We start from the raw sequence: 115,343 nt of genomic DNA on the forward strand, positions 1-115,343 counted from the left end.
CCGGGTGGGGCGCTGACGCGCCCCACAACGTCGTCAGCGGGCGTGGCGCCGCCGGATCACGAGCGCCCCTGCGATGGCGGCCAGAGCGGCAATCGCGCCGAACACGGGGATCGCGGTCCCCGCGCCCGCCGACGGGAGGCCGGGCGACGGCCGTGAGCTGGGCGTGCCCTCCGCTCGCCCGGCATCCGCGCCGTCAGAGGGCTCCTGAGTGGGCACCCCTGCGGACGACGACCCCGTGGACGTGGCGGTCGCCTTAGCGGTGCTCTGAGTGGGCACCCCTGCGGACGACGACCCCGTGGACGTGGCGGTCGCCTTAGCGGTGCTCTGAGTGGGCACCCCTGCGGACGACGACCCCGTGGACGTGGCGGTCGCCTCTGCGGTGCTCTTGGTGGGCGTCGCCGTAGCGGTGCTCTTGGTGGGCGTCGCCGTAGCGGTGCTCTTGGGGGCGCAGCCGGAGAAGCGCCCCTTGAAGAGGTTGGTATGGATCTCCTTGCCGTGCTGGAGAGCGGTCAGGTTCTTCGCGATGAGCTGTCCCTCGAACTCCTTGCCGTCAGCCGGGAAGGTGATGCTCGCTTGGGGTGCGTAGATCGCCCCGCGGACCGGCGCGTCCGCGGTGGTGATCTCCACGTCCCCGGTGATGTCGCTCAGGTCGAAGAGGATGTGGCTGATCCCTTCCTTATGCTCAGGATCCTTGCCCGCGTGCGAGTAGGACGGCAGCACGAGGCGGCCGTCCACGACGTCCGACGGGGCAACGGTGATCACGAGGAACGAGTCCTGCGAGTAACCCTCGAGCTTGAACTTCGAGATGCCCGCGAACGCCGACAGCGGTAGGCGGCTCGGGTCCTCGGTGTTCAGCGTGATCGTCTGGTCGTTCCCGGCGGGAGCGGCCACCGCGTGCCACCCTTCCGTGGTACCGAGGAGGGTGCGGCCCTGGTCGGCCGGGAACTGGTCAAGGACGGCGCCGTCGACGCTCCAGCCGGCGCCGGGATCGGCGGCGTTCCATGCCTGGACCTGGGACTCGAGCTGCGGGCTCATGTTGCCTCCGCCGGAGGGGAAGAACGTGGTCCCGGACCCGCCGAACATCGGCCCGAAGGTGTACCCGTCGGGGACCCTCTGATCCGCGATGCGGACCCCTGCCTCGGCGTTCGCCCCGGTGGCACCCTGGCTCTTGACCTGGACGACCTTGCCGTCGGAAGCGAACCGCTGGATCAGGACCCGGTTGGGCGTCCCCTCGATCGTGGGAACGTCGTAGTCGGCGTTGCCGGCGCCGGTGTTGTGCATGATGGGGTACTGCAAGGGCGGGTATCCGCGCTCGTCGCCAAACGTAGCTGTCCCGCCGACCGCCAGGGTCCCTTCCAACTCGCTGTTGGCGAGGATTGCGTCGCCCGTGACGAAGAGGGTGTAGCCGTTCTCCGAGTCGGTCGGCGTCGCCGCCCCCATCGGGTTGCAGGAGCCCGTCTCACCTTCGTCGGCGGCGGTGGCGGGGGTCAGCAGGACCGCCGACGACACCCCAATGACGGCCACCGCCAGGGTGGCCGCCGCGAGCCGGCGCCCGATCCCTCGGTTCGATTGCTGCTGCTGTCCTGGTACTCGTTGATTCACGCTCATCACTTCGCTCGTGGACTACATCACACGACGGGCAGTCCCCCGCCGCCGACTGGACAGGGTAGTGAGCAGCTGAGATGAGTGGAAAACCGCTGCGCTTGCGTTGCGCAGGGTGACGCATCGGGTGAGCGCGGGGGTGACCCGAGCCCCTACCCTCCGACCCCTCCCCGTCGCGCGATGAGCACGACACACTTGTCGTCGATGAAAAACCTCGATGCGAGCGCTCGCAGGCCCAACGAGCAGGAGGATGTGCTCATCGCCGCAGCGGTCGACGAGGTGCCCAGTCCAGCCCCACCCGGAGCGGTCCGCGGGCATCAGAAAGGGCCCCGTCGCCGAAGCGTCGGGGCCCTCTCGTCAGCTGTGATCTAGATCACTTGGCGACGACCTCGAAGGGAACCTTCGCGGTCACGGCGCCGTGCAGCTTGACCGACGCGAAGTGCGCGCCGGCGGTCTTGACAGGCTTCGCGAAAGACACGGAGCGCTTGTCGATGGTGGGGCCTCCGGCCTTCTTCACCGCGACGGCGAAGTCGTTGGAGGTGATGGCGCCAAACAGGGAACCGGTGTCAGATACGCGGGCGCCGACCTGGACGGTCAGACCCTCGAGCTGCTGGCGGATCTCCTGGGCGTGCTCGACGCCCCGGACCTCGCGAGCGTCACGAGCGCGCTTGATGCCCTCGATCTGCTTCTCGTTGCCGCGGGTCCAGGCGATGGCCTTGCCCTGGGGCAGGAGGTAGTTGCGGCCGTAGCCGTCCTTGACCTCGACGATGTCGCCGGCGATGCCGAGCTTGTCAACGGTGCTGGTCAGAATGAGCTTCATAGTTCGTCCCTCTCCGATCAGCGAGCGGTCGACGCGTACGGCAGCAGGGCAACCTCGCGCGCGTTCTTGACGGCGATGGCGACCTTGCGCTGGTCCTGGACCGAAAGGCCAGTGACGCGGCGGGCGCGGATCTTGCCACGCTCAGAAATGAACTTCTTGAGCGTGTTGATGTCCTTGTAGTCGATGTTGGCGACGCGGGTCGTCTTCACCGGCATGATCTTCTTCTTGTTCACAGACTTGCGCTGTGGACCGGCCATTGTGGTGCTCTCCTTCATGGATGGGCCGTTGGGCCCTGAAAGCCCGTCTTGCGACGGAATGTGCCAGCTAGCCCCGGAGGGCTAGATAAGCGATGGATCAGAACGGGGGCTCTTCGGGCTGCGACGACTGGGCCCACGGATCGTTTCCGCCGCGGTTGCCGCCGGCATTGCTGCCGGAGCTGGCCCAGGGGTCGTTGCTGGTGTTCTGCTGCTGAGGAGCCTGACCGCCCTGGTTGCCCTGCCAGTTGCCGCCACCGCCGCCGCCACCGCTCGAGGAGCGGGTGACCTTGGCCGTCGCGTACCGCAGAGCGGGACCGACCTCGTCGACATCCACCTCAAAAACCGTGCGCTTCTCGCCCTCGCGGGTCTCGTAGCTGCGCGACTTCAGACGCCCGGAGACGATGACGCGCATTCCCTTGGTGAGGGACTCGGCCACGTTCTCGGCGTACTGACGCCACACCGAACAGTTGAGGAACATGGAGTCGCCGTCCCGCCACTCGTTCGCCTGACGGTCGAACTGGCGCGGGGTGGACGCGACGGTGAAGCTCGCGACAGCAGCGCCACTGGGCGTGAAGCGGAGTTCAGGGTCGGACGTCAGGTTGCCGACCAGAGTGATCTGGGTATCGCCTGCCATGTTGGATGCCTTCCGATGGATTCGGACGTTGGGTTCGTGTGCCCATCATGGCCTGTCCGGGGGACAGAACGGGACGGGAGTCAGAACCTGTTGATTACTTCTTGACGTCCACTCGCTGCACCTTGGTGCGCACGATCTTCTCGTCGATCGTCATGAGACGATCCAGCTCCGAGACGACCGCGGGCTCCGCGGTGAGGGTGACGACGGCGTAGACGGCCTCGGACTTCTTGTTGATGTCGTAGGCGAGTCGACGGCGACCCCAGTGGTCGACCTCGTCGACCGTGCCACCACCGTTGGTGATGACCTCAAGGTGCTTGTCGATCAGTGCGGGCACCTGGCGATCGTCAACGTCGGAATCGACGAGGACCATGACTTCGTACTTACGCATGCTGCAGCCCCACCTCCTTCGGACTAACGGCCGCGGGTCGATCCCGCGGCAGGAGGGCATGGCGGACCCGGAGGTCAGCCAGTGGTCAACTCTACCCGTCGGCTCCGACCCGCGCGAAATCGGTCGGCGCGGCGATGAGCACGACACACTTGTCGTCGCACGAGAACAGCGATGTGAGCGTTCGCCACGTCGACGAGCAGGAGGATGTGCTCATCGCCGACTGCGTGACTGCCCCCGACGACGACCGCCCGAGTCACTCGGCAGGGGGCGTCAGTTCCGCGACCCTCCCGCTGGCGACGAGCTCCGCCCAGAACAGATCCGCCCAGGCCAGGTAGCCCTTGTCGTTAGGGTGGAACCAGTCGCCGGCCGTGTGGCGGTGGAACCGCAGGTAGCCCGTCTGCTTGGTCGCCTCGAAGAGCGGCACGAGATGGTGCCCGTGCAGTTTCACCAGCTTCGCCGCGACGTCGCTCATCTTCTTCGCCCGCACCCCGAGGTTCGGCAGGGTGAACCACGGCACGTCGCCGACGAAGCTGCCCGCGGGCAGCTCCCCCAGGATGGTGTCCAGGCTCGCGGCGAACGACTCGACGGTGTTGCTGCCGCTGAACACGACGTCATTGCCGCCGATGTCCAGCGTCACAAGGTCGGGCGTGAAGCGCAGGTCACGCAGGACCGGGAGCTGGTCGCGGACGACGTCTCCGCTGACCGTGCCCGACACCGACAGGTTGGTCACCACCACCGGTCGCCTGGTTGCCTCACGCAGCCGCTCCGCGATGATCGACACGTAGCTGGCCTCGACGCTGCTCGCGCCCACGCCCTGAGCCGCGGAGTCGCCGAGGGCGACGTAATGGATGACGCCGTCGGTGTGGTGGTGCCCCCTGCCCCAGTGCTGCGCATAGTCGTCGACGTGGCGGGCGATGGTCCGGGCACCCCTGAGGTAGCGCACCGCGATGGTGCCGAGCGCCGCAACACCGGCCCCGATCGCCAGCTTGTGCGAGGTCTTCATCGACGCCCCCGGTACTTGCCCGGCAGCACCGGGTTGCCGTCCTTGGCCCAGGCCCTCAGCCCGCCGGCGACCGACTCGGCCAGCACACCCTGCTCACGCAGCTGCCTGGCGACGATCGTGCTGCGCAGCCCGTTGTCGCACATCACGACGATCGCCGCGTCACGTTCGGCCAGCGGGTCGTCGCCGTGGATCGCGTCGAGAGGGTCGGTCGCCAGCGCCTTCGGGTCGACGGGGCGGGCGCCGGGCGCGTGCCCGGCCTCGTACTCGTTCGGCGTCCGCACGTCGATCAGCACCGCGCCCTTGCTGAGCGCCATCAGGGTCTCGTCGATGCTGAGCCCCGACGACGACCCCTTCCCCAGAAAATCCAGCAGTCCCATGCCCTCAATCTTCTCTCTGCGGACCAGCCCCTCGGCCCGATTCCCTACAGGATGCCCTGAAACAGCAGCCCGACGATGCCGATGACCAGCGACAGACCGATCCCGAGCAGCGCATACCCGGCCCACCGCCTGCGCGACCAGAACACCGTCAGCCCGAACACGACGACGGTGGCGACGGCCAGCGCCACCGCCAGCACGCTCAGCCACGGCGACGGGCTCGCCACCTCGAAGTCCAGGCCCGAGCTGTCGTACGCGGGCACCAGCAGCCACGTCAGCGCCGCCAGCGCCCCGGGCGCCGACAGGACGAGCCCCAGCAGACCCATGCACGCCGCCCCGAGGCGCGTGCTCCAGAACGGCCTCCTCTTCTGGCGCTTCTGCGTCACGCGCGACCCGCCGGCTCAGCGCTTGCGCTGCTCATAGCGCGCGTACATCTCGTCGACGATCTCCTTGAACCGCTTCTCCACCTCGCGGCGCCGGACCTTCAGCGTGGGGGTCAGCAGGCCGTTGTCCATCGTGAACTCGTCGTGCAGAACCTTGGTGTCCTTCGGCTGATCCTGCGTCGGCAGCTTCGCGGTGAGTTCAGCGACGCGCCTCTTCATCTCCTCGAGCAGCTCATTGGACGACATCCAGTCCACCGATGTGCCGGGCCAGTGCAGCTTCGCGGCAAGGGCCTCCACGTGTGGGAGCGACGGCTTGACCAGCAGCGTGACGTACGGGCGGTTGTCGCCGAGGATGACGGCGTGCTCGAACAGCGGGTCGGCGAGGATCAGGCCCTCGATGGGCTGCGGCGCGACGTTCTTGCCGCCGAGCGTGACGATGATGTCCTTGAGGCGGTCGGTGATGGTGAGGAAGCCCTCGGTGTCGACGTAGCCGACGTCGCCGGTACGCAGCCAGCCCTCCTCGTCGATGGTGTCCTTCGTGGCCTCCGGGTTGTTCCAATAGCCCTGCATCACGTTGGGGCCGCGGTAGAGGATCTCGCCGAGGTCGCCGATGCGCAGTTCGCCGCCGGGCAGCACCTTTCCGACGGTGCCCTCCTTGAAGTCGGCGGGCGCGTTGAACGTGACGAGCGGAGACGCCTCGGTCAGGCCGTAGCCCTGCAGGATCGGCAGGCCGATGGAGGCGAAGAACTCCTCGATCTCGATCCGCAGCGGCGCACCGCCGCAGGCGAGCACGGTCTTGGGGCCGCCGAGCGCGTCGCGGACCGACCCCAGGACCAGCTTGTCGGCGAGCTTCAGCTGAGCCCGCAGCCACGCGTTCGGCCGACGGCCGGCGCGGTATGCGTATTGGTTGTGGCGACCGATCCGCAGGGCCCACGCGAAGATCTCACGCTTGACCGGCGACCCGGAGGCCTTGCCGTGCGCCGTCGTGTAGACCGTCTCGTAGAGCTTCGGGACGCTGACGAGCATCGTCGGCTTGGCGAGCACCATCTGCTCGGCGACGGTGCGCGCGTTCTCGACGTAGGTGTTCATGCAGCCGTGCATCAGAACAACCGTCGTCCAGGCGCGCTCCAGCGCGTGCGACAGGGGGAGGAAGCACAGCGAGTGGTCCTCGGGCCGGATGTCGAAGAACTTGTCGAGGACCTCGGACTGAGCGACCAGCGCCTTGTGCTGCAGCATCACGCCCTTGGGGTCGCCCGTGGTGCCGGAGGTGTAGATGATCGATGCGAGGTCGTCGCCGGTCGCGTCGGCGAGGCGGGCGTCGACCGCGTCGGTGGCCGGATTGGCGATGAAGTCCTCGTACGCCTCGAGCCGCTCGGGCATGCCGGGGTACGGCTTGACGATGACGATGCGCTCCAGCGCGGGTAGCTCGTCGGCGACGGCGAGGACGCGCTCGGCCTCGCTCTGCACGCCGACGAACATGACGCTGAGCCCGGAGTCCTGCGCGATGTAGCGGATCTGCTCGGGGGTGCTGGTGGCGTAGATGGGCACGGGAACCGCCCGGACGGTGCCGGCCCCGAAGTCGATCTCGGACCACTCCGGTCGGTTCCCGAGGAAGATGCCGACGCGGCCACCTGTCTCGACGCCGGCATCGAGCAGGCCCTGTGCGACCCGCCGGAGCCGTTCGCCGAACTCGGCATAGGTCCGTGTGACCCACCCCTCGCCTTCGCGGATGCGGGTCGCTGTGCGGTTCCGGTTCGCGGCGATGGCCTCACGCATGCGCACTGCAACGTGATCGGACATGTGGCTACCTCCCAGGTAGATGACCTGTTCAGGGTACTTGTCGGTCCTGTGCGCCGTCTGTGATCCGCAGCTTTCTGTGCGGCGGGGGCAGGGGTAACATGGGCCGGACCCGAACGAGGAGCAGGAATGACTGATTGAGCCTGGCACGCCGCAGGTGGCGTGCCGTCGATTCCGACCGCTGCATACCCCCGCGATCCCACAGGACTCAGTCATGGCGCATTCCCCCGTTCCCGCCGTCGTCGTCGACGGCCTCACCTATTCCCTCTCCGACGGTTCCGTCATCCTCGATGACATCTCCGCGCGCTTCCCTCCCGGACACACGGGCCTGATCGGCCCCAACGGCTCAGGCAAGTCGACGCTCCTTGCGCTGATCGCCGGGCGGCTCACGCCCACCGCGGGCACGATCCGCGCGTCGGGGCGCGTACATCTGGTGCCCCAGCGGCTGCCGTCCGACGGCCGGGTCGCCGATCTGCTCGGCATCTCCGAGGTCCTGGCCGCGCTGCGCGCCGTCGAGGCAGGGTCGGTCGACCAGGCGCATTTCGACGCCGTCGGCGACGACTGGGATGTCGAGGCCCGCGCACTGGCAGAGCTCGACGCGCTCGGCTTCGCGGGCGCCTCCCCGCTGCTCGAGCGGGCCGTCGCGACGCTGTCCGGGGGCGAGGCGACGCGCGTCGCGCTGGCCGGCGCACGACTGGCGAGGGCCGAGGTCACACTGCTCGACGAGCCGACCAACAACCTCGACACCGCCACCCGGCACTGGCTCTACGACGCGCTCGACGGCTGGCAGGGAGCGCTGATCGTCGTCAGCCACGACCGTGACCTGCTCGACCGGGTCGACGCGCTGGTGGACCTCGACCGGCGCGGCGTGGTGGCGTTCGGCGGCAACTTCCACGACTACGCCGAGTTCCGCGCCGCGCGCCAGGAGACGGCCGAGCGGCGGCTGAAGGAGGCCGACGCGGGCCTGGCGCGGGCGAAGCGGCAGGCGCAGGTCGAGTTGCAGCGCGAGGCGCAGCGCAACCGCGCGGGTCGCCGGGAGCGGGCCGCTGACAACGTGAACAAGATGGAGGCCCACTACTTCCAGAACCGCTCGGAGCGCGGGTCGGCGGCGAAGGCCGTCGCGCACCAGAAGGCCGTCGCACAGGCAGCCGAGGCGCGCTCGGAGGCCGACGACGCGGCCCGCACGCACGACGTGATCCGCGTCGAGCTGCCCGACACCACCGTCGCGTCGGGCAAGGAGGTGCTCAAGCTCGCCGTCGGGGACGCCACGCTGGACGTCGTCGGGCCGGAGCGCATCCGGCTCGAGGGCGCCAACGGCTCGGGCAAGTCCACGCTGCTTGGCACGATGCTGTCGGGCAAGGCGCCGGCGTGGGCCGCCGTCCCTCCGGCCGGTGAACCCGCGGCATCGACCGCGGGACTCATGGCTGGGGTGACGGTTTCGCGGACGCCGACCGTCCCCGTCGGGGTGCTGGCGCAGCGGCTGGATGAGCTCGACGCGTTCAGCAGTGCCATCGACGCGGTCCGTGACGCCGCCCCGTCGCGGACGCCGCACGACGCCCGAGCCCTGCTGGCTCGGTTCCTGATCCGCGGCGACCGCGCCGACCAGCCCCCGGCGACCATGTCCGGCGGCGAACGGTTCCGCGTCGGTCTGGCCCGCGTGCTGTTCCGCGACCCCGCCCCACAGCTGCTGGTGCTCGACGAGCCGACGAACAACCTCGACCTGGACAGCGTCGAGCAGCTCGTCGCCGCGTTGGAGGACTACCGGGGCGCGCTCATCGTCGTGACGCACGACGAGCACCTGGTCCGTGAGCTGCGGGTCTCCCGGACGTGGTCCGCGTCGCGCGACGGAAGGGGCGTGATGCGGGTCGCTGACCGGTTCCCTGAGCCTGTCGAAGGGCCCTGAGCCTGTCGAAGGGCCTGGCCCCTGCGGTTCCCTGAGCCTGTCGAAGGGCCTGGCCCCTGCGGTTCCCTGAGCCTGTCGAAGGGCCTCGCCCCTGCGGTTCCCTGAGCCTGTCGAAGGGCCTGGCCCCTGCGGTTCCCTGAGCCTGTCGAAGGGCCTCGCCCCTGCGGTTCCCTGAGCCTGTCGAAGGCCCTCGCCCCTGCGGTTCCCTGAGCCTGTCGAAGGCCCTGGCCCCTGCGGTTCCCTGAGCCTGTCGAAGGGCCCTGAGCCTGCGAAGGGTATCCCTCTCGCTCCGCTCGAGGCGTTTCGACAAGGCCTGTGCTGAGCCTGTCGAAGTGCTCAACGACCCGGACACCCAGAAGGGTGGCGTCAGTTGCCGCGTGCCTTGTCGGCGGCGATGACCTGGCGCATGCCCTCGATGGCGACGGGGATGAGGTTCTCGACCTTCGAGGCCTCCTTTTCCGCGTCGGTCATCGGTTGGAAGTCGTGGTGGCCCATGACCATCATCACGCCGCCGGCGCGGACGCGGCGGGTGGAGGCGACCAGGAACAGCGCGGCGCACTCCATCTCGGAGACGAGGCAGCCGCCCTTGACCCAGGCGTCCCACCGCTCGTGGAGGTGCTTCGCGACGGGCATCGAATCGGGCTCATGCTGGCCGTAGAAGGAGTCCTTCGACTGCGACACCCCCACGTGGTAGTTCCTCCCGAGCTTCTGCGACGCGGCGACGAGCCCGTTGATCAGGTCGAGGTCGGCGACGGCCGGGAACTCCATGGGGAGGTAGTGCAGGCCGGTGCCCTCGTCGCGAATGGACGAGTTGATGACGGCGATGTCGCCGGGCTGGGTCTCGGGCTGCATCGCGCCGGAGGTGCCGACGCGCATGAAGGTGTCGGCGCCGACGTGGATGAGCTCCTCCACCGCGATCGCCGTCGAAGGGCCACCCATGCCCGTCGAGGTGACGGCGACGGGGACGCCGTCGAGCTCACCGGCCCACGTCGTGTGCTCCCGGTGGGAGTTCACGAACCGGGGGTTGTCGAAATGCTGCGCGATGGTCTCGCAACGGCCAGGGTCGCCGGGCAGGAAGACGTAGCGGCCGACGTCTCCCTTCGAAAGGTGGATGTGGTACTCGTAACCCTCCGAGTAGGCCATGTGGCACTCCTTTGTCGCTTCGGTCTGCATGAACTGGTTGCCTAACGCTACGCCACGGCCGAGCCCGCGTCCCGTCGCTCGAGCAACCGGCCAGCCAGGCGGACCAGAACCAGAATTGGCAAGGCAGAGCGCGGACCCGAGGACGAGGGGCAGTGCCGAGCGCGTACTACGGGATGTAGGATTTCGATGACGGGGAGATCTAATTCGACTAGCATCAAACTGCTGGCATCCACTGGAGGATCAATGCCTGACATCGACGAACAGGTGACCCTGCTCAAGACGATCGCCGATTCGACGCGCCTGCGCATCCTCGGTCTACTCGCGGAGCGGCCGCGGACCGGCACCGAACTCGTCGAGGAACTCGGCCTCACGGCCCCCACCATCAGCCACCACCTGCACCGCCTGCGCGACGTCGGGATCGTCTCGGCCGAGGCCGACGCCCAGCGACGGGTCTGGTCCATCAACACCGACCTGCTCGGTGCCGTCGGGGCACCGTCGGCCAACTGCGCGCACATCGACGACGAGCAGGCCAGGCTCGCAGCGCGGTTCATCAAGGATGGGCGGCTGGAGACCATCCCCAGCAAGCGCAAGGCTTTCACAGCCGTGCTCATGGAACTGCTGCGCAACTTCGAACCCGGGCGCAGCTACCAGGAACGCCAGGTCAACGAGATCCTCGGTCGCTACCACTGCGATGTGGCAACACTGCGCCGCGGCATGATCGACTACGGTTACCTGCACCGCACCGGGTTCGTCTACCAGGTCACCGACGAGGTGCCCGACCGCACGCCGACCGAGGCCCAGGAAGTCCCGAAGGGCGAGGCGGACTGGCTCCGCTCTCTGATCGACAGCGCCCTCCCCAAGGTCTGACCCGCCAACACTCGGGTTGGCACCCCGATCAGCACCAGGGAAGGTGTGGGAACACGCTGCAGATGCTGCGCGAAGGAGCGGCGGCGGCCTGCGCCGCCGGGGTAGCGCCCATCAGGACAAGGGCGGCGAGGACGGTGGCAACAAGTCGTCTGTTCATGTGCGAATAATGCTGCCGCCCGGGGACCATCGCCAGAGGCATGGCACGAAAGTACCGCCGCCTGGCGACACCCGCTGGCCGCGCTGTTCCCGTCCCCCTAGTCTGCTGACGTGATCTGGATCAGGGCCCTCGCGAACGGCGCGCTCGAGTTGATCCTCGCTGCGTTCTTCCTGACGGCCACCTTCATCGCCAACGACGGGGCGCGGATCGACGAGCCGCATCTCGTCGTGATCGACGTGCTGGCCGCGGCAGCCGTCGCGCTGACGGGGTGGCGCCCACAGTGGGGCGCGGCGATGGGCATCGCCGTTGCCCTAGCCGGCCTGGCCTTCGACGCGGACCAGTTCGGGCTCTGGCCAATGACGCTCATGTGCGTCGTGGTGAGCCTGATGAGGTTGGGCCGGTGGCCGCTGGCCGCCGTCTCCTTCAGCGTCATCTTCGCGTCGTCCGTCGCGGCGACGTACCGCGCCAGCATGACGGAGGAGGACGTCCTGTGGCAGGCGCTGTTCACGTGGGGCACGCTCGATGCCTTCATGCTGATCGTCGGCCTCGGGCTGTACGCGGCATCCCGGCACGCTGCGGACCTCGCCGAGCAGGAGTCGAAGGCAGTGCGCCTGCAGGCCGCGATCGACCTGCACGACCTCGTGGCGAAGGACCTGACCATCATCGCGATGGAGGCCGAGCGGGCGAAGCTCGACGGTGCCACCGCCGAGTCGCTCTCCGCCATCGCGGACCGGGCCCGGGCCGCCGGTGTCGCGCTCCGCAGCACCGTCGGATACCTCTCGTCCGGGAGACCCGACGCTCCGGCCGTCACGTTCGCCGGCGCCCTGCGGTCGGGAATGGCCCGGCTCGAGAGGGCCAACTTCCACGGCCGGGTCGAGGGCGACCTGTCACCGACGCTGCCCGCCAGCATCGACGCCGCTGCCGGCCGCATCCTCACCGAGGCCCTCTTCAACGTGTCCCAGCACGGCAGGCGCAAGGGCCGCTGGCATCTGTCCGCCGAGAAGACCGACGAGTCCTTCGACTTCATCATCACCAACGAGCGCACCGACGGACCCATCGTCGCGGGCCTGGGGACGGTCAGCATCTCGCAGTCCGCCAGGGCGGTCGGCGGCCACGTCGACCAGAGTCACACCATCTGCGACTGGACCTGCTCGGTCTCATTGCCCCTGACGGGAGACGCCTCATGATCCGGGTGGGAATCTGCGACGACGAGCTGATCGTCCTCGACTACCTGCGGCAGGCCCTCGAGCAGGCCGACGGCTTCGCCGTCGCGGCGACGGTGGCGGACGGTGAGTCGGCCCTTGATGTCGACGCCCCCGTGGACGTCTGGCTGATCGACATCCGCATGCCCGGCATGGACGGGCTGGAGACGGCCCGCCGGATCAAGGCCCGGCCGGCGCCGCCGGCGGTGCTGCTGCTCACAAGCCTGAGCACCGTCACCCTCAGCGAGGCCGTCGCGGCCGGGGTCAACGGCTTCCTGCACAAGGACCTGCCCGTCGGCGCGCTCGTCGCGTCCATCCGGGCCGCCATGGCCGGGGTGTTCGTCAACTCCCCCGAGAGCGTCGCCACCCTGCGCGAGACGACGCGTACCCCCGCGCCGGCCTCCGTCGTCACGGACGGCATGGATCGGGAGATCCTGCGCCTCGTGATGGAGGGATTCGGCTACCACGAGATCGCCGAGGCCCTGGAGATCTCCGAGTCGACCGTCAAGAAGCGCGTCGGGGCCATGGCGCGACGCGTCGGCGTCCATTCCCGCCCGCGGCTGATGGGCATCGCCGTCGACTGGATCATCTGACTCTCGAAAGCCGCCGGCAAGAGCCCCTTCGAATTCATCATGGTTAGGCGAAACACTCGCAATCTGCAGGCCCCGAAACGCTCGCACTCATCCGATCATTCTGGTCCATGGCACTTTCGTACCACGCGGCATTTGACAGCTATGAGCTCGCGCAGGATGATCCTGCCATGTCGGGCTTGATTCATTGTCACGGTCCTGGATGCTTGGGTGTCAGCGAGGACGACGCCAGCCATCCAGACCTGCGTCTCCCCTAGTCCGAGCCATTACACCCAGGTCTCCAGCAGCTTCGCACCACCAATCCGCCACAACCGAACTCCGAAAGGGAAGGGTTTCAATAATGATTGCCACTCGAAAGATGATCATGGGAGGCTTGGCTGCCGCACTGGCTCTCGGCGCTGTGCTGCCCGCGGCCGCGAGCACTGGGGAGGATCCCAACCCGCCGACCAAGTCCGATACCCAAGGAGAAGAGTTCGGAAAGGTACTGAGGGCACGGTTCTACGAGAACGGGGACCTTTCGGGGAAGACCCTCAGGTCGTACGGGAGCGGCCCCTGCACAGGAAGCACCGATAGACCTGACGTGAGCTGGAGCAGCCTTCCCAGCGCGTGGAACGACTCCGCCTCCTCGGCGAGGGACTACGCCTCATGCGACATCAAGCTCTACTGGGACACGGACTTCGGCGGCGCCACCTACGGCTACCACAATTTCGGGGAATCGGGCGCGTACTTCGGGGCGACCTGGAACGACGAGATGTCGTCCTACAGGCTCTCCTGAGCAGCCGCAGCGTTCTACATGAAACGAGTCAACTCGCGGAAGAGCCGCACTGCCTCCGCCGCGCGACGATACAGAGCGGCTCTGCTGCCACTCGCAGCAGTCATGTGCGTCGCGCTGGCCGGCTGCGCCGCCGGCCAGAACGCCATCACCCCGGGGCCGGCGCCGACCATCCGATCCTCGACCCAGATCGATCCACCTCTCCTCGCCTACCTGCCCACCGTCGATGAGTTGGTCCTGATCGACCGTGGCGACGCCGAACTGCAAGTCCAGTGCGCCGCCCGCTACGGCGTCACCATCGACCCCCGCCTACTGGATATGAACGCACTCCTCGACATGTACTCCCAAGACCGGCGGTATGGGATCGTCAACCGGGACGAGGTGGAGCAGTACGGATACGGATCACCACCCAGCCAGTACCACTCCCTCGAGAGGGGGGAGGACCCCGAACAGCCGTTCGAGGTCGAGGTGCTGAGCGGCACCACCGAAGACGGATCCCCGAGCCAACTCCAGGACAAGGACGGCAACACCCTCCCCGAAGGCGGGTGCGGACTGATCGGATCCAAGGAGTCCAGCGGCGGCCACAAGCGATCCGAGTGGGAGATCGCCTATGTCCTGCTGGGCGAGGCCTGGGACCGGTTGCTCGCCGATCCAGGGTTCCAGGCAGCCGAGGCAGACTGGGCCACCTGCATGTCCAAGTCCGGCTACGACTTCCAACACCGGTGGGACGCCGCCAACTCGCTCACCGGTGACGATCCAGAACGATCAAAGGATATGGCACTACTCGACCTGGACTGCGCCGAGGAAACCAACTACATCGGCCGCGCAATGGCCATCGACGTCGCAATCCAGAACCAACTGATCTCCGACAACGAAGCCAGCCTGCGTGCCGCACTGGACATCCAGAAGGAGATGCTCTCCATAGCCAAGAAGGCGCTCAAGTGACGGACAGGCTCCGGCGACACCCGATCATTCTGGCCCATGGCACTTTCGTACCACGCGGCATTTGACAGCTATGAACTCGCGCAGGATGATCACGCCATGTCGGGCTTCATTCGCTGTCACAGTCCTGGATGCTCGGACGTCAGCGAGGGCGACGCCAGCCACCCAGACCTGCGTCTCCCCTAGTCCGAGCCGCCACAACCAGGCCCCCAGCACCTTCGCACCACGAATCCCGCCACAACCGAACTCCAAAAGAAACGGGTTTCAATAATGATTGCCACTCGAAAGATGATCATGGGCGGCTTGGCTGCCGCACTGGCTCTCGGCGCTGTGCTGCCCGCGGCCGCGAGCACTGGGGACGATCCCAACCCACCGACCCAGTCCGACACACAAGGGCTGAGGTTCGGCGACGTCGAGAGGGCCCGCTTCTACGAGAACGGCGACCTCTCAGGGAAGACCCTCAGGTCGTACGGGAGCGGCAAGTGCACCGGAAGCACCGATAGACCCGATGTGAGCTGGAGCAGCCTTCCCAGCGCGTGGAACGACTCCGCCTCCTCGGCGAGGGATTTCGCCTCATGCGACATCAAGCTCTACTGGGACACGGACTTCGGCGGCGCCACCTACGGCTACCACAATTTCGGGGAATCGGGCGCGTACTTCGGGGCGACCTGGAACGACGAGATGTCGTCCTACAGGCTCTCCTGAGCAGCCGCAGCGTTCTACATGAGACGAGTCAATATGCGGAAAAGCCGCCCTTCAACAACCGGGCGACGGTATAGAGCGGCTCTGCTGCCACTCGCTGCAGTCATGTGCGTTGCGCTGGCCGGCTGCGCCGCCGGTCAGAACGCCATCACCCCGGGGCCAGCGTCGACCATCCGATCCGCGACTCAGATCGATCTACCCCTTCTCGCCTACCTGCCCACCGTCGATGAGTTGAAGTTGATGGGAGAGGGGACGGCCGAGCTACAGGTCAAGTGCGCAGCCCGCTATGGAGTGACGATTGATCCACAAGAGCCGGACATGGCCAGCATCAGCACGCGATACACGGCAGACCGGCGGTACGGGATCGTCAACCGGGATGAGGTAGAGCAGTACGGCTACGAATCGGCGCCCGGCCAATACCACTCCCCTGAAAAGTGGGAGGACCCCGAACAACCGTTCGAGGTCGAGGTGCTGAGCGGCACCACCGAAGACGGATCCCCGAGCCAACTCCAGGACAAGGACGGCAACACCCTCCCCGAAGGCGGGTGCGGACTGATCGGGTCCAAGGAGTCCAGCGGCGGCCACCCACGATCCGAGTGGGACGTGGCCGATGTCCTTCTGGGCGAGGCCTGGGACCGGTTGCTCGCCGATCCAGGGTTCCAGGCAGCCGAGGCAGACTGGGCCACCTGCATGTCCAAGTCCGGCTACGACTTCCAACACCGGTGGGACGCCGCCAACTCGCTCACCGGTGACGATCCAGAACGATCACAGGATATGGCACTACTCGACCTGGACTGCGCCGAGGAAACCAACTACATCGGCCGCGCAATGGCCATCGACGTCGCAATCCAGAACCAACTGATCTCCGACAACGAAGCCAGCCTGCGTGCCGCACTGGACATCCAGAAGGAGAGGCTCTCCATAGCCAAGAAGGCGCTCCAGTGATGGATGGGCTCCGGCGACACCCGTTGCTCGCCATGGTGATCCCGGCCGCGGTCATGCTGGCTGTGGGCCTGGTGGCGGGGCACTTCGTCACGTCCCCGGCGCAGGTGGCAGCCGATGCGGCTGCACCGGCGCTCACCACGCTCACGGCGCCGGTCGAGTTCGGACGCGTGCAGAGCACCGAGACGGCCGACGCGAAGCTCCAGGCCACCGGCCTGACGACGGTGACGCCGGCGCCACCATCGGAGGCCGACAGGGCGGTCGTCTCCGCGGTGCGGGTCAAGGTGGGCGACACCGTCAAGGCCGGCGACTCCCTCGTGGACGTGGCGGGGAGACCCACCTTCGTGATGAAGGGCAAGATCGAGGCCTACCGCACGATGGGACCCGGTATGACGGGCAGGGACGTGCGGCAGCTCCAGGCGGGGCTCCGGGCGGCGGGCTACCCTGTGGCGAAATCCGAGAAGAGCTTCGGTGCGTCCACGAAACAGGCGATGACAAGCTTCTATGCCGACAGCGGCTACCCACTCATCGCCGTCGGGGAAGACGAAGTGGACGCCGCGGCCGACGCGCTGGTGGCCGCGGAGCGAGCCGTCGCGAGCGCCGAGACCACCCTCAGGAGGGCCCAGCGCGACCACGACGCCGCAGTGAGGGCCGCCAACGAGAGCAAGGAGGCCAGACCCAACCGGGACTCGGTCGACGACGCCGAACTGGCCGTCGAGCAGGCACGTGAGGACCGTACGAAGGCCGGCGACGCGCTCGAGGATGCGCGGGCGGCTTCCGGCCCGCAGGTCCCACTGGGCGAGGTCACCTTCCTACGCCACCTGCCGGCCACCGTCGATCAGATCAAACTCAGCGCCGGCAAGGAGGTGGGCGACGGCACCATCCTGCTGGCCACCGGCGAGGTCTCGGCGGTCGCCACCTTCGCCACAATCCAGACCGAGAGCATGTCCAAGGGCAACACGGCCACGATCATCACTCCCGACGGCACCGCATCGCCCGGCACGGTCACCTCGATCACCGCGCTCCAGAGCGAAGACGGCAACGACCAGACCCAGGTGACGGTCCTTCCTGACAAGCCACTCGACAAGGACCTCGAGGGCACCACGCTGCGCGTCGACGTCTCCGTCGCCCGCGCGAAGGATGAGACGCTCATGGTCCCGGAGGCCGCCGTCGTCACCGGCGCCGACGGGTCGAGCAGAGTCCGCGTCGAGGAGGGCACCCAGCAGCACCGCGACGTTCCGGTAGTGGTGGGCGACGTCGGCGACGGCATGGTCGCGGTGACGCCGGAGTCCGGGGCCGAACTGGCCGAAGGCGACCTCGTCGTGGTCGGGGTCCTCGGGTGAACGTCCTCGAGTTCCGCGACGTCACCCGCACCTTCCCCGGCCCGGTACCCGTCGAGGCCCTCCGACGGTGCAGCTTCAGCATCGCGGCGGGCGATCTCGTCACGATCATCGGCCCCTCCGGGTCCGGCAAGTCCACCCTGCTGAACCTCGCGGGTCTGCTGGACAGGCCCAGCTCAGGCGGCGTCGTCATCAACGACGTGGAGACGGCCGATCTCTCCGAGGCCGACCGCACCGCCATCCGCGGGCGCTGGATCGGTTTCGTCTTCCAGGCGTTCCACCTCATGGCCCGCCGCACCGTCGTGGAGAACGTCACACTGGCCGGGATGTACCAGAACCAGCCGACCCGCGCACGCCACGAGGCCGCGCTCGCCGCCATCGAACTCGTCGGGCTTGCGCACCGGGCAGAGACCCGGACCGGGTTACTGTCCGGCGGCGAGAGGCAACGCGTCGCGATTGCCCGCGCCATGGCCAGCGATCCCTCGATCCTGCTGTGCGACGAGCCGACAGGAAACCTCGATACGGCCAACTCTGCGGCCATCGTGGACCTCCTCCGCGAGCTCAACGACCGGGGCACCACCGTCGCTGTCATCACGCACAACCCGGAGATCGCCGCCATCGGCCACCGGCAGCTGCGGCTCAGAGACGGGATCGTCAGCCATGGAGCTGCCTGAGCGCAGCCGCGTCTCGCCACGAATCCTGTTCGACGAGGCGGTCGCCGGCATCACGCAGCGCCCCGGACGCTCCGTCCTCACCGCGCTCGGCACGGTCATCGGAGTCGCGGTCCTGCTCGTGGTCCTCGGGCTGACCAGCTCCGCCTCGGTGCAGGTCAGCAGCCAGTTCAGCCTCGTCGAAGCCACTCAGGTCAGCGTGACGCAGCAGGTCCCCGTGGGCACCAGCGTCCGCACGCTGCAGTTTCCCCTCGACGCCGAGGCCCGCGCCGAGCGGATCGCTGGCGTCAACAGCGCAGCCCTGACCTGGAACCTGCTCGACCTCAGCGCCACCAACCCGCCAGGCACGCGGTCCATCCAGCCGATTGCCGCCTCGCCGGGGGTCTTCGACACCGCCGGAGCCCACTTCTCGCAGGGCCGGGCGTTCGACGGCGGGCACGACGGGCGCGCGGCGCGCGTCGCGGTAATCGGCTCCGGCGCCGCCCGCGACCTCGGCATTACCGACCTCTCCCGACGGCCGGCCCTCCTCATCGCCGGGCTACGGTTCACCGTCATCGGCATCATCGACGACACACTCCGGATGCCCGGACTCCTCGCCGGCATCATCATCCCCACCGGCACCGCCCACCTGCTCTGGAACGACCCCACGCCGGAGTCCGAGGCCCAGGTGATCCTCGACGTTGACCCCGGGGCTGCGCCCGTCGTGGGGCAGCAGCTCCCCCTCGCGATGTCGGCTACCACTCCCGACCGGTTCTCGGTCGCGCTTCCCCCGGACCCCCAGGGCCTGCGCGCCTCCGTCGACGCCCAGCTCAGCGGGCTGTTCCTCGGCCTCGGCGCGGTCTGCCTCGTGGTCGGGATGATCGGGATTGCCAACACCACGATCGTCGCCGTCATCGAGCGCACCGGCGAGATCGGGCTGCGCCGGGCCATGGGCGCCCGCCCGCGGCACATCGCCGCCCAGTTCCTCGCGGAGGCCGCCATCCTCGGGGTCCTCGGGGGGTTGATCGGCACCAGCCTCGGCGTCGTGACCGTCGTCGTCGTGTGCGCCAGCCTCACGTGGACGGCCGTGATCCCTCCGCTCCTGATCGTTCTGGGGCCGCTGATCGGACTGGCAGCTGGCACCCTGGCGGGCATCTACCCCGCCCTGCGCGCCTCGCGTCTCGAACCCGTCGACGCCCTGCGATCGTGAGACCCGACCTCGCGGCGTCGGACGTTCGCCTCGCCCAGGGTGGGCCGACGCTCTAGGCTCGGCGGCATGACGATCCGACTCGGCGCCCACGTTGACTCCACCGACCCGCTGACGGAGGCGGCCGCCATTGGCGGCGACGCCGTGCAGATCTTCCTCGGCGACCCGCAGAGCTGGAAGAAGCCCGCGACGCTGTACCCGGGTGGCGCGGAGGCGCTGAAGTCGGCCGCGGAGGCCGCGGGCGTCGGCATCGTCGTGCACTCGCCGTATGTGATCAACGTGGCGTCGACGAACAACCGGATCCGCATCCCGTCGCGCAAGCTGCTGCAGCAGACCGTGACGGAGGCGGCCGCAGTCGGGGCACTGGGCGTCGTCGTGCACGGTGGCCACGTCACGGCCGACGAGGACCAGGCCGTCGGCTACGCCAACTGGCGCAAGTGCGTCGACGGACTCGACCTGCCCGTGCCGATCTTCATCGAGAACACCGCCGGCGGCACCAAGGCCATGACGCGACACCTGGACTCCATCGGCCGGCTCTGGGACGCGCTCGACGGATCGGAGAACCTCGGGCAGGTCGGCTTCTGCCTCGACACGTGCCACGCGCACGCCGGTGGTCTGGAGCTGGACGGCCTCGTCGGCCGGGTTCGCGACATCACGGGCCGTGTCGATGTCGTGCACTGCAACGACTCGCGCGACGAGTTCGACAGCGGCCGCGACCGGCACGCGAACCTGGGCAACGGGTTCGTCGACCACGACGCGCTGGCGGGCATCGTCTCGGACGCCGCGACGACGACGATCCTGGAGACGCCCGGCGGGGTGCCGGAGCACGTCGCCGACTTCGCCTGGCTGGCGTCGCGGCTCGGCTGACACCGTTGGCTGGGGATCGGCGACCCGTCGGGCGGGCGTCGCGATGAGCACATCCTCCTGCTCGTCGCCGTTATCGTCGGATCTGAACGATCACATCGCGATGACAAGTGTGTCGTGCTCATCGCGCCCCCAGCCGGGGCCGGACGAACCGCTCAGCGTCGCGTTTCGGTCAGCCGGTAGAGTGATGCTCGCCACCACAACCCCGTCCGACGAAGGGATTCTGGCGTGCTGTATGCCTTGATCGCCGTCCACGCGGTCCTTGGCGCGCTCACCCCCCTTCTGGTCAAGAGGATCAGCTCCCGCGTCTACTACCTGCTGCTCGTCGCGCCGCTGGCCGCCGCCATCTGGCTGACGTCACTGACCCCCGCGATCATGGGCGGCGAGGTGTACACGGAGCACTACCAGTGGATCCCGACCCTCGGCGTCGAGCTGAGCGTCCGGATCGGCCTGCTGCAGTGGGTCCTCGGGATGATCGTGACCTGGATCGGCGCCCTCGTGCTGCTCTACAGCCGCTGGTACTTCGACGGCATCAGGTCCGGCCGCTCCGCCGCGATCCTGACGATGTTCGCCGGCGCGATGCTCGGCCTGGTCACGGCCGACAACCTCGTGGTGCTGTTCATCTTCTGGGAGATGACGACGATCTTCTCCTACCTGCTGATCGGCCACGACCCCAGCCGCCGCGCCAACCGCGGCGCCGCGCAGACCGCGCTGATCGTCACCACGACGGGCGGCCTCACGATGCTGGTCGGGATCGTCGCCATCTGGCAGGCCTCCGGCTCGCTGTCGCTCGAGCTGATCCTGGCCGACCCGCCCGCCGGCACCCTGGCCGCCGTAGGCTCGCTGCTGATGCTCGTCGGCGCGCTCAGCAAGTCCGCGCTCGCCCCGTTCCACTTCTGGCTGCCGGGAGCGATGGCCGCCCCGACGCCCATCTCGGCCTACCTGCACGCCGCCGCCATGGTGAAGGCCGGCGTCTACCTCGTCGCGCTGCTGGCCCCCGCCTTCGCGGACCTGGGGCTCTGGCGGCCCGTCGTGATGCTGCTGGGCACGGCGACGATGATCATCGGCGGCTGGCGGGCGCTGCGCCAGACCGACCTCAAGCTCCTGCTCGCCTACGGCACCGTCTCGCAGCTCGGTTTCATGGTGATGCTGCTGGGCATCGGCACCGAGGCTGCCGCGCTGGCCGGTCTGGGCACCGTCATCGCGCACGCGCTGTTCAAGTCGACGCTGTTCATGATCGTCGGTGTGATCGACCATTCCGCCGGCACGCGCGACCTCCGCGAGCTGAACGGCGTCGGCTACCGCGTGCCGTGGCTGGCGATCCTCGGCGGGCTGGCCGCGCTGTCGATGGCGGGCATGCCCCCGCTGGTCGGCTTCCTCACGAAGGAGGCCGCGTTCGAGTCGGTCGTGTACCTCGTCACGGGCGACGTGTATGAGGTCACGCCGCTGGCGGGCGCGGCGCTGGGCGTCGCCGTGATGTTCGGCTCCGCGTTGACGGTGGCCTACTCGCTGCGCTGGTGGTGGGGCGCCTTCGCCGCGAAGGACGGGGCCCCGGTGCTGACCTGGCACCGGCCGGCCCTCGGAATGGGCGCCGTCCCGATGCTGCTCGGCGCCGCTGGCCTCGTGCTCGGCTTCCTCGGGCACCAGCTGACGGATCTGCTGCAGCCCTACGCCGCGACCGTCGCCACTGGCAAGGAGAGCCACGGCTTCGCGCTGTGGCACGGGTTCTCCGTGCCGCTGCTGATGTCGGCGATCGTGCTCGTGGCCGGCATCACACTGTTCGTGTTCCGCACGCAGATCACCGGCATCCAGTCGACGTTCCCGAAGACCCCGACGGCCGAGAGCTTCTACCACCGCTCCATGAAGGCCATCGACCGCATCGCCGTCGAGGTGACCGCGCGGTTCCAGCGCGGCTCGCTGTCGATCTACCTCGGCACCATCCTCGTGACGCTCGTCGCGCTCACCACCTACGCGATGCTGCGGATCCGCGTCTGGCCGTCCTACCGCGGCTTCGACGACTGGCCGCAGATGCTCATCGCCGCCGTGATGATGATCGCCGCGTTCCTCGCCGCCGCCTCCCGCGGCCGCATCCGCGCGGTGCTGCTCGTCGGCGTGACGGGCTACGGGCTGGCCCTGCTGTTCGCGATGGGCGGCGCCCCGGACCTGGCCCTGACGCAGGTGCTCATCGAGACCGTCACGCTCGTGGTGTTCGTGCTCGCGGTCCGCAAGCTGCCGCGCTACTTCACCAACCGCCCGCTCAGCTCCACCCGTTGGTGGCGGGTGCTGGTCGCGGTCGGGACGGGCACCGTCGTCACGCTGATCTCGCTCGTCGCGGCCGGCTCCCGGGTCGCGGCCCCCGTGTCCGACGGGTGGGAACAGGCGGCCTACGACTTCGGCTACGGCAAGAACATCGTCAACGTGGCGCTGGTCGACATCCGCGCCTGGGACACCTTCGGCGAGATCTCGGTGCTGGTCATCGCCGCGACGGGCATCGCGTCGCTGATCTTCCTGCGAACCCGCACCCCCGACGTCGAGCGCACCAGCACCGCCTTCGAGACGCGCCAGGACGAGCCGCAGGCCGACAACGCCCCCGGCGTCTGGCTGCGTGCCGGGCAGACGCTGTCGCCCATGGTGCGCTCCGTCGTCTTCGAGGTCGTGACCCGCGTGCTGTTCGGGCCGATGATCATCGTGTCGGTGTACCTGCTGTTCGCCGGCCACAACTACCCGGGCGGCGGCTTCGCCGGCGGCCTGGTCGCCGGCATGGCGCTGATGATCCGCTACCTCGCGGCCGGGCGCTACGAGCTCGACGAGGCCGCCCCGTTCGACGCCGGCCGCCTGCTGGGCGGGGGCCTGCTCCTCGCGCTCTTCGCCGCGGTCACGCCCGTCCTGTTCGGCGGCGTCATCCTGCAGAGCTACGACATGCACCTGACCATCCCAGTGCTCGGCGAGCTGCATCTGGTCAGCTCCACCATCTTCGACATCGGCGTCTACCTCGTCGTCGTCGGCATGCTGCTCGACATCGCGCGCTCGCTCGGCTCCGGCATCGACCAGCACGCCAGCGAGGAGACCGCCCCGATGCCGATTCCCGACTCCACCAAGGCCCTCCCCGGCCGGGACAGGAGCCGCGCATGAGCGCAAATCTCGTCCTCGCGATCACCGCGGGCGTCCTGGTGGCGGCCGGCGTCTACCTGATGCTCGAGCGGTCGCTGACCCGCATCCTGCTCGGGGTGCTCGTGACAAGCAACGGCGTGAACCTGCTGTTCCTGGTGGCGGCCGGCGAGGCCGGCTCCGACCCCATCATCGGGCTCAGCACCAAGGAGATGTCCGATCCGCTGCCGCAGGCCATGGTGCTCACCGCCATCGTCATCACCATGGCCGTCGCCGGCTTCGTGCTCGCGCTGGCGTACCGCAGCTTCCAGCTGCACGGACACGACGAGGTGGCCGACGACGTCGAGGACGCCCGCATCCGCGAGCTCGCCGACGCCGACGTCACCAGTGAGAGCTACGAGGACACCACCTTCTCCGACTCGGGAGAGGACTCGGTGAGCGAATGATCAACCTCGTCCCCGTCCCGGTCCTGCTGGCCTTCTTCGGCGCCGCCATCGCGCTCGCGCTTCCCCGTCGCCCCCGCATGCAGCGCATCGTCTCCGGCGTCGCGCTGTCCGGCATCGTCGCGGTCGCGGCGGTGTTCATGTGGTACACGAACACCCACGGACCGCTCGCGCTGTGGCTCGGCGGCTGGGCCGCCCCACTCGGCATAGCGCTGGTCGTCGACCGGCTCAGCGCCCTGATGCTGCTCGTCGCCTCCGTCGTGGCGCTCGCGGTCCTCGTGTTCGCCACCGGCCAGGACCGAGACGAGGTCCGCCGCGAGACCCCGGTGTCGATCTTCCACCCCACGTTCCTGCTGCTGATGGCGGGCGTCTCGAACGCGTTCCTCGCGGGCGACCTGTTCAACCTGTTCGTCGGCTTCGAGATCCTGCTGTTCGCGTCGTATGTGCTGCTGACCCTCGGCGGCACCGCGGACCGCGTGCGGGCGGGCACGACGTACGTCATCGTGTCGCTGCTCAGCTCGTCGCTGTTCCTCATTTCGCTGTCGGCCGTCTACGCGGCGACGGGGACGGTCAACATGGCGCATCTGTCGGTGCGGCTCGCCGAGCTGACGCAGCCGGTGCAGCTGCTGCTCGAGGTGCTGCTGATCGTGACATTCGCGATCAAGGCCGCCGTGTTCCCGCTGTCGAGCTGGCTGCCCGACTCCTATCCGACGGCCCCCGCGCCCGTCACCGCGGTGTTCGCGGGCCTGCTGACGAAGGTCGGCGTCTATGCGATCATCCGCACCGAGACCCTGCTGTTCCCGAACGGGCAGCTCAACACCGTGCTGATGGTCGCCTCGCTGCTGACCATGGTGATCGGCATCCTCGGCGCCATCGCCCAGGTGGAGATCAAGCGAATGCTGTCCTTCACGCTGATCAGCCACATCGGCTACATGATCTTCGGCATCTCCCTCGGCACCACCGCCGGACTGGCCGCCGCGATCTTCTACACTGCTCACCACATCACCATCCAGGCGACGCTATTCCTCGTCACCGGCCTGATCGAGCGCCGCGGCGGCACCTCGTCGCTCGACGGGCTGGGCGGCCTGCTGAAGGTCGCGCCGCTGCTGGCGTTCCTGTTCTTCATCCCGGCGATGAACCTCGGCGGCATCCCGCCGCTGAGCGGCTTCATCGGGAAACTGGGCCTGCTGGAGGCCGGCGCAGCGGTCGGCACGCCGCTGGCTTGGGCCGTCGTCGCGGGCAGCGTGCTCACCAGCCTGCTGACCCTGATGGCCATGGCCAAGGTCTGGAACCGCGCGTTCTGGGGCGTGACGCCCGCCGAGCAGCGGCAGACCCGACCCGACGAGTACGACGACGACGCCGACTGGGCGAGCCTCGACACGCGCCCGATGCCTCCGCTGCAGGTGGGCGCGACCATCGGCCTGATCCTGTTCGGCCTCGCGCTGACGGTGTTCGCCGGCCCGCTTTACGAGTACACGACCGCCGCCGCGGAGGCACTGCGCGACGGGTCCCTGGTCCGGGCAGTGCTGCCGGAGGGTCTGCGATGAGCGACGAGACGCACGACGCCCGGCACGGCTGGGGACGGTTCCGCTTCCGCCCCCTGTCCATCGCCATGATGGCCGTCGTCTGGGTGATCCTCTGGGGGAGCATCACGCCGATGATCGTGGTGGGCGGCGTCCTGTGCGCGTACCTGATCACCGTCGTGTTTCCCCTCCCGCCGATCAACTGGGGCGGCCGCTTCCGGCCGCTGTGGTTCATCAGCCTCGCCGCGCACCTGCTCAAGGACCTGGTGGTCTCCTCGGTGCGGATCCTGCAGCTGGCGTTCGAGCGCAAGGTGAACCTGAACGCCGGCATCATCCGCGTCGACCTCGCCTCCGACCACGACCTCTACCAGGTGCAGGTCGCCCAGGTGATCTCCCTGGTGCCGGGCACCGTCGTGGTGGAGGTCGTCCGGCACCCGCGTCGCCTCTACCTGCACGCCATCGACCTCGTCGGCGACGACCCCGTCGCCCGCATCCAGGCGATGGTGCACCGCATCGAGTCGCGGGTAGTGCACGCGTTCGGCTCGCGCGACGAGATCGTCGCTTTCGAGGCCGAACTGGCGCGCCTCACCGAGGCCGAGCGCCTGAAGAAACTCCCCGTCGACGAGGCACCCGAGCTGGAGGACGACGAATCATGAGTCTGGCAACCGACGTCATCATGTCCGTCGCGGCGGCGCTGCTGCTCGTCGCGGCGATGATCGGCGTGAACCGCATTGCGGCGGGGCCGTCGCAGCTAGACCGCTCGGTCGCGGCGGACCTGATGGTCGCCGTCGTCGTCGCGGGCCTCGGGCTCTGGACGGCCTGGACCGACCAGCCCACCTACCTGATGGTGCTGATGCTGCTGTCGCTGCTCGGCTTCACGAGCGCGGTGTCGATCGCGCGGATGGTGGGCGACCGGATGGCGATGCGCTCGAAGATGACGGCCAAGCGCAAGGAGGAGGCGGTGCGAGGATGAGCGCCCTGCTCGACCTGATCGGTGCCGTGTTCATCCTGATCGGCGCCATGCTGTGCCTCGGCGCCGCCATCGGCCTGGTCCGTTTCCCCGACGTGTTGTGCGACATGCACGCGATCACAAAGCCGCAGGTGCTGGGCCTGATCGCCGTGACGCTGGGCATCGCGCTGAGCCTGCGCACCTGGTGGGCGGCGGGTCTGTGCGTGCTGATCATCGTGCTGCAGCTGATGACCGCGCCGGTCTCGGCCAACCTGGTGGCCCGGAGCGCCAGCCGCTCGGGTCTCGTCGACGAGCAGGACCTGATCGTCAACCACCTGGCCGAGGATCTGAAGGACGCCGGCTACACGCGACCCGGCGACTGAGCTGCCCGGCTCGTTGAGCACTTCGACGAGCTCAGCACAGGCCTGTAGAAGCGCCTTTCAACCCGGGCCGTTGAGCACTTCGACGAACTCATCACCGGCCTGTCGAAGCGCCTTCCCAACCCGGCTCGTTGAGCCTGTCGAAACGCCCTGAGCGAAGCGAAGGGTCTCACCCGGCCCCGAGGCTCCACACGGACAAACCGCCTCGCTCCGCTCGGCGCCCTTCGACGAGCTCAAGGAACCGGGTCGTCGAGCCTGTGGCCGCCTGCCCCCGGCCCGTCCCCGAAAATCGACCAGTGCCCGGTTCTCCCCGGTCCGATCACCAGAATCGCCCACTGCCTTCCGCTGCCGCCACCGCGAAAATCGACCACTGGTCGCTTCTCCCCGGTCATTCGAGCAGAAGCGACCACTGGTCGATTTTCGGGGGAACGGCGAGGGCGTCGAAGCCCTATCAGGCAGCGACGGGACGGCGGGGTGGCGGGTGACGGCGGGACGGGGTGAAGGCGCCAGGCACGAGAAACGGACAGAGCTACTCCGGGGGCCGTCATCCAAAGGCTGCCTCGTGAAGATCGGCATCGTAGCTGGGTTCCGTGAGTGACCACCGCAGGGCAGCTCGGTGGCCGACTGGGTGCTCGGCGTCACGGCCGACCGCGCGGACGCCGAGTACAGGCTGATCGACCTGATCGCCTTCGACCTTCCCGTCTTCAGCGACGCGGCGCTGCCCGCGAAGATGGGCAAGAAGTATGCCGACGAGCGGGTGCAGCGGTTCTCCGACGAGCTCGACGCGTGCGACGGCTACGTGTGTTCATCACCGCCGAGTACAACCACGGCATCCCCGGTGCGTTCAAGAACGCCATTGACCACGGCCCAGAGCTGTTCGGCAAGCCTTGCGTTCGTCTCCTACGGCGCGGCCGGCGGCGTGCGGGCCGTGGAGCAGTGGCGCCAGGTGGCGGCTTCAACCTGTTCGACTCCACAATCAGGTGTCGATGTCGACCTTCACCGAGTTCGACGGCGAGACGGTCGCCCCATCGGAGCGCCGCACGGGCGAGCTGGCGCAGCTGTTCGACGCCCTGCTGCCGATCGCGGAGAGGCTGTCCGCCTGACCCGCCGCGGTGAAGCCAACCAGCTGATCGCTGTCGGCGGCGAGCCACGCCGACTGACCCGCCGCCTCTACCCAGCTGTCACCCCGTCGCCACCCTGACCCCAAACGCCACCCTCAGCAACAGGCGCCACCCTTCTCGACACACGCCACCACCATGGCGGTGGCATGTGTCGAGAAGGGTGGCGTCGGTCCACAAGGGTGGCGTCGGTGAACTCGCACCGACCGCCCAACACGGCAGACCAACCGGGAGAGCCACCGGAAGAGCCCACGACGGCAGCCGACAGCCAGAAACGACAGTCCGAACCGACTGCCAAGACCGGCCTGGGCCCCGCCGCGCAACGACCCCGCCGGCCACCGCCGACGCGCCCCGACGGTGTTGCCCATTGAAACCGGATCCCGCAATCGATCGACGGGACGGTCACCAGATTCAGACGCGGTATGGTACTTCCGTGACTAAGAGTGTGTACATTGCCTCATCGGAGCGGCAAGTCGGTAAGTCCTCCATCGCGCTGGGCGTCGTCGACCTGTTCGCGCGCCAGGTCCGGTCCGTGGGCGTCTTCCGTCCACTGGTGGCCTCGGTCGAGGACGACCCGGTGACCGAAGCCCTCCTCTCCCACAAGGCTCTGTCTCAGAGCCTCGAGTCGGCGATCGGCGTCTCCTACGCCGACTGGGCCGCGAACCCGGATCAGGCCCTCGACACCATCGTGGCGAAGTACAACGCACTGGCAGAGTCCCGCGACGCAGTCGTGATCCTCGGCTCGGACTACGAGAGCCTGGAGGCCTCGTCCGAGCTGGCCCGCAACGCGACGATCGCGGCCAACCTCAACTCCCCCATCCTCTTCGTCTGCCGCGTCGACGGTCGCAGCGCCGGCCAGATCCAACGCCTTGCCGAGGCCGCGATCGAGACCCTCGAGAGCGCCTACAACACCGTCATCGCCATGGTCGCGACGCACGCCGACCCGGCGCAGCGCGACGAGGCCGCCGTCGCACTCAAGAAGGTCCGCGACGTCGTCGTGTCTGTGTGGCCGCACAACGACGTGCTCGCCGCGCCCTCGGTGAGCGAGCAGTTCACCGCCGTCGGCGCCACGCGGTGGCTCGGCCAGGAGGATTTCCTGCACCACGAGTCCCTCTCGACGCTCATCGGCGGCATGACGCTGCCGAACCTGCTGACGCGCCTGAAGAAGGAGTCGACGGTCATCGTGCCCGCCGACCGACTCGACCTGCTCCCCGGCCTGGTCATGGCCCACTCGTCGGCCCAGTACGGACCGCTGGCCGCGCTGATCCTGACAGGCGGCTTCGACATCCCCGAGTCCGTCTCGAAGCTCTTCGGCGAGTCGCTGGTCGATCTGCCCATCGCCATCACGTCCATGGACACCTTCACGACCGCGACCACCCTCCAGAACGTGCACGGCACGTCGACCGGCTCAGACCGCAAGATCGAGGTCTCCCGCGCCGTCTTCTCGGAGTTCGTCGACGAGGAGGCCCTGCTGGCCGCCATCGATCTTCCGCGCACCGAGATCCGCACGCCCACGATGTTCGAGTACCAGATCCAGCAGAAGGCGCGCTCCAACCGCCAGCGGATCGTGCTGCCTGAGTCCACCGACGACCGCGTCCTTACCGCCGCCGCCATCGCGCTGCAACGGTCCGTCGCGGAGATCATCCTGCTCGGCGACGCCGCTCGGATCAGCGCCCGCGCCAGCGAGCTAGGCCTGAACCTCAGCGAGGCCAAGGTCATCAGCCCCGAGGACCCGCAGCTGCTGCAGGGATTCGCCCGCGAGTACGCCAAGCTGCGCGCCCACAAGGGAGTCACGATCGAGCAGGCGCTTGAGAAGCTGAAGGATCTCTCTTACTTCGGGACCATGATGGTCCACCTCGGCATGGCCGACGGCATGGTCTCCGGCGCCGTGAACACCACGGCCAACACCATCCGCCCCAGCCTCGAGTTCATCAAGACCGCCCCCGGCGTGAGCGTCGTGTCCGGCTCGTTCCTGATGTGCATGAGCAACCGCGTTCTGGTGTACGCCGACTGTGCCGTCAACCCGGACCCGACGGCGGAGCAGCTGGCAGACATCGCCATCTCCTCGGCCAAGACCGCCGAGAGCTTCGGCATCGAGCCCCGCGTCGCGATGCTGTCCTACTCGACCGGCGACTCGGGCTTCGGCGCCGACGTCGACAAGGTCCGCGAGGCCACGCGCCTGGTGCGCGAGCGCGCCCCGCAGATCAAGGTCGAGGGCCCGATTCAGTTCGACGCAGCGGTCGACGAGGTCGTCGCGCGGAAGAAGATGCCCGGATCCGAGGTCGCCGGCCGCGCCACGGTGTTCATCTTCCCGGATCTCAACACCGGCAACAACACCTACAAGGCGGTGCAGCGAACCTCCGGCGCCGTCGCCGTCGGGCCGATGCTGCAGGGGCTGCGCAAGCCTGTCAACGACCTCTCGCGCGGCGCGCTCGTGGACGACATCGTCTCCACGATCACGATCACCGCGATCCAGGCCCAGGCTCTGTGACCTCACCCGACGCGCATGTGCACGCCTCCCGGCGGGCGCACACCACCACCTCCCGACCGAACAGGAACAAGTCCATGGCTCAGCCGATCCTCCTTCTCAACTGTGGATCGTCGTCCATCAAGTACCAGTTGCTCGACCCCGCCGAGCCCGGCCCCCGCGCCGTGGGCATCGTCCAGCGCATCGGACTCGAGACGTCGACCATCGACCACGAGGTGGGCGAGAACGAGTACCACGAGGAGACGCACTTCGCGAACCATGTCGAGGCCGTCGCAGCAGTCGTGCAGATGTTCCGCGACCACGGACCGAGCCTCGACGACGTTGTCGCCGTCGGTCACCGCACGGTGCATGGCGGCTCGACATTCGTAGAGTCCACGCTCATCACCGAGGAGGTCATCGAGAAGCTCGTCGAGCTGTCCGGCCTCGCACCGCTGCACAACCCGCCCGGCATCGCGGGCATCCGCGCCGCGCAGGAGGTGCTGCCGGACGTGCCGCACGTCGGCGTGTTCGACACGGCATTCTTCTCCACTCTCCCCGCGGAGGCGTACACCTACGCCGTCGACAGGGAGGTCACGGACCGCTACAGCATCCGCAAGTACGGCTTCCACGGCACCTCGCACAGCTACGTGTCCAAGCAGGCCGCGAAGTGCCTTGGCCGCCCCATCGAGGAGACGAAGCTGATCGTCTGTCACCTCGGCAACGGCGCCTCGATCTCGGCGGTCGACGGCGGCGTCGCGATCGACACCTCCATGGGCCTGACCCCGCTGCAGGGCCTCGTGATGGGTACCCGCTCCGGCGACGTCGACCCCGGCCTGCATGCGTTCCTGGTGAACTCGGCCGGTATGACCATCGCCGAGGTCGACGACCTGCTGAACAAGCGCTCCGGCATGGCCGGCCTGTGCGGCTACACCGACATGCGGGACGTGAAGGCCGCCGTGGAGAACGGCGACCAGGCCTCGCGACTCGCGCTGGACGTCTACGTCCACCGGCTCGTGAGCTACATCGGCTCGTACTACGCGCTGCTCGGCGGCCTCGACGCGGTGGTGTTCACCGCAGGCGTCGGGGAGAACGCAGACCCTGTCCGCAAGGCCGTGATCGACCGCCTCAGCCACTTCGGCCTGAAGCTCGACGACGACGCCAACCGGGCCCGGTCGAAGCAGCCGCGCGATATCTCGGCCGCCGACGCCACGGTCCGCACCCTGGTCGTGCCGACCAATGAGGAGCTGGCGATGGCCCAGGAGACCCTGAGCGTCATCGGCCGCTGACGCGACACAACTGAGGAGGGCGCCCCGCCGGGGGGCGCCCTCCTTTGCTGTCCGGAGCCGCTATTCCCTCTTCGCTGTCCGGAGCCGCTATTGCGCGGGCGCTGCGGCTCGGGTCACCTTTTGTACGGGTCGGCGCTGCTTTGACCCGGCTCGTCGACGAAAACCGTTCAGTGGTCGATTCTCCCCGGTCCAGTGCCGAGAATCGCCCACTGGGTAGCCACCCTCGTCGGACTGGGCGAGATCCGACTCAAGGCCGTGTGCGCTTCTCGTCGTCGGACCGGGGAGAAGCGGGCAGTGCCCGAAATTCGGACGCGGCGGGGTCCTTTGAGGGGAGGGGCGACGGGGTAGTGAACGGTTCTCGGGGGCAGACCAGGGAGAATCGGCCACTGAACGATTTTCGGGCGCGGTGGCCGACGGCGAGCGGTGGCCGACGGCGAGCGGTGGCCGACGGCGAGTCCGCTTGCGTGACTGCGTTCCCGGCCCGCATTGTGGGGAATCTCCAGCTGCTGATCCGGCCATTGGCCGATCCCCACAACATCCGGCTCGTGAGCTTGTGGGCTCACCAACAGCTGTCGGGTCGGCGCACCACTCGGCTGCTCTTCGTTGTCGACGGTGGCGTACCGTAGTCCCTATGGTTTCTGCGCTGATCACGGGTGGCACGTCGGGCATCGGTCTGGAGTTCGCGCGCGAGCTGGCCGAGCGGGGCAACGACCTCGTCCTGGTCGCCCGCGACGAGGCGCGCCTGCACGCCGTCGCCGCCGAGCTCGGCGAGAAGTATGGAGTGCACGTGGAGACGCTGCCCGCCGACCTCTCGGTCCGCTCGGACGTGATGAAGGTCGCCGACCGACTGGAAGACCCCTCCCGGCCCGTCGAGTGGCTCATCAACAATGCAGGCTTCGGCCTCCATTCCACCGTGCTGGATCGAGACGAGATCGACCTGCAGGCCAAGGCATTCGACGTCATGTGCCTCGCTGTGTTCATCCTCGGCGGCGCGGCCGGCCGGGCCATGCGGGGCCGCGGTCACGGCCACATCATCAACGTCGCCTCATCGTCGTCGATCATCTACACGGGCAACTACTCGGCGATCAAGGCGTGGGCACGGACGTACTCGACGGCGCTGGCGCTGGAGCTCGAGGGCACCGGGGTGCACGTCACAGGGCTGCTGCCCGGCTGGGTCAAGACCGAGTTCCACGCCCGGGCCGGAATCAACTCCTCCAGGCTCCCCGGCGTGGTGTGGATCGACCCGAAGAAGCTCGTCCACCGGGCGCTCGCCGACGCCGAGCGAAACAAGATCGAGTCCATCCCGGACTGGAAGTGGCGACTGTCCGTGTTCGTCGGCGATCATGGCCCCAAGGCCATCACCCGGCAGGTCTCCCGGATGCTGACCGCATCGAGGAAGAAGCACTGAGTTGGCCGAGGACAGCCAGTCCAGCACCCGGTACCAGTCGAAGCTGCAGGCGACCACGCGTCAGACCGCGCAGCTGCTGCTGCTGAAGCCCGCCCTCGTCAAGCTGCTGAAGATCCATGTGCACGGCGCGAACAACCTCGACGGGCTCGAGGGTGCGTTCGCCGTGTTCGGCAACCACAGCTCGCACCTCGACGCGCCGCTGATCCTGTGCTCCATGCCGGGGAGGCTGTCGAAGTTCGTTGCGACGGGCGCGGCGGGGGACTTCTTCTTCGGCAACTGGGTCAAGTCGCTCGGCATGAACCTGTTCATGAACGCGTTCGCCGTCGACCGGGGCAAGGGTGGCAAGGGCCAGCGAGGCATGGCCTCGCAGCTGCTCAGCGACGGCGTCCCGATCCTCCTGTTCCCCGAGGGAACCCGGTCCCGCACGGGTGCGATGGGGCCGTTCATCCCGGGCGTCGCCTCCCTGTGCATCTCGCGCGGCGTCCCCGCGTTGCCGGTCGCCCTGGTGGGCGCATACGCCGCCTGGCCGTCGAAGCAGAAGCACCTCCCCAAGGGCCGACCTGAGGTGCACGTCGTGTTCGGACGGCCGATGTACCCGTACCCGGGGGAGATCGCACACGAGTTCAACGAGCGGATGCGACGCCAGGTTCTGGAACTTCACGACACGACGGCCCGCGCTTACGGTAAGAAGACCCTGGCGGAATTCGCGCGCGCCGTTGCACTGGAGAAGGCAGGCAAGAGCGAGATCGCCACCTTGGTCGAGGACGCCAAGGAGCAGGCCGACAAGCAGGAGGGTCGATGATCGAGGGCGTCAAGCAGCAGAAGTGGTGGGGTTGGGGCGAGGACGGGAAGTCCTACAGCCACCACGACAAGCCGAAGTTCGCGCCGTTCGTGAAGAAGATGGTCGGCGTCGATATCACGGCAGCTGTCCCCCCGAGCCCGCGCTTCGACGACCTTGAGGTGCCCGCGTCGCAGCTGGGCGAGGGGCTGCGCGGTGAACTGGTAGCCATCCTCGGCGAGGAGTTCGTCCAGACCGACGACGAGACCCGCGTCGTGCACGCGTTCGGCAAGGGCGTGCGCGACCTGATGCGCGTGCGCGCCGGTCAGCTCGGCCGCCTGCCTGACGTCGTGCTGTACCCGGGCTCGCAGGCCGAAGTCGAGAGGCTCGTCGACGCGGTCATCGCGGCCGACGGCGTGCTGATCCCCTTCGGCGGCGGCTCCAACATCGTCGCGGCACTGGAGGCGGAGCCCGGCGAGACCCGCCAGGTTGTCTCCGTGAACCTCGGCCGGCTGAGCCGCGTGCTGGAGATCGACGAGTCCTCCGGACTCGCGCACATCCAGGCCGGCGTGTTCGGCCCCGATATGGAGGACCAGCTCAACGCGCAGGGCTGGACGCTGGGGCATCACCCCGACTCCTTCGTCTGGTCGACGCTCGGCGGCTGGATCGCCACCCGCTCATCCGGCATGCAGTCCGACAAGTACGGCGACATCGCCGACATCGTCCGCGGCCTGACCATGGTCATGCCCGGCCAGGTGCTGACGCTGCGGCCGCTGCCGTCGTCGTCGTCCGGCCCGAGCGTCCGCGAGATGGTGCTCGGCTCCGAGGGCCGCCTCGGCATCATCACCTCGGCGTGGGTCAACGTGCACCGGCTCCCCGAGGTCCGCGAGCTGCAGTCCTACTTCTTCGCGACCTACGAGGACGGGCTCAAGGCCTGCGAGCAGATCATGGCCTCCGACGCGGCCCCGATGATGGCGCGGGTCTCCGACGCCGTCGAGACGCAGTACATCATGGCCAACGGCAAGAAGTCGTCGCGCATCGGGTCGCTGTCCAGCAAGGCCATCCAGAAGATCATGGAGGCCAAGGGCTGGGACCTGGAGAAGATCGCGATGAGCTTCGTCGGCTTCGAGGGCAGCCCGACGCACGTCCGCTATGAGAAGGGGCTGGTCAGCAGGATCGTCAAGGCCAACGGCGGCATCTCCGTCGGCAAGGGGCCGGGCACGCTGTACGACCAGAAGAAGTACGACACCCCCTACATCCGCGACTTCATGCTCGACCGCGGCCTGATCTGCGACGTCTCGGAGACGACGACGCCCTGGGCATACGCCGAGCAGATCCACACCAACACCGTCGCGCGGTTCCAGAAGGCGATGGACGAGATCGGCGTGCGCGGGGTGGTGTTCTGCCACCTGTCGCACTCGTACCATTCCGGCGCCTGCCAGTACTTCACCTTCGCGATCGCCGACGACAGCGAGAACCAGATGGCCACGTATGACGTGGCCAAGCGCGTAATCCAGCAGTCGTTCATGGACAACCACGGCACGGTGTCGCACCACCACGGCGTCGGCGAGGAGCACAGCCCCTGGATGGACCAGGACATCTCCCCCGCGGGAGTGTTCATCCAGCGCAAACTGTTCGACGGCGTCGACCCGGGCCACCACCTGAACCCCGGCAAGATCATCCACGAGGGCCGCCCCGGCATCTCGTCGAACTCCCAGGACGCCTGAGCAGCAACTCGTCGCGCCCCGTCCCGTCGCGTCGGTCCGCAGTGACCGGGCGGCGGGGCGTCCGCGTCGGGCGACGGGCATGTCGGGGAGCTCGGGGCGCGATGAGCACATCCTCCTTCTCGTCGCGGATGTCAACGATCACATGGCGATTTCGGGCGACGACAAGTGTGTCGTGCTCATCGCGGCATCGGGTCGGGGCGCGGTCGGTAGACTCGGGCGCATGCTGACGGTGCTCTCCCCCGCCAAGTCGCTCGACTTCGACACGAAGCTGCCGACGAAGAAGCACACCGAGCCGCGGCTCGTGGAGCAGTCGGCCGAGCTGATCGAGGTGATGCGGGAGAAGTCGCCCGCCGACATTGCGACGCTGATGCACATCTCCGACGAGTTGGCCCACCTCAACGCCACGCGCTACCGAGAGTTCGACGTCGACCACACGCCGGCCAACTCTCGGCCGGCGGTGTTCGCGTTCAACGGCGACGTGTACCAGGGCATGGCCGCCCGCGAGTTCGACGCGCGGGACCTCACCGAAGCCCAGAAGACGGTGCGCATCCTGTCGGGCCTCTACGGACTGCTCCGGCCGCTGGACCTCATCCAGCCGCATCGCCTCGAGATGGGCACGCGCCTGGCCACGACGCGCGGCCGGTCGCTCTACGACTGGTGGGGAACGCAGGTGACCGACCTGCTGGCCGAGGACCTCGCCGCGTCGCCTGGATCCCCGGTGCTGGTGAACCTGGCGAGCAACGAGTACGGCAGCGTCATCGACGTCCGGCGACTCGGGCACCGCGTCATCTCGCCCCGCTTCGAGGACCGCGACGCGAAGGGGCGGCCCCGGGTCGTCAGCTTCTACGCCAAGCGCGCCCGCGGAACCATGGCCGCGTGGCTCGTGCGCAACCGGGTGCGGACCGCGTCGCGGATAGTCGAGTTCGACGGCGACGGCTACGCCTATGACAAGGCGCGCTCGACGAAGGACCAGCCGGTCTTCGTCCGCTGAGGACACCAGACTCCGGACCGACGCCTCGATGAGCACGACACACTTGTCGTCGCCCGAAAAGGCCGTGTGATCGTTTGCCATCCGCGACGAGAAGGAGGATGTGCTCATCGCACCCAGGCGCACCGGAGCACGTCCGTCCGGAGGGGTGTCGAACACGATCCTGCTCGGCGTACCGACCACAATCGTGTTGCGCCCGAGCCGGGACGCGTGGTCACATGAAGGCGCCGAAGATGGCGAGCATCATCACGAAGTAGACGATCAGCAGCAGCAACCCGAGGCCGGCGCAGGCGAGGCTGATGATGCCCAGGATCTTGCCGAGCAGGTAGCCGGTCTTCAGCTTGCCCTCGAAGGGGTAGGGCGCGCCGGCCTCAATCTCCTTCTTGGCCTCGGACCCCAGGTACCAGGCGACGAAGGACAGGATGCCGGTGAAGATCCCGACGATGCCGAGGATGAAGACGGCCTGCGCCTGCGGGTGCTCGGCGGGCGGCTGGTAACCGTAGTAGGGCTGCTGATATCCGTAGCCCGGCTGGGCCGGTGGCTGCTGATAGCCCTGCTGGTACCCGTTGTACGGCGGCTGTTGGGACATGGGGCCTCCATCGCTGTCGGTCACCAGACTCCCACGCCCCCGACGGGGCCGCAAGTGTCGTCCGACAAGGCGTTCAGCCGAGCTGGGCCGCCGGCGCGACGATCAGCACGGCGACGTGGGCGAGCGTGGACATCGTGACGAGCCAGTAGCCGGTCCGCACCTTGCCCTCCCAGCGGAAGGTCCCGGCCGCCCTGATGTCCCGACCGATGGGACCCGAGGCGCCAGGCAGAGGACCGCAGACGAGCGATATGCCTACGGCAGCACGCCGGTGATGCCGAGCGCGAGGGCCGGCCCGGCGTCGGGGTGGTCGGCTCACGGGAAGACCGTGTCGGTAGTAACGGTCGCTCGTCGCGTGAGCGTCGTCTCGTTCATAGGGGCTTCCCGCCGGGCACCTCACACGTCAATCAGCCGTGAAGATGCCGAGCGCCGCCCCCGGGGATGACGAAGGCCGGACACCCTGCGGGTGCCCGGCCTTGAAACCGACGTCAGGACTGCATGGCGCCGAAACCGATGAGGGCGATGATCCCCACGATGTAGAGCGCGATGATCACGAGGTAGATGATCGAGAAGACCTTGCCGAGCAGGTAGCCGGTCTTCAGCTTCCCCTCGAACGGGTACGGCGCTCCGGCCTCGATCTCCTTCTTGGCCTGCGCACCGAGGTACCAGGCGATGAAGGGGATGATGCCGACGAAGATGCCGACGATACCGAGGATGAACACCGTCTGCGCCTGCGGGTGCTCCGCCGCCTGGTAGCCGTAGGGCTGCTGGTATGGCTGGGCCGCGCCGTAGGGCTGCTGCGGCTGACCGTAAGGCTGCTGGGGAGCGCCGTAGGCCGACTGGTCGTAGCTCGGCGGCTGGGGCGAGCTCGCGCTGTAGGCCGACGGCTGCTCGGGGGACCCGTAGGAAGGCTGCCCATAGCTGGGCTGCTGCGGGGCGGAGCCCTGGCTCGGCTCCGACTGGGGCTCGTAAGGGCTGGAGCCCTGGGGCTGCGTCATGAGATCTCCCATCTCGGTTCTGACAACTGGTCACCAGTCTTGCACTGATGTGAGGCGGGCCGAGGACATATCCAGCGCCGCGGAATCGTGCGACACCGGCGAAGCCCCAGCATGCCGCCCCAGTGTGCACCGCGGAGCGATATCCACACCCACCCGGACGGTCCTCCTAGCTGGTGAAGAGGCCCATGAAGACCAGCAGCCAGAACAGCGCCTGGAGAATGGTCATCACGATGCCGATGATCTCGCCCGCACGGGCCGTGCCGCCGTAGCGGTAGGGCGCGCCCTCTGCGATGTCGCGCTTCGCGCGGACACCGAAGTACCAGGCGAACGGCGCCGTGATCGGGATGAGGAGGCTCACGACGCCGAGCGTCAGGATCGTGCCTGAGCGGGGGTGCTCGGGGATGTACGCCATCGGGTAGGGCTGGTAGAGCCCGTACCCGTATGGCTGGACCTGCCCGTAGGGCTGCTGACCATAGGGCTGCACCTGCCCGTACGGCTGGGCCGCCCCGTAGGGCTGGGGCTGCGCGTACGGCTGAGCCGGCCCATACGGACCGCCATAGGGCTCCTGCCCGTAGGTCGACGCACCGTAGCCGGGAACCTGCTGCCCGTACGGCAGCGGCTGCGCCGGAGACGGCTGCGCGGCCGGCGCCGGGTTCGGAGCGACGCTCTCCCACATGGGCCTGGTCGGCTCGGCCACGGCGGGAGACGGGATCGGTGTCGTGGGCTCGCCGCGGAGCGGAACCGTGGGCTCCGACGCGCTGCCGTACCGGCCGAGCGGGACCGTCGGCTCGGCGCTGCTGTAGCCGGGGCCGGTGAAGTCCGGGCCGTGGTTGGTCGACATCATGGCTCCTTCGTCGGGTCTCCGACAGTCTAGGGGTGCGCGCCGACGTGCCTGCAGGTTCTCCACAGGCGCGACGCCGCGCCCAGAGGGCACGGCGTCGCGCTGAGAGGCTCAGGCCTGCTGCAGAACGGCCTTGGCCGCCGCGAAGCGGGCGATCGGCACCCGGAAGGGCGAGCAGGACACGTAGTCGAGGCCCGCGGAGTTGAAGAACTCCACCGAGTCCGGGTCGCCACCGTGCTCGCCGCAGACGCCGGTCTTGAGCTTCGGCTTGGTGCTGCGGCCCTTCGTGACGCCCTCCGTGACGAGCTGCCCGACGCCCTCGACGTCGATCGACTCGAACGGGTTGCGCTCCAGGACGTGCTCCATGACGTAGTTGGTCAGGAAGCCGTTCTCCGCGTCGTCGCGCGAGATGCCGATCGTGGTCTGCGTCAGGTCGTTGGTGCCGAACGAGAAGAAGTCCGCGTGCTCCGCGATCTTGTCCGCGATCAGCGCCGCCCTCGGTAGCTCGATCATCGTGCCGACGGTGTAATCGAGGCTGCGGCCGGCGGCAGCGAACTCCTCCTCCACCGCCGCGACGACGATCGCCCGCTGCGTCTCCAGCTCCTTGGTCAGCGCGACGAGCGGGATCATGATCTCGACCCCAACCGTCTCGCCCTCACGGTCGAGCACCGCCAGCGCCGCGCGGATGATCGCGCGGGCCTGCATCTCCGGGATCTCCGGGTAGAGCATCGCCAGCCGGCAACCGCGGGTGCCGAGCATCGGGTTCAGCTCATGCAGCTTCTTGACCTGGCTGAGGGTCTGCCTGGCCTGCGCCAGCTCGGCCGTGTCGCCGCCCTCGAGCTCGAGCCGCTGGACGAGCAGCGACTGCTCGACCAGGTTGGGCAGGAACTCGTGCAGCGGCGGGTCGAGGAGACGCACCGTCACGGGTAGCCCCTTCATCGCCGTGAAGATGCCCTCGAAGTCGGTCTGCTGCATCGGCAGGATCTCGGCCAGGGCGGCCGCGCGCTGCTCCGGGGTGTCGGCCAGGATCATCTTGCGGACTGCGGGGAGCCGGTCCTGGGCCATGAACATGTGCTCGGTGCGACACAGGCCGATGCCCTCCGCACCCAGCTCGCGCGCCTTCGTCGCATCCTCGAAATTGTCCGCGTTGGCGCGGACGCCGAGCCGGCGAACCTCGTCGGCCCACTGCACCACGCGCTGGAAGTCCTCGTTGATCTGCGGCGGGATCAGAGCGAGCGCCTCGCCGTAGACCTTGCCGACGGACCCGTCGAGCGTCATGGTGTCGCCCTCGTGGAAGACGGTGGCGCCGATCGTCAGCGTCTTGGCGACGGGGTCGATCCGGATGCCCTGGGCGCCGGCCACGCAGGGCTTGCCCATGCCGCGCGCGACGACCGCCGCGTGCGACGTCATGCCTCCGTGCGCGGTGAGGATGCCCTGGGCGACGATCACTCCGTGGATGTCGTCGGGGGTGGTCTCGAAGCGCACCAGGATCACCGGCTCGCCGCGCCCGCCGCGCTCGGCGGCCGTGTCGGCGTCGAACACGATCTCGCCGACGGCGGCGCCCGGCGAGGCGGGGAGGCCGAGGGCGACCGGCTGCCTGCCGTGGCTGGGGTCGATGGCCGGGTGCAGGAGCTGGTCCAACTGGCCGGGTTCGATGCGAAGGAGCGCCTCGTTCTTGGTGATGATGCCCTCGTCGACGAGGTCGGAGGCGACCTTCAGAGCCGCGGCGGCGGTGCGCTTGCCGTTGCGCGTCTGGAGCAGGAAGAGCTTGCCGTCCTCGACGGTGAACTCCATGTCCTGCATGTCCTTGTAGTGGTTCTCCATGCGGTGCATGGTGTCGATCAGCTGGTCGTAGGCCTCGGGGAGGACCTCCCGCATCTCGGCGAGCGGCCGCGGGGTGCGGATGCCTGCGACGACGTCCTCGCCCTGCGCGTTGACGAGGAACTCGCCGTAGAGGGCCTTCTCGCCGGTCGACGGGTTGCGGGTGAAGCAGACGCCGGTGGCGGAGGTGTCGCCGCGGTTGCCGAAGACCATCTGCATGATGTTGACGGCGGTGCCGAGGCTGGCGGAGATGTTGTTGGCGCGGCGGTAGACCTCGGCGCGCGGGTTCTGCCACGACTTGAACACGGCATTGACGGCGCGGTTCAGCTGCTCACGCGGATCGCTGGTCCACTCGCCACCCAGCTGCTCATTGGAGATCTCCTTGAACGTGGCGACGAGCTCCTTGAGGTCCTCGGCCGTCAGGTCCGTGTCGTTCTCGACGCCGCGGCTGCTCTTCAGCGCGGACAGGGCGTCCTCGTACACGTGCGACGGCACGCCCTCCACGACCTCGCCGTACATCTGGATGAAGCGGCGGTAGCAGTCCCACGCGAAGCGCTCGTTGCCCGACTCCTCCGCCACCGCGACGACCGACTCGTCGGAGATGCCGAGGTTCAGGATCGTGTCCATCATGCCGGGCATGGAGAACACGGCGCCGGAGCGGACGGAGACGAGCAGCGGCTTCGTGGTGCCGCCGAGCGTGCGGCCGGTGCGCTGCTCCAGGCGGGCGAGGCCCTGCGCGATCTGCTCGGCGAGCGTCTCGGGCCAGGTGCCACCGTTGTTCATCGTCTCAACGCAGGCCTTCGTGGTGACGGTGAACGCGTCGGGGACCGGGACCCCGACCTTGTTCATCTCTGCCACGCCGGCTCCCTTGCCGCCGAGCAGGGGCTTCATGCTCGCGTCGCCTTCGCTGAGGTCGTAGATGTAGCGGACGTCATTCATGCGGGGAAATCTCCTTCGACTGCCCAGGGGCTCCGTCGCCCCTTGTCCTGACAACCCTAGCCGTGCAGAACTACGCCCGGTAGGTCACTGGCAACCTTCGTCGAGGCGGATCGCCAGGACGTGGCGCTCAGGGCAGCGGCGACCAGGCAACCTTCGGCCTGGCGATGCCCGCCGGGCGTCTCAGGCGCGATCCCGCCTTCTCCGCACGGGCGTCGACGATGTCGATGATCCGGCTCGCGGCCTCCTCCAGCGCGATGCCGGTGGTGTCGATGATCGGGCAGCCAAGGCGTCGGTGCACCTTGGCGATCTCGTCCAGCTCGTCGTAGATCTTCGCTAGGTCGGCGTAGCCGTCCTTCGTCCCGAAGCCGCCCAGCCCCTTCACGCGCTGGCTGCGGATCTTCAGCAGCCGCTCGGCGTCCATCGTCAGCCCGACGATGCGCCACCGGTCCACCTCGTACAGCTCCGGAGGCGGTTCGATGCCCGGGACGAGCGGCACATTGACGGCCTTGTAGCCGAGGTAGGCGAGGTAGATCGACAGGGGAGTCTTGCCGGATCGCGACGGCCCGACGAGGCAGATGTCGGCCTCGCGGAGCATCTGCGGGAGTGCGCCGTCGTCGTTGCGGACGGCGAAGTCGATGGCCGCCATGCGCACGAAATACTCGGCCTCGACGTTCAGCGGGCGCCGCGGAACCTGCTCGGCCTCCTCGCCGCTGATCTTCTCCAGCGCGGTGATCGCGTCGGTCATCAGGTCGGCGTAGGGGATGGACTCGTCGTCGCAGAAGTTCCGCACGAGCTCGGCACGTTCCTCGTTGACGAGAGTGAGCAGCACGGCGGCGTGCGGCGCGGCGGCCCGGATCTGCTCCAGAGCCTGCATCAGGGCGCCCGTCGTGGCGACCTTCCGGTGCCGGACGATCGTGAACTGCCTCGTCGAGAACTGCGCCTGCGCAGCCCTGGCGATCCGCACGGCGGACTCCCCCGTGGAGTCAGCGATGACGTGGATTTCCAGCTTCTCTGCTGTCATGGCAGCCACTGTAGTCAGGATCGACGGGGCTGCGCTGTGGGCGGCTCAGCCGAGGACGGAGATGCCTTCCCCCGACAGCACGGTCCACCTGGCACCGGTCTGCTGCACCAGTGCCTCCTCGGGTCCCCACGTCCAGGTCAGGGCGCCGGTCGCTGGGTCGATGCCGTGCAGGGCCATGTCTCCCCAGCGGTCCGTGCTCGTGGTGACCAGGATCTGCCCTGCTCCCGCACTGAGCGTCACCACGAAGTCGAGCGACGCGTCGGCGTCGTCGAGAGCGCTCCACAGCAGGGAGCCGTTCCTCAGGTCGTAGGCCAGCACCGGGTTCCACCGTTGCGTGACGGTCTCGATGCCGAAGGAGGCGGACCCGTCTGCGAGGACCAGGATGTCCCCGTAGCGGAGCATGGCCGTGGGGAACGCGTCGACGGCCAGGTCGAACACCACCTCGCCGGTTCTCGGCGACAGCAGCCTCACGGTGGCCGTCGGGCCGTCGATGACCTCAGCGAGGATTCCCCCGTCGGCCAGGAGCCAGGAGATCGGGTCGCTGCGCGTCCAGAGCTCGCGTCCCGTGGCGAGGTCCAGCCCGCGGAGGCTGCCGTCGGCTCCCCAGGTGACGGCCGTGTCGTCGACGACGGAGAAGGGGAGGTCCGGGTCCACCCACTCGGCCACCTCGCCCGTGTCGAGTTCGAGGGCGAGGGTGTACAGCGGGGGGGTGCCGATGGAATCGTAGCCGGCCGGGAACAGCAGCCAGCCGTCGCGCTCGACCGGCGGCCGACGGCCGTACACGTCGGGCACGAGCGTGGAGGGGACCGTCGAGGTCCACTCGGCGTCGTCGCGGCGGGGCGATCGGAGCCGCGACACCGCGTAGGCGTCCCCTTCGGCCGCCGGCTCGATGAGGACGAGGGTGCCGTCGACGCTGCTCAGGAGCGACGAGTCGAGCACCGTGGAGTCGGTCGTGCGGCTGGCCGCCAGGGCTAGCACCTCGTCGACGTCACCCGAGGCGCGGTCGAGGAGTTGCACGCCCACCATCCGCGTCGTGGTGTCGAAGGATCCACGGTCCTCCGTCAGCGCCACCCACCGCGTGCCGGGGAGGTCGGACGCGACTCGCAGGCCCGTCTCGTCCTCGACCGACCAGCGGATGTCCCCATCGACGCCGTCGCGCAGCTGGACTCGGTGCGAGGCGCCGTCCCCGAGCGTGACGACGAGCAGCTGATCGTCGCCGGCCGCCATGACGTCGATGACGTCCGCCTGGAACCAGGCCTCGGTCGGTTCCCCGGCGGGGTAGCGGCTCGGCTGACGCTGCACGAGAAGCCCTGCGGCGACCGCGACGCCCATCAAAATGACAACGGCCACCACCACCGGCCAGCCCTGTCGTGCCGGCCTGGCCGGAGGGCGCTGGGGCAGGTCGAGGTCGAGGAGCTCCCCGTCGGACTGCATTGGGAAACAGTAGGGCAAACATTCTGCACACGGAAGGTGCAAACCCCTCCCCAGGAGGTACTACAGGTCGTAGTGTTAAGCGTGATCGGCACCGCCGCCAGTCACACTCTGGAGAACGCAATGAACGTCTCATCCCCCACCAGTCCCACGCCCCCGCGCCCCGCCGCGGATCCGGGGAGAAGCTCGATGCGACGGGGGCGAGCAAGACGCGCGGTCCTCCTTGGATCGGCTGCGCTGCTGCTGGCCGGCTGCGCTGGTGGGGGCGGCACCAGCGGGCACGAGATCGGCGGCGAGGCGAACCTCCAGCTTCCTGACCTCGGCCAGGTGTCCTTCATCGGCCTCCCCGGCGACGTGCTGCTGGGCCTCGGCCTCATCGTGTGCGCGTTGGGCCTGTGCTTCGGCGTGCTGACCTACCGCTCACTGAAGCGGATGCCGGCGCACCAGGCGATGCGCGAGATCTCCGAGCTCATCTACACGACCTGCAAGGCCTACCTAAAGCAGCAGGGCCGGTTCCTGCTGCTGCTGTGGGCGTTCATCGCGACAATCATCGTCGTCTACTACCTGTTCCTGGTTGGCTTCGGCGTCGGCAAGACCGCAGTCGTCATCGGGTTCTCGCTGATCGGCATGGCCGGTTCGTACGCGGTCGCATGGTACGGCATCCGCGTCAACACCCTTGCCAACGCACGGACCGCGCACGCATCGCTGGCGGGCAGGCCGTACCCGGTCCACGACATCCCGCTGCGCTCCGGTATGAGCATCGGCATGGTGCTGATCTCGGTCGAGCTGGCGATGATGCTCATCATCCTCGTGATGCTGCCCGGCGAGATCGCGGGCGCGTGCTTCATCGGCTTCGCCATCGGCGAGTCGCTCGGAGCCTCCGCCCTGCGCATCGCGGGCGGCATCTTCACCAAGATCGCCGACATCGGCGCCGACCTCATGAAGATCGTCTTCCGCATCAAGGAGGACGACGCCCGCAACCCCGGCGTGATCGCGGACTGCACGGGTGACAACGCCGGCGACTCCGTCGGCCCCTCGGCCGACGGGTTCGAGACCTACGGCGTCACGGGCGTCGCGCTCATCACATTCATCCTGCTGGGCGTGCCCGACCAGACGCTGCAGATCCAGCTGCTGGTGTGGATCTTCGTCATCCGAGCGGTGATGGTCGTCGCGTCCGGCCTGTCGTACTTCATCAACCACGCCATCACGAAGGCCCGCTACGGCGACGCCGAGGAGATGGACTTCGAGCGCCCGCTGACCACGCTGGTGTGGATCACGTCGGGGCTGTGCATCGCGGCGACGTTCGGGACCTCCGTTCTGCTGATCGGCGGGCTCGAGGACGGGCTCTGGTGGAAGCTGTCGCTCATCGTGTCCTGCGGCACGCTGGCAGGCGCGCTGATCCCGGAGCTGGTGAAGGCATTTACGTCGACCAAGTCGCGGCACACGCGCGAGGTCGTGGTGTCGTCCAGCAAGGGCGGAGCGTCGCTCGGCATCCTGTCGGGCCTGGTGGCCGGGAACTTCTCCGCCTACTGGCTCGGGCTGGCGATCACGGGCCTGATGGCCGTGTCGTACTTCATCTCCACGCTCGGCATGGCGTCGTTCATGCTGGCGCCGGCGGTGTTCGCGTTCGGCCTCGTGGCCTTCGGGTTCCTGGGCATGGGGCCGGTGACGATCGCCGTCGACTCCTACGGGCCGGTGACGGACAACGCACAGTCGGTCTTCGAGCTGTCCACGATCGAGGAGATCGACGGCATCGAGGCCGAACTGCAGCGTGACTACGGCATCGAGCCCGACTTCGAGCGGGCGAAGTTCCTTCTCGAGGACAACGACGGGGCCGGCAACACGTTCAAGGCAACCGCCAAGCCGGTGCTGATCGGCACGGCCGTCGTCGGGGCGACGACCATGATCTTCTCGATCATGATGGGTCTGACCGGTGGGCTGGAGCACGACGTCGAGAACCTGTCCCTGCTGCACGCGCCGTTCCTGCTCGGCCTGCTGGTCGGAGGGGCGGTGATCTTCTGGTTCACGGGCGCCTCGATGCAGGCGGTCACCACTGGCGCCTACCGCGCGGTGGAGTTCATCGGCACGACGATCGACCTCGACAGCGAGGCCACCCGCGCAAGCGAGGAGGACTCGTCGAAGGTGGTCGAGATCTGCACGAAGTACGCGCAGAAGGGCATGTTCAACATCTTCCTCGGCGTGTTCTTCGCGACGCTCGCCTTCTCGTTCGTCGAGCCGTTCTTCTTCATCGGCTACCTGATCGCGATGGCACTGTTCGGCCTCTACCAGGCGATCTTCATGGCCAACGCGGGCGGCGCCTGGGACAACGCGAAGAAGCTCGTCGAGGTGGACCTCGCCGCGAAGGGCACCCCGCTGCACGAAGCGACGATCGTCGGCGACACCGTCGGCGATCCCTACAAGGACACCTCGTCAGTGGCCCTCAACCCGGTCATCAAGTTCACGACGCTGTTCGGCCTGCTGGCGGTCGAGCTGGCCGTGTCGCTGCAGGCCCAGTACGGGACGGCGCTGACCGGCTCGCTGGCAGTGGTGTTCTTCCTCGTCAGCGCCTACTTCGTGCACCGCTCGTTCTACGGCATGACGATCGGCGACAAGCTCTCAGACGTCGAGGTGGGCGACAAGCTGGAGGTCGAGGAGGCGGCTTGAAGAGAGCGAGCGGGTCAGTAGTCGAGGCCGAGACCCGCGAGATACTTGCCCGGGTCTGACGCGTTGTAGATGTCGCCGGGGGTCTGGTCGGCCGTGTAGTACTCGAGGTGCAGATGCGCCCCGAACGCACGGCCGGTCTCCCCGACCTCGCCGATCTTGTCGCCGGCGGTGACCGTATCGCCGACCTCCACGTTCTTCGAGCTCATGTGGCAGTAGAGCGTGTAGCTGCCGTCGGCGGCCTGGATCACGACGTGCGTGCCGGACCAGCTGCCTGCGGTGTCGGAGACGACGGTGCCGGAGACGATCGCGTCGATCTCGGTGCCGACGCCGGCCGCGAAATCGAGGCCCGTGTGGTAGCTCGACCACGAGCCGGTCTGGCCGAACGTCGCGCTGATGCGGTAGCTGCCCGAGTTGACCGGGAGGGAGACCCGGGAGGCCGCCTCCTCGGCGGCCTTCTCGGCCGCGGCCTTCTTGGCGGCCGCCTTCTTCTTGGCCGCGGCCTTCTCCTCCGCAGCCTTCTTCTCCTCCGCAGCCTTCTTCTCCGCGGCAGCCTTCTTCTCCGCGGCCAGCTTCTCGGCGGCGGCCTTTGCTGCGGCCGCCTCCTCCGCGGCCTTGAGCGCGGCGACGTCGGAGATGCTGGAGACCTCGGTGGTCTCGATCGCCTCTGCCGTGGCACCGGCGTCCGCGGCAGAGGCGGCATCGGTGGCGGCCTCGGCGTCCGCATCCGAAGCCGTGGCGCTGGCCGACGGCGATGCGGATGCGGCCGGGGTGAGGGGCTCGCGCTGCTCGCTGCGGCTGGTGGTGTCGGCGCTCCGGGTCGCCGATGCCGTGGCGGTGCTACTCGACACACCCAGGGAGGCGCTGGCCGTCGTGGTCGACGCGCTGGCCACGGCCACACCGCTCAGGCCGACAGCGGTGGCCGCCAGGCCGACCACGATGCGGCCGAGTCGCCGCGGGGGTGCGGCGGGGGTGTAGTCGAGTGCGTGCCGGGGTTGGACGCGGTTGCGGGTCACAGATACTCCTTGGACAGATCCCTTCTATTCTGAGAAATCCTCAGCTAAAACTCAAATTGGGCGCCGCCGTCCCACAGGTTCGCGGGGACCTCCACGCTCAGACGCCCAACTGACGGGCGTCGGGAACCTGAGTTCTCTCAGGATTCTCATAAGAAAACTCGCGCCCGTCCGTCGCCCCACGTGCGGGCGCGGCTGGCTCCCGCGTCGCCGCCCCTCCGCACTTCCCCTCAGGTCGTGTGCCCGTCGAGGTGCCAACCCCGATCGCCGAGCACTTCGACAGGCTCAGTACAGGCCCGTAGCGGCGCCCTGAGTGCTGCGAAGGGACCCCCGTCAGCCCGAGAGAACCTCGTCCCAGCTCGACTTCCGTGCACAACGATGCCCATGTCGGCGCTGCTGTTCACATGTTGCAGCTGCCCCCATATGCGCATCGTTGTGCGGGAGAAAGGGAGCCTGGTCTGCACAGGGGAACGATCGCCGGGCCTGTCAAACCGCACTGCGCGCAACAGAGGGCCACGCGGGTCGACGGACTCAGCAGAGGGCCGTCGAGGTGCCTGGTCCGGGGTCGTTGAGCCTGTCGAGGTGTCCGGTCCGGTTCGCCGAGCCTGTCGAGGTGCCTGGTCCGGGGTCGTTGAGCCTGTCGAGGTGTCCGGTCCGGTTCGCCGAGCCTGTCGAGGTGCCCGGTCCGGTTCGCCGAGCCTGTCGAGGTGCCCTGAGCGCAGCGAAGGGAAGTCAGCCGCTCCGCGTGGGACGGAGGCTGTCAGCCGCAGCGGGCGAGGGTGGTGGCGTCGGCGATGGTGTCGCACCAGTCCTGGATGGTCTTGTCGACGGTGCTGAGCTGGGGTCCGAGGTCGGGGGTGCATTCCAGCCAGGCGCCGCCGCTGGTGACTTCGTAGACATAACCGAGGGGGCTGGTCCAGCGGAAGTGGCCGGGTGTGATCTGGTTCAGCACCCACGCACCCTTGGTCTTGCCGCGGTGGACCCGGCGACACAGCTGGGCCAGATTGTCCAGCCGGGTCTGGCCCGGTCGGCCGGGCAGGTAGGTGGTGTTGTGGTCGATGTCCAGGCGGCGGGTGCGGGTGGAGAACGGGAACGCCTCCGTGGGTCGGAGGAGCCGGAGGGCTTTGCGCATCCGCTGCGTCGGCCGGTAGCCGTCCGCGGCCGGAGTGTTGTTCAGGTCGATGACGGGCTGGACCTTCAGCGCGATCTCGCCGTTGCGGTAGGCGTCGCCGAGGAGTTCGCCGAGCAGGGCGGTGGTGAGTGTGTCGACTCGCTCGACCGTCGCGACGGGGTCGAGGTTTCCTTCGGTGTCCGCGGTGATGTGCACGACGATCTCCACCCTCGGCAACGGCGCAGGTGTGGGCGGCGGTGGGTCTTCGGACCGCCTGGCATGTGGACTGGGTTCTGTCCCGGCCCCGTCCAGGCGTGCCGTGTGGGGTGGCGGGTCTTCGCCTCGCTGCGCTCGGCGCCCTTCGAAAAGCTCAGGGAACCCTGATGGCGGCTCCGCGAACCGGTCGGGTAGATCAGGGGGCTGGTCGGGTCGCCGAGCACTTCGACGGGGCTCAGCACATGCCTGTCGAGGTGCCTTGAGCGAAGCGAAAGGACCTGGTCCGGGAGGAGGTGGGGGTTCGATCTCGGGCAACTCGTCCGGGAACGGCGCCTCGTCCTCGTCCGGCGGCTCATCCGGCACCGCCGTGATCACCGGCGTGTCGTGGTCGCTGTCCGAGCAGTCGAGGCCGCCGCCCGCGCCGTTGCAGTCGATACCCCGACAGTCGGGACCCTCACCTGGGCTGTCGCAGTCGATGGCCAGTGCGGGCTGATCTGCTTCGAGGATGGCGAGGAGCAGGTCGGGGTTCATGGCCAATGAGAGTGCCTTCGCGCGGCGGGCGGAGTGGTCCAGCCCGGGATACCGGGCCTTCAACCGCTCCGAGATCTGATGCAGACGCTCGTCGACGATCCGGCCATCCAACACATCAAGCCGACCACCGATGCTCGTGACCCCCGGCTCCTCATCCCGCAGCCACACCCCACGCCGCGCACGGGCCTCAGCCTCCCGCTCCCGCGCCGCGGCCACGTCGACGCAGATGATCAGCTTCTTCAGCTCCCCCAACGCGGCACCAGGCACCAGGCCGTACTGCCTCGGCAGCCAGCGCGCGGTGACGGTCTCGGCCTGCATCGGATCCAGATCCCGACACAACCACGCCGCCCTCGCCGCGAGCCACGATTCGACCTCCCCGTTGACCACAGCCTCGAACAACATGGGATGTCGATACTTCAGGTTCAGGGCGGAGGCGATCCTCTCGATCGCCGCGGTCTGGGAACACCGCAGCAGCGCGGCAACCTCCATGGCGAGGAACTCCGACACGCTCGGGGTGCCCTCCCCGCCGGGGTGGATCAGCTTCTCCGGCAGCTTTGTGTCGCGGTCACGGTAGACCTCGGTCCCGTAATCCAACAGATCGGCCTCATCCAGCCGGTACGCCAAGGCCAGGTCGCACAGGGCCTCCAACTCCTCGGCCTCACCGCGGCGACGCAGCGCGACACCGGCGCGGAGGCGGTTGGTCGCCTCCCGGGAGTCGTCGCGTCGTCTGGATTCCACGAGGCCACGCTACGACCCGCCACCGACAGTTTTCCGAGCAGGTATGCGCCCCCGTGGATACGTCGTCCGGCCGCAGAATCATGCTTCGTCAGCGCACGGACAATGCCCCGAAATGCCAGAAGCCTGCGATTCATTCCGCAACATTGCCGGAGCGCGAACTCTGGCCACGCCCTCGATGGATCGTGTTACGTTCAGCTTGAATGGCGATCGGGGCTTGCACTCGGCAAAGTCCGTGTTCCTCTATTGCGCCAGCCCGAGGAGGTCACCCGTGCCGCATGGAGCGCGAATCGCCACAGCCTTCACCATCGCCCTCCTGACCGCTTGCGGCAGCACTGGCGAGCAGCCACCGTCACCCGCTGTCTCAACCGCTGTAGCCACGGCCACGGTGACAGCGACGATCACGGCCACTGCCTCGGCCACCGCAAGTCCATCGCCAGAGCCATCGACTCAATCAAGTGCCGAACTGGCAGCCGCGGAAGCGCTGGCCGACGTCTCGCAATGGATCGAATCGAGCCGCAACCAGACAACGGAGGGAGAGCCTCGCTTCACCAAAGTGGCCTTCGACGCCACAACTGGCTCAGTGACTCTGACCCACACCAATTCCTACGCCCGCCTCTCGAAGAGCTACGGAGTGGACGACCTTTCTTCGCGCCTCCAAGCGATCATGCGCGGTGTCGACGGGGTCGACGCCGCATTCAATGATCCGGGAATCAAGAGGATCATCGTCGTCTCGAGCTATGGCAAGCCCATGGTCGACACGACGCCTGATGAATTCGCCAAGGTCGAACCAGGACCGACCGACCAGGACTCCGACCGGCCGACGACATCAGACGGCGACGATTCCTCGGGATCGCTCGCCCACGAGAACGCCGTCAGAATGGCCGAGTCGTATCTGGATTCAGCACCCTTCTCGAAGAAGGGCCTCATCGCGCAGTTGGAGTATGAGGGTTTCAGCAACGCGGAGGCCAAGCGGGCGGTCGCCAGCATCTCCGTCGATTGGAACGAGCAGGCGGCCGACACCGCCCGCAGCTATCTGGACACGTCGGCGTTCTCCCGGAGTGGTCTGCTCGACCAACTGTTGTTCGAGGGCTTCACAAGAGAACAGGCAGAACACGGGCTGACCGCCGTCGGTTACTGACCCGCCACTCGCCGCCCACCGCCCAGGAACCCACCGCGACGAGGACCGGTTACCCGAAGGCTCCCCTCCGATTAGGTCAGTGCCGTAGGATTTTCGACATGCAGTACGGGCTGTAGGCCCGCCCACAGGGGGCGGCACGCGGCTAATGGCCCATGCAGGAGGGTCGACAACATGGCAGTCATCACGATTTCGCGGCAGCTGGGCACTCACGGCGCCCGGATCGCCCGCGGGCTGGCCCGCGAACTGGGCTGGAAGCTCGCCGACAAGGCAACGATCAACGCCGTGATCGAGCAGTACGGACTCATCCGCCTCGACGAGATCTACGGCGACGAGGCCCCGTCGTTCTGGGACCTCTACACGCAGGACAGCGTGTGGACCATCGAGTGGATGAACAAGACGATCAAGACCATCGGCAAGCAGGGCGACGTGGTCATCCTCGGCCGCGGCGGCTTCGTCGTCCTCGGCGACTACGCCGACTCCTTCGACGTGTTCGTCAAGGCCCCCGACAGCGTCCGCGCCCGCCGCATCGGCAAGCGCGACGGCATCTCGGACGAGGAGGCCTTGGCCAAGATCGAGAAGGACGACAAGACGCGACGCAGGTTCACCAAACGCGTCTACTCCGCGGACTGGGCCGACGAGGCCAACTTCGACCTGGTCGTCGACACCGGCGAACTGTCCGACGAGAAGGCGATCGAACTGATCATCGCCGCCTACAACGAGCACCTCGCCAACCTGCCCGAGGGCCCGAAGCTGTCGGAGATCAAGGTCGACGAGATCCTCGACGAGGCCGTCAAGATCGAGCTGAAGGGCTGATCCGCCGCTCAACGACAGAGGGGCCGCACCACCAACCGGTGGTGCGGCCCCTCTCGTGTCGGGAGGCTCAGTTGAGGCCGACGAGGTCGCAGACGAAGATCAGCGTCTCCCCGGGGGCGATGACGCCGCCGGCGCCACGCTCGCCGTAGGCGAGGTGGCTGGGGATGACGAGCTGGCGACGGCCGCCGATCTTCATGCCCTGGATGCCCTGGTCCCAGCCGCTGATGACGTGGCCGTGACCCAGCGGGAACGACAGGGGCGCGCCGCGGTTCCAGGAGGAGTCGAACTCCTCGCCTGTGCTGAAGGCGACGCCGACGTAGTGCACGTGCGCGACGTCGCCGGCCTTGGCCTCGGCGCCGTCGCCTTCGACGATGTCGGTGATGACGAGATCGGCCGGGGCTTCGCCGCCGGGGAAGTCGATCTCGGGCTTCTCGTTCATTGCTGTCATGCGCCCGAGCCTACCGGGGCGCTCCGCCGCGACCACACCTCGATGGCCAGCACCGCGAGGAACAGTAGCCCCCACAGGGTCTGCGCGTTGCCGAAGAACTGCTGCGCCACGTTCCACGGGGCGATGTCCTCCTGCGTGATCGGCTGCTCCCAGATCACGCGCGAGAAGAACACCCAGCAGCCGAGCACGGCGGCCGCAGCCGCGAACCACCGCGTCGTCTCAGTGCCGTGGAAGACGAGCCAGACGAGCACCATCAGCATCGGGATGCACCACACCCAGTGGTGCGACCACGACACTGGCGACGCGAGCAGCGAGTAGACGCCCATCACGCACATGGCGGCCGCGTCGGCGCCCAGGCGGAACAGCCGGGCCATCAGCCACAGCAGGCTCAGCCCGATCACGGCGCACAGCAGGAACCAGATGATGCTTGCCGCGCGGTCGTCGAGCACGAGGCGCCGCACCAGCCCGTTGAGGGACTGGTTGGAGACGAAGGCGAGGTTGCCGATGCGGTCGGCGGAGCGCAGCGTCTCGGTCCAGTAGGTGACGGAGTCGCGCCAGTTGATGAGGAAGCCGATGGCGGTGTAGGCGAGCGCGGAGACGACGCCGGTGATCAGCGCACGCCAGTCCTTCCGCATGAGGAAGTAGGCGAGGAACACTGCCGGCGTCAGTTTGATGGCCATGGCCAGGCCGATGAGGCAGCCCTGCCACTTCTTCCCGCGTCCGACGATGATGTCGACGACGACCAGCGCCATCAGGATCGTGTTGACCTGCCCGAAGCCCACGGTCTCGCGCACCGGCCCGACCCACAGCAGCATGGAGCTCAGCGCGAAGCCGAGCCACATCGCGTCGGCCCAGGAGGTCCGCGTCAGCTCCCGCAGCACGACGACGACCACCAGGACGGCGGCCAGCAGCGTGAAGATGGTGTGCAACAGCGACGCGACGGGCAGCGGCAGCAGCGCGAGGGGCACGAACAGGGCGGCGGCGATGGGCGGGTAGGTGAACGGCAGGTTCACCCCCATCCAGGTGTCGGGCAGCCTGCCATACAGGTCCGCACCGCTCAGCAGCTGCTCGGCGCCCAGGCGGTAGACCTCGAGGTCGATGTGCGCCTGATAGATCCGGGCCCCGCGGTACTCGGGCCAGAAGTAGTCGGTGCCGGGCACGCCGTAGCAGAGCAGGAAGATCGTGACGGCGAGCCCGATGACGGCGAGCACCCGGAAGACGGGGTGCCGGGCGGCGCTGGTCAGCCAGGGCGCCGGGGCGCCGTCGTCGTTGTTGTGCATGGCCGTCATTCTTCCATCACCGGCCCGGGCCACCCCGGACCCCCGCCGGGTCACCCCGCGAAGCTGACCGGCTCCAGCCGCAGTTGCGCACGAACCGGTGGGGTCTGCGGCCGGAGCGAAAGGACCGGGAAGGTAGGTTTGTGGGGTGAGCATCGAGGTACGCACCATCACGGCCGACCAGCACCTGGCCTTCATCAACGAGCGCGGCTCCGCGTCGTTCCTGCAGACCCCTGCGTGGGCGGACGTGAAGTCCGAGTGGCGCGGCGAGTCCATCGGGTTCTTCGACGGGGCGACGCTGACGGGCGTCGGGCTGATCCTCTACCGGCAGCTGCCTAAGCTGAAGCGCTACCTCGCCTACCTCCCTGAGGGTCCGGTCCTCGACTGGTCGCGCACGGACGTCGCCGACCACCTGAAGGCTCTCGCGACGCACGCCAAGCGCTCCAAGGCCTTCGCCGTGCGGATCGGCCCCTGGCTGACGCACCGTCGCTGGCTGCCCGACACCATCAAGACCGCCATCGCCGACGAGAACGTCACCGCGCTCTCGCAGGTCACCCCCGACGAGACGACGCTCGTCGGGACGCGCCTGCGCAACACCCTCCTGCACGGCGGCTGGGTGACCAACGAGTCGGCCCACGGCTTCGCGGCCGGGCAGCCGATGTTCAACTTCCAGCTCCCCCTGCGCCACGCCGACGGCACCCAGAAAACCGAGGCCGAGCTGCTCTCGGGCATGAACCAGCTGTGGCGGCGCAACATCAAGAAGGCCGCGAAGCTGGGCGTCACCGTGACGCGCGGCACGCGCGCCGACCTCGCCCGCTTCCACGAGATCTACCTGGAGACGGCGGCCCGCGACGGGTTCACCGGCCGCTCGCTAGCCTACTTCGAGAAGATGTGGGACGCGCTGAACGCCGAGGATCCCGACCGCATGCGCGTCTACCTCTCCGAACACGAGGGCGACCTCGTCGCCGCGACGACGATGGTCCGCGTCGGCGAGCACGCCTGGTACTCCTACGGCGCCTCCACCACCGCCAAGCGCGAGGTGCGCGGCTCGAACGCCATCCAGTGGCAGATGATCCGAGACGCGAACGAGGCCGGCTGCGCCGTCTACGACCTGCGCGGCATCACCGAGGGCGTTGGCGCCAACGACCCGGAGATCGGTCTCATCCAGTTCAAGGTGGGCACGGGCGGCGAGGCCGTCGCCTACATCGGCGAGTGGGACCTCGCGATCAACAAGGTCCTCTACAAGGCCTTCGACCTCTACCTGAAGCGGCGGTGACGACGTGTCGCTGATCCTGACGATCGACCGTGCCCGCTGGGCCGCGCACCAGCGCGCGCTGCTCGCCGAGGTCCCCGGCCTCGTGCCGGTGGCCAAGGGCAACGGCTACGGCTTCGGCCTGGAGACGCTGGCCGCGCAGGCCTCCGAGCTGGGCGTCGAGGTCATCGCCGTCGGCATCGCGCAGGAGGTCGCCGCCGTGCGCGCCGGCGGATTCGAGGGCGACGTCGTCGTCCTCAACCCCTGGCGCCCGTTCGACGCCGTCGCGACCGCGCTGCTCGACGATCCACGCGTCATCACGACCGTCTCGCGCGCCGAGGACGTGCGCGCACTGGCCGCGTCGCACCCCGGTGCCCGCGTGATCGTCGAGATCATCACCTCTATGCGCCGACACGGCCTCAGCCCCGCCTCGCTCACCCCCGGCGACCTCGACGGCCTCACACTCGAGGGCTGGGCCGTGCACCTCCCGGCCTCCGGCTCCCTGGAGGAGGCGCGCCGCCTCACCCGCGAGGGCCTGGCCGTCGCGAAGGCGCCCGTCTGGGTGTCGCACCTGAGCGTCGCGGACTACCGCACGCTGGCCGGAAAGCTGGACGTCGCGGCCCACATGCGCGTCGGCACCCGGCTCTGGCTGGGCGCGAAGGATGCGTACCGCACCACCGCCACCGTCCTCGACGTGCACCCCGTCGGGAAGGGGACGCGGCTGGGCTACCACCAGGTCGCGGCCCCGCGCGCCGGGTTCATCGTCATCGTCTCCGGCGGCACCGCCCATGGCGTCGCGATGGCCGCCCCCGTGCACCAGCGCACCCTCAAGCAGCGCCTCGTCACCATCTCGACGGGCGTGCTCGACGCCATGGAGCGCACCCTGTCGCCGTTCACAATCGGCGGCCGGAAGCGCGACTTCGCCGAGCCGCCGCACATGCACTCGTCGATGATCTTCGTGCCGGGCGACGCCTCACCCGTCCAGGTCGGCGACGAGGTGCCCGTCACGACGCGCATGACGACCGTGACCTGCGACGAGCTCCGCTGGATCTGAGGTCTCCAGCCTCGAGCCACCGGGGTCGGTGGCTCAGGCTGCTGCGGCGGCACGGGCCCGCCGATGGGCGACGGCCGCCAGGACGGCGCCGACGGCCAGGATCGGCAGCCCGAACAGCCAGGTCTCCTTCTCGATCTGCGTGACCAGCAGTAGACAGCTCAGCACGCCCAGCACCGGCACCGCGGCGGGGATCTGGAAGTGGGAGCGCTCGACGCGGTCCTTCCTCAGCACCAGCACGGCGGTGTTGACCGCGATGAACACCACCAACAGCAGCAGCACGAGCGTCGATGCGAGGACCTCGATGGAACCGATCAGGGCCAGAATCAGCGACAGCCCCGTCGTCACGGCGATGGCCAGCCACGGTGTGCGACGCCCCGGCAGCAGTCGACCGAGGAACGACGGCAGCAGCCCGTCCCGGCTCATCCCGTACGCCAGCCGCGACGACATGATGCCCGTCAGGAGGGCTCCATTGGCGACCGCGACCAGGGCGATGACGGAGAACAGCACCGGTGGCACACCCCCTGCGGCACGCACGACCTCCAGCAACGGTCCCGACGATGCTGCCAGTTCATCGGTGGGCAGGATGGCGCTGGCCGCCATCCCCACACCGACGTAGATCAGCCCCGCCACCGCCAGAGCGCCGAACAGGGCCTTGGGATAGGAACGCGCCGGGTCCTTCGCCTCTTCCGCCACGTTGACCGACGTCTCGAAACCGACGTACGAGTAGTACGCCAGCACACTGCCAGCCAGCACGGCCAGCACCGGTCCGTTCTCCGCGGTCCCCAGCTGGGTGAGCCGGCTCAGGTCCGCGTCCCCCCGCGCCACAACCATGACGCCCAATCCGATGATCAGGACGAGACCGCCGACCTCGATCACGGTGGCCACCATGTTCGCCCACATCGACTCGCGGATGCCGTACGCGTTCAGCGCGGCCAGGAGCAGCAGGAAGACGATGACCGTGAGCGGCACCGGGGCCGTGAGGAACTCGGCCAGATAGTCGCCGGCGAAGCCGAGGCTCAGTGCCCCGACCGACACGACCCCCGCCAGCAGCATGCAGAAGCCGACGAGGAACCCGGCGAACGGGCCGAAGGCCCGGGTGGCGTAGTGCGACGAGCCGCCCGCCCTGGGGTACTTGGTGGCCAGTTCGGCGTAGGACCCAGCGGTCAGCAACGCCATGACCAGGGCGACGAGGAGAGGGACCCAGACCGCCCCGCCCGAGGCTCCCGCCACAGATCCGACCAGCACGTAGACCCCGGCGCCGAGCACGTCGCCCAGGATGAACAGGAACAGTGCCGGGGTCGTCACAGCGCGCCTCAACGTCGGCGCAGTCTCCGAATGGGAAGTCATCCCTAGACCGTAACGGGCGCGGGGACCTTCCTCCCCTCGTTGACGCCCACCGGCGGCACGGAACGCCGATCAGGGGGCGCGCAGCGCCTCATCGTCGGACGAGTGGTCCCTGCCGTGCTCGCGCCGCAGCTGCCTGCCCTGCTCCTTCAGCTTCCTGTGCTTCTCGGCCAGCTTCTCGGAGGCCTTGGTGTCGCGGGGCGGCAGCTGGATGGATCCCTCTGCCACGATTCCGCCCTGGAGTTGGCGACTCCGCTCGATCTCCGCGTCAACCTCCGCGCCGAAAAGCAACACATTGTTGATGATCCACAGGCCCAGCAGCAGGATGATGACCGAACCGATGATGCCGTAGGTGGCGTTGTATGAGGCGAAGTTCGATACGTAGATGGAAAAGGCCGCGACCGCCACCGCGGAGACGATCAGCGCCACAAGGGCACCAAGGCTGATCCAGCGGAACCTCGGCTGCTTGACGTTGGGCGTGAAGTAGTAGAGCAGAGCGATGAGGAGGACGGCGAGGGCGACGATCACCGGCCACTTTGCGATGCTCCAGACGAGCACGGCGGTGTCGCCAAGACCCACGATGTCACCGACCGTCCTGGCCAGGTCGCCGGACAGCAGCAGGGCGAAGACGATGACGGCGAGGATGATCACCATCACCAGGGTGAGGAGCAGCATCTGCGGCTTGTGCTTCCAGAACGGCCGCCCCTCGTCCACCTCGTAGACCCGGTTCATCGCCCGGGAGAACGCACCCACGTACCCCGAAGCGGCCCATAGGGCGCCCACGAGACCGGTGAAGAGCGCCAGCCCCGCGCCCGTCTGCGTGGCCAGCCCGGTGATGGTGCCACGCAGCAGCTCTGCCAGCTCGGCCGGGGCGTACTGCTCGACCAGGCCGTTGAGTCCCTGGGCCGTCTCCTCGCCCTGCCCGAACACGCCTAGGAGTGACACCAGCGCCAGGAGCAGGGGGAACAGCGACAGGACCGCGAAGTAGGTGAGCCCGGCGGCGAGGTCGGTCACCTTGTCCTTGCTGAACTCCGACACCGCCCGCCTCACGGCGTATCCCCAGGCCGGTTTGGCCAGATCCTGGGGCGACGAGGGCTTCCGCGCATCATCCGGGGGCGGAGCTGCGACCGCCTTGTCGAGGGTCCGGTCCACGGACTCCGGCCCAGAAGCACCCGAACCAGTCATATCCGGCATGATCTCTCCCCTTTCTTCGACTCCGACCCAACTATGGCCCCAGCGGTGGTCACCGGCCATGGTTTGGCGCACCTCGTCGGCGATCACGCCGCCCATGACCCACCACTTCGGGCGTGCGTCGGCAGCTATCGAGGCACCCAGGTCGGCAGCGGATGCGATCGCATCGCGACCATCGCGGATGCCCCCTTGGTGATGCCGTCCTGGGCACCCGACGAGCAGCCGATCACGATCGTTGCGATGGCCGCCCCCGTGCACCAGCGCACCCTCAAGCAGCGCCTCGTCACCATCTCGACGGGCGTGCTCGACGCCATGGAGCGCACCCTGTCGCCGTTCACAATCGGCGGCCGGAAGCGCGACTTCGCCGAGCCGCCGCACATGCACTCGTCGATGATCTTCGTGCCGGGCGACGCGTCACCCGTCCAGGTCGGCGACGAGGTGCCCGTCACGACGCGCATGACGACCGTGACCTGCGACGAGGTGCGCTGGGTCTGACGAGCCCCTGAGCTTGTCGAGGTGCCTTGAGCGAAGCGAAAGGTCATGGCTGGGGTTTCCGCCTCGCTGCGCTTCGGCGCCCTTCGACAGGCTCAGGGAACCGACAGACAGGCTCAGGGAACCGGGTCGCCGAGCTTGTCGAGGTGCCTCGAGCGAAGCGAAAGGTCATGGCTGGGGTACTCGCCTCGCTGCGCTTCGGCGCCCTTCGACAGGCTCAGGGAACCGACAGACAGGCTCAGGGAACCGAAAGACAGGCTCAGGGAACCGGGTCGCCGAGCTTGTCGAGGTGCCTTGAGCGAAGCGAAAGGTCATGGCTGGGGTTTCCGCCTCGCTGCGCTTCGGCGCCCTTCGACAGGCTCAGGGAACCGACAGACAGGCTCAGGGAACCGACAGACATGCTCAGGGAACCGGGTCGCCGAGCTTGTCGAGGTGCCTTGAGCGAAGCGAAAGGTCATGGCTGGGGTACTCGTTTCGCTGCGCTTCGGCGCCCTTCGACAGGCTCAGGGAACCGAAAGACAGGCTCAGGGAACCGGGTCGCCGAGCTTGTCGAGGTGCCTTGAGCGAAGCGAAAGGTCATGGCTGGGGTTTCCGCCTCGCTGCGCTTCGGCGCCCTTCGACAGGCTCAGGGAACCGACAGACAGGCTCAGGGAACCGGGTCGCCGAGCTTGTCGAGGTGCCTTGAGCGAAGCGAAAGGTCATGGCTGGGGTTTCCGCCTCGCTGCGCTTCGGCGCCCTTCGACAGGCTCAGGGAACCGACAGACAAGCTCAGGGAACCGGGTCGCCGAGCTTGTCGAGGTGCCTTGAGCGAAGCGAAAGGTCAGGGCTGGGGTTTCCGCCTCGCTTCGCTTCGGCGCCCTTCGACAGGCTCAGGGAACCGAAGGACAGGCTCAGGGAACCGACAGACAGGCTCAGGGAACCGACAGACAGGCTCAGGGAACCGACAGACAAGCTCAGGGAACCGAAAGAGAGGCTCAGGGAACCGACAGACAGGCATCGGAGCGGTAGAGCGGCGGCGGGTCTGCCGGGAGCGGCGGGGCGACTCTCGTGAGGGTCTCGCCGTCGTTCAGGACACCGCCGATGGGGTCCGGGGACGACGGGGTGCGCAGCAGGTCGCGGCGGGGGGTGGCGATGTCGCGCAGGCAGGACACCAGCAGCCAGGCCTCGACGCCCGCGCGGGCGAGGATCGCGAGCCAGTACACCGCGTACGGACCCGACTGGGCGCTGGTCAGCGAGCCGTTCAGCCAGGGCCAGATGGCCAGGTAGTACGCGACCTGCGTGATGGTGAAGGCCGCCATCTCCCAGCGGTACGGGCGGGCCCAGTAGACGGCAACCAGCAGCCACAGCGCCGTCTGGGGCGGGTAGGCCGGGCCGAGCAGGCAGGTGGCGAGCAGCATCACCGCGACCAGCGACCCGACGCGCGGCGTGCGGTGCGTGACGTACAGCCAGGCGATCAGGATGCCGAACCCGAGCATCAGCAGCACGAACGCCAGCGACCCGGTGCTGCGCGTCGAGGCGCCCATCAGCGACGCCAGGTACCAGAGCGAGCCGTAGCCCGTGTCCTTGTTGATCTCGCCGTGGTAGAAGGCGTAGACCGAGTCGAAGTCCTGGATCAGCAGCGGCAGGTGGACCAGGAAGAACGCGGCGACGGCGGGCACGGCGAAGCGCAGCGCGACCTTCCAGCCGCCCCGCAACCCGCACGCGACGGTGACGGCCAGCACGATCGCGATCGGCATGGTCGCCGCGCAGGCGGCCAGCCCGAGCACGATGCCCGACTCGACGACGGCTCGGCGTGCGAAGAGGAACATGCCGAGGCATGTCAGCGCGATGCCGAACAGGTCCCAGTTGATGAGCCCGACGGCCAGCACGACGGGCGACGCGGCGACCATCATCGCGTCCCAGCTCGGTCGCCTGGCGTCGGAGTCGAGGCTCAGCCGGGCGAGGCACAGCAGCGTGACGAGCAGGCACACGAACAGCCCGACGGCCGTCAGCCCGAAGAACACTACGGACGCGTCGACCTGTTCCTGCAGCGCGACACCAGGGTAGACCGAGGAACCGAACACCCACGCGCCGATCAGCTGAGTCGTGTAGATGAACGCGGCCGTCAGCGGCGGGAAGGTCATGGCGTCGGTCCCGAAGGCGGAGACCCCCTGCCCGAACCCCTGGGACAGGAACGTGGCCTGGATGTCGGAGTAGCAGACGCGTATGTAGACGTTGACGGCGTTGTCGGCCGCGACCTGCACGCACGGCGTGTGCCTGAGGAACAGGACGAGGAAGACCGCGGTGCCGGCCAGCAGGATCCAGGGCAGCGGGTTGAACCAGAGTCCCCTCGGAGCCGCGTGGCTGCCCATCGGGCCACCGAGCCGGGGCCACATCGCGTTGGTCACGCCCATCACTCTAGTGGGCGCCCCGGACGCTATCCCTCGCTGCCGCCGTCGCCCGCGCCCTGGCCGGCATCCCCGTCCCCGTCCCCGTCCCCGTCGCCACCGGCGACGCCGGTCTCATCGGGCTTCGCGGTCGGTTGCTGCGTCGCCCTGGTCGGCTCCTTCGTGGGCGTCGCGGTCGTCGGAGCCTGGGTGGGCGTCGCTGTCGTGGGAGCCGCGGTCGTCGGGGCTGCCGTGGTCGGGGCGGCGGTGGTCGGGGCCGCGGTCGTGGGCTCCTTTGACGGCTCCTCGGACGGGGTCTCCGACGGTGTGGGTGACGCCGACGCCGTCGGGCTGGCTGACCTGGTCGCCGCGGGGCTGGTGCTGACCTCGGGCAAGATGTCGTCGGCGGTGTCGAACTGCTCGACGTCCATCCCGTCGGTGGCGATCATCATGTAGTCGACCCATGTCATCAGCGGGTAGCTGGAGCCGAAGAACGTCGGATCCTGGGGCCGCTTGTAGTCCTCGAGATCCTCATTGCCGGAGTCGCCCGCGACGTACATCACGGCCGTCGAGATCTGCTTGGTGTAGCCGACGAACCAGGCCGACGTGATGGCGTCCTCGACGCCGTTGGTGCCGGTCTTGCCCGCGACGGGGCGGCCGAGCGCCGAGGCCCGGGTGCCGGTGCCCTCCGTGACCACGGAGGTCAGGGCGTCGGTCACGTTGGCCGCGACGTTCTTCTCGATGGTCTGCTCCGAGCCGGGGTCGGCCTCGTAGATGACCTTGCCCTCGCTGTCCATGACCTGCGCGACGATGTGGGTGTCGTTGCGCTCCCCGCCGTTGGCGAGGGTGGCGTACGAGTTGGCCATGTTGAGCGGGCTCACCTCGGCGGCGCCGAGCGCGATGCGGTTGTTGAGGTCCCAGCCGCGGCTGGTCGGGGCGCCCGCGTCGTTGGCGGCCTTCTCGACCTCGCTGGCGCCGTTGGTGATCTGCTGCGTCATGTCGACGAAGGCGGTGTTGATCGAGTCGGCGGTCGCCTTCCGCAGCGTGACGGCAGGGCCGTACTGGTAGCTGAACTCGTTACGGATGGTCTGCGTGTCGCCGCGCGGCACGAACGTGTTGCCGTTGAAGGTTGAGTCGAGCGAGAAGCCGTTGCGCAGCCCAGCGATGGTCGCGAAGGTCTTGAACGTCGACGCCGCCGGACGGTCGGTCGTCGCCCAGTTGCGCTGGTTCTTCACGTAGTCAGGGCCGCCGTACTGCGCCAGGATCGCCCCGTTGGACGTGTCGACCGACGAGATGGCGACGTGCAGGTCGGCGGGATCCGGGTCGCCGTACGCGTCCTCGGCCGCCTGCTTCGTGTAGGCCTTCGCTGTCTTGGCGGCCGCGTCCTGCATCGTCTTGTCGATCGTGGTGACGATGCGCAGTCCGCCGCCCTGGATCTCCTCCTCGGAGAAGCCGTGCTCGACGAGTTCTTCCTCGGCCATCTTCACCAGGAAGCCCTTCGAGCCGCCGTAGCGGTTGTTGACGGGGACCTCGGGGAACTCGGGCAGCGAGCCGTACGCCTCGTCGTGCTCGGCCTGCGTGATGGTCCCCATGGACAGCATGCCGTCGAGGACGTAGGTGTAGCGGTCGTAGAGTGCCTCGAGCTTCTCGTCGCCGCCGGACGGGTTGAAGGCGCTGGGGTTGTTCAGGATCGCCGCGAGCGCCGCCGCCTCCGAGAGGCTGAGGTCCTTGGCGTCCTTCAGGAAGAAGGAGCGGGAGGCCGCCTGGATGCCGTAGGCGCCGCGGCCGAAGTAGATGGTGTTGAGGTAGCCCTCGAGGATGTCCTCCTTGGGCATCTCGCGGCCCATCTTGGTGGCGAGCATCAGCTCGCGGACCTTGCGGGTGACCGTCTGGCTGGAGTCGAGGTAGAGGATCTTGATGTACTGCTGCGTGATGGTCGAGCCGCCCTGGAGCTCACCGCCGGTGGCGATGCTCCACGCGCCGCGCGCCATGCCGGATATGGAGAAGCCCGGGTCCTCCCAGAAGGACCGGTTCTCGGCGGCCACGACGGCGTCCTTCATGACCTGCGGCATGTCCTCGTAGTCGAGGCTGACGCGGTTCTGCACCGACAGGGAGCTCATCTGCGTCTCGCCGTCGGCGTAATAGATGAACGTGGTGTTCGTCGTGAAGTCGGAGTTGGGGTCCGGCAGGTCGGTGGTCGTGTAGAGGAAGAACAGGCCACCGAGCCCGGTCAGGCCGACGACGATGAACGCGACGAGGGCGCCGATGCCGATGCGGCCCCAGATCGTGCGGGCGCGGGACTTCGTCTTCCCGCGCTTGCCTCCGGAGCTTGGTGACTTGGCCATGTGACGTCCTTAAGATTCCTTCTCCCCCGACGGCCCACTGTGCGGGTCGCCCGTACCAGCGTAAGCGTCGGGGCAAGATCCGCCACATCCACACCGGGCGAAGCCGGCAGATCGGGGACCACGGCCCCGGCAGTCACGGCCCAGATGGAGACCGCTCACCCAGGCGGAGGAAGACGCCCTGCGATCTGCAACTGAGACGGAGCTCGGTGAGCTCGTGCAGGAGCTGCAAGCCGACCGGGTCCCCTCCGCCCAAATTGGACGGGTCCTGGGGCACGGTCCGCAGTGGATGACCAACCGATTCCCGCGGCCTGAGTACAAACGAGGGACGGCCGCCCGCTAGTCGCTGAGCCCCAACGAAGGAAGCCCTTTGACGATCTTGACGGTCTCCACCGAGACGGTGACGACGCGCTTGATCAGATCGATGATGTAGCGCGGATCGTCACTGTAGGTGTTCGGGTCGTTGACGATGTGAGAGTTCTTGTCGGTGCGGATCCAGTAGCGGTCGATGATCCAGTCCAACGCGGAGCGTAACCCGAGCTGATACTCGTCTACCTCGGCCGGGATCCCGCGGAGCGTTACGTGGCTGTTGTAGACCAGCACCGAGCGGTCCTTGGCCTTCCCCTTACCGCCGTAGGCCATCTTCTTCTCGACCCGGAACAGCTCCTCCTCGGTCATGCCCGCGGGGCCTGCACGACCTCATCGAGCGGGTACGGGGCGACGTTCTCGTAGTTGATGTGCAGATCCATCAGCCGCTTGCCGGCAGCAACGAACGCGTCGAATGCTTCGGTGCTCGGGGCGAGGGGGATGCGGGGCAGCATCTTCTTCAGATCGGCCTCGAACCGTGTCCGGTACTCAGACGAGTGCAGAACGCCGTAGACGTAGTGGAAGATGTCGTCCTTGGAGACCTTGGTGCCGAAGGCCTTGCGGTACTCGGCCAGCGCGTGGTCGGTGATGTTGTCGATCTTCCGGTAGCCGTCGATGATCTCGCCAGCCCCTGGTTCCTGGAACAAGCCATCATCATCAGCTGCGTGCTTCACCGGCTCGTAGGACCAGCGGGCGAAGAACTGCCCACCCTCGGGTGCCTTCGCTCCGACCTTCACCGCATCGGTGCCTCACATGTCGGACCCTCTCGATACGGTGACAGTGATGCATCTGCTTGCACTGGCCCGTGACGAGGTCAGGACGAACCGGGGTCGATCGCGACTACTTACTGGGTGAGAGCGCGAGCAGAGGCTTCGTCGACATTCACGTGGTTTGGGGAGTAGCTGTGGTAACGATTCATCGGGTCGATGACGCTGGTGCGGCAGGTGCTCTTGCTGATCTGCTGAATGGTGGTTCGCGTAAGCGGCCGGTCGTGGTGGTGTCGATCCCGGCGACGCGCGAGGAGCCGTGGATCGATGTTGAGGAGATCGCGCGAGAGGCCGGGGAACTGGCAGATGTCTACCTCATGCCTACAGGAGAGGCTTCCTGGGAGTTCTCGGACCGGATGCCTGACGGAACGCAGGTCTACGGGGGTGCCGGGCGGGTCTATCCCGTGGGCCACGAGTGGTCGAGGGACCTGAGGATCTCGCCCCTGCACTTCGCCTGGGGAAGCAGGGACGGTGAGAAGGCGACACAGGACCTGATCTCCGACATGTTCCGGATGGCCGTGGCTGCAGGCCTCCTGCAGACCAAGCCGACGCGTTTCCTCCGGGAGGTCACTGCGCTGGTGAAGCTGGTTGTTGCGGGCCGCGCCTTGGTCGATGTGGGCAACCGACTGCCTGCCACGATCGCAGAGGAACTGACGGTTGAGGATGTGGCCATCGAGCGCCTGCTTGCTGCTGGCCAACGCGTTCACGGATGGTATGACCCGCAGACCAACCGTGTTGATGTCACCAAGAGCCTGATCGACCCTGCGACCGCTCTGGGCGCCTACTCGGTCGGAGACGTTGTCCTCGCACGGGTGTCAGCCGTTCACAACGAGTCCGCGGAGCTGCTCCTCTACCCGAAGACACTGGCTCCCGCCGTGACAGCGACCATTCGTCCAGAGGACGTCACGAGTAACCCGCTCGATGACCTCAACATACTGATGACCGTCGGAGAGGTCGTGACCGCGCGACTCGCTTCCACCGGCCCAGTCTGGGCGCTCACCCTCAGTGACGTCGACGATGACGAGACCGTCGTGCCGGCGCCGGCGCTCCTCGACGGCGGACCACCATGGCTGATTGAGGATCCAGTCGAGCCGGACCCCTGCGACGAGGACGAAGCCGAGATCGTCCCACCGCTACAGGTAACCCCGCCAGCCGCGCCCGCGGAGCCAGTCACGGCCGTCGAACCGAGGCCGACGCCGCTGCAGATACCGCTTCCCGGTCCGCCCAGGCAGCGTGACATGAAAGCGCCAGCCGCGACGCCGACGAGGACTCTGTTGCTGCAGATCGATGGGCTCAAGGCCGAGATCGGCCGCCTGAACAAGGAGGTGGCCACCTGGAAGAGTGAAGTCGATGCTGCGGCTGACGAACGGGAGCAGCTCCGCTACCTGTACGAGCAGGCCGAGCGGCGTGCCAACCGTGCCGCGAGTGAGCTGAAGTCCACCAAGGCACGACTCCGTAAAGCTGGCAACCTGAACCCGGCCGGCGCGGACGATGAACCCCGTTTCGCTGATGCCGAGCAGGGCTTCCGCTATCGCGTCCTCGGCCAGTGGGCGAAGAGGACCATCCAGAGCGAACAGGCCGAGCTTCAGCTGGGCGAGTACCTCATCGGCCCGCAGTTCCTTGAGTCAGTGGCCACCTTGGAGGGAATCAAGGCAGAAAAGATCGCCGATGTGGTGGTCGAGATCGTCACCGGTCGAGCGTCGCAGATCACTGGTCGGGAAGTGCATCGCCTTCGGACAGGAACCGGCGGCGCTGATCCGGTCCGCGTCCGGGCGGACGGTGCAGTTGCCTGGAGGGCCAGCCTTCAGATCAATACCGCCTCCGCTCGCCGCATCCACTACTGGGCGCTCCCAGATGGTCGGTTCGAGCTGAGCCGGGTGGCGCTGCACGACGACTTCAGTATCTGAACTGGCTGCCTCGCCCCTACGTGGCGAGGCAGCCACGTCAACAGAAGCGGGGCGGCTAGTCGCGCTGGAGGGGCGTCTGAGTAGGGGTTTTGCAACCAATGGCTTCTTGGGGCCCATCGTGGCGAGCGTCGGGACGGGGTCGGTACGGGTGAGACGAGGGACGGAGAGTCCGGATGTCGCCCTGGGCTAACGGAAGCTGGTTGCGCGGGGCTTCTGTGGTCGCACAGCTCCCGCAAGGGACGTCGGTCGTGGAACTAGTGGTCTGATCTAGAAACCGAGGCGCTCGGGGTCCCAGTTGCCGTAATCGTCGTAGCCGTTCCCGTCGGGGTCCATCGCGTCCCGGCCGGCGGCGGCGAGTGACTCGTTACACATCTCGCAGTAACCATCCTCAAGCTCCACCAGGTCGAACTCTTCCCCGCACTCTTCACACGTAGCAGTAGATGGCATGAATCGACCTTCCGAGAGGTGTGTGTACTAGTCAGTGCAGCTTAGTGCAGGAACACCAGAGGCTTGGTCTTCGCGCCAACTAGGTCAGGCAGTCCGGTGTCACCCCTCCCGCACAGGATCGGACCGCGGTCGCGGGCGCCTATCCGCGCGGTACGACCCGGTACCGGCGCAGCTCCAGGGCGGGGTTCCGCTCGCGCACCCGGCGGACCTCGTCGGCCACTAGGAAGCCGACGGCGAGCCCGTCGCCCGCCCCGACGCCGGCGAGCGTCACGCCCTGCGGGTCGACCACCCGGCTGAGCCCGATGCCGTACTTCGGCGGGTGGTCGGCGGCCGCCACGTAGCAGGTGTTCTCGATGGCCCGCGCCGCGATCAGCGTCGCCCAGTGGTCCTCCTTGAGAGGGCCGCGGACCCACTGCGCGGGCATCAGGACCGCGGTGACGCCCGCGTCGGCGAGCACGCGCGTCGACTCCGGGAACCGTAGGTCGTAGCAGGTGACCAGCCCGAACCGGAGGCCGTCGAGGTCGAAGGTCTCCGGCGCCGTCAGCTCGCCGGGTTCCACCCGGTCGGACTCGCGCTGCCCGAACGCGTCGTAGAGATGGGCCTTTCGGTAGGTGGCGAGCGGGCCGTCGGCCCCGACCGCGACGACGGTGTTGCGGACCCGCTCGCCCGATCCCTGCTCCAGCAGTCCGGCGACGAGCACCTGGTCGAGGCTAGCCGCCAGGTCGCGCAGGCCCGCGACGAAGGGGCCGTCGACGCTCTGGGCGTGGGCCGCCAGCGTGTCGTCGAACGGGTCGACGAAGTAGCTGGAGTATTCCGGGAGGACGACCACGCGGGCGCCGCGGCCGGCCGCCTGCGTGGCGAGTTCCCGGATGCGCTCGAGATTGGCGGCCTCGTCCGCGACGGGGCCGAACTGGGCTGCGGCAACGCCGATTTCCGACATCTGGGCTCCTCCCGGGGCTTGAGTGCGATGAGCGGCACTAGAATCGTGCCTCGTGCCCAGTCTGACCGAAGCCCAGACCAACGCGATGCGCCAACTCCTGCGCATTGCGCCCGTCATCGACGATCTGGGTCGCCTGTTCTCCGAGGCCGGACACGAGATCTTCCTGGTCGGCGGTTCCGTCCGCGACGCCCTGCTCGGCGAGCTGGGGCACGACCTCGATTTCACCACCTCCGCCACCCCCGACGAGACACACGCGCTGCTGAAGCAGTTCACCCCCGCGACGTGGGACATCGGCAAGGACTTCGGCACCATCGGAGCCCTCAAGAAGTCCGGAGGCACGCAGTGGCAGATCGAGGTCACCACCTTCCGCGCCGACGTGTACCGCAGCGAGTCCCGCAAGCCCGAGGTGGCGTTCGGCGACACGATCGACGGCGACCTGATCCGCCGCGACTTCACCGTCAACGCCATGGCGATCAACGTCGCCACCAAGGCCTTCCTTGATCCCTACGGCGGCCTCGACGACCTCGCCGACGGCATCATCCGCACCCCGTCGACGCCCGAGATCAGCTTCTCCGACGACCCGCTGCGCATGCTGCGCGCCGCGCGCTTCGCCTCGCGGCTGGGGTTCAGCGTCGCGCCCGACGTCGTCGCCGCCATGAAGGGCATGGCCGATCGGATCGAGATCGTCTCCCCCGAGCGGATCCAGGCGGAGTTCTCCGGCCTGCTGCTGACCGACGCTCCCCGCGAGGGCATCGACCTGCTCGTGCGCACGGGTGTGGCAGACCACTTCATCCCCGAACTGTCCGCAATGCAGCTCGAACTCGACGAACACGCGCGCCACAAGGACGTCTACCAGCATTCGCTCACCGTCCTCGACCAGGCGATCGAGCTGGAGAAGGCCCGCGGCCACCAGCCCGACATCGTCAACCGCCTCGCCGCGCTGCTGCACGACGCCGGCAAGCCCGCCACCCGACGGTTCGAGGGCTCGAAGGTCACGTTCCACCACCACGACATCGTCGGCGCCAAGCTCATCAAGAAGCGTCTGAAGGCCATGACGTACCCGGCCGCCGTCGTGAAGTCCGTCGCGAAGCTGATCGAGTTGCACCTGAGGTTCCACGGATACGGCGATGGCGGCTGGAGCGATGCCGCCGTCCGCCGCTACGTGCGCGACGCCGGCGACGAGCTTGAGCACCTGCACATCCTCACCCGCGCCGACTGCACGACCCGCAACCGCCAGAAGGCAACGCGGCTGCGGCGCAGCTACGAGGAGCTCGAGTGGCGCATCGACGAACTGGCCGCGCAGGAGGAGCTCCAGGCGCTGCGCCCGCACCTCGACGGCGACGAGATCATGGCCGTGCTGGGCATCAGGCCGGGCCGCGAGGTCGGCGAGGCGTACCGCTTCCTGCTCGAGGACCGCACCGAGAACGGCCCGCGCGAGCACGACGACGCCGTCCGACTGCTGAAGGAGTGGTGGGCCGCCCGCTGACCGCCGGCCCCGCCGGTATCTTGGCGCCATGGCAGTCCTGCGCACCGTCACCCTGAACACCGGCTACGACGACTACTTCACGGTCAGCGGCCTGGCCTGGGGCGGCGTCGGGGCCATGCACGACTTCCGCTCGGTCTGCTCCGGCAAGGGCATCAGCTGCGCCAGGACCGCGGTCGCGCTGGGCCTCGACACGGTGGCGTACGCGCTCATCGGGGCCGACGACGAGGTCGACTACTCAGCGCGTCTGACGGCCGAAGGCATCGCGCACACGCTCGTCGCGGTACCGGGCGCGACCCGGCACAACCTGACGCTCGTCGACCAGACGGGCGAGAAGGTCGCGGCGCACTTCGTCGGCGCCGGGTTCCACCTGGCCGACGAGGCGCCGCTGGACGACCTGGCGCGCCGCCTGCTCACCGACGTGGCCCCCGGGGATGTCGTCACCCTCAACGGGTCGACGCCGTCCGGGCTGCCCGCCACGACGTGGGCGGACCTGGCGCGCGCCTGCCTGGCCCGCGGCGCGCGGGTGATCGTCGACGCGCAGAAGGACGCGCTCGTCGCCGCGCTGAAGGTGCCGGGCGTGCTGGCGTTCAAGCCGAACGACGACGAGATCCTGGCCCTCCCGGCCGTGGCCGCAGCCGATCCCGCCGACCGGGTGCGCGTCGCGCTCGATGCCTTCGCCGCCGCCGGGGCGCGGCTGCCGCTGGTGTCGCTTGGAGCCGATGGCGTCGCGTTCCTCGACGGCGCCCGCGACGCGACCGCCGCGTGCCCCGTCGAGCGTCCGGTCCAGTCGGTGATGGCGGGCGACGCGCTGGTGGCGGGCCTCGCCTGGGGCGTGCTCGACGGGGACGAACCGACGGGGTGGGTGCGGCACGGCCTCGCGGCGGCCGCCGCGCACGTAGCCGGACACCGCGGCCCGGCCCTCGGCGAGGCGGCCCGGGCCAACCTGCCGCGGGTGGAGCTCGCCTGACCTCAGGCCCGCGAGTCGACGACCGCCAGACCCGCGGCGCGGAACGACAGCCCGCGGCCGCTCCGGTCGACGATCAGCGCGATGAACGTGGCGCCGACGAGCACCGATGCGGCCAGCTGAAGCGCCGAGACGGCCCCGGCGGGCAGACCGGGCACCGTGGCGATCGTGCTGAGCAGAGCCCAGCCGCCAAACCCCATCAGGGAACGCGCAGCATGCCGCCAGAAGCCGGCCTTCTCCCCGCCCGGCGTCAGCCACACCGTCCGCTGGCCCAGCGACGCACCGCTCGCGGTGAACCAGGGGGCCACGACGACCAGCATGAGGCCGACGACGCCGCCCCAGAAGACGCCGTCGACCTCGTCGAGGCGATTGGCTGGCACCTTGAGAATCCAGTACTGCGTCGCGCGCCAGCCCAGCGCGACCGACGCCTGCACCGCGGCCAGCAGCGCATAGTCGACCAGCATGCCGACCAGTCGACGGCTCCGGGTGACGAGACGGGGACGGCCACGTCGCCGCGACTCGGAACGGGCGTCCGGAACGAAGAAGAACAACGCCCCCGCGAGGGCGGCGCCGATGAGGGCGCCGGTCGTGTTGAGGAACACGTCGTCCACATCGCCGACCCGGTACGCGCAGGGCAGAAGGCCGAGGGCCCCCGTCGTCTGGGTGACCTCGATCGCCACCGACGCGCAGAACCCGAGCAGCGTCGCCGTGACGACCCGCCCGCCGAAGTACCGCCTCCACAGGCCGCCGAAGGGGAGGAACAGCACGACGTTGAACACGACCTGCAGGAACACGAAACTGCGCAGCAGCGAGCGGAGCCCGTTGGCCCGGTAGTAGTCGAGCAGGTCCCCGACGAAGCTGAGCGGCTTCAGGTTGCGCGGCGGCGACGGGTTGGCGGCGCACCACTGCCCATCGGGGACGGGCAGCAGCGTGTAGGCGATCAGCGCGACCCCGTAGACGGCGACGGCCGCGGCCCCGACGACCCGCATCAGGCGGATCTGGCCCATCCGCCGCGACTCCCACACCAGGATGGGCACGAACAGCGCCACGAAGGCGGCAGCCCCCAGAAGGATGCCCACATAGGCGGGCCAGGTCCACGCGTCGATCACGTCATGAGTATGTCAACGCCTCCCGGCGGGCCGCGACCAGCCGGTCAATCCAGGTGCTTGCGCTCGTCGTGGCCGCCGAACTGCGCGCGCTGCGCCGAGAGGATCTTCGAGGCCACCTCGTCGAGACCCCGCGACGCGAACCGTGAGGTGAGCGCGGCCGAGATGACGGGCGTCGGAACGCCCTCCTCGACGGCGGCGAGCACCGTCCAGCGGCCCTCCCCCGAGTCGGAGACGCGGCCGGAGAAGCCGGTGAGGTCGGGGTCGGCGGCCAGCGCGGAGGCGGTGAGGTCCATCAGCCACGACCCGACGACGCTGCCCCGGCGCCACACCTCGGCGACCTCGCCCAGGTCGAAGCGGTACCGGTAGTTCTCCGGGTCGCGCAGGGGCGCGGTCTCGGCGTCGACGACGTGGTCGGTCAGCCCCGCGTCGGCGCCGGCCAGGATGGCCATCCCCTCCGCGATCGACGCCATCATCCCGTACTCGATGCCGTTGTGGACCATCTTCACGAAGTGCCCGGCGCCGGTCGGGCCGCAGTGCAGGTAGCCGTCCTGGGCCGTGCGGCCGGCGGGCTCGCCACGCCCCGCCGTCGGCTCGGCCTCGCCCGCGCCGGGCGCGAGCGCCCGCCACAGCGGGTCGAGCCGCCGCACCGTCGTCTCGGGTCCGCCGATCATCAGGCAGTAGCCGCGCTCAAGCCCCCACACGCCCCCGGAGGTGCCGACGTCGACGTAGTCGACGCCCAGTTCCCCGAGCCGGGCAGCGCGGCCAAGGTCGTCGCGGTAGTAGGAGTTGCCGCCGTCGATGACCGTGTCACCGGCATCGAGGAGGCCGACCAGCCCGTCGAGAGTCCCGTCGACGAAGCCCGCGGGGATCATGATCCACACGGTCCGCTGCGGCGCGAGCCGCGCCACGAGGTCCGCCAGCGACGAGGCGCCGACCGCGCCGTCTGCGGCCAGCTCGGCCACCGACTCCGCGTTGACGTCGTAGGCGACGACCTCGTGGCCGGCGCGCAGCAGGCGCCTTGCGAGGTTCGCGCCCATCCGGCCGAGCCCGATCATTCCCAACTGCATGTGTAACTCCTTGTCAGAAAGCGAGCGAGAGCAGCATCACCGAGGCGAGGCCCGTGACGGACAGCACGGTCTCCATCAGCGACCAGGTCTTGAAGGTCTGGCCGACCGTCATGCCGAAGTACTCCTTGACCAGCCAGAAGCCCGCGTCGTTGACGTGGGAGAGGAACACCGAGCCGGAGCCGATGGCCAGCACGAGCAGCGCAAGGTGCGGGGAGGTGAGGTCTGTCGCCAGCGGGGCCATGATGCCCGAGGCCGTGATGGTCGCGACGGTCGCGGAGCCCGTGGCGACGCGGATGAGCGCCGAGACGATCCAGCCGGCCAGGATCACGGGGATTGAGGCCTGCACGATGCCCGACGCGATGACGTCGGCGATGCCGGAGTCGACCAGCGTCTGCTTGAAGCCGCCGCCCGCCGCAACGATCAACAGGATGCTGGCGATCGGCGCGAAGGAGGAGCCGACGGTGTCGGAGACCTGCTTCAGGGTGCGGCCCAAGGTGTAGCCCAGGAGGAACATCGCGACGACGGTGGTGATGGTCAGCGCGATCAGCGGCGTGCCCACGAACACGACGGCCTGGCCGAGCCCGGACTCCTCGGAGCCCGCCATCTCCACGACGGTGCGGGCGAGCATGAGGACCACGGGAAGCAGGACGACGATCAGCGCCGCGGCGAAGGAGGGCCTGCGGCCGTCGCGGGCATCCGTGTCGACCTCGCCGAGGAAGTTCTCGCGGGCCGGGATCGGGACCCACTTCGCCATCACGCGGCCGAGGATCGGGCCGGAGATCGCGACGCAGGGGATGGCGACGAGCAGGCCGAAGCCCAGCGTCAGGCCGAGGTTGGCGCCCAGCGCGTCGATCGCGATCAGGGGTCCGGGGTGCGGAGGCACGAGGCCGTGCAGCGCGGAGAGGCCGGCGAGCGCGGGGATGCCGAGCAGGATCACGGGCAGCTTGGCGCGGTGCGCGGCGAACATCACGACGGGGATCAGGATCACGACGCCGACCTCGAAGAACAGCGGGATGCCGACGACGAAGGCGATGAGCGCCATGGCCCATGGCAGCCGCTTCACGGGGGTCTTCGCGAGGATGGTATCGACGATCACATCGGCGCCGCCCGAGTGGACGAGCAGTGTGCCGATGATCGAGCCGAGCACGATCAGCAGGCCGACGCCCGCAATGGTGTCGCCGAGCCCCGTCGTGAAGGAGGAGAACAGGTCCTGGTAGGGGGTTCCGGCCGCGATGGCCATCGTGCCGGCGCCGGCCATCAGCGCCAGGAAGGGATGGATCTTGAGCCAGACGATGAGCGCGACGATGACGGCGATACCTGCCAGGGCCGCGAGAACGAGCTGAGTGGTCATGGGTGACTCCGGTGTCAGTGGTGGGTGTGGTAGTCGGCAGCGACGAGGTGCAGCCGCGAGACGATCTCGTCGGTGATCTCCTCTGTGGTCTGGTTGACGTCGACGACGATGCCGTCCTCGTCGTCGCCCAGGGGTTCGAGCGTCGCGATCTGCGACGGCAGCAGCGAGGTGGGCATGAAGTGCCCCGCGCGGGCGGCCATCCGCTCGGCGATCAGCTTCTCGGCCCCGGCCAGGTGCACGCAGATCGTGCGGCCGGGAGCCTCGCGGAGCTTGTCGCGGTAGACGCGGCGCAGCGCGGAGCAGGTGACGAGCGTGTCCCTGCCCGCGGCGTCCTCGACGTGGGTCCACGTCACGATCCGCTCCAGCCAGGGCCAGCGGTCCTCGTCGGTGAGCGGGTGCCCGGCTTGCATCTTGGCGACGTTCGCCTCGGGGTGGAAGGCGTCGCCCTCCGCCACCGACCAGCCGAGCCGGTCTGCCAGCGCGTGCAGGATCGTGGTCTTCCCGGAGCCCGCGACGCCCATGAGGACCAGGTGGATGCTCTGGTGGTCTGTATCCGTCATCTTTGACCCTTCTCGTCGGGCATCTGTGCCCGTCTGTGGGATGACCATAACCCGTAAAGGTGTTCCTTGACAAGAGAATCGTATTACCTTTCTTTGCACAGGGAGTCCGTGAGGCACGCAGGGTATGCCCTCACTAAACTCGGGTCATGAGAATCGACGTCGATCCGGCCGGCGAAGCGACCGGCCCCGGAGGCCTCCTGCATGAGGGGGTCACCCGCACGCTGGGCATCGAGATCATCGACGGCGTCTGGGAGATCGGCCAGCCCCAGACGCTGGAGGACATCCAGGGCCGGTTCAACGTCTCCCGCACGGTCGCGCGCGAGGCGGCACGCCAGCTCGAGACGATGGGCCTGGTGCGGACCCGCCGACGGCACGGGCTGGTCGCACAGGAGAAGTCGCTGTGGCACGTGCTCGACTCCTCACTCATCGATCTGCGGCTCCACTCCACGCGACGCGAGGAACAGCTCCGCTCCCTCACGCACCTGCGCCTGGCCGTCGAGCCGGCAGCGGCGGAAGGCGCGGCCCGCAACGGCGACGTGCACGCCCGTGCGCGGCTGATGCCCCTGGCCTCGGAGCTGCGCAGGCTCGGCGAGGCGGGCGAGCTGACCGAGTTCCTCCAGGTGGACATCGACTTCCACCGCACGATCCTGGCGCTGAGCGGCAACGAGCTGTTCGCCGCGCTGAGCGACATCGTCGCCGTCGTGCTGACCGGCCGTACGGAGCTCGGCCTGATGCCCCCCCGCCCACAGCCCGAGGCCCTCGACGGCCACGAGGCCGTCGCCGAGGCGATCTTCCGCGGGGACCCCGCGACCGCGCGCTTCGCGATGCAGGCCATCCTCGACGAGGTGCGCGACGCCGTCGTTCTACCGGGGTCGCCCACCTGAGGGCGTCCGCGCGTCGGGAGGCTTTGCTGCGGGGCCGCCGCGGCGTCCGACTACCATGAGACGGTGATTTCCTCCCGGTTGCTGCGCGCAGCCCTCGCCGCCGCGCTGTTCGCCGTGACCCTCGTCAGCGCCTCCGCGCGCCCGGCTCTCGCCGCCGGAGAGTTCCTCGACGTCACCATCTCCTCGGTCTCGACGGCGACGATCGACCTCACGGAGCCGGACCAGGTCATCACGCTCAAGGGCACGGTCACCAACGTCTCCACGGTGCCGATCCGCTTCGCCAACGTGCACTTCTGGCGTTCCCCCACCCCACTGGCAAGCAGCGCCGCCGTCACCGCGGCGCTCGAGGCGCCGCCCGCGGGCGAACGCCTGAACCAGAGCGAGGACAACTACTTCACCATCTCGCAGGAGGACGAGTTCGGGCCAGGCGAACGAGTGGACTTCACCGTCAGCGGCACCGTCGCCCAGCTGACGGACGAGGGCACACCGCTGACCGCCACCGATGTGGTGTACCTGATCGGCGTCCAGGTCCGGGGGCTGCCCAACGATGCGACCGGCCGCAGCGTCGTCGGCCGCGAAGCCATCGCGATGGCCGCCACCGGCCGGAGCGTCGAGTCCTCATCGGTGGTGCTGCTGACCGCCACGCCGACGTGGACGACCGACGGCACCTTCATCGACAACTCCCTCGAGGACGAGCTCGGCGGGCGACTCGAGACGCTGCTCGGCAGCGCGAGCCGCACCGACGTCGTGACCGCCCTCGACCCGGCCCTCTACGAGGCGGCCCAGAAGATGTCCGGCACCCACACCGTCGGGGAGGACGAGGAGTCGGGCAGCGGCGTCGCGCTGCGCTGGGTGCGCCGCGTCGACGAGCTGATCGCGGCGGGATCCGTCTGGCGGCTGCCCTACGGCAACCCCGACCTGGTCCGCGCCGCAGCAAGCGGCGCGCTCTCCCCGACGCTCGAAGCCGCCGCGTCCGCCACCCCCGAGGCGCTGCTCGACCTGCCGAGCGTTGCGGTCCTGTCATCCGGCGCCGACGAGTCGATGCTGGCGGACCTCAGCGACATCGACACCGTGATCGTCGACGGAGGCTCCGGCTCGCAGGCCGGCGCCCCCAGCGTCATCATGGCCGCGTCGCAGGCTGAGCTCGGCGGCCTCGAGGAGGGCGTGCAACTCGCGAGACAGGTGGCCGACGACCTGGTCGCCGACCGCACCCCCCTCTACCTGATCACCACGGCCGCCGAGGCGAGGCGCGATGCCGAACTCGACCACCTGCGCACCCGCACCGTCCCCACGACCATGCCGCAGTCCGCGCTGGTCTGGCCGACGGACACCACGGTGGCTGCCTGGAGCGACGTCGCCGATGCCCTGCACGATGCCCGCGGCAACGCCGGGCTGATCGGCGACCTGAGCGGAACCGAGCCCGCAGGGATCGACTCCCTCTTCGCGACCGCCTTCAGCGCCGACTTCGCCACGCAGGCGGATGCGCTGGCCTGGACAAGGGCGAACGCCCCCGAACGCGTCTCGAATGACGCCGTCACCCTGCGCGCGGCGGCGTCCTTCGTGATGGGTTCGCGCACCAACACATTCCCGGCCACTCTGACCAACACGCTCGCCGTCCCCGTGACCGTGGACGTCCGCTTCACCTCCGACTCCCCCCAACGCATCCGCGTGCCCGACCTGGAGAGCGTCACCGTCCAACCGGGCGAGGCCCTGACGCTCGAGGTAGTGCCAGAGGCCTCCTCCAACGGCGTCTCACTGGTCCACGCCCAGGTGACAAGCACCGGCGGCGTGCCCATCGACGCTCCGGTGACCATCGAGATCACTGCGACGAACTTCGGGCGTGTCGGCTGGATCATCATCGTCGTCTCGGGTGCAGTGGTACTCGGCGGCACCGCGTGGCGGATCCGCACCGTCCGGCGCGAACGCGCCAGGGCGGAGTCCGAGGGGGTCCAGCCGTGAGCCAGGTCAGCAGCACGAAGAAACTCCTGTCGGCCAGCGCCTTCATGGCCGCGGGCACCATGATCTCGCGCGTCCTCGGCGTCGTCCGCGTCATGATGGTCGCGTTCATCCTCGGCAACGGCACCCGCCAGGCCGACATGCTCAACATCGCCACGATGGTGCCCAACGCGCTCTACATCCTGCTGGCGGGCGGGGCGCTGAACACGGTCCTCGTGCCGCAGATCGTCAGGGCCATCAAGAACGACGACGACGGCGGCGAGGCGTACACCAACCGCATCATGACGGCCTTCATGATCGCCGTCACGGCCGTGGCGATCATCATCACGGCGGCCGCTCCGCTCGTCACACAGCTGTACACGTCGGCGGACTGGCGCGTCGAGGAGCTCTCGTCGCAGTACGCGGCGATGGTCGCGCTGACCTACCTGACGCTGCCGCAGATCTTCTTCTACGGCGCGTTCTTCCTGTTCGGCCAGATCCTCAACGCACGCGACAAGTTCGGCCCGATGATGTGGGCCCCCATCACGAACAACGTGATCTCCATCCTCACGATGGGCGTCTACTTCGTCGTCTGGGGCAACGGCGACGACCACTCCCAAGCCTTCACCACCGCGCAGATCCTGGTGCTCGGCATCGGCTCGACGCTCGGCATCGCCGCCCAGCTCATCACCCTGCTGCCGTTCATCCGTCGCGTCGGGTTCAAGCTGCGGCCCCGCTTCGACCTGAAGGGGACGGGGCTGGGGAAGACGTTCTCGCTGACCAAGTGGACGTTCGGCTTCGTCGCGGTGAACCAGGTCGCCCTGATGCTGGTCAACCAGCTGGCCACGTCGGCGACCGCGACCGGCCACGGCGCCGGCGCGACGGTGTACTCCAACGCCCACCTGCTGTGGATCCTGCCGCACTCGCTCATCACCGTCTCGCTCGCCACCGCGATGCTCCCCAACGCCTCGCGGCTCGCGGCCAGCGGTGACAGCGCCGGCGTCGCGCAGGAGTTCACCAAGACCATCCGGCTGTCCCTGATCGCGATCGTGCCCGCCACCGTCGCGTTCATGTCGCTCTCCGGCCCGATGGCGATGCTCCTGTTCGGGCACGGCACCGGCTCCGAGGACGCCAGCTGGATCGCCTGGACCCTCATGGGCTTCGCGATCGGTCTGATCCCCTACACGGTGCAGTTCGTCTGCCTCCGCACGTTCTACGCGCTGGAGGACACCCGGACGCCCTTCATGCTGCAGATCATCATCGCGGGCACCAACATGCTCGGCGCCTGGTTGCTCGTCTGGGTGGTCACCGACCCGGGCTGGGTCGCGGCCGCGCTCGCCACGGCCTTCTCGCTCGCATACCTGATCGGTGTGTTCTTCTCGTGGCAGGCGCTCAAGAAGCGGATCCCCGACCTCGACGGCGGCCAGCTGGTCCTCCACATCGTGCGGTTGCTGCTCGGATCCTCCATCGGCGGTGTCGCCGCGTACTTCCTGACGGACCCGATCATCAACCTGATCCCGAGCGCCGTGGTCGGCGACATCGTCGCGCTGATCGTCGGCGGGGTGCTGATCCTCGCGGCCTACCTGCTGATCGCCAAGGCCCTGCACGTGCGCGAGCTTGCCAACCTCGGTGAGCTGGTCCGCACCCGATTCGGCCGCCGCGGCACCGGGGACTCCGCCTCCGAGGAGGACGCGAGCGAGCTCTCCGCCCGCGAGCAGCTGTTCGACGACCAGCTGCCGACGCTCATCCAGCCGGCGATCGTCGACGAGTCCCCACGTCGGGGGGCCGATGACGTCCCCGACTTCGATCCGCCGACCGTCATCCGCACCAGGCCTGCGATGACAACACACACGTTCGAGGGCACCGAGGCCGGGCCGGCGACCGCGCCCATGGCCGCCGTGACCGAACCCGCCCCGCCTGCCGACGACGAGGGCTTCGACCTCGATTCCGTGTTCCGGCCCGCGGAGGAGCCCGAACCCGAGGCGGAGGCGACGCAGCGCATCGCCACCGTCGGCACGCTGCTGCAGACCCGCTACGAGCTGGAGGAGTTGCTCACCACGCGTCTCGGGACGGAGTCCTGGCGGGCTCACGACCAGGTGTTGTCGCGCGACGTCGTCGTGCACGTCGTCGCACCGGGCGATGCGCGCATCACGTCCCTGCTGGCTGCGGCCCGCAAGGGCGCCGCCGCCACCGACTCGCGGTTCCTGCGCGTCCTTGACGCGGACGAGATCGTGGATCCCACCGCCGGCATCGGCGCCTACGTCGTGGCGGAGTTCGCCCCCGGCCGCACGCTGGGTGATCTGCTGAGGGGGGGACCGCTGAGCGCCATCGAAGCGGCCTTCGTCGCCCGCGAGCTGGGCGATGCCCTGGTCGGCGTACACGCTCAGGGCCTCTTCCACGAGCAGATCAACCCGGAGTCGGTCATCATCACGACCGTCGGCGCGGTCCGGCTCGTCGGCTTCGGCATCGACGCGACGCTGGCGGCGGATGAGCGTCCGGTCTCCTGGTCGGACCGCGAGTCCGCGGACGTCGTCGGCCTCGGCAGGCTCCTCTACGCGATGCTGGTCAGTCACTGGCCGGGGGACGACGAGTTCGGGCTTCCTGCCGCGCCGATCATCGCCGGCGAGACCGCACCCGCGCACACCGTACAGGTGGGTGTCTCCCCCGCCCTCGACCGCATCTGCAGCGCCACGATCACCGAGCGGGGGGCCGCCGGGGAACGGAGGATCACCACCGCCGCTCAGTTCGTCACGGCCCTCGTCCAGGTGCTCGGCTCGGCCGACGCGTCGGCGGACCTCGAGGCCCGCGTCCGCTCCTGGGCACCCGCAGCACCGTCGTGGACCGCGGCCTCCGGTCAGCGGCCCGACCTGGCGCTCTCCCTGGCCCCCGGCGGTTCGGCGACGCGCTCAGAGGCTTCCGGCTCCTCGAGCGGCGAGGCCGCCGGAGCCGCTCTCGGCTCTTCTCGAGATGCGACGGACGCCGGCTTCCCAGGAGGCCCCACCGGCCAGCTGAGCCGACTCGACCGTCTGGCGGCAGGCAGCGACGCGGCCGGCGACCAGGACCCGGCCGAAGGCGATGCGGGGATGGCCGCGCGACGCGAGCCGGAATCCCGCCGCGGCCTGTGGATCGTGCTGATCCTCGCCACGGCGGCGCTCGTCATCTCGCTGATCCTCGTCGGCATGAACAGCATCCGCGACAACGCCGCCGATCCCGCAGCCTCCGTATCCGCGGGCGGCACCGCCTCGGCGGAGCAGTCCGGCGTCCCCGAACCCATCGCGATCGCCTCAGCGAGCGACTTCGACCCCGAGGCGGACGGCGGTAACGGCGAGGAGAATCCGGACGGGGTCGCAGCCGTGATCGACGGCGACCCGGCGACCAGCTGGCAGACCATGCGCTACCTCAACCGGCCGAACCTCGGCGGGCTGAAGCCAGGCGTCGGCATCGTGCTCGACCTGGGCGAGGAGCAGCAGGTGGCATCGGTCGATCTGCAGCTGACGGGCGGCACGACCACCGTCGAGCTGCGGGTGCCGAACGGCTCGGAGGCGTCGATGCGCACGTCGGCCAACTGGAACGTCGTCGCGACGGACAAGGTCAAGGGCTCGGGCACCATCGAGCTCGACGAGCCCGTCTCGACCCGGTACCTGCTCGTCTACTTCACCAATCTCCCCGAGGTCGACGGCGGCTACCGCGCCGAGGTCAACGAGATCACCGTCCGCTGACCCCCTCCCCCGCCCCGTGTTCCGCTCCTCCCCGGGCCGCGATGAGCACAACACACTTGTCATCGTCGGGAAAGGCCCGATCCGGGCCCCAAATGCCCGATGGGCAGGAGGATCTGCTCATCCGACGGGCCGAACTCGGCCCCGCGACGACCTGCGCCTAGTGTGGGTCGCATGGATCCCGCGAGCTACGTCTACATCCCCGCCAGCCAGGAGGTCGACGAGAAGGAGTGCCGCGCCCTGCTCGAGGAGGTCGGCGCCGCGCTGTGGATCACGGCCGACGGCGACGAGATCCCCTGCGCGACGCTGCTGCCGACGCTGTGGCGCGGCGACACCCTGACCGCCCACGCATCCGGGCACAACGAGCAGTTCACGAGGATCGACGACGAGGTTCCCTGCCGCGTCGTGATCCAGGGCCCGAACAGCTACATCTCGCCGCGGTGGCTGCCGAGTGTGCAGTCGAGCGAGAACGGGGGAGCCGCGCGCGGCCGCGCAGAGGGTCGAGGTGTCGGGACGTGGAACTACCAGCAGGTACAGATCGCCGGGATGCTGCGCGTCCACCGCGACACCGACCGCCTGCGCGACGAGATGACGACGCTCGCCGAGGACTTCGACGAGAAGCGCATCGCCGACGGCTGCCCCTCCGACGCGCACCGCGGCCCGTGGACCCACGACGAAGCCCCCACCGCCTACTACGAGGCCATGATGCACGGCGTCGTCGGGCTGGAGCTGCGCGTCACGGAGGTGAAGGGCCGCTTCAAGCTGGGCCAGAACCGCACGGAGCTTGACCGTTCCGGGGCAGCCGCGGGGCTGCGCGAACGCGGTCGGGGCCAGGACCTCGCCGTCGCCGACGCCATGGACGACGCCACCCCGCTCTACGAGGGGTAGCCGGGTAAGCCCCCGTGCCGCGATGAGCACGACACACTTGTCGTCGCGACTAATCCGCAGAAAACCGCACAGAGCCGCGACGGGCAGGAGAATCTGCTTATCCGGCGGCAGTTGGTCAGGCCCGCGAGGGGACGACCCGACGAGTTCAGGCGACCCGCACTGCCTCGCCCCCGGTGAGGTGGAGGAGATCGTCATAGGTCATCGGCATCAGGGTGTGCGGGGTGCCGGCTGCGGTCCAGACGACGGCATGGTCGGCAAGCGAGCCGTCGACGACGGTCCGCACCGGCGCCGGGTGGCCGACGGGGGCCACGCCGCCGATGGCCTGGCCCGTCACCTCACGCACGCGCGCGGCGTTGGCCATGGCGATGGTGTTCGCTCCGACCTCGACGGCGAGAACGTCCGTGTCGACCCGGTGCGCACCGCTCGTCATCACGAGCAGTGGCTCGCCGTCGGCGAGGAAGAGCAGCGAGCTGGCGATGGCGCCGACATCGCAGCCGAGCGCGTCTGCGGCTTCACGAGCGGTGCGCGTGGAGGCCGACAGCTCGCGGACCTCCACGTCGAGGCCGGCGTCGAGGACCGCCTTCGCGACGAGACGGCTGCGCTCGGGCAGGTGTGCGGTCATCGGGGTCCCTTCGCGGTGCTGACTACGCCATTCGACGCCGAGGTCCCGGTCGGTCGCCCGAGCTGTCGACGTCTGCGCCATTCTCCCGGGACGCGGCCCGGCGATGGCCAACCGGTCCCACCATGCGAGCACCTGGGAAAGGGCTTGGATCAGGGTCCGGCATCGAGCCCGGTTCGTGAGCGACCCGGCATCAGGTGCCGAGTACGTCGGCCAGGTCGTAGCTGAGGGGCTCCTCCAGCTGCTCATAGGTACACGAGTCCGGCTCGCGGTCATCGCGCCACCGCACGAACTGCGCCGTGTGGCGGAACCGGTCACCCTCCATGTGGTCGAACCGCACCTCCACCACGCGCTCGGGCCTGAGTGGCGTGAACGACAGGTCCTTCTTCGCGTTCCAGCGTGAGTGCGCCGCAGCAGAGGGTGTCCTGGGCGCCGGCTGGTCGCGGTTGTCCGGCGACTCGGGCTCAGGGGCGGCCCACGCCCAGGGGTGGCCGTCGAAGTCGGTCACCAGTGGCTGCAGCTCCTCGAACAGCTCCCGACGGCGCTCCATCGGGAACGCTCCGATGACGCCGACCGAGTTAAGGTTCCCGTCGGCCGTGTAGAGGCCGAGCAGCAGTGACCCGATGACCCCCGGCTCGTCGCGGTACAGCCGGTAGCCGGCAACGACGCAGTCCGCCGTCCGCTCGTGCTTGAGCTTGTACATCACGCGCTTGTCCTCGGCGTACGGCTCCCCCAGCGGCTTGGCGATCACACCGTCGAGTCCGGCGCCCTCGAACGACGAGAACCACTCCATCGCCATGGCCTCGTCGCGCGTGGCGCGGGTGAGGAAGACGGGGGGCTTCGCGTCGGCGAGTGCCGCCTCGAGAGCGGCGCGCCGCTCGGCGAAGGGCCGCTCGGCCAGGTTCTCCTCGCCGCGAGCCAGCATGTCGAACGCGACGAACGTCGCGGGCATGGAGGCGCTCAGCTTGGCGATCCGCGACGCGGCCGGGTGGATGCGCTGCTGGAGCGCGTCGAAGTTGAGCCGGTCGCCGGTGGTCGGGTCGATCATAACGATCTCGCCGTCGATGACGCTGTGGTCGGGAAAGTTCGCGATCACAGCCTCGACGAGCTCGGGGAAGTAGCGGGTCATCGGGCGCGAGTTCCGAGACCCGATCTCCACCTGGTCCCCCGACCGCCAGATGATCGCGCGGAACCCGTCCCACTTGGGCTCGAACAGGTACTCGCCCTTGGGGAGCTTCTTCACCGGCTTGGCCAGCATCGGGCCGAACGGCGGGTGGATGGCCGTGCCCCACTGCGCGTCGCGCTCTGCCTTCGGGGGCATGTACTCCTCGTCGGCGCGGTCGGCCTTGCGGCGGCTTGGCGGGACCCGCGGCGGCTCGCCGGGCATCTTGGGGTAGTCGGGCGGGAAGTTCAGCTCACCGAGCCCGCGCTCCAGGTCGGCGTCCCAGAGTGCCAGGGCCGCTGCGATGTCGCCGACCTCGTCGTCGATGTCCGCCCAGGGGCAGGGTCGTCGCTCGAGCAGGGCGGGCACGGTCCGGACGGTGAACTGGCGGGGGTCTGCGTCGGGCAGTTCCTCCCAGGTCAGCGGCGTAGAGACGGTGGCGGCTGGGAGGGGTCTCGGCGAGTAGGCGGCGGCGATGGTGCGGTCGCGGTTGGCCTGGTTGAAGTCGACGAACACCCGCTCGCCGCGCTCCTCCTTCCACCACGACGACGTGACAAGGTCCGGGAGTCGTCGCTCCAGCTCGCGGGCGATGCCGATCACCGCGTGCCGGACCTCCTGGAACTCGTGGTCGGGGCGGATGCGCGCGTAGACGTGGACGCCGCGGTTGCCGGAGGTCTTCGCGTAGGCCTTCAGCCCCAGTTCGGCCATGAGCTCCCGCAGTGCGAGCGCCGCCGTCACGGCGTCGGCGAACCCCCGGCCCGGTTGCGGGTCGAGGTCGATGCGCAGCTCGTCGGGGCTGTCGAGGTTCGCGGTGCGGACGGGCCAGGGATGGAAGGTGATGGTGCCGATCTGGGCAGCCCAGGCGAGCGCGGCGGGCTCGTCGAACACGAGCTGGTCGTGTCGTCGGCCGGACGGGTACGTGCAGGTGACGGTCCTCAGGTACGGAGGTGCGCCGCGCGGGGGCCGCTTCGCGAAGAACTCCTCGCCGTCGACCCCGTCGGGCAACCGCTGCAGCGTCATCGGCCGGTCGCCCGCCAACCGGAGGAACTCTCCCGAGACGGCCACCAGGTACCGGGCCAGCTCCTCCTTGGTGACTGGCCCGCCGTCGGCGTCGGGCCAGAGCACCTTGCCAGGGCTCGACAGCCGCACGTCGCGGGGCTCGGGCCCGTCGACGTGCAGGGTCAGTTCGCGTTTCCCAGCCTCCCCAGCCATGCCGCAACCGTATCCGCCCACCCGTCCTTCGCCTACCCCCTCAGCCCATCAACGCGGAGCCCCGCCCGTGCACAACAATGCCTGGGCTCCCCTAGCTGTTCGTATATCGCAGCGCTCCCGACATAGGCATCTTTGTGCACGGAAGGGGGAGCGGTGGGATGAAGCAGGACGGCTGGGTGGGGCGAGCGAAGGGCGCAGCAGCGGGGATCAGGGGCCGACGGGGATCCCGAGGCCGCGGAGAAGGACCCGGACGCGGGCCCGTAGGACCGCCCGGGGGTCGGGCGACCCCAGGCCGACGACCCCGCGCAGCAGCTCGGTCACCACCGTCGAGAAGAGCCAGCTGGCCACGTCGTCGAGGCCCATGCCCTCGAACTGCCCGTCATGGGGCGCGACGCCCTCGAACCGACCCCCGTACGGCGCAAGCACGGCCGCGATCCTCCCCCGCAGTTCCGCGACGATCTCCAGCGACTCGGAGCGCTGCGGGCCGTCCTCGCCGAACAGCACCTCCCGCAGGAAGGGGGCAGCGTTGTCGGGCTGGTCGTGGGCCAGATCGATGATCGGGTCGAGGATCCCGAGCACCGCCTCGTCCGGGGCAGCCTCGTCGGGCAGGTCGGACGCGGACTCCACCAGCGGCCGGAGGTGCTCGTTGATCACCATCAGCAGCAGCTCGGGCTTGGAGCTCGCGTACCTGAACACCGTCCCCTCGGCGACGTCGGCCACCCGGGCGACCTGCTGCGTCGTCGTGCCCGCATACCCGTGGGCCGCGAAAAGCTCGGCCGCCGCCCGCGAGATCGCGGCGCGCTTGGCCGCCTTGTTCCGGGCGCGGAGACCGAGGGTGCTGGGGACGTCCATGACCAGATTCTAGCTCATTTCTGAGTGCACTCATTTATGAGTATGCTCGGATTGTGACTGGAACACATAGCGAACCGCTGCTCACGGCCACCTCGCTGACCGTCCACACGCCGGCCGGTGAGGTCTTCCGACCGATCGACATCAACATCCCTGCGGGAGCTGTCGTGGCCGTCGTCGGGGATCCCGACTCCGGCAAGTCATCGCTCCTGCTGGCGCTCACGGGCCGAATGCGGGGAGTCAAGGGCGAACTGACCGTCGACGGGGTCGACGGTATCGCCCACCCGGGTCGGATCCGACGACTCACATCGGTCGCCAGGATCGACGAGCTGGTCGTCCCGGAGGGGTCGCTGTCGATCGAGGACTGCATCACCGAGCGCGGCCTCGCCGATGCCTGCCCGGCAAGGGCCAGGCTCGCCAACTACCTCCACACCGCCGGCGTGCTCGGCCTCGAGGCCAGGCTGACGACGCTGTATCGGCAGCTCACCCCGGCCGACCAGACGCGGGCGGCCATCGCCTTCGCGACGATCCAGCCGCCGAAAATCGTAGTCCTCGACGACTTCGACCACGGCGCGACGCTCGCCGACCAGGAGCAGCTGTGGGAGGGCCTGCTCGCCCTCGCCGCGGAGGGGATCACCGTGATCGCCGCAACCACCGAGCGGACGACGATTCCCCCCGAGGCCATGACCATCGAGATGGAGGCGCATCATGCCTGACCTGGACCGCAACAACCCGCTCACTCTGGCCCGCTTCGAGGTCAAGCGCTTCCGCGGCCCGCTGCCGCGCCTCGCCCTTGCCTTCATCCTGCTCATCCCGATGCTCTACGGCTGCATCTACCTGGCCGGCAACTGGGACCCCTACGGCCGGCTCGACAACGTCCCTGTCGCGATCGTGAACCACGACGAGCCCACCACCTTCAACGGCAAGGACATCCACGCGGGCCAGGACTTCGTCGACTCGCTGCACGACGCGGGGACCTTCAAGTTCACCGACACCACCGAGCAGGAGGCGGCCGACGGTCTCGCCCGGGGAGACTACTACCTGGTCATCACGGTGCCGAAGACCTTCTCCGTCGATCTGACGAGCGGCGACAGCGACAACCCGCAGCGCGCCCAGATCATGCTGCGCCGCAACGACGCCAACGGTTTCGTCATCGGCACCATCACGAACTCGGCCCAGACCTCCATCGCGAAGGCCATCGACGAGACGGCCGTGAAGAGCTACTTCGAGGCGGTCTTCGCCAACCTCGCGACGATCCGGGAGTCGCTCGTCGAGGCCGCCGACGGGGCCCAGCAGCTCGACGACGGGCTCGCCACGGCGCACGACGGCAGCACGAAGCTGGCCGACGGCGCCAAGGACGCCGTCACGGGCGCGGACAAGCTCAACACCGGAGCCGCCCAGCTCGCGACCGGTGCCTCCACGGCCGCCGACGGCGCGTCCACCCTGACCAGCGGCCTCAGCGACCTCAACGACGGCGCCAGCCAGCTCGCCGACGGGTCGAAGCAGGTGGCCGACGGCACCCAGACGCTCGCCGACACCCTCGACCCGGTACTCACCCTGGCCGCCGACCGGCTGCCGGACATCCAGGACGCCGTCAACGACGCGGTCGACGCGGCCGCCGACCTGAGCAGCACCGTCGCGACGGGGTCATCCAGCGTCGCGGGAGTCTCCGGCGACATCAGCGACGCCGTCGACCAGCTCGGCGCCGACAACCCCGACATCTCCTCCGACTCCAACTACAAGGAGCTCAAGAGGCTCGCCGACACGCTGGCCAACCGCGCCGACACGGCCGCCGGCCACGCGACGACCATCGCGGACGCCGTCAACGACGCGGACAAGGCCATCGCCAATGCCGGCGATCTGTCCTCCAAGGCGACCGAGGCCCAGAGCAAGATCGACCAGCTGAACGACGGGGCGCAGCAGGTGGCCGACGGCGCCTCAGACCTGTCGACCGGCGCCTCCCAGGCCTACTCGGGCGCCAAGACGCTGAGCAGCGGACTCGGCGACCTCGACGACGGCGCGCAGGAGCTCGCCACCGGCACCGACACCCTGACCGACGGACTCCACACCCTCAGCGACGGCGCCACCTCCCTCGACGACGGCATCTCGCAGCTCGCCGACGGCGCCGACACTCTGGCGACCGGGCTGAGCTCCGGCGTCAAGCAGATCCCCGTGCTCACCGACGACGAGGAGACCGACGCCGTCAGCGTCCTGTCCGCCCCTGTCGACGTCAGCATGACCGTCGACAACCCCGCCACCTACTACGGCCGCGGCCTGGCGCCGATGTTCTTCTCCATCGCGCTGTGGGTGATGGGCATCTCGGCGTTCTTCCTCGTCCGCCCCATCACGGGCCGCATCCTGGCCAGCCGCGGCAGCAACCTCCGCGTGGGGGTGACCGCCTGGCTGACCCTCGGCGCATTGTCGGTGGTGGCCAGCTGGATCATGCTCGCGGTCGCCTGGATCGGGCTGGGTCTCGACCCGATCCATCCGTGGCTGACGATCCTGCTCGTCACGCTCGTCGCCCTGGCCTTCTCCGCCGTCTCACACCTGATGAGAACGTCCTTCGGCCTCGTCGCGACGGCCGTGATGCTGGTCCTGCTGATCCTGCAGCTGTCCTCGGCCGGCGGCACCTATCCCCCCGAGCTGCTGCCACCACTGTTCGCGACCATCGGGCACTTCATGCCGATGACCTACACGATCGACGCGTTCCGCATCGCCATCTCCGGCGGCCTGATGACCAAGTTCGTGCGCGACATCGCCCTGCTGGCGGTTCTGTTCGGCTCCAGCATCGGACTGCTGATGCTGGTGGTGCACCGTCGCCGCCGATTCTCCATGACTGACCTGCACCCGCCCTTCGACTGACGGAGCGGACACGACGAGGGGGCCCCGGCAGTGCCGGGGCCCCCTCGCTGTGGTTACCGAGTCAGATCACTCGTTGCTGTCCTCGTCGACCCAGTCGAAGGTGCGGGTGACCGCCTTCTTCCACTGGCGGTAGAGGCGGGCGCGCTCGCCCTCCTCCATCTTCGGGCTCCAGCGCTTGGCCTCGGCCCAGTTGTCGATAACGTCCTGCTCGCCGCCCCAGAAGCCCGTCGCGATGCCGGCCGCGTACGCGGCGCCCAGCGCGGTGGTCTCGGCGACGACCGGGCGGACGACGTCCACACCCAGCTGGTCGGCCTGGAACTGCATCAGGGTCTCGTTGGCGGTCATGCCGCCGTCGACCTTGAGTTCGGCCAGCTTGACGCCCGAGTCGGCCTCCATGGCGTCCAGCACCTCACGGCTCTGGTAGGCGGTGGCCTCCAGGACGGCGCGGGCGATGTGGCCACGGTTGACGTAACGGGTCAGGCCGACGATCGCGCCGCGGGCGTCTGCACGCCAGTACGGGGCGAACAGGCCGGAGAACGCCGGCACGAAGTACGCGCCGCCGTTGTCCTCGACCGTGGCGGCCAGGGTCTCGACCTCGGGAGCGGAGTCGAACATGCGCAGGTTGTCGCGCAGCCACTGGACCAGCGATCCGGTGACGGCGATCGAACCCTCGAGAGCGTAGATGGGAGCCTGGTCGCCGATCTTGTAGCAGACGGTGGTCAGGAGGCCGTTCTTCGACGGGACGATCTCGGTGCCGGTGTTCATCAGCATGAAGTTGCCGGTGCCGTAGGTGTTCTTCGCCATGCCGGGCTCGAAGCAGGCCTGACCGAAGGTAGCTGCCTGCTGGTCGCCCAGGATGCCGGCGATCGGGACACCCGCGAGGAGGCCCTGCTCACGGCCGACGCCGTAGGTCTCCGCCGAGCTGCGGATCTCCGGCAGCATCGACATCGGGATGGTCATGTCGGCGGCGATCTCGGGATCCCAGTCGAGGGTCTTCAGGTCCATGAGCATGGTGCGGGAGGCGTTGGTCACGTCGGTGACGTGGACGCCGCCGTTGACACCACCGGTCATGTTCCACAGGACCCAGGTGTCCATGGTGCCCATGATGAGGTCGCCGGCCTCGGCGCGCTCGCGGGCACCCTCGACGTTGTCGAGGATCCACTTGACCTTGGGTCCACAGAAGTAGGTCGCCAGGGGCAGACCGACGCGGTCCTTGTACTTGTCCTGGCCGACCTCGCCGCCGAGCTCCTCGACGATCTTGCCGGTGCGGGTGTCCTGCCACACGATGGCGTTGTAGACGGGCTCACCGGTGTTCTTGTCCCAGACGACGGTGGTCTCACGCTGGTTGGTGATGCCGACCGCGTGGATCTCGTGCTTGTTCATCGAGCCGTTGGCGAGAGCCTCGCCGACGACCGCGCGGACGTTGTCCCAGACCTCGATCGGGTTGTGCTCGACCCAGCCGGCGCGCGGGAAGATCTGCTCGTGCTCCTTCTGACCCGTCGCGACGATGGTGCCCTTGTGATCGAAGATGATGGCGCGGGAGCTCGTGGTTCCCTGGTCGATCGCCAGAACGTACTTCTTCTCAGCCATTAATCAGCACTTCCTTGTGTTTTGTTCGTGATTGATGTGTCGGAACGGGTCGATCAGCCGATCGCACCCATCAGCGGGGTGGCGAGCAGACCGGCCAGGACGCCGCCGATGATCGGGCCGACGACGGGGATCCAGGCGTAGCCCCAGTCGTTGCTGCCCTTGTTCTTCATGGGGATCAGAGCGTGGGCGATGCGGGGGCCGAGGTCACGGGCGGGGTTGATGGCGTAACCGGTGGGGCCGCCGAGACCGGTGCCGATCACGAACACCAGGAAGGCCACGGCCAGGGCACCGAGCGCACCGAGGCTGCCGGCGGTCTCGGCGCCGTTCCAGCGGCCGAAGGCGAGCACGACGAAGACCAGGACGAAGGTGCCGATGGCCTCAGTGACGATGTTCCAGCCGGTGCTGCGCACCTCGGGAGCGGTGGCGAAGACACCCAGCTTGGTGGGGCCGTCCTCGGTGGCGTCGAACTGCTTCTTGTAGGCCAGGTAGGCGAGGAAGGCGCCGAGGATCGCGCCGATCATCTGGGCACCGATGTAGGTGGCGATCGAGGCGAAGTTGACCGGGATGCCGGGGACGAACTCAGCGGCACCAGAGGAAGCCACGCCGATGGTCACTGCCGGGTTCAGGTGGCCGCCCGAGCGGGCCGACACGAGAACACCGCAGAACACCGCGAAGCCCCAGCCGAAGTTCACGAACAGGAAGCCGGTGTTCTGGCCCTTGGACTTGTTGAGGGCGGTATTGGCGACCACGCCAGCACCAAGCAGGATCAGCATGGCCGTACCGACCAGCTCGCTGAGGAAGATGGTTCCCAACGTCATTGTGAAGCTCCATTTCTGACAGCTGTGTCAGGTTTGCGTCGAGCGACGCGCACAGTTTGGGACGCCCGAGCGGCGCCTTGGTCATCAGCAAAGCGCGGCCCTGCACGTCGTTGCAACTCTCGCGCACGATCGTGCAGAGGGCCCCCCGGCAGGGTGCACTTCGGATCAGAACCGACGGATAGGATTTACTCTGCACGCGAACGTGTACTAATGTGCCGGACCCGCTACTTTCGGACACCGAAAACCCCTGCCGACTGGCCGCCCAGTTACTTTTCCGACCAGCGCGTTATGAGATTCCGCCCTCGCAACGCCTTGTCAGGCCCACTCACGGGCGAGAAATCCGCGCATGATCAATCCGTGTGCCCGACGCGGGGCGGCTGCGGGTCCGAACGTGGTTCAGGCTCCGCCGATTCGCCGGGAGATGGCCGCGTTTTCGGCCTCGGCATCGGAGTAGGAACCAGCTGATTTCAGCAGCTTGTCCCCGATCGAGGCGTACTCACCAGAGGCTGTCGCCGACCAGTGTGTTGACACGGCGGAGGTCTTCCCCGTGCCGAAATCCCCCACGAGTCCGAAGCTCGACGGAAGGGGCACCGATGCCGACTCCCTCACCTCGGCACTCGCGGCGTACCAGGTGTCGGCCGCGCTGCGCAGCCCATCCGTGCTGACCTGATAGCTGCCTGCGCCGGAAGCTGCTCCCGACGCAAGAACCGTCGATGATGAGCCACCAGACGTCGGTCCGGAGTAGCCCGACGATCCGCCCGACGACGAACCACCCGACGACCATCCACCGGAGGACGAACCACCCGACGACGAGCCGCCCGAGGATGAGCCGCCCGAGGATGAACCACCGGACGAGGAGCCACCGGACGACGAACCACCTGGGTCGGCGCCGACACCGACGCCGCTGCCTGGCCAGGTCCAGCCGCTCCCGTCCGAGCCGCCGGTTCCGTTTGACCCCGATCCGCTCTGTTCAGATCCGCCCGAGCCGCCACCGTCCTGCCACGGCCAGTCAGATGATCCCGACCCGGCAGATCCCGACCCCGTTCCGGCTCCCGGCACGCCATCGACCCCATCGACCCCGGAAGCCAGCGGCTGGCCCGCGAGTCCGGCACCGGCCCCGACGCCTGCGCCGAGACCAGCGCCCGACCCCAGGCCGGCCCCCGAGCCGAGTCCCGTGCCGACGCCGGATCCGCCGCCGAGACCGAACGTGGAGCTCGCTGTCGAGCCGGCGCCCAGCACCGAGGACGACCCGGAGCCCAGCGCCGTGCTGGCGGCACCCCCCGCGGCCGCGGAGCCGCCCGTCGCGGCGGGCCCGGCAGCCGCGGCAGTGGCGTTCCCGCCGCCGGATCCGCCCGCCACCATGGGCGGCATCGCGCCGGCCTGGCCGCCTTGCCTACCCTTGCCGCCGGGCTTCGTGTTGGGGTTGATGAGGGCCTCACGCAGGTCGTCGTCGTGCAGGAGGTCGTCGCTGTCGGAGCGCAGACCGCTGAACCTTCCCTCGGCGACGCGGCGTGCCACGGCCTCCCAGGCCTTATCCGCTTCGGTCATCAGTCGCTCCTTCGCTCAGCGGTCCAGCCCCGGGACCGCGCCGCTCTTGTTCTCCAGGTCGCCGGTGTCGGGCGCCTCGTTCTCGTCGGGCATCGGGATGGTGTTGGTGTCGGTGGCCGGCACGTCAGCCTGGGCGGTGCCGGTGGGCCAGTCGCCCTCGTTGAGGAGCTCCGGCGCCGCGAGGGACTGGTGCAGCCTGCTGTCGAGCTCACGGCCGGCTGCCGCGACCGGTTCGCCTCGCGCGGCGCTCGACACACCGGTGAGGGCGCCCTGCACGACGCCGATCGCGCCGGAGGTGCGCTGGTAGTAGCGGCCGGGCGAGCAGACGATGGGGAGCTGCCGGACGCGGTGGGTGGCGTCGCCGAGCTCCTGCGACATCTTCGCGAACAGGGCTGTGTTGAAGTTGCTGAGGTGCTGCAGGGCGCCAGCCACCGACCCGGTCACGCCGCCGAGTTCGCGCGCCGCGCCGACCTGCACCTCCGCGGCGAGGCGGTAGGTGCCGGACGCGGCCCCGCCCCAGCCCGGAATCGTGCTGACGCCCTCCACATCGGTGGCGGCCCGGTCGATCCGGGCGGCCGACGCGCTCCATTCCTGGGCCGCCCGCTCCAGCTCCGCAGCGGCCGTGCCGCCCTTGGAGATGGCGCCAGCAAGGACACCGTCGATCTGGTCGAGGAGCCCGCGGACCATGCGCTTGCGAGACTCTGCGGCCGCCTCGAACTCCTGCTTCTTCGACCAGTACTGGAAGCCGTGCTCGAACAGGGCGTTGAGCTCGACCCAGAAGCCGTTCGCCTCGGCATCATCCTTCGAGATGGCGGCCTCGACCGCGGCGCGCAGCGAGTCGGCCCTGGACCGGACCACCGGAACGCTCCCGAGGCCGAGGTCCACGCCGCCCAACTCCAGCGAGGCCTTCCTGACCGCGTCGCTGATGCGTGATGCCGTGAGTCCGAGGCTGCTCATCTCTGCTCCTGATTCATCCGGGGGTGGCCTCTAGGAATGTAGCGGTCCAGGCGGCCAGGTCATCCACGCCGAGTGTGCCGACCAGATCCGTGAAGATCCACAGACGCAGGGAATCGGACTCTGTGATGCAGCTGGCCAGGCCGTCCTGTGTCTGGCAGAACACGCCCGGCGACGTCTCGTCGGCCGCGTCGAACCCGAGGAGGGTGCGGTTGATCGCGAAGTCCTCGGCCGAGCGCCCGAGGTCCTGCACGTTGATGCGGTCGATGTCGTCCCCGACGCGCTCGTACATCGGCACGCCGCCCTCCCAGTTGAACGTGAAGCCGTCGACCTGCCCGGGGTACGCGTCCTCGCCGAGCGTGCCGGCGTCGTTGGTGCGCGTCGCCGAGGGGGTGGAAGCGCTGGGCGCCGCCGTTCCGGTCGGCTCGGGGCTGGGCGTGCAGCCGGTCATCAGCGCGACAGCCCCCGCCAGGGCCAGGGCCGCCGTCCGCCAGCCCCTCACCGGTCCACCTCGTCGGCGCTCCGGGCGGAGCCCGGGGTGGCGCGGAAGGCGCGATGCGGCAACAGAGCGGCGAGATAGGCCCGGTTGAGGAGGTCCTGCTCGGCGGTCAGCTCGTCGAGCTCGGTGCGGTCGACCTCGGCCGGCGGCACGTAACGCTGTCGCGCCCGCCCGGCCGCCCGGAGGACGTTCGCTCCGATCGCACCCGCGTCTGCCCCGTCGAGCCAGCGACGGTCGAACGCGACCTCGAAGGGCCAGCCGGCCTCGTCGAGCGTGACCGTCGCCCCTCTGGACCTCGCGCTCACGCGTTGGGCGACGGGTTGAGGCACGGCGTCGGCGCGCTCGATGGCGGCCTCGAGCCGCGCGTCGAGGTCACGGAAGAGGGCGGTGAAGGCGGAGATCGTGCGCTTGTTGAGGGGCGGGATCCTCTCGAGCTCGGCCAGGGCGTCGTCCGGCAGGCCGGCCAGCGGATCGGCGGGTCCGTCGGGGGGCGCCGGAAGCGGGTCGTCGGGGGTCGCCAGGTCGATGGCGGCGAGCGCGAAGGCCTGCCGGAAGTGCCGCTCGAGCGTGTCCCGGCCCTTCAGCTTGTGGGTCCAGGAGGGAGATACCTGCACGCGCACGAGTGCCCCGGCGTCGATCCAGACGCGCAGGATCCTGTCCGCGTCGCTGAAGCACGGGACGCGGGTGGACAGCTCGTCCGCGTCGCCATAGTCGGGAGCCTCCGGCACCTCGACCGTCTCGGCGACGCGCATCTCGACCCCGGCGTCCGCCGGCGGCGCCTGTGGCACGTCGTCGTCGAAGAGGCGATTCGTCATGGGCTCCCCCGGGTAGTGGTGCGCTGGCTTCGAGACTATGCCAGAGCCGACGCGCCCGCGACATGACGGTGGGGTTGTTCCACCATCGCCTCCCGGCACGCCGCACCGGAGCATCCACCGCCCCCGGGTCCGCCCGCCGATCGCGAGCCGGCCGTCAGGCTGCCTTGCGGAACTTCTCCGCGGTGAGTCGACGACGGGCGGTGATCGACATGATCGACAGCACCGCGCCGATGGCGGCCATCAGGATGGCGACGGCGGCCAGGCCGACCTCGCCGGAGCCGCCCGACAGCCACGTGCGCACCAACAAAAACGCGTTGTGCAGCGGCGAGATGGTGCCGAGCGGGCTGAGCCAGCCAGTTGCCGAGGACAGCCCGAGCGCGACGGTCAAGGCGAGGAGGATCACCGAGATCGCGCGACCGACGTTGCCGAACCACGAGGCCAGCGCGTGGTTGGCGAACACGAACGACACGCCCGCGACCGCGAGCAGAGCCGACAGGCCGACCGTCGTGCCGATGCTCGTGTTGAGCACGGCCCCGCCGATAATGCCCATCACGACGCCCTGGCCGGCCACCACGACGACCGGCAGCCACATCGTCCGGGCCCACAGCAGCAGGCTGGAGGCGCGGGACGTGACGACGTCGCGCGGTATGGGGCGGATGGCGACGAAGCTGGCCAGTGCACCGAGCCACAGGGCGCAGGCGAGCAGCAGCGAGATCATCGGAATCGGCGACGACGAGATCAGGGAGTCCGACTGCTGGACAGGAGCCGCGACGACGGTCTTGAGGGCTTCGCGGTCGCTCTGGGAGTAGCTGGGCAGCTGGTCGGCGCCCTTGGCCATCTCGGACGCGAAGGTGGCGATGCCGTCGTCGAGCTGGTTCACCCCGTCGCTCAGGTCCACCATGCCCGCGGCGAACTCGTCGGCCCCGTCGGCCGCCTGCATCACGCCCTCGGCGTACTGGGTGACGCCGGAGGTGTACGTACCGACGCCGTCGGCGAGCTGGGATGCTCCGTCGGCGAGCTGGGTCGTGCCGTCGGCGAGCTGGTTCGTGCCGTCGGCGAGCTGCTCGATGCCATCGGGGAGCTGCCCGATCTGCGAGTCCAGCTGGTTGATGCCGTCGAGCAGCTGGGTGGCGCCGTCGCCGATCGCCGACGCGTTGTCGACGATGGGCTGGGACTTCTCCGACAGCTCATCGGCGCCGTCGCGGATCTGCGTCAGCCCCGTCTTGAGGGTGCCGAGCTGTTCCGCGGTCTGCTTGGGCAGCTCGGTGGCGAGCTGATCGATGCCCGCCGCCAGCTGGGAGGCGCCGCTGACGAGCGACTGACCAGTCGAGGGGTCCTCGGTGGTCATGCCGTCCGCGATGCCGCCGAGCGCCTGGGCGCCAGCTCCGGTGCCCGCAGCCATACCCGCCTGAACGGCGCCCTGCACCATCTGGCACGTCGGATCCGTGCTTCCTGCAGTGCATCCGAACCGGGACAGGATCTGGCCGTAGGTCGAGGCAAACTCGGCCGGAACGTTGCCATTGGCCAGCGAGCCGGTGTAACCGCTGAACGTCGACGCGGCTCCGCTCGCACCATCGCTGACCTGCTGGACACCGGACGCGATCCCATCCGCGCCCGCGACCAGCTGGTCGAGCTGGCTGGTGTCGGTCGAGCTGGCCGAGTCGAGGCCGTCGATGACCTGGGTGAGTCCGTCGCTGATGGAGCTCACGCCTCCGATGGCCTGCGCGGCGCCGTCGGCGTAGTCGGGGATCTGGCCGAGGAGCTGGTCGGCTCCGTCGGCGAGCTGGCCCACTCCGTCGACGAGCTGCGGGGCCTGCTCGGAGAGCTCCCCCACGCCGTCGGCAAGCTGGGAGGCGCCGTCGGCCAGCTCGGAGGCGCCGTCGGCGAGGTCGTCGGCGCCGGAGGCGAGCTGTGCGCCGCCGTCGATCAGCTGCTGCGAGTTGTCACGCAACAGCCCGAGTCCGGAGGCGAGATGTGACGCGCCCTGCGAGGCCTGCTCGGTGCCGTCGGCGAGCTGGCTGGAGCCGTCGTGCAGCTGGTTCACGCCGTCGATGATGGTGACGAACTGGTCGCCGACGGTGTTGAAACCGACGTAGATGCCGTCGAGGTAGCTCTCGGTCAGCGTCGAGTTGATCGTGTCGACGGCGAGCCGGGCAACCTGCTGCGCGACCTGGGAGTCGGTGACGGGGGAGTTGTCCGAGACCTGCACCTTGATGGTGGCCTGCTCGGCCGCGTCGGCGTCGTTCTCGGAGAACGACGTGGCGGCCGCCGAGAACGTCTTCGGGATCGTCACGACGGCGGAGAACCGACCGGTCTTCAACCCCGCCGCGGCGCTGGGCGCATCGGCCAGCGTCCAGGAGACGTTGTCGCCATCGCGATCGACCATCGCCGCAGCCAGCTGGCGCCCCATGGGCACCATCTGACCGTCGATCGTGACGGCCTCGTCGAGGTTGACGACGGCGGCGCTGATGGCCTCGTCGTCGCGCGTGGTCAGGCCGATCAGCGCGGCGACCGCGAGCAGCGGCACAAGGATCAGCGCGATCAGCGCCGGAAGCTTGATGGACTTCATGCGAGGCTCCCCTCGAGAGCGGTCGGCGCGGGGTAGACCCCGTCGACCGGCAGGTTGCTGAGTTGCTCCTCGGCGGCGGCGCAGAGCACCACCACTCCGGAGGGACGGACACGCTCGATGAGGTCCTCCAGCGCGACGTGGGTGTCGGGGTCGGTGGAGAGCTCGACCGAGTCGATGAACACGACGGAGCCGGCGCCGATCTTGTGCAGCACCCCGGGGCGGTCCTCGACCAGGGCCAGGTCGACGTAGTTGACGCGACGGTGGACCCGGCTGGCCCCTTCGGGGAGCAGCGCTCCGGCGACACGGGCCTTGCCGGACGTGGTCTCGAGCCTCCCGCTGAGGGCGAGCGCGGCGCCGGTGCGGGCGCTGACAGGCCCGACGAGACCCACCACGTTGCCCGGCACGAGCCGAAGGCTGATGGGGCCCACGACGCCGTCTACTGCCAGGTCGTCGGCGAAGACCAGGGAGTCGTCGCCAGGCCAGTCCTTGAGCCTCATCTCGGTGCTGAGGACCTCGCCCTCGACGTCGAACGTCGGCAGGATCCGGTCGAGCCACTTCGGCAGCCACCACGCCTTGTCTCCGAGCAGCGCCATGACGGCGGGCACGAGCGTCATGCGGACGAGGAACGCGTCGACGGCGACGCCGACGGCGAGCGCGAACGCGATGGCCTTGATGGCGCCCATGCCTTCGGGGACGAAGAACGCGAAGACGGAGAACATGATGATCGCCGCGGCGGCGACGACGGGGCCGGAGGCCACGAAGCCGCTGCGCACGGCCTCGACGGCGGATTTCCCGTGCACGTACTCCTCGCGCATGCGGCTGACGAGGAACACCTCGTAGTCCATCGCGAGGCCGAACAGGATGCCCATCAGGAGGATCGGTAGGAACGAGATGACCGGCATCGGTTTCTCGAGGTTGATCAGCTCCTTGCCGACGCCGTAGTTGAACACCAGGGCCGTCGCGCCGAACGCGGCGCCGACGCTGAGCAGGTAGCCGAGCGTCGCCTTGACCGGCACCCACACGGAGCGGAACACGGCAGCGAGCAGGATCAGCGACAGACCGACGACGAGGACGCCGAAGGGCAGCAACGCGGCCGTCAGCTTCTCGCTGATGTCGATCTGCACGGCGGTCATACCGGTGACGTTGGTGGCGACGCCGTACTCGGCCTCCCACTCGTCTGCACGATCAGCGAGGGCACGGACGAGATCGGCCGTCGCGGGGTCGGTGGGGCCGGTGGTCGGGATGATCTGGACCAGTCCGGTGTCGGCGTTCTCGTTCGGCGTGGACATCGGCACGGACGCGACGCCGTCCATGGCCTCGATGTCCTCCTTGAGGCCGGCCATCACGCCGAGTGGGTCGGTGCTGCCGATGATGTCGGCGGTCACGATCAGCGGGCCGTTGATGCCGGGTCCGAAGTTCTCCTCCAGCAGGTCGAACGCGACCCGGGCGGGCGTGCCGGCCGTCTGCTGGCCGGCGTTCGGGAGCGAGACCTGCAGGCCGAGCGTCGGGACGGCGAGCGCGCCGAGGGCCGTGATGACGATGACCATCGTCACGATCGGGTGCGTAGTGACGGTCTTGACCCACCAGGCGAAGCCGAAGCCCCCCTTCTTCTTCGCCTTCTTCGGCTTGCGGGCCTTGGGCGTCATCCGCGCGCCGAGCACGCCCATCAGCGCGGGCAGCAGCGTCAGGGCGATCGCGACGGAGAACGCGACCGTCAGCGCGGCGAAGATGCCCATCACGGTCAGGAACGGGATGTTGGCGACGCTCAGGCCGAGGAGCGCGATGAACACCGTCAGGCCGGCGAACACCACGGCCGAGCCCGAGGTGCCGACGGCGCGGCCGGCGGACTCCTCCGGGTCGATCCCCGCCGCGAGCTGGTCGCGGTGGCGCGACAGGATGAACAGCGCGTAGTCGATGCCGACCGCCAGGCCGAGCATGACCGACAGAAGCGGGGTCGTGGAGTTGATGTCAAAGATGCCGGTCAGCAGGAACAGCAGCGCCATGGAGACGCCCACGCCGATGATCGCGGTGATGAGCGGAAGGCCGGCGGCGACGAGCGAGCCGAGCACGATCGTCAGGACCACCAGCGCGACCAGCAGGCCGATCGCCTCGATGATCGTCAGCGCGGGCAGCTCGATGTTGTACGCCTCGCCGCCCATGCTGACGATGGTGCCTTCGGGGAGCGTCTCGGCGAGGTCGTCGGCGACGTGCGTGATGGGCTCGAGGTCGGCCTCGGTCGGGGTCTCCTCGAACGTCAGGGCGAGCTGGACGATGGCCGCGCGCTCGTCGTCGGAGATCAGACCGGTGACGTACTCGTTCCAGGGGGAGGTGGCGGAGTCGACCTCGTCGAGCGCCTCGAAGTCTTTGACGGCGTCCTCGATCTCGCTCTTGTAGTCGTCGACGCTGTCGCCCTCCGGCAGCTCGATGACGGCCATCGCCGAGAGCGCCGCAGCCGACGGGAAGGTCATCGAGAGGCGGTCGAGAGCCTCCTGCGAGCTGGACGAGGGGATCTCGAACGCATTGTTGAACGAGCCGTGACCCACGAGGGCCGCGCCGCCCAAGCCGGCCAACAGGGCGACCCAGATCGCGATGACGGTGAGACGACGCCGGAAGCACCAGCGCCCGACGGCATAGAGCCAAGCTGACATGTGTCAACCAATCCTGTTGAGTGGATCCCTGCAGGTGGCCGCGGAGACAGGCGGCAACCGGTTCGATACATTAGTGTATCCACGGATACGGAAGGTAAGAAATGGAACCCGTGAGCACCGCCGCGCCGGAGAGCGCACGCCGCCGCGCGACGCGCGCCCGGCTCGTGCAGGCCGCGCAGCAGGAGTTCGGCAAGAACGGCATCGACGCGACCAGCGTGGAGCAATTGTGCGAGGCGGCCGGGTTCACCCGTGGGGCGTTCTACTCCAACTTCGCGACCAAGGACGACCTGTGTGTCGCGATCGCGGAGCACTTCGCCGAGCAGACGATCCGCTCATGCCACGAGTCCCTCGCCTCGCTCCCCGACCGGCCCACCCCCGTCGACATCGTCGCGAAGATCCTCGGCGCCGCAAGCCTCACGGAGGACCAGCACCGCACGCAGCTCGAACTGCAGTTGCGGGCGTGGCGCGACCCCGAGCTGGGCGCGAGGATGGCAGCCGTCCGTGCCGACACCCTTCCGCTGGCCGCAGAGGTCATCGCCCGCGCGACGGCCCAGGCGGGCGTCGAGATGCTCGTCGACGTCAACGACCTGATCCGCATCTTCGAGGCCCTGTTCTTCGCCCCCACGCTGGCCAGGGAGGGAACTAGCCTGAGGCTCATCGCCTACGTCGCGAACCACCTGACGCGCGACACGCACCCCTAGGAGCAACCGTGACCGCACTCATCACCCGCGTCCTCACCGCCGGCAACAGCGACCCGGCCGGGCCGCCGATCCACGAGAACAACACGTGGCTGATCGGCGACGAGGCCGAGGTCGTCGTCATCGACCCCGCGCACGACGCCAACGCCGTCCTCGCCGTCGTCGGAGACCGTCGCGTCGTCGCGGTGCTGATCACGCACGGCCACTGGGACCACATCCGCAAGGCCGCCGAGCTCGGGCACAGGGTGGGTGTGACGCCGAGGATGCACCCCGCCGACGCGTTCCTCTGGCGTGAGGAGCTCGGCGACGAACCCTTCGACGAGCTGGCCGACGGGGCCGTCGTCGAGGTCGCGGGGACCGGCCTGAAGGCGCGGCACACGCCGGGCCACACACCGGGATCGACGTCGATCCTCGCCGACGACCTCGGCGCCGTCTTCACCGGCGACACTCTCTTCCCCGGCGGTCCGGGCGCCACGCGCTGGGACTACTCCAGCTTCGACACGATCATCGAATCGCTGGAGGGGCTGTTCACGCTCCCCGACGACACCGTCGTGCACCCCGGGCACGGGGATTCGACGACGATCGGCACCGAGGCTCCGCACCTCGAGGAATGGATCGAGCGGGGCTGGTAGTCCGCCGCCGGGCGTGGTCGCTCACCGATGGTGCGCGCCGGGGTGTGCCGCCAGAACCGACCACCCTAGGATGGATGGAGTCTGAGAAAGGGATACTCCATTGTTGGTCCTGATCACCGGCGGCGCCGGCTACATCGGCAGCACCGTCGCATCGGCCTGTGAGGACGCCGGCCACCAGGTCGTCATCCTCGATGACTTCTCCACCGGACGCCGCGAGTTCATCGGCGACCGCAAGCTGTACGAGGGCGACATCGCCGACGTGGAGCTGATCGACCGGATCTGTGCCGAGAACCAGATCGACGCCGTCGTGGACTGCGCCGCGAAGATCGTCGTCCCCGAGTCCGTCGAGCAGCCCCTTTCCTACTACGAGAACAACGTGAGCAAGACGGTCAAGCTGCTCGAGGCGCTCGACCGCAACGGCGTGCACCGCTTCCTGTTCAGCTCCTCGGCCTCGATCTACGCGCCCGACGAGAACTTCATCGTCACCGAGGAATCCCCGCTGCGCCCTGGCTCGCCGTACGCACGTACCAAGTTCATGGTTGAGATGATCCTCGAGGACTTCACGAAGGCCTCCGACATGCGCGTGCTGTCGCTGCGCTACTTCAACCCCATCGGCACCGATCCGAAGCTCCGCTCCGGCCAGCAGCTGGAGCACCCGTCGCACGTGCTCGCCAAGCTGCTCGAGGCCTGGCAGAAGGGCGAGACCTTCACGGTCACCGGCGTCGACTGGCCGACGCGCGACGGCTCCGGCATCCGCGACTTCATCCACGTCTGGGACCTGGCGCAGGCGCACGTCGCCGCGCTGGAGGGCTTCGACAAGGCCACGGCCGAGGAGCACTACCAGGTCTTCAACATCGGCACCGGCAACGGCGTCACGGTCAAGGAGCTCGCGGCATCGTTCGAGGAGATCTCCGGCGACCCACTGAAGGTCGAGTTCGGCCCCTCGCGCCCCGGTGACGTCGCGGGTGTCTACTCCGTCTCACCGAAGGCCAAGGACGTGCTGGGCTGGGAGGCCAAGCTCACCGAGCAGCAGGCCGTCCGCGACGCCATCGCCTGGCTCCCGGTGCGCAAGGAGATGCTCGGCTACTGAGCCAGGCCCCCTCCCACACATCTGCCCGACGCCACCGGCGCCGCGCTTCGTGTACATGAGAGTGGCCAGAGCCCCAGCACCCGGATATACGCCGAGTGCTCCGACCCTGGCCACAGTTGTGCGGGAAAGGCGACTCAGGAATCAGCAGCGGCGAGCTGCGACTCGAGGTGGAAGACCTCGTCCAGGAACTCCCACGCCTCGTCGGGAGAACCCTCGGAGGCGAACAGGCGGGCCATCTCGGCCTGCCAGCGACGGTTGACGTCGGTCGCCGCGACCCTCGCCTGGGCCGCGTCGAGGTCCTCGGACTCGACGTAGCCGACGAGCAGGCCGTCGTCACGCAGGTGCAGCGAGTAGTTGTGCCAGCCCGCGTCCCGCAGGGCGCGGAGCAGCTCCGGCCACACTGCAGCGTGGGCCTCGCGGTACTTCGCCAGGTTCGCCGGGTCGACGTGTCCGAGGAAGCAGTAGCGCTTCATGCAGGTGTCCTTCCGTGGTGGATGGATGAGGGGGAGGGCAGCGACGCTGCCCTCCCCCTCGATCTGTCCGGTGGCCCGCTCAGGAGCCGCTCCGGATGCGCCGGGAGGTGTCTGCGTAGGCCAACCGACGCCGGACGCTACCGATCAGAAGTCGAAGTCGTCGATGTTGTCGGCGTTGAAGCGGTAGGGATCGCCCAGGAGGACGGTCTGGTCCGCACCGACGGTGAAGGAGCCGAGGTCGCCGGCCTCGAAGGAGTCGCCCTCGGCGCCGGTGATGTCGCCCTTGATGAGCGCGGCGGCCGCGTAGGCGGACAGGGTGCCCAGGTCCTGCGGGTTCCACAGCGCGAACTCGGTGACGGTGCCGTCCTTGACGTACTCACGCATCTGGTTCGGGGTGCCGAGGCCGGTGACGGCGACCTTGCCCTTGAACGACGAGGTGGAGACGTAGCGGGCGGCCGCGGCGATGCCGACGGTCGTCGGGGACACGATGCCCTTCAGGTCGGGGTAGGTCTGCAGCAGGGCGGCGGTCTTGTCGAACGAGGTCTGGTCGTCGTCGTCACCGTAGGCAACCTCGACGAGCTCGATGTTCGGGTGGTCGGCCTCGAGCTGCGACTTCATGTCCTCGATCCAGGCGTTCTGGTTCGTCGCGTTGGCGGACGCGGACAGGATGGCGATCTGGCCCTTGTCGCCGATCTGCTCGGCGATCATGTCGACCTGCGCCTTGGCGATGCCGGCGGCGTCGGCCTGGCTGACGAACAGGTCACGGCACTCGGCGTTGGTGTCGGAGTCGAAGGTGACGACCTTGATGCCGGCGTCGCGGGCCTCGTTGAGGGCGTCACAGATGGCGGCGGGGTCGTTGGCGGACACGACGATCGCGCCGACCTGCTGCTGCGTGAGGGTGTTGATGTAGGAAACCTGCGCGTCGGCGGTGGCGGTGGCCGGGCCGACCTCGTTGAACGTGCCGCCGAGGGCCTCGATGGCCGCCTTGCCGCCGGTGGACGAGGCGTCGAAGTACGGGTTGCCCAGGTTCTTGGGCAGGAACGTCACCGACAGGTTGGCCGAGCCGGCATCACCGGAAGCGGTGGAGTCGCCGCTCGAGGTCGTTTCGGAGGAGCCGCAGCCGGTGAGGGCCAGGCTGACGGCAGCGGTGCCGGCGAGCAGCTTGGCACCGAGGCGGGAGTTGAGCTTCATTGTTCTTCTCTCTGGGTGGTGGTGGGTGGTTGGTGACTAACCGGTCGTGGCCGGTTGCTGGGTTGCTGACCGCAACGCCCGGCGGGCGCGCTGCCTCTTGAACCAGTCGAGGACCGAACTGGCGATGACGGACGCCACGAGGAGGACGCCCGTGATGATGTTGATGACATCGGAGGTGACGTTGGCCAGGCGCAGCGCGCTGGACAGGGCACCGATCAGGAACACGCCGGCGATCACGCCGTGCAGCGCCCCGCGGCCGCCGAAGACGGACACGCCGCCCAGCACGACCGCCGCGATGACCTGCAGCTCGAGGCCGGTGGCGTTGTCACCGCGGGCCGAACCGTAGCGCAGGGTGAAGTACACGCCCGCCAACGCCGCGATCGTGCCGCTCAGCACGAACAGGATCAGGCGGGTCCTTGCGACGTCGACGCCGGAGAAGGCGGCCGCCTCCTTGCTCAGGCCAATCGCGAAGATGCCGCGGCCGAACTTGCTGAAGTGCAGCATCCACACCGCGCCGATGAGCAACACGACGAACAGGATCATGATGACGGGGATGGGGCTGTCGCCGATCTTCGCGCGGGCCAGCTTGGTCCACTCCTGCGGGAACCCGGTGACGGCCGTCGTGCCGAGCAGTCCGACGGCGATGCCGCGGAACAGCGCCATCGTGCCGATGGTGACGGCCAGGGCCGGCAGGTCGATGTGGGTGATGAGCCAGCCGTTGAACAGGCCGCCGACGGCGCCGACGACCAACGCGAGGACGATGCCGACGGGGACTGGGAGCCCGGCCTGGAAGGCGACACCGAACACCACGGAGCTCAGCCCCACCATGGAGCCGACCGACAGGTCGATGTCCCCGGTGATCATGATGGGCGCCATGAGGAGCGAGATGAGCAGGATCGTCGCGACGTCGAGCATCAGATAGGTGGCGGTGGCGGCCGAGGCGAAGCTCGGCACGATCAGCGACGCGCCGATCAGGACGACGATCAGCAGGGCGATGATCGCCGACTCGCGGGTGAGCAGCAGGCGCCGGACGATCGGCTGCGCGAAGTCCTTGTAGGTGCGCGGGGCGGTGGTCTCGCTCATCATCGGTCTCGCTTCTCGAGGAGCTTCTGGTGGTTGCGCTTCGCCATCACCCGGTCGAGCACGATCGCGCCGAGGATCAGGGCGCCGACCACGGCCTTCTGCCAGAAGTCCGGGATGCCGAGGACGGGCAGCGCGCGGTTGATGGTCACCAGCAGGAAGGCGCCGAGCGCCGCGCCGATGACGGTGCCGGTGCCGCCGGTGATGGCGACGCCGCCGATCACCGCCGCGCCGACGGCCTGGAGTTCGAACCCGTCGCCGGCCTGGGAGTTGATCGTGCCGTAGCGCGCCGCGTACAGGACGCCGCCCAGGCCGGCCATCGCGCCGGAGAACACGAAGGCCATCAGCACGCGCTTGGTCTTCTGCAGGCCGTACAGCTCTGCGGCCTCGGGATCGGAGCCGATCGCGTAGAACTCGCGGCCGCCGCGGGTGTTGTGGAGGTACCAGGCGACGACGACGAGCGCGACCAGCGCGATGATCGTCAGCACCGGGATGCCGAGGATCTGCTGCGTGCCGAGCTTGAGGAAGCCCGACGGCATGTCGGAGGCGTTGATACGGTTCGAGCCGGTCCAGGCGACGTTGATGCCGCGGAAGGCGTACAGCGTGCCCAGCGTGATGACCATGGCCGGCACCCGCCCGAAGGCGACCAGCGCGCCGTTGATCAGGCCGAGGAGGCCGCCGAACGCGAGGCCGATGAGGAACATCAGCGGGATCGGGATCGACGGGAAGGCCACGAACAGCGTGCCGACGAGGTAGGCGGTCAGGCCGAGCACCGAGCCGACCGACAGGTCGACGCTGCGCGTGATGATGACCACCGCCTGGCCGAGCGCGACGACCAGCAGGATCGACGGGGTAACGAGCAGGTCCCGGAACCCGTCGGCGCTGGTGAGGAACGTGGGGTTCCGCAGCGTGGTGACGGCGATGATCAGGATCACCGCGATGGCGATGCTGGTCTCGCGGGAGGCGAAGATGCGCGTCAGGGGGCTCTTCTTCTTGAACGCCGGGTCGGCGGGCTTCTTGCCCACGACGGACGGCTTCTCAGCGGTGCTGGTCACGCCGCGTCCTCCTTCTTCGAGTGGGTGGCCGCGTGCATGACGGACTCAGGGGTGGCCTCGGAGCGGTTGAGCTCGGCCGTGATCCGGCCCTCGCACATGACAAGAACGCGGTCGGCCATGCCGAGCACCTCGGGAAGCTCGGAGCTGATCATCAGGATCGCCAGCCCCTTGCACGCGAGTTCGCTCATCATGCGGTGGACCTCGGACTTGGTGCCGACATCGATGCCGCGGGTGGGCTCGTCGATGATCAGCACCTTCGGGTTGGTCGCGAGCCACTTGGCGAGCACGACCTTCTGCTGGTTGCCGCCCGACAGCGTGCCTGCGACGGTGTCCATGGCGTTGGCCTTGACCTCCAGCCGGGCGGCCCATTCCTTGGCCGAGATGTTCTCGCGGTTGACTGTCACGATGCCATTGCGGACGATCTGGCTGCGGATGGCGTCGGTGATGTTCGTGCGGACGGTCGCGTCGATCACGAGGCCCTGCTTGCGGCGGTCCTCCGGAACGAGCGCGAGCCCCTGGTTCATGGCGGTGGCGGGGCTCTGCGGCCGGATCTGCCTGCCGTCGATCTTGACGGTTCCCGACTCGTAGGGGTCTACTCCGAAGATGGCGCGAACGACCTCGGAGCGGCCGGCGCCGACGAGGCCGGCGAGGGCGACGATCTCGCCGGCGTGCACGTCGAAGCTGATGTCGGAGAACTGGCCGGGCATGTTGAGGTTGCGCACCTCGAGGACGGTCTCGCCGATCTCGGCGGTCATCTTCGGGAACAGCTCGTTGACGTCGCGACCGACCATCATCTTCACGATCTCCGGCACCGACGTCGAGTCCGTGTCGACGGTGGCGATGAAGGCGCCGTCGCGCATGACCGTGATGCGGTCGCAGAGGTCGAAGACCTCCTCGAAGCGGTGCGAGATGAACATGAGCGCGCGGCCCTCGTCGCGGAGCTGGCGGGCCACGGTGAACAGGCGGTCCACCTCAACGCCCGAAAGGGCGGCGGTGGGCTCGTCCATGATGAGGACCTTGGCGTCGAGCGAGATGGCCTTGGCGATCTCGATGATCTGCTGGTCGGCGATGGAGAGGCCGTCGGCAGGGCGGTCGGGGTCGATCTGGACGCCAAGTCGCTGCATGAGGCCTTCGACCTCGGCGCGCATGGCCGGACGGTCGATGCGGCCGAAGCTCTTCGTCAGCTGTCGTCCCATGAAGATGTTCTCGGTGACTGACAGGTCCGGGAAGAGGGTGGGCTCCTGGTAGATGACGGCGATGCCTGCCGCCTTCGACTCTGCGGTGCTGCGGAAATCGACGGGCTGGCCCTCGAGTTCGAAGGTCCCGGAGTCGCGCTCGTAGAGGCCGGCGATGATCTTGACCAGCGTGGACTTGCCCGCACCGTTCTCCCCGACCAGGGCGTTGATGGACCCGGAGCGGAGCTCCAACTCGCCGTCGCGCAGAGCCACGACCGAGCCGAATCTCTTGCTGACTCCCGTCAGCGTGAGAGTGGCTGTTGCCGCCATACCCAGCCTCCTTGCTTCTCGACGTCGGGCTCATCCTTGAGCCGACGCGGGTAGGTTGAGGAGGACACTACGTGGTGAGATTGAAACGTGTCAATCACTTCGAAGATAACGAATTGATTACTGTGGCGACTTCCGCATCCGCGCCCTAGAGTGTCCGACGTGACCACCCCCGGACGCGACGGCCACGGGCGCCGCCAACGCATCAGCACCCGCGAGGTTGCCGCGCGCGCCCAGGTCTCGATCGGCACGGTCTCCAACGTCCTGAACTACCCCGACCGCGTCCTGCCAGCCACGCGCGAGCGCGTCGAGGAGGCCATCCGCGAACTCGGCTGGGTACCGAACAAGCAGGCGCGCGACCTCCGGGCCGGCCGGAGTCAGACCATCGGGCTGGCCGTGATGGACGTCACGAACCCCTTCTTCGCCGACCTCCTCCGCGGCGCCAACTCCGCCCTCGAAGCAGCCGGCTACCGCACGGTGATCGGCGATGCCGACAACGACCTCGACCGCCAGCAACGGATCCTGCACGGCTTCCTCGAGCAACGCGTGCGCGGCGTCATCCTCGGCCCGATCGGCCTGGAGGCGGCGGACCTCGACGAGCTGACGCACGCGGGCATCAACACCGTCCTGGTCGACCGCGTCCTCGAGGGGGGCATTTGCTGCACCGTGGGCGTCGACGACGTCGCGGGCGGCCGGATCGCGGTCGAGCACCTCCTGGAGCGCGGGCATCGCCGGCTCGCCATCGTCGGCGGCAGGTCGACGCTTGCCCAGGTCCGCGACCGCCGCCTCGGGGCCCAGGATGCCGCCGACGCGGCCGACGCGAGCCTGCTGTCGATCTCCACGGACCAGCTCGACTTCGCCGGGGGCCGCCGGGCAGCCGGGGAGCTCGCTCTGATGGACCCGCACGAGCGCCCGACCGGGGTCTTCTGCACCAACGACCTCGTCGCGGTCGGGCTGCTGCAGGGGCTCATCGTCCACGGCCTGCGCGTGCCGGACGACGTCGCGATCGTCGGCTACGACGACATCGACTTCGCCGCGGCCGCGGCGGTGCCGCTGTCGTCTGTCGGGCAGCCGCGCCGCAGGCTGGGTATCACTGCGGCCGAGCTGCTGATCGCAGAGTTCGACGCGACCGCGAACGGGCCGGCGCACGTCCACCAGGCCGTCCAGTTCACCCCCGAGCTGGTCGTCCGCGATTCCAGCGCCCCCGCACACTGATCCTTGACTCATCCGGAGGCGGAGGGTACCTTCTCATTATTGAAACGATTCAACCCTTCGATGAGGAAGAGCATGACTGCATTCGACGCCATCACGGACCAGCTCGCGCAGCAGGTCATTGAGGTCCCCTCGTGGGCCTACGGCAACTCTGGTACCCGCTTCCGCGTCTTCGGCTCCCCCGGGACCCCGCGCACGGTGTTCGAGAAGCTGGCCGACGCCGCCCAGGTCAACGCGTACACCGGCCTGGCGCCGAGGGTCGCGCTCCACTACCCCTGGGACAAGGTGGACGACTGGAAGGCCCTGTCTGACTATGCGGCGGAGGTCGGCGTCGAGCTCGGCACCGTGAACTCGAACACGTTCCAGGACGAGGACTACAAGTTCGGCAGTCTCGCGCACCACGACCCCGCCGTGCGCCAGAAGGCCATCGACCACCACCTCGAGTGCATCGAGATCATGGACATCATCGGCTCCACCGACCTCAAGATCTGGCTGGCCGACGGCACGAACTACCCGGGCCAGGGCGACATCCGCCGTCGCCAGGACTGGCTCGCCGACTCGCTGGCGAAGATCTACGCCTCACTCGGCGCCGAGCAGCGCCTCGTGCTGGAGTACAAGTTCTTCGAGCCGGCGTTCTACCACACCGACGTCCCAGACTGGGGCACGTCGTTCGCACACGTCAGCGCGCTGGGCGAGAAGGCGTTCGTCTGCCTCGACACGGGCCACCATGCCCCCGGCACCAACATCGAGTTCATCGTCGCGCAGCTCCTGCGGCTCGGGAAGCTCGGCTCCTTCGACTTCAACTCGCGCTTCTATGCCGACGACGACCTGATCGTCGGCGCCGCCGACCCCTTCCAGCTGTTCCGCATCATGTACGAGGTGCGTCGCGGCGGCGGCTTCGACCCGAACTCGGGTGTCGCGTTCATGCTCGACCAGTGCCACAACGTCGAGGACAAGATCCCCGGCCAGATCCGCTCCGTGCTCAACGTGCAGGAGATGACGGCCCGCGCGCTGCTCGTCGACACAGTCGAGCTGGAGGCCGCGCAGACCGCAGGCGACGTGCTGGGCGCGAGCGCGATCTTCATGGACGCGTTCTACACCGACGTCCGCGGCGACCTGGCTCGCTGGCGTGAGTCGCGGGGTCTGCCCGCCGACCCGATGAAGGCCTTCCGCGAGTCGGGCTACCTGGCGAAGATCGCCGAGGAGCGTGTCGGCGGCACCCAGGCCGGCTGGGGCGCGTGACGTGGCGGTCATCGCCGTTGATCTCGGGGCGACGAGTGGCCGGGTCGTCCTGGCCACCGTCGCCGACGGGTCCGTCGCGCTGACCGAGGTCCACCGCTTCTCCACGGCCGCCCGCCAGACCGACGACGGGCTGCGCCTCGACATCGAGGGCGTGTTCGCCGAGGTCCAGCGCGGCATCACCGCCGCCGTCGAGGCCGCCGAAACGCCGGTGACAAGCGTAGGCATCGACTGTTGGGCCGTCGACTACGGTCTCCTCGACGCCGACGGCGCACTGCTCGACGAGCCGTACAACTACCGCGACCCGCGCACCGCCGCGGGGCTGGCGGCCGTCCGCGAGCGCATCGGGCACGAGGAGCTCTACGCGCGTGTCGGCATCCAGGACAACGCGATCAACACCATCAACCAGCTGATGCACGACGCCACGTCGGGTCGGCTGGCCCGGGCCGCAAGGTTCCTCATGCTGCCGGACCTGATCGGCTACTGGCTGACCGGTCGCGCCGTCGCCGAGCGGACCAACGCGTCGTCGACGTCGCTGCTGAGCCCCGTCACGCGCGACTGGGACTGGGACGTCATCGACCGCCTCGGCCTGCCTCGCGGCGTGTTCCCCGAGTTGGTCGATCCGGGCGAGGTCGTCGGGACCATCACCGTCGGCGCGGCCGCCGGGGTGCCGCTGGTCGCCGTCGGCTCGCACGACACCGCGTCGGCGGTGGTCGCCGCACCGCTGCTGCGTACGGGCGACGTGTACCTGTCGTCGGGTACCTGGTCGCTCATCGGGATGGAACTCGACGCACCGGTCCTCACCGAGGCGGCGAGCGCCGCGAACCTCACCAACGAGGGCGGCGTCGACGGGACTGTCCGCCTGCTGAAGAACGTCATGGGCATGTGGATCCTCTCCGAGGCGCTGCGCACCTGGGAGGCCGATGGCGCCCCCGAGGAGCTCACGGACCTCATCGCGCGGGCGGCCCACGTGAGTGACGCGCCGCGCTTCGACGCCACCAGCCCGGCCCTGCTCGCGCCTGGCGACATGCCGGCGCGGGTGAAATCCCTAGTCGGGGGCGATCCGCGCCTTGACGACCCGGCCATGTTCACCCGCTCGGTGCTGGAGTCGCTCGCCGACGCCTACCGTGACACCGTCGACGAGCTGGTCGCGATCACCGGGCACCGGCCCGGCCGCATCGCGGTGGTGGGCGGCGGATGCCTGAACTGGCTGCTGTGCCGACTGACCGCGGAGCGCACCGGCGTCGCGGTGACCGCCGGCCCCGTCGAGGCAACCGCCATCGGCAACGTGCTCGTCCAGGCCCGGGCAACCGGCTTGATCACCGGAACCCTCGACGACCTCAGAAGGATCGTGATGAACTCTTTCCCCCTCACGCACTACCTCCCCCGTCCGACCGAGGAGCTCGCTGTCATCACCGCTCTGAGCAACGAGTTCGGCGCCGATCCCGCGTTCACCCGGGCCGGCGGCGGGAACTCGTCAGCCAAGGCCGACGGTGTGCTGTGGATCAAACCGAGCGGAACCTCGCTGGCGACCATGACCGCCGAGGACCTGGTGCCCCTGGACCTCGACGTGCTCAACGGCTCACTCGAGGCCCCGGACCCCGACCCGTCGTTCGGTGACCCGGTCAACCACATCGCGGGCCTGGCTCGGCGCGACGAGGGCCCGCGTCGGCCCTCTGTGGAGATCCTGTTCCATGCGCTGATCCCCGACACGTACGTGTTGCACACGCATCCACTGATGATCAACGCGGTCACCTGCAACGCCGACGGTCGCGAGCTGACGGCACGCCTGTTCGGCGACGAGGTGCTGTGGGTGGACTACGTGGATCCTGGGCTACCGCTGGCCCGCCTGATCAAGCAGGAGCGCGAGGCGTTCACGGCTCGCACGAGTCAGGAGCCCCCGCGCGCCACGTTCCTGATGAACCACGGACTGATCGTCTCCGGCGCCACCGCCGAGGAGGTGCGCGAGACGAGCTATGCGATTCTCGGCAGGATCGAGACGGAACTGGCCGGGGCGAAGTCCCTTGTCAGCGCCGCTGAGGCGTTCCGCGCCGCGCGCGGGGCGGCCGCCGTCGCGACCGACGCCGGTCCGCTGGCCCGCGAGTTCCCGGTCTCGGAGGCGGGGGCCGCGTTCCTGACGGCCGGTCCGCTCATCCCGGACCAGATCGTCTACGCCGGCTCGTTCCCGCTGGTGGCCGCCGACGCCGAAGCCGTGCCCGCCGCGCTCGAGGCGTACCGGGCCGAGCGGGGTCTCGACCCCGTCGTGCTGGTGGTCCCTGGGGTCGGGGTGGCCGCCGTCGGGGACGCGGAGAAGACGGCCCGCACCGCCCTGGAGGTCTACGTCGACGCCCTGACGGTCGCGGAGGCCGCCAGCCGCCTCGGATCGGTGCGCGCCCTCGACGAGCGCGAGCGTCGCTTCATCGAGACCTGGGAGGCCGAGGCCTACCGCAAGCAGGTCGCCGCGTCGTAGCCCGGACGCACGTCGGCCCGCCGTCCTCCAGGGGACGGCGGGCCGACGGCGTGTCTGGGTCAGTCGGTGGCTTCGGCCCACAACTCCCGGCGGCGCCTGGCCGCACTGCGGTCGACGAGGCCGGTCACGGAGATCGCGATGGTCACCATCGCCATCAGCCAGAAGAACTTTCGGAACATGCCTCCACCATAGGCAGACGACGGGACCCCGTGGAAGGGGTGTTGGCGAAGATCAGACCGCGGTGCACCGTCGCGCCGCGGTTGGCAGTCCCAGGTCTGACCACCCCTGAGGACCCGCCGCATAGTCTGTGAGGCATCATGTTCGACTTCCACTGGTCCACGGACGGCCGCCTGCTGACGCGAGACCTTGCCTTGGCCGGTGCGCTCGCGGCGGCGAGCATCCTGCCGCTGACGGTGGTGCCGGATGCGGGCTTCCTACCCAGGGCGGCCCTGTGGTCCGCGCTGATGTGTCTCTCGGTCGTCGCCCGGAGGGTGGCCCCGCGGCTGGCGCTGGGGATCGTCGCCGCTGCCGGCATCGGGATGGCTGTGACGGTGTCGGCGCCGGTTCCGGCGCTGTTCGCCGTGCCTGTCGTCGTGTACTCCGTCGGCCGATACGACAGGCTCTCCATGATGGCGCCCGTCGCACTGCTCGGAGTCGTCGGATCGATCGTCGGGCCCATGGTGTGGACGAGGACCCTCGAACAGGGCTATCAGTTCGTCGGCACCGCGCTGCTCGTCCTGGTGTGCGCGGCCGTCGTCGCGCTCTCCTACCTGGCCGGTCGGTTGGTGCGTCTGCGTCACTACACCGAGTCTCTGGACCGCGAGATCGCCACGGAGAAGTTCGTCGCTGCCCAGCGGCAGTCCGCGCAGGAGCTGGCGATCGCCGAGGGGCGGGCGCGCACCGAGGTGGCGCAGGAGCTGCACGACGTGCTGGCCCACTCCCTGTCGATCATCGTCGTGCAGGCCGAGGGCGCGAAGGCCCTGACCACCAAGCGCCCGGAGGCCGCCGTCGAAGCTCTGGGTGTGATCGCGGACACGGGACGCAAGTCGATCGCCGAGGTGCGCCGCATCGTCGCGGTGATGCGGGGCGAATCGGAGACTCCCGACTTCGGCCCAGCCCCGACGCTGAGCCAGATCCCGGACCTGGTCGCCGCATCCGGGGGCAGGGTGAGCCTGCGCGTCGAGGGGGAGCCGCCCGTAGTTCCGGAGTCGCTGGGGCTGGCCGGGTTCCGGGTCGTGCAGGAGTCTCTGACGAACGTCCTGAAGCACGCGGGGCCGACGGCGCATGCCGAGGTTGTCATGACCTACTCCCCACAGGAGGTCGACATCGTCGTGCGGGACGATGGGATCGGCGTGCTCTCGAGCAGCGATGGCCACGGCTCCGGTGTCCGCGGGATGCGGGAGCGCGTCCAGGCGATGGGCGGCACGTTCCGGGCGGGGCCGCGATCGGGGGGCGGCTTCGAGGTGCACGCACGACTGCCGCTACCGAGCCAACTGGGCACGAGCTGGCTGAGAGGAACGAACAGATGATCAGGGTGTTGCTGGCCGACGACCAGGCGCTGGTGCGCTCCGGATTCCGGATGCTCATCGACTCCGCGGACGACATGACCTGCGTCGGCGAGGTCGAGAATGGACGCGACGCGGTGGCGCTCGTGAAGACCCGCCCGGTCGACGTGGTGCTGATGGACATCCGCATGCCGATCATGGACGGCACTGAGGCGACGCGCCAGATCGCGGCGCTGGGACTCGACACCAAGGTTCTCGTGCTGACCACCTTCGACCTGGACGAGTACGTCTTCGCGGCCATCCGCAACGGGGCAAGCGGGTTCCTG

The 115,343-nt window shown here is 68.8% G+C and carries 95 protein-coding genes and 1 pseudogene (1 of these 96 cut by a window edge); 48 read left to right on the forward strand and 48 right to left on the reverse strand.

The features are described 5' to 3' along the window. Positions 1–33 precede the first annotated feature (33 nt). From QH948_RS13470 to QH948_RS13510, 9 genes are all read right to left on the reverse strand, one after another. Positions 34–1,524: a collagen-binding domain-containing protein gene (locus tag QH948_RS13470; RefSeq protein ID WP_281144844.1), complete on the reverse strand. Its 1,491-nt coding sequence runs from the start codon at positions 1,522–1,524 to the stop codon at positions 34–36. A 451-nt stretch (positions 1,525–1,975) separates the two neighbouring features. Further along, complete coding sequence (rplI, locus tag QH948_RS13475) at positions 1,976–2,422, reverse strand: 50S ribosomal protein L9 (protein WP_219082570.1); 447 nt, start codon at positions 2,420–2,422, stop codon at positions 1,976–1,978. 17 nt (positions 2,423–2,439) lie between these two features. Next, on the reverse strand, positions 2,440–2,679 hold the full coding sequence (gene rpsR / locus QH948_RS13480; protein ID WP_125172279.1) for a 30S ribosomal protein S18: 240 nt from the start codon (positions 2,677–2,679) through the stop codon (positions 2,440–2,442). Between the two features lie 97 nt (positions 2,680–2,776). After that, entirely contained in the window at positions 2,777–3,313 is a 537-nt protein-coding gene (locus QH948_RS13485; protein ID WP_219082568.1) for a single-stranded DNA-binding protein, read from the reverse strand. A 94-nt stretch (positions 3,314–3,407) separates the two neighbouring features. Then, positions 3,408–3,701, reverse strand: coding sequence for a 30S ribosomal protein S6 (gene rpsF, locus QH948_RS13490; RefSeq protein WP_281144845.1), 294 nt, complete (start codon positions 3,699–3,701; stop codon positions 3,408–3,410). A gap of 253 nt (positions 3,702–3,954) precedes the next feature. Further along, a complete protein-coding gene (locus tag QH948_RS13495; protein ID WP_281144846.1) occupies positions 3,955–4,704 on the reverse strand; it encodes an SGNH/GDSL hydrolase family protein in 750 nt (249 codons plus the stop codon). Further along, the gene (locus QH948_RS13500; protein ID WP_281144847.1) at positions 4,701–5,081 is read right to left on the reverse strand and encodes a rhodanese-like domain-containing protein; all 381 of its coding nucleotides are present in this window, start codon (positions 5,079–5,081) and stop codon (positions 4,701–4,703) included. Before QH948_RS13500 ends, QH948_RS13495 begins: the two co-directional genes overlap by 4 nt. Before the next feature lie 44 nt (positions 5,082–5,125). Next, complete coding sequence (locus tag QH948_RS13505) at positions 5,126–5,464, reverse strand: hypothetical protein (protein ID WP_281144848.1); 339 nt, start codon at positions 5,462–5,464, stop codon at positions 5,126–5,128. A 15-nt stretch (positions 5,465–5,479) separates the two neighbouring features. After that, a complete protein-coding gene (locus tag QH948_RS13510) occupies positions 5,480–7,261 on the reverse strand; it encodes an AMP-dependent synthetase/ligase (protein ID WP_281144849.1) in 1,782 nt (593 codons plus the stop codon). Positions 7,262–7,472: 211 nt separating this feature from the next. On the opposite strand from QH948_RS13510, the gene QH948_RS13515 reads away from it, so the two are divergent. Next, complete coding sequence (locus QH948_RS13515; protein WP_281144850.1) at positions 7,473–9,161, forward strand: ABC-F family ATP-binding cassette domain-containing protein; 1,689 nt, start codon at positions 7,473–7,475, stop codon at positions 9,159–9,161. A 366-nt stretch (positions 9,162–9,527) separates the two neighbouring features. Here QH948_RS13515 and udp read toward each other — a convergent pair whose 3' ends face one another. After that, positions 9,528–10,304 carry a uridine phosphorylase gene (gene udp / locus QH948_RS13520; protein ID WP_281144851.1) on the reverse strand — a complete coding sequence of 259 codons (777 nt, stop codon included), beginning with the start codon at positions 10,302–10,304 and terminating at the stop codon, positions 9,528–9,530. A gap of 243 nt (positions 10,305–10,547) precedes the next feature. Here udp and QH948_RS13525 point away from each other — a divergent pair, with 243 nt between their 5' ends. Next, positions 10,548–11,171, forward strand: coding sequence for a DUF2087 domain-containing protein (locus QH948_RS13525; RefSeq protein ID WP_281144852.1), 624 nt, complete (start codon positions 10,548–10,550; stop codon positions 11,169–11,171). A 28-nt stretch (positions 11,172–11,199) separates the two neighbouring features. On the opposite strand, the gene QH948_RS13530 is transcribed toward QH948_RS13525, so the two are convergent. Next, positions 11,200–11,328: a hypothetical protein gene (locus QH948_RS13530; RefSeq protein ID WP_281144853.1), complete on the reverse strand. Its 129-nt coding sequence runs from the start codon at positions 11,326–11,328 to the stop codon at positions 11,200–11,202. Between the two features lie 110 nt (positions 11,329–11,438). On the opposite strand from QH948_RS13530, the gene QH948_RS13535 reads away from it, so the two are divergent. The 23 genes and pseudogenes from QH948_RS13535 (at position 11,439) to yaaA (ending at position 36,717) form a co-directional block, all read left to right on the forward strand. After that, entirely contained in the window at positions 11,439–12,515 is a 1,077-nt protein-coding gene (locus tag QH948_RS13535) for a sensor histidine kinase (protein WP_281144854.1), read from the forward strand. Continuing rightward, complete coding sequence (locus tag QH948_RS13540) at positions 12,512–13,123, forward strand: response regulator transcription factor (protein ID WP_281144855.1); 612 nt, start codon at positions 12,512–12,514, stop codon at positions 13,121–13,123. The genes QH948_RS13535 and QH948_RS13540 overlap by 4 nt, the downstream gene beginning before the upstream one ends. 337 nt (positions 13,124–13,460) lie before the next feature. Next, positions 13,461–13,895, forward strand: coding sequence for a hypothetical protein (locus QH948_RS13545; RefSeq protein WP_281144856.1), 435 nt, complete (start codon positions 13,461–13,463; stop codon positions 13,893–13,895). 102 nt (positions 13,896–13,997) lie between these two features. Beyond that, positions 13,998–14,837 (forward strand): hypothetical protein, encoded by an 840-nt coding sequence (locus QH948_RS13550; RefSeq protein ID WP_281144857.1) that lies wholly within the window; start codon positions 13,998–14,000, stop codon positions 14,835–14,837. 267 nt (positions 14,838–15,104) lie between these two features. Then, entirely contained in the window at positions 15,105–15,539 is a 435-nt protein-coding gene (locus tag QH948_RS13555; RefSeq protein ID WP_281144858.1) for a hypothetical protein, read from the forward strand. Between the two features lie 102 nt (positions 15,540–15,641). Then, positions 15,642–16,481, forward strand: a complete 840-nt coding sequence (locus QH948_RS13560; protein WP_281144859.1) for a hypothetical protein — start codon at positions 15,642–15,644, stop codon at positions 16,479–16,481. Then, positions 16,481–17,821 (forward strand): RND family efflux transporter, encoded by a 1,341-nt coding sequence (locus QH948_RS13565; protein WP_281144860.1) that lies wholly within the window; start codon positions 16,481–16,483, stop codon positions 17,819–17,821. Before QH948_RS13560 ends, QH948_RS13565 begins: the two co-directional genes overlap by 1 nt. Further along, entirely contained in the window at positions 17,818–18,492 is a 675-nt protein-coding gene (locus tag QH948_RS13570) for an ABC transporter ATP-binding protein (protein ID WP_281144861.1), read from the forward strand. Before QH948_RS13565 ends, QH948_RS13570 begins: the two co-directional genes overlap by 4 nt. Beyond that, complete coding sequence (locus tag QH948_RS13575) at positions 18,479–19,678, forward strand: ABC transporter permease (RefSeq protein ID WP_281144862.1); 1,200 nt, start codon at positions 18,479–18,481, stop codon at positions 19,676–19,678. Before QH948_RS13570 ends, QH948_RS13575 begins: the two co-directional genes overlap by 14 nt. 66 nt (positions 19,679–19,744) lie before the next feature. Further along, positions 19,745–20,542, forward strand: coding sequence for a deoxyribonuclease IV (locus QH948_RS13580; protein WP_281144863.1), 798 nt, complete (start codon positions 19,745–19,747; stop codon positions 20,540–20,542). Between the two features lie 225 nt (positions 20,543–20,767). Continuing rightward, complete coding sequence (locus QH948_RS13585) at positions 20,768–23,671, forward strand: Na+/H+ antiporter subunit A (protein WP_281144864.1); 2,904 nt, start codon at positions 20,768–20,770, stop codon at positions 23,669–23,671. After that, positions 23,668–24,093, forward strand: a complete 426-nt coding sequence (locus QH948_RS13590; RefSeq protein WP_219082535.1) for a Na(+)/H(+) antiporter subunit C — start codon at positions 23,668–23,670, stop codon at positions 24,091–24,093. Before QH948_RS13585 ends, QH948_RS13590 begins: the two co-directional genes overlap by 4 nt. Next, complete coding sequence (locus tag QH948_RS13595) at positions 24,090–25,637, forward strand: Na+/H+ antiporter subunit D (protein WP_281144865.1); 1,548 nt, start codon at positions 24,090–24,092, stop codon at positions 25,635–25,637. Before QH948_RS13590 ends, QH948_RS13595 begins: the two co-directional genes overlap by 4 nt. Continuing rightward, on the forward strand, positions 25,634–26,269 hold the full coding sequence (locus tag QH948_RS13600) for a Na+/H+ antiporter subunit E (RefSeq protein WP_281144866.1): 636 nt from the start codon (positions 25,634–25,636) through the stop codon (positions 26,267–26,269). The genes QH948_RS13595 and QH948_RS13600 overlap by 4 nt, the downstream gene beginning before the upstream one ends. Beyond that, positions 26,266–26,586: a monovalent cation/H+ antiporter complex subunit F gene (locus QH948_RS13605; RefSeq protein WP_281144867.1), complete on the forward strand. Its 321-nt coding sequence runs from the start codon at positions 26,266–26,268 to the stop codon at positions 26,584–26,586. Before QH948_RS13600 ends, QH948_RS13605 begins: the two co-directional genes overlap by 4 nt. Next, positions 26,583–26,945 (forward strand): monovalent cation/H(+) antiporter subunit G, encoded by a 363-nt coding sequence (gene mnhG / locus QH948_RS13610; RefSeq protein ID WP_281144868.1) that lies wholly within the window; start codon positions 26,583–26,585, stop codon positions 26,943–26,945. Before QH948_RS13605 ends, mnhG begins: the two co-directional genes overlap by 4 nt. Before the next feature lie 798 nt (positions 26,946–27,743). After that, positions 27,744–27,809, forward strand: a pseudogene (locus tag QH948_RS14165) (NADPH-dependent FMN reductase); the annotation flags it as partial. Between the two features lie 684 nt (positions 27,810–28,493). Continuing rightward, the gene (gene pta, locus QH948_RS13615; protein WP_281144869.1) at positions 28,494–30,551 is read left to right on the forward strand and encodes a phosphate acetyltransferase; all 2,058 of its coding nucleotides are present in this window, start codon (positions 28,494–28,496) and stop codon (positions 30,549–30,551) included. A 74-nt stretch (positions 30,552–30,625) separates the two neighbouring features. Then, positions 30,626–31,813 (forward strand): acetate/propionate family kinase, encoded by a 1,188-nt coding sequence (locus QH948_RS13620; protein WP_281144870.1) that lies wholly within the window; start codon positions 30,626–30,628, stop codon positions 31,811–31,813. Positions 31,814–32,444: 631 nt separating this feature from the next. Further along, positions 32,445–33,221, forward strand: coding sequence for an SDR family NAD(P)-dependent oxidoreductase (locus tag QH948_RS13625; protein ID WP_281144871.1), 777 nt, complete (start codon positions 32,445–32,447; stop codon positions 33,219–33,221). Position 33,222: 1 nt separating this feature from the next. Beyond that, positions 33,223–34,023: a lysophospholipid acyltransferase family protein gene (locus QH948_RS13630; RefSeq protein ID WP_281144872.1), complete on the forward strand. Its 801-nt coding sequence runs from the start codon at positions 33,223–33,225 to the stop codon at positions 34,021–34,023. Next, complete coding sequence (locus tag QH948_RS13635; protein WP_281144873.1) at positions 34,020–35,726, forward strand: FAD-binding oxidoreductase; 1,707 nt, start codon at positions 34,020–34,022, stop codon at positions 35,724–35,726. Before QH948_RS13630 ends, QH948_RS13635 begins: the two co-directional genes overlap by 4 nt. Positions 35,727–35,946: 220 nt before the next feature. Continuing rightward, entirely contained in the window at positions 35,947–36,717 is a 771-nt protein-coding gene (gene yaaA, locus QH948_RS13640) for a peroxide stress protein YaaA (protein ID WP_281144874.1), read from the forward strand. 211 nt (positions 36,718–36,928) lie between these two features. On the opposite strand, the gene QH948_RS13645 is transcribed toward yaaA, so the two are convergent. From QH948_RS13645 to QH948_RS13670, 6 genes are all read right to left on the reverse strand, one after another. Further along, positions 36,929–37,303, reverse strand: coding sequence for a hypothetical protein (locus QH948_RS13645; protein ID WP_281144875.1), 375 nt, complete (start codon positions 37,301–37,303; stop codon positions 36,929–36,931). Between the two features lie 485 nt (positions 37,304–37,788). Continuing rightward, entirely contained in the window at positions 37,789–38,298 is a 510-nt protein-coding gene (locus QH948_RS13650; RefSeq protein WP_281144876.1) for a hypothetical protein, read from the reverse strand. A 166-nt stretch (positions 38,299–38,464) separates the two neighbouring features. Beyond that, on the reverse strand, positions 38,465–39,142 hold the full coding sequence (locus tag QH948_RS13655) for a hypothetical protein (RefSeq protein ID WP_281144877.1): 678 nt from the start codon (positions 39,140–39,142) through the stop codon (positions 38,465–38,467). A gap of 108 nt (positions 39,143–39,250) precedes the next feature. After that, positions 39,251–41,899 carry a pyruvate, phosphate dikinase gene (gene ppdK, locus QH948_RS13660; RefSeq protein WP_281144878.1) on the reverse strand — a complete coding sequence of 883 codons (2,649 nt, stop codon included), beginning with the start codon at positions 41,897–41,899 and terminating at the stop codon, positions 39,251–39,253. Positions 41,900–42,026: 127 nt separating this feature from the next. Continuing rightward, complete coding sequence (locus QH948_RS13665; protein ID WP_281144879.1) at positions 42,027–42,920, reverse strand: pyruvate, water dikinase regulatory protein; 894 nt, start codon at positions 42,918–42,920, stop codon at positions 42,027–42,029. 45 nt (positions 42,921–42,965) lie between these two features. Further along, complete coding sequence (locus QH948_RS13670; protein ID WP_281144880.1) at positions 42,966–44,354, reverse strand: outer membrane protein assembly factor BamB family protein; 1,389 nt, start codon at positions 44,352–44,354, stop codon at positions 42,966–42,968. 186 nt (positions 44,355–44,540) lie between these two features. On the opposite strand from QH948_RS13670, the gene QH948_RS13675 reads away from it, so the two are divergent. Beyond that, positions 44,541–47,015: a sodium-translocating pyrophosphatase gene (locus tag QH948_RS13675; protein WP_281144881.1), complete on the forward strand. Its 2,475-nt coding sequence runs from the start codon at positions 44,541–44,543 to the stop codon at positions 47,013–47,015. Positions 47,016–47,029: 14 nt separating this feature from the next. Here the strand turns inward: QH948_RS13675 and QH948_RS13680 are convergent, their stop codons facing one another. Further along, on the reverse strand, positions 47,030–48,028 hold the full coding sequence (locus tag QH948_RS13680; RefSeq protein WP_281144882.1) for a M23 family metallopeptidase: 999 nt from the start codon (positions 48,026–48,028) through the stop codon (positions 47,030–47,032). A gap of 757 nt (positions 48,029–48,785) precedes the next feature. After that, positions 48,786–50,621 carry a DUF222 domain-containing protein gene (locus QH948_RS13685; RefSeq protein WP_281144883.1) on the reverse strand — a complete coding sequence of 612 codons (1,836 nt, stop codon included), beginning with the start codon at positions 50,619–50,621 and terminating at the stop codon, positions 48,786–48,788. 268 nt (positions 50,622–50,889) lie between these two features. Here QH948_RS13685 and QH948_RS13690 point away from each other — a divergent pair, with 268 nt between their 5' ends. Continuing rightward, the gene (locus QH948_RS13690; protein WP_281144884.1) at positions 50,890–51,759 is read left to right on the forward strand and encodes an Ltp family lipoprotein; all 870 of its coding nucleotides are present in this window, start codon (positions 50,890–50,892) and stop codon (positions 51,757–51,759) included. A 171-nt stretch (positions 51,760–51,930) separates the two neighbouring features. Beyond that, positions 51,931–52,572: a cytidylate kinase-like family protein gene (locus QH948_RS13695; protein WP_281144885.1), complete on the forward strand. Its 642-nt coding sequence runs from the start codon at positions 51,931–51,933 to the stop codon at positions 52,570–52,572. 67 nt (positions 52,573–52,639) lie between these two features. Here the strand turns inward: QH948_RS13695 and QH948_RS13700 are convergent, their stop codons facing one another. Together QH948_RS13700 and QH948_RS13705 are read right to left on the reverse strand one after the other, a co-directional pair. After that, positions 52,640–53,011, reverse strand: coding sequence for an FKBP-type peptidyl-prolyl cis-trans isomerase (locus QH948_RS13700; RefSeq protein ID WP_219084147.1), 372 nt, complete (start codon positions 53,009–53,011; stop codon positions 52,640–52,642). A 5-nt stretch (positions 53,012–53,016) separates the two neighbouring features. After that, on the reverse strand, positions 53,017–54,300 hold the full coding sequence (locus QH948_RS13705) for a glycosyltransferase 87 family protein (RefSeq protein WP_281144886.1): 1,284 nt from the start codon (positions 54,298–54,300) through the stop codon (positions 53,017–53,019). 145 nt (positions 54,301–54,445) lie between these two features. On the opposite strand from QH948_RS13705, the gene QH948_RS13710 reads away from it, so the two are divergent. Next, positions 54,446–55,573 carry a lipid II:glycine glycyltransferase FemX gene (locus QH948_RS13710; RefSeq protein ID WP_348634931.1) on the forward strand — a complete coding sequence of 376 codons (1,128 nt, stop codon included), beginning with the start codon at positions 54,446–54,448 and terminating at the stop codon, positions 55,571–55,573. A 4-nt stretch (positions 55,574–55,577) separates the two neighbouring features. After that, positions 55,578–56,603 (forward strand): alanine racemase, encoded by a 1,026-nt coding sequence (locus tag QH948_RS13715; RefSeq protein WP_281144887.1) that lies wholly within the window; start codon positions 55,578–55,580, stop codon positions 56,601–56,603. A gap of 33 nt (positions 56,604–56,636) precedes the next feature. Here QH948_RS13715 and QH948_RS13720 read toward each other — a convergent pair whose 3' ends face one another. Together QH948_RS13720 and QH948_RS13725 are read right to left on the reverse strand one after the other, a co-directional pair. Next, positions 56,637–57,950 (reverse strand): APC family permease, encoded by a 1,314-nt coding sequence (locus QH948_RS13720; RefSeq protein ID WP_281144888.1) that lies wholly within the window; start codon positions 57,948–57,950, stop codon positions 56,637–56,639. A 69-nt stretch (positions 57,951–58,019) separates the two neighbouring features. Further along, complete coding sequence (locus QH948_RS13725; RefSeq protein ID WP_281144889.1) at positions 58,020–58,985, reverse strand: YihY/virulence factor BrkB family protein; 966 nt, start codon at positions 58,983–58,985, stop codon at positions 58,020–58,022. A 348-nt stretch (positions 58,986–59,333) separates the two neighbouring features. On the opposite strand from QH948_RS13725, the gene QH948_RS13730 reads away from it, so the two are divergent. Beyond that, positions 59,334–59,633, forward strand: a complete 300-nt coding sequence (locus QH948_RS13730; protein WP_281144890.1) for a hypothetical protein — start codon at positions 59,334–59,336, stop codon at positions 59,631–59,633. A gap of 971 nt (positions 59,634–60,604) precedes the next feature. Here the strand turns inward: QH948_RS13730 and QH948_RS13735 are convergent. From QH948_RS13735 to QH948_RS13750, 4 genes are all read right to left on the reverse strand, one after another. Further along, on the reverse strand, positions 60,605–62,017 hold the full coding sequence (locus tag QH948_RS13735) for a glycosyltransferase family 87 protein (protein ID WP_281144891.1): 1,413 nt from the start codon (positions 62,015–62,017) through the stop codon (positions 60,605–60,607). 29 nt (positions 62,018–62,046) lie between these two features. Further along, positions 62,047–64,341, reverse strand: a complete 2,295-nt coding sequence (locus QH948_RS13740; protein ID WP_281144892.1) for a transglycosylase domain-containing protein — start codon at positions 64,339–64,341, stop codon at positions 62,047–62,049. A gap of 336 nt (positions 64,342–64,677) precedes the next feature. Continuing rightward, complete coding sequence (locus QH948_RS13745) at positions 64,678–65,016, reverse strand: type ISP restriction/modification enzyme (protein ID WP_281144893.1); 339 nt, start codon at positions 65,014–65,016, stop codon at positions 64,678–64,680. Then, positions 65,013–65,441, reverse strand: coding sequence for a type ISP restriction/modification enzyme (locus QH948_RS13750; protein ID WP_348634932.1), 429 nt, complete (start codon positions 65,439–65,441; stop codon positions 65,013–65,015). The genes QH948_RS13745 and QH948_RS13750 overlap by 4 nt, the downstream gene beginning before the upstream one ends. A 254-nt stretch (positions 65,442–65,695) precedes the next feature. Here QH948_RS13750 and QH948_RS13755 point away from each other — a divergent pair, with 254 nt between their 5' ends. Further along, entirely contained in the window at positions 65,696–67,378 is a 1,683-nt protein-coding gene (locus tag QH948_RS13755; RefSeq protein WP_281144894.1) for a hypothetical protein, read from the forward strand. Between the two features lie 586 nt (positions 67,379–67,964). Here QH948_RS13755 and QH948_RS13760 read toward each other — a convergent pair. After that, entirely contained in the window at positions 67,965–68,765 is an 801-nt protein-coding gene (locus QH948_RS13760; protein ID WP_281144895.1) for a carbon-nitrogen hydrolase family protein, read from the reverse strand. A gap of 85 nt (positions 68,766–68,850) precedes the next feature. On the opposite strand from QH948_RS13760, the gene QH948_RS13765 reads away from it, so the two are divergent. Next, the gene (locus QH948_RS13765) at positions 68,851–70,251 is read left to right on the forward strand and encodes a CCA tRNA nucleotidyltransferase (RefSeq protein WP_281146214.1); all 1,401 of its coding nucleotides are present in this window, start codon (positions 68,851–68,853) and stop codon (positions 70,249–70,251) included. A gap of 28 nt (positions 70,252–70,279) precedes the next feature. Continuing rightward, positions 70,280–71,218: a 1-phosphofructokinase family hexose kinase gene (locus tag QH948_RS13770; RefSeq protein ID WP_281144896.1), complete on the forward strand. Its 939-nt coding sequence runs from the start codon at positions 70,280–70,282 to the stop codon at positions 71,216–71,218. A 2-nt stretch (positions 71,219–71,220) separates the two neighbouring features. Here the strand turns inward: QH948_RS13770 and QH948_RS13775 are convergent, their stop codons facing one another. Genes QH948_RS13775 through QH948_RS13790 form a run of 4 tightly spaced genes read right to left on the reverse strand, consistent with a single transcriptional unit; the run spans position 71,221 to position 75,302 of the window. Beyond that, positions 71,221–72,324, reverse strand: coding sequence for a VanZ family protein (locus tag QH948_RS13775; protein ID WP_281144897.1), 1,104 nt, complete (start codon positions 72,322–72,324; stop codon positions 71,221–71,223). A gap of 44 nt (positions 72,325–72,368) precedes the next feature. Next, positions 72,369–73,391 (reverse strand): phosphogluconate dehydrogenase (NAD(+)-dependent, decarboxylating), encoded by a 1,023-nt coding sequence (gene gnd / locus QH948_RS13780; RefSeq protein ID WP_281144898.1) that lies wholly within the window; start codon positions 73,389–73,391, stop codon positions 72,369–72,371. A 13-nt stretch (positions 73,392–73,404) separates the two neighbouring features. After that, positions 73,405–74,742 carry a GntP family permease gene (locus QH948_RS13785; protein ID WP_281144899.1) on the reverse strand — a complete coding sequence of 446 codons (1,338 nt, stop codon included), beginning with the start codon at positions 74,740–74,742 and terminating at the stop codon, positions 73,405–73,407. Positions 74,743–74,756: 14 nt separating this feature from the next. Next, positions 74,757–75,302 carry a gluconokinase gene (locus tag QH948_RS13790; RefSeq protein WP_281144900.1) on the reverse strand — a complete coding sequence of 182 codons (546 nt, stop codon included), beginning with the start codon at positions 75,300–75,302 and terminating at the stop codon, positions 74,757–74,759. Positions 75,303–75,448: 146 nt separating this feature from the next. Between QH948_RS13790 and QH948_RS13795 the strand changes: the two genes are divergently transcribed. The 4 genes from QH948_RS13795 to QH948_RS13810 all read left to right on the forward strand — a co-directional run bounded on the left by QH948_RS13795 (position 75,449) and on the right by QH948_RS13810 (position 82,725). After that, complete coding sequence (locus QH948_RS13795) at positions 75,449–76,186, forward strand: FadR/GntR family transcriptional regulator (RefSeq protein ID WP_281144901.1); 738 nt, start codon at positions 75,449–75,451, stop codon at positions 76,184–76,186. A gap of 63 nt (positions 76,187–76,249) precedes the next feature. Further along, positions 76,250–78,145, forward strand: coding sequence for a DUF6049 family protein (locus QH948_RS13800; RefSeq protein WP_281144902.1), 1,896 nt, complete (start codon positions 76,250–76,252; stop codon positions 78,143–78,145). Then, entirely contained in the window at positions 78,142–81,840 is a 3,699-nt protein-coding gene (murJ, locus tag QH948_RS13805) for a murein biosynthesis integral membrane protein MurJ (protein ID WP_281144903.1), read from the forward strand. The genes QH948_RS13800 and murJ overlap by 4 nt, the downstream gene beginning before the upstream one ends. A 171-nt stretch (positions 81,841–82,011) precedes the next feature. Next, on the forward strand, positions 82,012–82,725 hold the full coding sequence (locus QH948_RS13810; RefSeq protein ID WP_281144904.1) for an FMN-binding negative transcriptional regulator: 714 nt from the start codon (positions 82,012–82,014) through the stop codon (positions 82,723–82,725). 145 nt (positions 82,726–82,870) lie between these two features. Here QH948_RS13810 and QH948_RS13815 read toward each other — a convergent pair whose 3' ends face one another. The 3 genes from QH948_RS13815 to QH948_RS13830 form a co-directional block, all read right to left on the reverse strand. Beyond that, the gene (locus tag QH948_RS13815; RefSeq protein WP_281144905.1) at positions 82,871–83,347 is read right to left on the reverse strand and encodes a YbaK/EbsC family protein; all 477 of its coding nucleotides are present in this window, start codon (positions 83,345–83,347) and stop codon (positions 82,871–82,873) included. A gap of 190 nt (positions 83,348–83,537) precedes the next feature. Continuing rightward, positions 83,538–85,718 (reverse strand): ATP-dependent DNA ligase, encoded by a 2,181-nt coding sequence (locus tag QH948_RS14105; RefSeq protein WP_348634933.1) that lies wholly within the window; start codon positions 85,716–85,718, stop codon positions 83,538–83,540. 207 nt (positions 85,719–85,925) lie between these two features. Then, positions 85,926–86,570, reverse strand: coding sequence for a TetR/AcrR family transcriptional regulator (locus QH948_RS13830; protein WP_281144906.1), 645 nt, complete (start codon positions 86,568–86,570; stop codon positions 85,926–85,928). Positions 86,571–86,623: 53 nt separating this feature from the next. On the opposite strand from QH948_RS13830, the gene QH948_RS13835 reads away from it, so the two are divergent. Beyond that, on the forward strand, positions 86,624–87,283 hold the full coding sequence (locus tag QH948_RS13835; RefSeq protein WP_281144907.1) for an ATP-binding cassette domain-containing protein: 660 nt from the start codon (positions 86,624–86,626) through the stop codon (positions 87,281–87,283). Continuing rightward, a complete protein-coding gene (locus QH948_RS13840; RefSeq protein WP_281144908.1) occupies positions 87,276–89,429 on the forward strand; it encodes a YhgE/Pip domain-containing protein in 2,154 nt (717 codons plus the stop codon). The genes QH948_RS13835 and QH948_RS13840 overlap by 8 nt, the downstream gene beginning before the upstream one ends. A gap of 66 nt (positions 89,430–89,495) precedes the next feature. On the opposite strand, the gene glpK is transcribed toward QH948_RS13840, so the two are convergent. The 8 genes from glpK to QH948_RS13880 form a co-directional block, all read right to left on the reverse strand. Next, positions 89,496–91,019 carry a glycerol kinase GlpK gene (gene glpK / locus QH948_RS13845; RefSeq protein ID WP_281144909.1) on the reverse strand — a complete coding sequence of 508 codons (1,524 nt, stop codon included), beginning with the start codon at positions 91,017–91,019 and terminating at the stop codon, positions 89,496–89,498. Between the two features lie 53 nt (positions 91,020–91,072). After that, positions 91,073–91,837, reverse strand: a complete 765-nt coding sequence (locus QH948_RS13850; protein WP_281144910.1) for an MIP/aquaporin family protein — start codon at positions 91,835–91,837, stop codon at positions 91,073–91,075. Between the two features lie 396 nt (positions 91,838–92,233). Next, positions 92,234–93,385 (reverse strand): hypothetical protein, encoded by a 1,152-nt coding sequence (locus tag QH948_RS13855; protein ID WP_281144911.1) that lies wholly within the window; start codon positions 93,383–93,385, stop codon positions 92,234–92,236. A 15-nt stretch (positions 93,386–93,400) separates the two neighbouring features. Further along, on the reverse strand, positions 93,401–94,342 hold the full coding sequence (locus QH948_RS13860) for a hypothetical protein (RefSeq protein ID WP_281144912.1): 942 nt from the start codon (positions 94,340–94,342) through the stop codon (positions 93,401–93,403). Positions 94,343–94,355: 13 nt separating this feature from the next. Further along, complete coding sequence (locus QH948_RS13865; protein ID WP_281144913.1) at positions 94,356–94,841, reverse strand: hypothetical protein; 486 nt, start codon at positions 94,839–94,841, stop codon at positions 94,356–94,358. Then, entirely contained in the window at positions 94,838–95,653 is an 816-nt protein-coding gene (locus tag QH948_RS13870) for a hypothetical protein (RefSeq protein WP_281144914.1), read from the reverse strand. Before QH948_RS13870 ends, QH948_RS13865 begins: the two co-directional genes overlap by 4 nt. Positions 95,654–95,807: 154 nt before the next feature. After that, positions 95,808–98,222, reverse strand: a complete 2,415-nt coding sequence (locus QH948_RS13875) for a YhgE/Pip domain-containing protein (RefSeq protein WP_281144915.1) — start codon at positions 98,220–98,222, stop codon at positions 95,808–95,810. Beyond that, on the reverse strand, positions 98,219–100,870 hold the full coding sequence (locus QH948_RS13880; RefSeq protein WP_281144916.1) for an MMPL family transporter: 2,652 nt from the start codon (positions 100,868–100,870) through the stop codon (positions 98,219–98,221). Before QH948_RS13880 ends, QH948_RS13875 begins: the two co-directional genes overlap by 4 nt. Positions 100,871–100,971: 101 nt before the next feature. Here QH948_RS13880 and QH948_RS13885 point away from each other — a divergent pair, with 101 nt between their 5' ends. From QH948_RS13885 to galE, 3 genes are all read left to right on the forward strand, one after another. Further along, on the forward strand, positions 100,972–101,571 hold the full coding sequence (locus QH948_RS13885) for a TetR/AcrR family transcriptional regulator (RefSeq protein ID WP_281144917.1): 600 nt from the start codon (positions 100,972–100,974) through the stop codon (positions 101,569–101,571). A gap of 8 nt (positions 101,572–101,579) precedes the next feature. Next, entirely contained in the window at positions 101,580–102,200 is a 621-nt protein-coding gene (locus QH948_RS13890; RefSeq protein WP_281144918.1) for an MBL fold metallo-hydrolase, read from the forward strand. 100 nt (positions 102,201–102,300) lie between these two features. Then, a complete protein-coding gene (galE, locus tag QH948_RS13895; RefSeq protein WP_348634934.1) occupies positions 102,301–103,290 on the forward strand; it encodes a UDP-glucose 4-epimerase GalE in 990 nt (329 codons plus the stop codon). A 134-nt stretch (positions 103,291–103,424) separates the two neighbouring features. Here the strand turns inward: galE and QH948_RS13900 are convergent, their stop codons facing one another. From QH948_RS13900 to QH948_RS13920, 5 genes are all read right to left on the reverse strand, one after another. Continuing rightward, entirely contained in the window at positions 103,425–103,763 is a 339-nt protein-coding gene (locus tag QH948_RS13900) for an L-rhamnose mutarotase (protein ID WP_281144919.1), read from the reverse strand. 144 nt (positions 103,764–103,907) lie between these two features. Beyond that, a complete protein-coding gene (rhaS, locus tag QH948_RS13905) occupies positions 103,908–104,954 on the reverse strand; it encodes a rhamnose ABC transporter substrate-binding protein (RefSeq protein WP_281144920.1) in 1,047 nt (348 codons plus the stop codon). 36 nt (positions 104,955–104,990) lie between these two features. After that, entirely contained in the window at positions 104,991–106,040 is a 1,050-nt protein-coding gene (locus tag QH948_RS13910; RefSeq protein WP_281144921.1) for an ABC transporter permease, read from the reverse strand. Further along, positions 106,037–107,089 (reverse strand): ABC transporter permease, encoded by a 1,053-nt coding sequence (locus QH948_RS13915; RefSeq protein ID WP_281144922.1) that lies wholly within the window; start codon positions 107,087–107,089, stop codon positions 106,037–106,039. Before QH948_RS13915 ends, QH948_RS13910 begins: the two co-directional genes overlap by 4 nt. Then, positions 107,086–108,594, reverse strand: coding sequence for a sugar ABC transporter ATP-binding protein (locus QH948_RS13920; protein ID WP_281144923.1), 1,509 nt, complete (start codon positions 108,592–108,594; stop codon positions 107,086–107,088). Before QH948_RS13920 ends, QH948_RS13915 begins: the two co-directional genes overlap by 4 nt. A gap of 159 nt (positions 108,595–108,753) precedes the next feature. On the opposite strand from QH948_RS13920, the gene QH948_RS13925 reads away from it, so the two are divergent. The 5 genes from QH948_RS13925 to QH948_RS13945 all read left to right on the forward strand — a co-directional run. Beyond that, a complete protein-coding gene (locus tag QH948_RS13925) occupies positions 108,754–109,806 on the forward strand; it encodes a LacI family DNA-binding transcriptional regulator (RefSeq protein ID WP_281144924.1) in 1,053 nt (350 codons plus the stop codon). A gap of 72 nt (positions 109,807–109,878) precedes the next feature. Then, entirely contained in the window at positions 109,879–111,045 is a 1,167-nt protein-coding gene (gene rhaI, locus QH948_RS13930) for an L-rhamnose isomerase (protein WP_281144925.1), read from the forward strand. A 1-nt stretch (position 111,046) separates the two neighbouring features. Further along, the gene (locus QH948_RS13935) at positions 111,047–113,512 is read left to right on the forward strand and encodes an FGGY-family carbohydrate kinase (RefSeq protein ID WP_281144926.1); all 2,466 of its coding nucleotides are present in this window, start codon (positions 111,047–111,049) and stop codon (positions 113,510–113,512) included. Positions 113,513–113,829: 317 nt separating this feature from the next. Beyond that, the gene (locus tag QH948_RS13940) at positions 113,830–115,041 is read left to right on the forward strand and encodes a sensor histidine kinase (RefSeq protein WP_281144927.1); all 1,212 of its coding nucleotides are present in this window, start codon (positions 113,830–113,832) and stop codon (positions 115,039–115,041) included. Next, on the forward strand, positions 115,038–115,343 hold the 5' portion of the coding sequence (locus QH948_RS13945) for a response regulator (RefSeq protein WP_281144928.1). The gene runs 342 nt beyond the window's last position; only the first 306 of its 648 coding nucleotides appear in the window; the start codon lies at positions 115,038–115,040; the stop codon falls past the right edge of the window. Before QH948_RS13940 ends, QH948_RS13945 begins: the two co-directional genes overlap by 4 nt.

The organism is Tessaracoccus lacteus, assembly GCF_029917005.1.
GTDB classification, from domain to species: domain Bacteria; phylum Actinomycetota; class Actinomycetes; order Propionibacteriales; family Propionibacteriaceae; genus Arachnia; species Arachnia lactea.

Coding starts and splice junctions, on each gene's coding strand:
- QH948_RS13510 (WP_281144849.1), bottom strand. CDS start 7,261: ATGTCCGATCACGTTGCAGTGCGCATGCGTGAGGCCATCGCCGCGAAC.
- QH948_RS13645 (WP_281144875.1), bottom strand. CDS start 37,303: ATGTCCCAACAGCCGCCGTACAACGGGTACCAGCAGGGCTATCAGCAG.
- QH948_RS13565 (WP_281144860.1), top strand. CDS start 16,481: ATGGATGGGCTCCGGCGACACCCGTTGCTCGCCATGGTGATCCCGGCC.
- QH948_RS13575 (WP_281144862.1), top strand. CDS start 18,479: ATGGAGCTGCCTGAGCGCAGCCGCGTCTCGCCACGAATCCTGTTCGAC.
- QH948_RS13495 (WP_281144846.1), bottom strand. CDS start 4,704: ATGAAGACCTCGCACAAGCTGGCGATCGGGGCCGGTGTTGCGGCGCTC.
- QH948_RS13540 (WP_281144855.1), top strand. CDS start 12,512: ATGATCCGGGTGGGAATCTGCGACGACGAGCTGATCGTCCTCGACTAC.
- QH948_RS13675 (WP_281144881.1), top strand. CDS start 44,541: ATGCGACGGGGGCGAGCAAGACGCGCGGTCCTCCTTGGATCGGCTGCG.
- QH948_RS13525 (WP_281144852.1), top strand. CDS start 10,548: ATGCCTGACATCGACGAACAGGTGACCCTGCTCAAGACGATCGCCGAT.
- QH948_RS13705 (WP_281144886.1), bottom strand. CDS start 54,300: ATGCACAACAACGACGACGGCGCCCCGGCGCCCTGGCTGACCAGCGCC.
- QH948_RS13720 (WP_281144888.1), bottom strand. CDS start 57,950: ATGACTTCCCATTCGGAGACTGCGCCGACGTTGAGGCGCGCTGTGACG.
- QH948_RS13830 (WP_281144906.1), bottom strand. CDS start 86,570: ATGGACGTCCCCAGCACCCTCGGTCTCCGCGCCCGGAACAAGGCGGCC.
- QH948_RS13850 (WP_281144910.1), bottom strand. CDS start 91,837: ATGACGTTGGGAACCATCTTCCTCAGCGAGCTGGTCGGTACGGCCATG.
- QH948_RS13740 (WP_281144892.1), bottom strand. CDS start 64,341: ATGGCCAAGTCACCAAGCTCCGGAGGCAAGCGCGGGAAGACGAAGTCC.
- QH948_RS13500 (WP_281144847.1), bottom strand. CDS start 5,081: ATGGGACTGCTGGATTTTCTGGGGAAGGGGTCGTCGTCGGGGCTCAGC.
- QH948_RS13765 (WP_281146214.1), top strand. CDS start 68,851: ATGCGCCAACTCCTGCGCATTGCGCCCGTCATCGACGATCTGGGTCGC.
- QH948_RS13770 (WP_281144896.1), top strand. CDS start 70,280: ATGGCAGTCCTGCGCACCGTCACCCTGAACACCGGCTACGACGACTAC.
- QH948_RS13650 (WP_281144876.1), bottom strand. CDS start 38,298: ATGACGCAGCCCCAGGGCTCCAGCCCTTACGAGCCCCAGTCGGAGCCG.
- QH948_RS13665 (WP_281144879.1), bottom strand. CDS start 42,920: ATGACAGCAGAGAAGCTGGAAATCCACGTCATCGCTGACTCCACGGGG.
- QH948_RS13550 (WP_281144857.1), top strand. CDS start 13,998: ATGTGCGTCGCGCTGGCCGGCTGCGCCGCCGGCCAGAACGCCATCACC.
- QH948_RS13695 (WP_281144885.1), top strand. CDS start 51,931: ATGGCAGTCATCACGATTTCGCGGCAGCTGGGCACTCACGGCGCCCGG.
- QH948_RS13605 (WP_281144867.1), top strand. CDS start 26,266: ATGAGTCTGGCAACCGACGTCATCATGTCCGTCGCGGCGGCGCTGCTG.
- QH948_RS13815 (WP_281144905.1), bottom strand. CDS start 83,347: ATGACCGCACACCTGCCCGAGCGCAGCCGTCTCGTCGCGAAGGCGGTC.
- QH948_RS13940 (WP_281144927.1), top strand. CDS start 113,830: ATGTTCGACTTCCACTGGTCCACGGACGGCCGCCTGCTGACGCGAGAC.
- rhaI (WP_281144925.1), top strand. CDS start 109,879: ATGACTGCATTCGACGCCATCACGGACCAGCTCGCGCAGCAGGTCATT.
- ppdK (WP_281144878.1), bottom strand. CDS start 41,899: ATGAATGACGTCCGCTACATCTACGACCTCAGCGAAGGCGACGCGAGC.
- QH948_RS13810 (WP_281144904.1), top strand. CDS start 82,012: ATGGATCCCGCGAGCTACGTCTACATCCCCGCCAGCCAGGAGGTCGAC.
- QH948_RS13590 (WP_219082535.1), top strand. CDS start 23,668: ATGAGCGCAAATCTCGTCCTCGCGATCACCGCGGGCGTCCTGGTGGCG.
- QH948_RS13600 (WP_281144866.1), top strand. CDS start 25,634: ATGAGCGACGAGACGCACGACGCCCGGCACGGCTGGGGACGGTTCCGC.
- QH948_RS13745 (WP_281144893.1), bottom strand. CDS start 65,016: ATGACCGAGGAGGAGCTGTTCCGGGTCGAGAAGAAGATGGCCTACGGC.
- QH948_RS13885 (WP_281144917.1), top strand. CDS start 100,972: ATGGAACCCGTGAGCACCGCCGCGCCGGAGAGCGCACGCCGCCGCGCG.
- QH948_RS13545 (WP_281144856.1), top strand. CDS start 13,461: ATGATTGCCACTCGAAAGATGATCATGGGAGGCTTGGCTGCCGCACTG.
- rpsR (WP_125172279.1), bottom strand. CDS start 2,679: ATGGCCGGTCCACAGCGCAAGTCTGTGAACAAGAAGAAGATCATGCCG.
- QH948_RS13855 (WP_281144911.1), bottom strand. CDS start 93,385: ATGACCGAAGCGGATAAGGCCTGGGAGGCCGTGGCACGCCGCGTCGCC.
- QH948_RS13860 (WP_281144912.1), bottom strand. CDS start 94,342: ATGAGCAGCCTCGGACTCACGGCATCACGCATCAGCGACGCGGTCAGG.
- QH948_RS13730 (WP_281144890.1), top strand. CDS start 59,334: ATGCCGTCCTGGGCACCCGACGAGCAGCCGATCACGATCGTTGCGATG.
- QH948_RS13700 (WP_219084147.1), bottom strand. CDS start 53,011: ATGAACGAGAAGCCCGAGATCGACTTCCCCGGCGGCGAAGCCCCGGCC.
- QH948_RS13485 (WP_219082568.1), bottom strand. CDS start 3,313: ATGGCAGGCGATACCCAGATCACTCTGGTCGGCAACCTGACGTCCGAC.
- QH948_RS13625 (WP_281144871.1), top strand. CDS start 32,445: ATGGTTTCTGCGCTGATCACGGGTGGCACGTCGGGCATCGGTCTGGAG.
- QH948_RS14105 (WP_348634933.1), bottom strand. CDS start 85,718: ATGGCTGGGGAGGCTGGGAAACGCGAACTGACCCTGCACGTCGACGGG.
- QH948_RS13580 (WP_281144863.1), top strand. CDS start 19,745: ATGACGATCCGACTCGGCGCCCACGTTGACTCCACCGACCCGCTGACG.
- QH948_RS13880 (WP_281144916.1), bottom strand. CDS start 100,870: ATGTCAGCTTGGCTCTATGCCGTCGGGCGCTGGTGCTTCCGGCGTCGT.
- QH948_RS13785 (WP_281144899.1), bottom strand. CDS start 74,742: ATGACCACTCAGCTCGTTCTCGCGGCCCTGGCAGGTATCGCCGTCATC.
- gnd (WP_281144898.1), bottom strand. CDS start 73,391: ATGCAGTTGGGAATGATCGGGCTCGGCCGGATGGGCGCGAACCTCGCA.
- QH948_RS13620 (WP_281144870.1), top strand. CDS start 30,626: ATGGCTCAGCCGATCCTCCTTCTCAACTGTGGATCGTCGTCCATCAAG.
- QH948_RS13635 (WP_281144873.1), top strand. CDS start 34,020: ATGATCGAGGGCGTCAAGCAGCAGAAGTGGTGGGGTTGGGGCGAGGAC.
- glpK (WP_281144909.1), bottom strand. CDS start 91,019: ATGGCTGAGAAGAAGTACGTTCTGGCGATCGACCAGGGAACCACGAGC.
- rpsF (WP_281144845.1), bottom strand. CDS start 3,701: ATGCGTAAGTACGAAGTCATGGTCCTCGTCGATTCCGACGTTGACGAT.
- QH948_RS13555 (WP_281144858.1), top strand. CDS start 15,105: ATGATTGCCACTCGAAAGATGATCATGGGCGGCTTGGCTGCCGCACTG.
- QH948_RS13560 (WP_281144859.1), top strand. CDS start 15,642: ATGTGCGTTGCGCTGGCCGGCTGCGCCGCCGGTCAGAACGCCATCACC.
- rplI (WP_219082570.1), bottom strand. CDS start 2,422: ATGAAGCTCATTCTGACCAGCACCGTTGACAAGCTCGGCATCGCCGGC.
- QH948_RS13670 (WP_281144880.1), bottom strand. CDS start 44,354: ATGCAGTCCGACGGGGAGCTCCTCGACCTCGACCTGCCCCAGCGCCCT.
- QH948_RS13795 (WP_281144901.1), top strand. CDS start 75,449: ATGAGAATCGACGTCGATCCGGCCGGCGAAGCGACCGGCCCCGGAGGC.
- QH948_RS13515 (WP_281144850.1), top strand. CDS start 7,473: ATGGCGCATTCCCCCGTTCCCGCCGTCGTCGTCGACGGCCTCACCTAT.
- QH948_RS13875 (WP_281144915.1), bottom strand. CDS start 98,222: ATGAAGTCCATCAAGCTTCCGGCGCTGATCGCGCTGATCCTTGTGCCG.
- QH948_RS13655 (WP_281144877.1), bottom strand. CDS start 39,142: ATGATGTCGACCAACCACGGCCCGGACTTCACCGGCCCCGGCTACAGC.
- yaaA (WP_281144874.1), top strand. CDS start 35,947: ATGCTGACGGTGCTCTCCCCCGCCAAGTCGCTCGACTTCGACACGAAG.
- QH948_RS13595 (WP_281144865.1), top strand. CDS start 24,090: ATGATCAACCTCGTCCCCGTCCCGGTCCTGCTGGCCTTCTTCGGCGCC.
- QH948_RS13530 (WP_281144853.1), bottom strand. CDS start 11,328: ATGAACAGACGACTTGTTGCCACCGTCCTCGCCGCCCTTGTCCTGATG.
- QH948_RS13910 (WP_281144921.1), bottom strand. CDS start 106,040: ATGATGAGCGAGACCACCGCCCCGCGCACCTACAAGGACTTCGCGCAG.
- QH948_RS13760 (WP_281144895.1), bottom strand. CDS start 68,765: ATGTCGGAAATCGGCGTTGCCGCAGCCCAGTTCGGCCCCGTCGCGGAC.
- udp (WP_281144851.1), bottom strand. CDS start 10,304: ATGGCCTACTCGGAGGGTTACGAGTACCACATCCACCTTTCGAAGGGA.
- QH948_RS13920 (WP_281144923.1), bottom strand. CDS start 108,594: ATGGCGGCAACAGCCACTCTCACGCTGACGGGAGTCAGCAAGAGATTC.
- rhaS (WP_281144920.1), bottom strand. CDS start 104,954: ATGAAGCTCAACTCCCGCCTCGGTGCCAAGCTGCTCGCCGGCACCGCT.
- mnhG (WP_281144868.1), top strand. CDS start 26,583: ATGAGCGCCCTGCTCGACCTGATCGGTGCCGTGTTCATCCTGATCGGC.
- QH948_RS13870 (WP_281144914.1), bottom strand. CDS start 95,653: ATGACGAATCGCCTCTTCGACGACGACGTGCCACAGGCGCCGCCGGCG.
- QH948_RS13790 (WP_281144900.1), bottom strand. CDS start 75,302: ATGACGGATACAGACCACCAGAGCATCCACCTGGTCCTCATGGGCGTC.
- QH948_RS13900 (WP_281144919.1), bottom strand. CDS start 103,763: ATGAAGCGCTACTGCTTCCTCGGACACGTCGACCCGGCGAACCTGGCG.
- QH948_RS13840 (WP_281144908.1), top strand. CDS start 87,276: ATGCCTGACCTGGACCGCAACAACCCGCTCACTCTGGCCCGCTTCGAG.